The following is a 115343-nucleotide window of genomic DNA, read 5'->3' as shown; positions in this document are numbered from 1 at the left end:
GCTCTTCCCTGCATTCGTTATCGCTTTGCGAGTGGACGATATTACGCATGGGAGTTCGAAAAGGACGAGGCCGAACTCGCCGTCGAGGTGGACGGGCCGCTGACATTGGGAGATCAGATCCTGATGGTCGATGCCGCCTTGCAGGACGTAGGACTTGCCTATGTCTTCGAAGCGCAGGTTGCCGGCCATATTGCGGCCGGGCGGCTTGTCCGCGTGCTGGAGGACTGGTGTCCGCCCTATCCCGGCCTGCACATATATTACCCAAGCCGTCGGCAGATGCCTGCCCCGCTTCGGGCCTTTCTCGATCACATTCGAAAGTCTTGAATGCGACGAACACGAAGACGTCGAAAGCCGTGACACCTCCTTGATTGGCGCCTAGGCTCGGCCGGGACTAGCATCCGGCCGAACGGAGAAAACCCTATGTTTAAACGCTCTTTTATAACGACTTTCACGCTCGCCGGCCTTGGCCTCGCGACTTCGCTTACCGCCCTGCCCGCCATGGCGGCTGATACGACCCGCGTCCGTGTTCGCGGAACGATCGATACCTTCGACGGCTCGACGCTGACCGTAAAGACCCGCGAGGGCGAAACAGACAAGATCGCTCTCAAATCCGACTGGGGCCGCCGGCGTCACCACGGCCTCGGCAGAAGACATCAAGCCCGGCGACTATGTCGGCATCGCGTCCCTTCCGAAATCCGATGGGGGAGACGGTGCTCTTGAGGTGCTGATCTTCCCTGCCGCCATGAAGGGCACAGGCGAAGGCATCTCGGCTTATGATCTGAAGCCGAACAGCAAGATGACCAATGCGACGGTATCGAATATCGACCGGGGCACCAGCGGCCAGGAACTGACACTGAGCTTCAAGGGCGAGCAACGCAAGATGTCGGTACCGACCGGCACGCCGATCGTCACCTTTGCAAATGCCACGCAATCGAACCTTGTTGCCGGCGCTGCCGTTATCGTCACGGCGGAAAAGGCCGCGGATGGTACGCTTTCGGCAAGCCGCGTCGCCGTCGGCCTCAACGGCATCGTTCCGCCGATGTAATGTCGGCCGGGCACGGCTTACGGATCAAACGAACAAGTCCACCGTCAGCGATCAGATTGCGGTCGCTGGCGGCGTGAAGCCTATCAGAACAGGGTCATAGATCAGCTCTTCCAGAGTTCATAAAAATGCTGCACCGGGCCATGCCCGGAACCGACGGTCAGCGTATCCGCCGCGGCGATCGCGCCTGCCAGATAGGCCTTGGCGATAGATACGGCCTCAAGTGGTGCCGCCCCTTTGGCAAGTTCGGCAGCAATCGCGCTGGAAAGCGTGCATCCGGTGCCGTGGGTGTTTTTCGTTTCCACGCGCCGGCCTTCGAACCAATGCAGGCCGCCGGCCGCAGCCAATACATCGGGGCTATCATCGCCGTCGAGATGCCCCCCTTTGACCAGCACGGCTCTTGGGCCAAGCATCTTCAGCCTTTCAGCCTGTCCCGCCATTTCCTCTCGGGTGGTCGCTGTGGTTTCACCCAGCAGGGCCGCCGCTTCCGGCAGATTGGGCGTGACGAGACTTGCGACCGGCATCAGTTTGCGGGTCACGGCATCGATGGCATCCGGAGCCAGAAGGGGAGAACCGCCCTTCGCCATCATCACCGGGTCAAGGACGATCGGCAGCGTGTCTCGATACGGCCGCAGCATATCGGCCACCGTCTCCGCGATCTCTGCATTGGCGATCATGCCGATCTTGACCGCATCAACCCGAACATCGGCAAAGATCGCCCGGATCTGATCGGCCACGAAGCCGGCCGGTACCGTGTGCACGCCAGTCACGCCCTGCGTGTTTTGCGCGGTCAGCGCCGTCAGCACCGCCATTCCATATGTGCCGCGGGCAGAAAACGCCTTGAGATCGGCCTGGATACCGGCGCCGCCTGACGGATCGGAACCGGCGATCGATAAAACATTTCTGATCATCATGTGCGTGCCTTCGCGATTTCGTCAGCGATGCGACGAGCCGCAGCCCGCGGGTCCGGCTGTCCGCAGATGGCGGAAACGACAGCGATACCTTTTGCACCGGCGGCAAGCGACGGGGCTGCATGCTCGGCCTTCACGCCGCCGATAGCCACGGCCGGTACGGGTGCAACGGCAGCAATACGCGCAAGCCCGTCGAAGCCGATCGGCTGCTTGTGATCCGGTTTGGTCACTGTCGCAAAGACCGGACCGATGCCGACATAATCGACCACGGAAGGATCCACTCGGCGAGCCAGTTCTTCCGTTTCGACAGAAAGACCGAGGATCATGCCCCTGCCGACGCGCTCGCGAGTGACCGCAGCAGCAAGATCGCTCTGGCCGACATGAATGCCATCCGCACCGATGGCCAAGGCAGCCTCGACATCGTCATTGACGATCAGCGGCACGCCGGTGCCGGCGAGCACGGCCTTCAGCGCCCGACCCGTTTCAATCATTTGGACAGTTGATGCCTGCTTGTCACGCAACTGCACGATGGTCACACCACCTTCGACGGCAAGCCGCGCTGTTTCCACCATGCCGATTGCGCGGCAGAGATCAGGATCGAGGACCAGATAAACGGAAAGATCGAAGGTTTTCATGCCGACACCACGCGCGCTTCGGCGTCCAGCTCATCCGGCGTCAGCCCGGCAAGCCGGTCGAGAAACAGCGGAGCGAAGGAGCCAGGGCCGGATGCCTTTTCGGCCACCTGCCGGCCGACGACCGCAAACATGGCAAGCGCCGCGATCGTGGCCTCGAAAGGCATGTCCGGCGCCGTGGCAACAAATGCGCCTGTCACTCCGGTGAGCGAGCAACCCAGTGCGGTCACGCGCGGCATCAGCGCAGAGCCGCCGAGAATGCGGACGGAACGGCGACCGTCTGTGACAAAATCTACTTCGCCGGTGACGGCGACCACGCAGACGTTCTGCTGGGCCAGCACGATCGCTGCCCCTTCAGCCGCGATAACGCTATCGCCGGAATCCACGCCATGGCCACTTGAGCGGCTGCCCGCCAGCGCGATGATTTCGGATGCATTGCCGCGGATGATTGTCGGCCTCAGTTCCAGGAGCTCGGCAACGGCGGCACGGCGGTAGCTGGTGGCAAAGTGAGCAACTGGGTCGAGCACCCACGGCTTGCCTGCCTCCCCCGCGGCTTTCGCGGCTTCGATCATCCCCGCCAGAAAATCCGGCGAAAGCGTGCCGATATTGATCGTCAAAGCCGAAGCAATCCGAGCGAACTCACCGGCCTCCTCCTTCGTATGCACCATGGCGGGTGAAGCTCCGGCAGCAAGCATCACGTTTGCCGCGATATTCATCGCGACGAAATTGGTGATGTTCTGCACAAGCGGGTTTTTCGTCCGCATTGCCGCAAGAAGCTGGCCGGGTGTCTGTCGAAGGATGTCTGGCATTTGCATGTCTGCCTCGTTGAGCGGAAGGCAGACGCGGGAGCCTTGTGAAAGACCCGGACGACTCCCTCCGCCAGCATGATCTGGTTCAGGTTCAAAGGGTGCTTCTCAGCCCGACTTTCGTCGGGCGCCCCTGTCTGCGGAAAGGTTTACTGCACAAAAGGGAGTAACCGCCAGCGATTTTTTCAAGAATGCCTCTTGCAGCTCTAGTGGCTAGAGGTCCTAGAAGGGCTACTCGTTGCAAAGCGCGGAGAGCGACATGGCAAATCAGACAGCGACAAACCAGACCCGCTACAAGGTCGGCGGAATGGATTGCGCCAGTTGCGCGACCAAGATCGATACCGCCGTACGCCGCATGCCGGGCATCGAAGACGTTTCGGTTTCTGTGGCTGCGGGCACGATGACGGTGACGCATGACGGCTCGGGCGACCTGACGGCAGTCGAAAAGAAGGTAACCGGGCTGGGATATTCGGTCCGGGCTTTGGGACGGCGCGCGCCCTTTCCCATTGCAGCGAATAACGTCCAAGAGCGCGATCATGGGCATGAACACGGCCCAGACTGCAAGCAGCACGATCACCATGATGGCGGCCCCGGCCATTCAGGGCATCACGGCGCACATGATCACTCTCGCCATGCCGAACCGGAAGGCTTGCACGGCCACGACCATCGCCCAATGGAAGGCCCCTGGTGGAAGTCGGCAAAGGGGCGCCTCACCATCGTTGTCGGCATTGCACTGGTGATTGCCTATGGCATCGGCCATCTTATCCCAAGCTATGACAGCTATATCTTTACCGCCGCCATGCTGATCGGGCTCGTGCCGATCGCCAGGCGCGCGATCATGGCAGCGTTTGCCGGCACGCCGTTCTCGATCGAAATGCTGATGACCATTGCTGCCGTCGGTGCGGTCGTCATCGATGCTTCGGAAGAGGCCGCAGCGGTCGTTTTTCTCTTCCTCGTTGGTGAACTGCTGGAGGGCGTGGCGGCCGGCAAGGCGCGAGAGAGCATTCAAAGCCTCACCGCGTTGGTGCCGAAGAACGCATTGCTGGAAGAGAACGGCCAGACGCGTGAGGTGCCGGCTGCCAGCCTTGCCGTCGGCTCGACCATTCTCGTGCGTCCCGGCGACCGGATTTCTGCCGACGGCGTGATCCTTGCCGGAGACAGTGCGGTCGATGAAGCCCCCGTGACGGGCGAAAGCACCCCGGTCGCCAAAAGCGAAGGCGACAAGGTTTTCGCCGGGACGATCAACGGCAACGCGGCACTGCGCGTGCGGGTGACTGCCGCTGCCGAGGACAACACGATTGCCCGTGTTGTGCGGTTGGTGGAGGAGGCCCAGGAGAAGAAGGCGCCGACCGAGCGCTTCATCGACCGGTTTTCCCGATATTACACCCCGAGCGTCGTGGCCGTTGCCGCCCTCGTCGCAATCCTACCGCCGCTTGTTCCCGGCGCTTCCTGGAACGAGTGGGTCTATAAAGGGTTGGCTATCCTGCTGATCGGCTGCCCTTGTGCGCTGGTTATCTCGACACCGGCGGCGATTGCCGCGTCTCTTTCGGCCGGCGCACGACGTGGCCTCCTGATGAAGGGCGGGGCCGTGCTCGAAACTCTCGGCAAGATTACCGCTGTGGCACTCGACAAGACCGGAACATTGACCTCCGGCAAGCCGCAGGTGACCGATATCATTGCCTTTGGCCGCAACGCTGATGACGTATTGCGGTTTGCGGCGGCCCTGGAAACCGGTTCCAGCCATCCGCTCGCCCAGGCAATTCTCACAAAGGCAGACGACGACGAAATCGATATCCCTGTTGCAAACGAGGCAAAAGCACTTGGCGGCAAGGGCGTCACCGCGGTCGTTGAAGGACTGGATGTCTTTCTTGGATCGCCCAAGGCTGCCGCCGAACGCGTCTCCTTGCCAATGGCACATGCGCGCCGTATTGCCGGCCTCAACGATGAAGGAAAGACTGTCTCCATCCTGATCGTCGGCGGCGTACTGGCCGGTGCGATCGCCATGCGCGACGAGCCGCGCCCGGACGCAAAGGCGGGCCTGCAGGCATTGACGGATGCCGGCGTAAAAACCGTGATGCTGACCGGCGACAATGCCCGCACTGCCGCGGCCATCGGCAACGACCTCGGCATCGAAGTCCGTGCGGAACTAATGCCTGAAGACAAGCAACGCATTGTCGGCGAACTGAAGCGCGAGGGGTTCGTGGTCGCAAAGGTCGGCGACGGCATCAACGACGCGCCGGCACTCGCCGCGGCCGATATCGGCATCGCCATGGGCGGGGGCACTGACGTGGCTCTGGAAACGGCCGATGCCGCGGTCCTGCATGGCAGCGTCGGCGATATCTCTGCCATGATCGAGCTCTCAAAGCGGACGATGCGCAATATCCATCAGAACATCGCCATCGCGCTTGGCCTGAAGGCCGTGTTCCTCGTGACGACGATCATCGGCGTAACCGGCCTCTGGCCGGCCATTCTTGCCGATACGGGCGCGACTGTCCTAGTGACGATTAATGCGCTGAGGCTGCTCAAGGCGAGGATATCCTGACCGCTCTTCGCAACCTTCGTTCGAGCGTTCTCCCGAAAAACGTATTGGCAAACCATGAACACGCCGGCTTCAAATGCTGGCGTGTTTTGCTGTGCCATAGCCATACACAGCTTGCCAGCAAATACAAACATTAGTAATGCATTATATAATTCGATTTGCGCCGCAAAAAACCTACCCGTTCTGGCCCTATAAGCCGGCACATCAAAACGTCAGGTAAACCTAATATCTGTGCAGGCGAAATATGGCTACAAAGGAATGTTGTAGATATGACCCCAAATTTCTGTCCCGAACAGGCCGCAAATCTATTGCTCTTGATGGCGAACGAAGTAAGACTTAGAGTATTTTTCCTTATTTTGGAAAAGGAATGGGCTGTTACAGCCCTTGCATCAGCAGTTAACCTCAGTCAATCTGCGCTATCTCAACATCTGAAGAAGCTTCGTGACGCAAAGATTGTCAGCGTTCGCCGTGATGCGCAGACGATATACTATTCCTGCAACTCTGAAGCCGTAATAAAAGTTTGCGGAACGCTTAACGAGATATTTCAGACCGGAAACAGCGTCAGATCGGCGGTATAGAGATAGAGCCAGCCGATCTCACCGAGAGTGTCGCGCATCCCGTAGCGATCTGCAGAGGAAACGGGTTCATTCCACTCTCGTGAGCACCGCAAAGGCCTCATAAGGGCGTATTGAAATACTCTCCCCGAGACTCGTCACCGGCTCATAGTTGGAGATCAGGCATTCTCCGACACAATGCAATTCGCCAGGAAGATGAAGCGCCACATCACGACTGGAAAAATTTGCCACCACAACAAGGCGCTCCCGGTCGAGTGTGCGAGTATAGACGAACACATCAGGGTGTTGGTCGAGCCAGGATTGGAATTCTCCGTAGACAATCACCTCGTGTGACTTTCGAAGAGCGATGAGTCGCCGATAGTGATTCCAAATGGAGCGTTCATCCGCCACCTCCGCTTCAGCATTGATGGTAGAGTAGTTCGGATTGACTTCGATCCAAGGCGGCACCGTGGAAAAACCACCATAAGCCAAGGTATTCCACTGCATGGGCGTACGGGCGTTGTCACGTCCGTTTTCGTTCGCCCCTTTGATGAAATCCTCTGGTGAAAGACCCGCCTCGATGTGCAGGCGATGCATATTGAGCGTTTCAATGTCGCGATACTGGTCGATCGCCGTAAATGCCGCATTAGTCATGCCGATCTCTTCTCCCTGATAGATGAAAGGAGTGCCTTTCAGGAGATGCAGGACCGTCGCCAGCATTTTAGCGGATTCGACCGGATATCCTGTGGCGTCACCATACCGCGACAGCGCGCGTGGGAGATCGTGGTTACCCCAGAAGAGTGAGTTCCAACCGTCGTCAGCGAGCGCGTACTGCCATTTGCTAAGTACGGATTTCAGTCCAACGAGATCAAAAGGTTTTGGGCGCCACTTTCCCCACGTTTCATCCCATGCCTGGGTAACGTGCTCGAACTGAAAAACCATCGAAAGCTCGTGGCGATCCCGGCCGGAATAGAGCAAGGCAGAACCTGGCGTGGCGCTCCATGCCTCACCGACAGTGAGAATATTGCGTGATCCGAAGGTTTCCCGATGCATTTCCTGAAGATAATCGTGGAGATGCGGGCCATCGGTTACCAGGCTGCTATCCGGTTGCTTGCCGATATAATCGATAACGTCCATGCGGAATCCGGCGATGCCACGCTCCATCCACCAGTTCATCATGTCGTAGATTTCGCGACGTACAATTGGGTTTTCCCAATTCAGGTCTGGCTGCCGGCGAGAGAAGAGGTGCAGATAATATTCCCCGCTCGGCTCGTCCAACGTCCAGGCAGGCCCTCCAAAAGCTGATTTCAAGCCGTTGGGAGGTGCACTACCCGCTCCAGGCTCGCGCCAGATATAAAAATCGCGGAACGGGTTGTCTTTCCCCTTGCGGGATTCCTGAAACCAAGGATGTTCGTCCGATGTATGATTGACCACAAGGTCAAGCAGAATACCGATGCCGCGCAGCCTCGCCTCGGCCACGAGCCTGTCGAAATCAGCCAATGTACCGAATTCGGGCGCGATATCCCGATAATCGGATATGTCATAGCCATTGTCGTCCATTGGCGATTTGTAGATCGGCGACAGCCAGATCACGTCGATACCGAGCGCTTTCAGGTAGTCAAGCTTCGACGTAATCCCTGGGATGTCGCCAATGCCGTCGCCATTCAGATCGCAGAAACTACGGGGATATACCTGGTAGATGGTTGCCGTATGCCACCATTTACGTTCCAAGGGCGGAAGAGCTTGAAGGATCACCTCTGTCAGTTGATCGTGAATACCACTCACCATTGCTCCTCCAGATTGCCGGGCTCTACCAGGAACGCCAAGCAAACCCGGCGGTTCCTGTTGAACAGCATATAGGGGAGGAACGGGCTGTCATCGAATATTACAAGCAGTAATATCCGTTGACAGCTGTCAACCAGATATCTTCGTGATGCCTTTGCCCCCCTCCCCTCGATTTTCCGTCATCGCCATCACCATAAAAGATGAACCAAATCGGCTGGGCAGCGTTACGCCACAACGACATGTGCCATTCTTGAATACCGATCCCCTTGCTCTAGTTACAGTGGGGTCTATTTTTAGGGCGTAGTGATAGATGACGGACGACGAGAATAACGCGCATTCACCAGGGGTTCTTTTGCTGGAAGACGATCTTCTTCTGGCTATGGATATGGAAGACTATCTGGTGGACAACGGCCATCTGATCGTCGGTCCCTTTGGCAGGATTGCCGATGCTCTGGATGCAATCCAGCGTAACAATCTTGTGGGTGCAATCGTCGACTTGAATCTGCATGGCGAGCTTTCATTTCCGGTTATCGAAATGCTGCAGCAATATTCCGTGCCCGTTATTGTCTGCAGCGGTTATGCAGAGCTCCCGGAAATCAAAAGCCGTCTGAAAGATCTGCCGCTACTGCCAAAACCATGGGACGCAAATCGGCTTTCAAAATTGATGCGGGAAACCTTCAGCGTCAATAGCAACGCCTGAACACGGCTTCGACCTTCCCAAAGATCGATCAGACTGAAAACGCACCCGTGCCGATCAAGCATCGGCGCGGATGCGGTTGAACGCGCTTCCGGATCCTTCCGCTAAAAGATCCTCCTTATGGTCATTGATACCAATGATAATAGCACGGCCCCGACAGATACCGACTGCCCCGCACGGGACCGAGATTGAAGTGTCGTTCACGCAGACTACTGCACCGGAAAAACCAGTCGGCATTTCAATCCGGTCTGCGCATAATCGAGGATAGCTTCACCCTGAAGCTCGTATTGTACGCTGCGCTCGATCAGCGTCGTGCCAAAACCATGATCTTCCGGCGGCCTTACGGCGGGTCCATCGATTTCCTGCCAGTCCAGAGTGACGAGCGGAACCTCTGCCGTATCGTCCCTGCTCCAGGAGATCACAACGCGACCCTTCTCGTGAAACAGCGCACCGTATTTCACGGCGTTAGTGGTCAGCTCGTTGAGCACCATGCTGATGGCAAGCGCGCCTTTGGGATCGAGATGGATAAGGGGGCCGGGATTGACGGTGAATTGTTCGCCCCTACCCTGCCTGTAAGGCTCGAGCGTCCGGCGAACGACTTCGAGCAGTTCCGCTTGGCTCCAGTTAGTCTCGAAAAGCAGCGCGTGCGCATCCGCCATAGCCCGCAGGCGGCCGAGCAATACCTCGGTATATTGCTCGATGGAAAGGCTGCTGCGTGCGGTCCGCCGCACCAGCGACATCACCATCGCCATGGTATTCTTGACCCTGTGGCTGAGCTCCCGAACGAGCAGCTCCTTCTGATGTTGCGCACTGCGATGTTCGGCCTTTTCCCGCGCCTCGGCCAATGCACGCTCAACCGCTGCCGGAAGGCGGATTAGCCGCTGCTTCAGCACATAGTCGGTCGCGCCGTGCCGGAAGGAGTCGATCGCCACCTCCTCGCCCAGCACGCCGGAAACGAAGATGAACGGGATTTCCGGAACTGCCTCGCTTGCCATTTCGAGTGCCGTCATGCCGTCGAAATCAGGCAACGAGAAGTCAGCGAGAATGAGATCGAAATTCCGGCCTTGAAGAGCCTCGACGTAAGCGGCCCGGCTTTCGACGCGCGTTATATCGGGGGATGGCACCATGCTGTCCAGATGCTCCCGAATCAGCTCGCTATCGAGCGGACTGTCTTCAAGCATGAGGATGCGCGGCGCAGACCGCTGTCTTTCCGTTTGCAACATTTCAGATTGCGCCATGGCCCTGGTAACCTGGCGGCGGCTCGTTGAGCAGAGCCCAAAACACGCCCAGATCTTGAATAGCTTTGAAAAATTCGTTGAATTCGACAGGCTTCACGACGAACGCGTTCACGCCAAGCTCATAGCTCTGCACGAGATCCTGCTCCTCCCGCGAAGAAGTCAACATGACGATCGGGATATGCCTGAGCTTTTCGTCCTTTTTCACCCGTTCCAGCACTTCCAACCCATCTATCTTCGGCAACTTCAGGTCCAGAAGAACGACGGTTGGGTCGCCTGCGTTCCGTCCGGTGTGCGTGCCGGTGGAAAAAAGATAGTCGATCGCCTCGGCGCCGTCGCGGGCGATGACGATCTCGTTGGCGAGCTGGCATTTTTCGAGCGCGGTCAAAGTCAGCTCCAGGTCCCGGGGGCTGTCTTCGACGAGGAGGATTGGTCTCAGTTCAGGCAAAGGCGCGGCCTTTCGTTCGTGGTGTTGGAAGAGCGAATTCGAAGGAAGAGCCTTTGTTCAGCTCTCCCATTGCCGTGATGGAGCCGTTGTGGCGCTCGACAATACGGCGGACGAGGGCGAGCCCGATGCCTGTACCCTCGAAATCCTCCGCGCGCTGCAGTCGCTGGAAGACACCGAAAAGTTTGTTCGAATAGGTCATGTCGAAGCCCACACCGTTATCCTTCACGGCATAGACCGTTACGTCGTTCGACAATGAACCGATCACCGAAATTTCCGCCTTTTCGCGCGGGCGGGTATATTTCACCGCGTTGTCGATGAGATTGAACCAGACCTGCCGCAGCAGCGTCGCATCGCCCCACGCCGCCGGCAACTTGTCGATCGACCAGTCAACGATGCGGCCTTCGTTGCCGAGCATCACACTGCGCACGACCTCCACGACCAGCTTGTTCATGTCGACGTTCTTGTGAGTAATCGACGCGCGGCCGAGCTGGGAAAAATTGAGAAGGTCATCCACCAGCCTCCCAGCTGCGAGCGCGGAATCCGAAATGGTCTGCAGATAGTGTTTCGATTTCGGATCGAGATTGCTCTCCCGCTCGCGAAGCAGCTGCGCGAAACCGACGATATGGCGGAACGGGGCGCGCAAATCATGAGAGACCGAATAGGAGAAGGCCTCGAGCTCCTTGTTGGAGCGCTGCAGCTCGGCCGATACGGAGGCAAGCTCTTCAGCCTTTCTGAGCACGATGCCGACGATCGCACTGCGCAGGTCGCGGGCGGCGGAAAGCTGCGGCTCCGTCCAGGCCAGCGCTTGCAGTCGCACCTGTTCACGCCAGGCATCAAAGGAGTTGCGCGGATGGATGCGCCCCTCCTCCTGCACGATCTTGTGCGGGTCGCCGCCCCACTGCACGGTGCGGATGACTTCCGGCCGGAACCAGATGAGCCAGCTCGGATGCAGTTCGGAAATGCGGATCGCCACAATGCCGCTTGCCACATGCGCAAAGGCTATGGCCTCTGGCATTTCGGAACCGAGCGAGGCGGTGGCATAAATCTCGCCATCGTCGCGGCCCTTCAGCCAGTCGACGATCGCGCGTACCTGCTTTTCCTGCGGTACGGCTCCGACTGAAAGGTAGTCGTCTTCTGCGACGATCACCGCGCCGCCGGCCGCGACCTGCGCCAGGAGGTCGTCAGGACTATCGGCAAGTCCTTCAAGCCATGTCGGACCTTCGGTCATCGACGCCAGAAGACGCGCCGAAATCCGCCCCAGCTCGACGCTGCTTGCCGCATCTTCCGCATAACCTTGTGCGGAGATCCGCATGGCGAGCGACTGGACGACGAAATCGCAGGCGTCACGCACCGCGACCGAAACCAGATGCGGCTTTGCGCTGTGGCAGGAGACCAACCCCCAAAGCCTGCCATTCACCAGGATCGAGATCGACATAGATGCGGCCGTGCCCATGTTGCGCATATATTCCAGATGCACAGGCGATACGCTGCGCAGCTGCGAATGGCTGAGATCGAGCACCGCGCCGGTTTGCGGATGGGCAGCGGGCTCGATCGGAACCGGGGCATAGGAAACGTCCGGGATGAGACGGATACGGTTAGACGCGTAAAGCGCCCTCGCCTGCGCCGGAATGTCGGAGGCTGGAAACCGCAGATCGAGATAGGACGGGAGATTGCCGTTGCCGTCTTCGGCGACGACATGGCCGTTCCAATCCTTGTCAAAACGATAGACCAGCACCCGGTCGAAACCGGTGAGCCGCTGCACGAAACGGGTACCCGTTGTCAGCGAATCGCCGAGGTCCGACTGAGAGGCAAGAGTCTGCGTAAAGCCGCGCAGCCGTGGAAAGATACTTCCTGACGGCTCGGCGGTGGACCTCTCCACCTCTACGACGATCGAACTGTCCGAGCGGTGCGCCACAAGCGAAAGCCCGCGATCTGCGATATGTGTCTGGAAGACAGGTTCTTCGGATGCATGCCATTTGCGGATTTCCGGCAGAAACGCTTCAATCATCGATCCGGGCATTCCGCCAGCGACGATGGCTTCGCCGAGATAATCCTTCGCATTGGCGCTTGCCTGCAGGACGGCCATGTCGTCAGGCCGTAACACCAGCAAAGCACCGTGCGGCTGGATAGCGCCCGGGATATGAATAGGCTCGCTTGCGCATGCTTCGAGGTCTGACTGAGGCTGATACACCCACTATCCCTTTCGCTTCGCGGATTTGGCATCCGCATGAAGCCCGCCTGTCGTCCGGACGTCTTTGCACAAAAGGTAATGCGGAAGACAGGAATGTAAAGGAAGCCGTCCAGAGCTGTGGCAATCCGGTTCGCTACATTCTGGTGAATGCGGGACGGGCCAAAACGGCCGTATATCGGCGCTCAGAGTTCATTTTTGCAAATTGTTAACGTTATGAAATCGTTACCACGAAGTGACGTTATGAAACCAAAGCCGAAGTTTTGTTTCAGCACTGCAACAGCACCCATTAACAGACGTGCGGCCGGTTTGTCGCTCTTTTCTCGTCTAACGAACACCGAATCGGACAAGCCAACCAGCGCATCCGACACGTCCAAGGCAGCGATTACAAGTCTAAAGTTTTGCGTCCACAGCTATCCCGCAAAATGCAAAAATGCCCTCCCCTACACGCCTCATGACCGACCGTGAGTGAGAACCGATCATGCGGCAGGGCGTAGAATACCGAATAATCGTGATACACATCGTTAGACCAAATTGCGGCTTGGCTGGAGTTCGATGCGTGATTGGGCCTGATCAAGGCGCGGTTGGGCGGCCGCCGCCTTCGCGACATCACACGTGATGGGCTCCGTCAGCGGGCGATCCATCTAGCGGTGGTAGCCGTCCGATCAGATTTCGACCGCTTCCCGTCGGCGAATTTAGAAATCGATGACCTGCCGAGGAGCCCGAATTTGAGTTTCCTCAATCTTCCGCTCATCCGTCCAAGTACTGGGCCGGGTTAACATTCCCCTATTTAGCATATGAAGCATCTTGGGTCGCAACCAGCAAACGAGAACTGAAAGTTCCCCGCGGGGAATGGTAGATTCATATCCGCAAGCCCTCCTGTCGATAGCGTTCCCCGCGGGGAACTTGGCCCCGGACATTTTCAGAGACAACGCCGCTTTGATCGGTCAGCTGTAGGGCCGCTATGGTTTTCCAACGCGCCGCCGCTCAGCTCTCTTTTTTGAATATTACCCTTGAGCTTCGAGAGACCGAGTTGCGGGCCGGTGGATGCGTATTCCCAGATGGCCAGAACGCTCTAGCCGTCAAAATTGAAACAACTGGGATCACATCAGCGCCGACTTGTTGCTCGATGTCATCTTAGCTGCGCTCAGAAGGAGGGATGCGGAGGAAGATGTGCCCGCCACCGATGCCCATCGCTAAGCCCGCGAGTGCCATCGGTGGCGCTGCAAAAGGCCTGCCTAGCAACATCGACGTTTGGTGGACCGCGCCAGTCGAAGAGGCCCGTCCTAAGTTGCAGTTCCCCGCGGGGAACGCTTGCCCTTAAAACAGCCTCTGCATCAGAACGATGTGCAGACTTCTGCCCATTCACCAGAGGGTACGTCAGAAATGTCGCGGCGCGTTCCCAAAGGTCTATCATGGGAAACCGTCCGCTACGCGCGCTTGCAAGCGAATAAGCAGGAACGCGGACCAACTCGCTCGAAGCAACCAAAACCTCGCTCTTAATCGAGCCGACAATAATCTAGTCTCGCCGTGGTCACGCATGGCTATTCAGGAAGAACCAACTCCAGGAAAGCGGCATCTGGTCAGCCCAACCAGTTGCCTAGAACATCTTACATCTCGGACTGACGACATCCGACGGCAACTCCAAGTCCGGATTGCCATCTGCCGCAGGAACCGGAAGAGGGGAGGGAGGAGCTGACCTTCTCGTCGCGGCCAACAAGCGATCGGGCTCTGGCGATCCATCAGCAAACGCGGCTCATCGCCCACCTTGTGAGTGACGATTTCGACGTATCGTATGTGAACGCCGTCGAACGAGTTTTATAAAAGCGAGGCCAATCTCATGCCCGCGATCTCATGGATACGCGGAGCGTTATCCCCAATCCTAAACCAAGATGCCGCTTGCCAAAGCCGTTGTCGCTTCCGAAAATCCAGCTGAGGAATCGCCCGAGCTTGTTACAAAGGCCGAGAACTTTCTTGTCGCATGTCTTGGCCATCCGATCGCCGGGACCGTTCTCACGTCGCAGCCAAAATAGTCCTCCCGGACCGCACTTTGCGCACCCGCCCGAATCGGACTATCTTCCGCTACCTACGCAAAAAATCCGAACTATCGAAATTTTGCGAAACATCACGACCGTTAATAAAGTGGTAACCATGCCGGCGCTTAAGTTTGCACGATATAAACCGAGGGCAGAATCGTGACTCGTCACTTGAGCAGCTTCGAATTCATGCAGAGCTTTTCCACGAAGCTCGAAACCGCTTTGCAAAATCTCAGCATCGCCCAGTATCCGCCGGATGCCCGGCGCGAGATGCGTCGCCTGTCGTCTGCCGAAGTCGCCTCGCTCCTCGACGTGTCGGAAGCCTACATTCGACAGATCGTCGCCAAGGACAAAGGTCCGCAGCCTGACACGCAGAACGGCCGGCGTACCTACAGCCTCGAGCAGCTTCTCGAACTTCGCATGGCGCTGTCGGAAAAAGGCCGCAAGAAATATATGAACCCGCGCCGTGTCGAAGGCGAGGAATGCCAGATCATCGCGGTCACCAATTTCAAGGGCGGCTCAAGCAAGACGTCCACGACCATCCATCTCGCCCATTATCTGGCGATGAAGGGTTATCGTGTGCTCGCGGTCGATCTCGACCCGCAGGCTTCGCTGACGGCGCTGCACGGCAACCTGCCGGATTTCGATCCGCGCGAGGGCGATACGCTCTATTCCGCCATTCGTTTCGAAAGCCCGGTGCCGACCAGCCAGCTCATTCATGAGACGCATATTGCCGGGCTCGATGTCATCTGCGCCGGGCTCGATCTCACCGAATTCGAAACGGCGGTGGCGCTTGAGATGCGCCAGGGTGGCGGCACCAGCTTCCTGCTGCGCGTCTCCCAGGCGCTCGAACAGGTGGCCAACGACTACGACGTCATCCTAATGGACTCGGCACCGTCGCTCAACTTCCTGACGCTGTCTTCGCTGACGGCTGCGACGGGTGTCATCATTCCGGTGCCGGCGCATATGCTGGACGTGGATTCGACCGGCAAGTTTCTGGAGCTTGCGTCGAGCTACATGCAAATCCTCAGCGAAATGGGTTCGTCGGCCGAATGGGATTTCGCAAAGTTCCTCGTGACGAAGTTCGAGCCGAACGATCACCCGCAGGCGAACATGACCGCGCTGATGCGCCAGGTCTTCGGTGAACACCTGCTGCTCAACATGGTCAACAAGTCGACCGCCGTTGCCGATGCACTCACCTGGAAGCAGAGCCTTTACGAAGTTCAGCGCTCGCGCTTCTCGGCACCGAAGACCTATGACCGGGCGATCGAGTCAATCAATGCCGCCAATCAGGAAATCGAAAAGCTGCTCTGGGCAGCCTGGGGGCGCGAATGAGCGCGCCGAGAACAGGAGGACCTAAATGAGCCGGAAAGATTCCAAGGGCCTGTTTGCCAACGTGCTCGGTCAGATCGATCAAACGCCCGCACCGGCACCGGTCGCCAAAACGTCGTCACCGCATCTGTTGAAGGTCGCGGCCGGTGTGCGGCAGATCCAGGAGCGGGGAGAGGTTCTCGACAAGATCCTCAAGGACGGCGAACATATTATCGAGCTCGATCCGGATGCGATTGCGCCTTCAGCCATCGCCGATCGCCTCGACGGCGCTTATGAAAGCTCGGCCATCGAAGAGATGGTCGTGTCCATGCGCGAACGTGGCCAGATCGTGCCGGGTCTCGTGCGTCCGGTGCCGGGCCAGCCGTCCACTTACCAGATCGTTTTTGGCCGTCGGCGCCTCGCTGCCGCCAAGGCACTCGGCATCAAGTTTCGGGCGATCGTCCGGCAGCTGACGGACGAACAGGCCGTCATCTTCCAGGGTGAGGAAAACACCAATCGCAACGACCTGTCCTTCATCGAGAAATGTGCCTTCGCACTTTCGCTGGAACAGGCAGGGTATCGTCGCGACGTCATCTCTGCTTCGCTATCGACCGGCAAGTCGCATATTTCCGAAATGCTCTCGATCGCCACCGCCATTCCTCGCGAGGCCTTGGTGATGATCGGGCCGGCGAGGGATATCGGCCGCAGGCGATGGGTAGAATTCGTCGAAAGATGGAATAACGCTGCCAATCCGCAGGATTCGGTTTCAGCCGTCCTGGACCGGGCAGGCTACGGACCTGATGCCGACCGGTTTACGGCGGCTCTCAAATCTTTGACACAGCCCAAGAGCTCTTCCGCCGACGAGCAGGACAAGACCTTTGAGGTGACTGCTAAAGGGCTGGTTATCGCAACCGTCAAAACTTCGAAAGCTGGTGCCCGCATGACCTTTTCCAAGGCCGTGCAACCAGGCTTCGTCGAGTTCATGAGTAAACGAATAGAAGACCTTCATGACCAGTACATGAAGGAACTGTGGACGAAAAAGGAAAGCTGACCGCAAAAGAAAAAGGCCCCCAAACGTTGCCGTCGTGGAAGCCTCTCTCATAGTTCGCACCTAGAGAATCGCATTTCCCCGAATCCCCGTCAAGAGTTTTTGGCACCGTTTTGGTGAGCAGATTTCTTTTGCCTTTGGAAAAGGTGAGGGAAAATGGAGAGTGGCTATGTAACGACGCCCTTTGGGCGGCGGGCGATGTCGCTTTGCTTGTTGAAAATCCAGCAACAGGCAGATGCCGGGAAATCGGAACCGGCACGCAACAAGTGGAAACTGTTTCGCGCGGTGTGTGAAGCACGGACAGAGCTTGGAATTGCGGATCGAGCCTTGACGGTCCTCGATGCGCTTTTAAGCTTCTATCCCGAAGACACCATATCACGCGAGCATGGGCTTATCGTCTTCCCATCGAATGCGCAGCTTTCGATCCGTGCCCGGGGCATGACACCGGCAACGCTGCGTCGTCATCTCGCCGTGCTGGTCGAAGCCGGATTGATTTCCCGTAAGGACAGTCCGAACGGCAAACGATATGCCCGCCGGGGCCGGGAAGGGCAGATCCACGACGCCTATGGTTTCAGCTTGGCGCCGCTATTGTCTCGTGCATCCGAAATCGAAGCCGCTGCCGCGCAGGCCGTGGCTGATCGCGAACTCCTTCGCGTGACCAAGGAACGGATCAGCATCTGCCGCCGCGACATCACCAAGCTGATCGGTGCCGCGATCGAAGACCACCTTCCCGGAGACTGGGAAGATGTGTTCACAGGCTTTCGCGCGCTGATCGACGGCATTCCGCGCACCGCCCCGATCGAGCAATTGACTTCCACACTCGGACAGCTTGGAAAAATCCGCGAGAGAATCATCAACCAGTTGGAAATTCAAATAAATTTGCAAAATATGAGCGCCAATGAGTCTCATATTGAGCGGCATAAACAGGATTCAGAATCCAGCTACCTTTCTGAATCTGAACATGCGGATGAAGCGAGTGTCGGCGTTACATCGAAACTTGCGCCAAGCTTACCGTCCGAATGTGACGAAGATAATGCGAGACCTGTGGATGATCGGCAAAGCAATACGCTGCGATCGATGCCTATCTCCCCCAAACCCAGCCCGATGAAGTCTCTTCCGCTTGGCCTTGTCCTCCAAGCCTGCCCGCAAATCGCCGATTACGCTCCTGGAGGCATGGTCCGGACATGGCGGGATCTGATGGCAGCGGCCGTCGTGGTTCACACCATGCTCAGGGTGAGCCCATCGGCCTATCAGGACGCTTGCCGCAGCATGGGGCCGGAGATCGCCGCAACCATCATGGCCTGCCTTCTGGAGCGTGGCGCGCATATCAACTCGGCCGGCGGGTATCTGCGGGATCTGACAAGAAGGGCGGAGCGGGGTGAGTTTGCCGTCGGGCCGATGCTGATGGCATTGCTGAGGACGAGCAAAAGCCCGGAAAAACAGGCCGGATGACGCGTGAAACAACAGGGTTGGCTTTGAGCGATCGTCGCGCGGGATCAGGTGTGGATCAGTTCTTCCGGTGCAGAAGCAGAAAGCGAGGCTCGAATGCGCTGCTTGCCGACATTGATGACGTGGCGCATGGCAGACGTCGCCTTTTGCGGATCACGGGAGGCGATCGCATGGGCGATCCGCAGGTGATTGGTGGCGACCTCGTCGATCTTTTCCGGCGAGGCGGCAGGCGAGGAGAGCTGGAAGGAGATCGCAAGAGCCGCCTCGATCAGAGCGCTTGCCGATCGCATGAAAGGATTGCCGGACATGCGGGCGATCGCCAGATGGAATTCGAGATCGACCTTGGCGATGGTTTCGGGCGTGTGAGACAGATCGTCGAACCGTGCGGCAATCGCGTAAAGCGCCACGATATCGTCGCTGGTGGCCCGGATCGATGCGGCAGCAGCGGCGGCAGGCTCCAGCGCCATGCGCATTTCGGCGAGATGTTCAATGAACTCGAAATCGAGTCCAGCCTCGACCCGCCAGCCGAGCACGTCGGTGTCGAAGAAATTCCACTGCGCTTTGTCGAGCACCCGTGTCCCGACCTTGGCTTTCGCTTCGACGAGACGTTTGGCGGCAAGTGTCTTCATGCTCTCGCGCAAAACCGTGCGGGAGACGCCAAAACGGGCGGAAAGCTCCGAATCTCCAGGGAGCAGAGATCCTTCGGGTGTCTTGCCGGAAACGATCCCGCGGCCGAGTTCCGCCACCACATGCGCGTGGTTACTGCGGCGCTTGCGTCCACTGATGGTCGTTTCCAGAAGCCCCAAAATCACACCTCCCTAAGCCGGCTTTCGGCCAGTTTCCTGTTTGAATACCAGATGATCGCACGCTGCAAGACGATGAAGACGAAGAGCAGGACGCCAATGACGATTTTCGTCCACCAGGAGGACAGAGTTCCATCGAAGACGATATAAGTCTGGATGAGACCCTGGATGAGGATGCCGACGAACGTGCCGGCCACCAGGCCGACGCCCCCGGTCAAAAGCGTGCCACCGATAACCACGGCCGCAATCGCATCAAGCTCGACGCCGACCGTCGCCAGCGAATAACCGGACGAGGTGTAGAGCGTATAGGCAATGCCGGCGAGACCGGAGAGAAAACCGGACAACGCATAGATGCCGATCGTCGTCGACCCGACCGGCACGCCCATCAGCTCAGCCGATTGCTGGTTGCCGCCGATCGCGTAGACATTCGCACCAAACCGGGTGCGGCCGGCAACGAAGGCGCCGACGATGAAGACAGCAAGCATCAGGATGGCCAGTGCGGTGAGACGCCCGCCGCCCGGAAAGCGGAAATAGAAACCCTGGATCGCATCGATCATTTCATGGCTGATCGGCACGGATTGGGTCGAGATGAGATAGGCAGCACCTCGGGCGAGGAACATGCCGGCGAGCGTCACGACGAATGGTGGGATGCCGAGATAACGGATCATCGCGCCCATCAGGCTGCCGAAGATGGTCGAGATAACCAGCACGGCGGCAAAGGCGATCAAGGGATGGACACCGAGCGAATTGACCATCACAGCGACGAAGACGCTGGCAAAAGCGATCATCGAGCCGATCGACAGGTCGATGCCGCCCGACAGGATGACAAAGGTCATGCCGACCGCCGCAATGCCGAGAAAGGCGTTGTCGGTCAGAAGGTTGCCGACGACGCGCGTCGAAAACATGTTCGGGAACTGCAGCACGCAAAGTGCATAGGCGATGACAAAAATGCCCAATGTCGTGACGAAAGGCAGGTTGCGGGAATGGATCATCGTGCCGCTCCTTCAGCCTTTTTAACCGGCTTGGTATTTGCTGCTTCAGGCTTCTTCGGCTGTTTCATAAAGCCGATGAGCGAGAGGATCGCCGGCGATTGCAGTGTCAGCACGATGATGATGATGACGGCCTTGATGATCAGGTTGAATTCCGGCGGGAAGCCGGAGACCAGAATGCCCGTGTTGATCGACTGGATGATCAGTGCGCCGATCAGCGACGCGGCGATCGAGAAACGTCCACCATTCAGCGACGTACCGCCGATGACGACGGCGAGAATCGCGTCGAGCTCCAGCCAGAGACCGGCATTGTTGGCGTCGGCGCCACGGATATCGGCGGTAACGATCAGCCCGGCGATTGCCGCGCAGATGCCGGAAATCGCGTAGACAAAGAACAGCAGGAAGCGCGCCCGAACGCCGGCAAGCGTGGCCGCCCGGCGGTTGATGCCGGTCGCTTCGATCAGGAAGCCGAGCGCCGTGCGCCGGACGAGAATGCCGATCAGAATGGCGGCCGTGATCCAGATCAGGATCGGGATCGGAATGCCGGCCAGCGCGCCGGAGCCCAGCGCTGCAAAACCGTCGTCGTTGAAGGTGAGGATGACCCCTTCGGTGATGAGCTGGGCGATGCCGCGGCCGGCCACCATCAGGATAAGCGTCGCGATGATCGGCTGGATGTCGAGAAGCGCCACCAGCACGCCGTTCCACAGCCCGCAGAGGAGTCCGACGCCGAGCGAAACGAAAACCACGACCGGCAGCGGATAACCGTTGGTGATCAGGGTCGCGGCGACCGCGCCGCAGATAGCGATGACCGCGCCGATCGAAAGGTCGATGCCGCGCGTGGCGATGACCAGCGTCATGCCGATCGTCAGCAGTGCCACGGGTGCGGCGCGTACCAGAATATCGACGAGACTGCCGTAGATGCGGCCGTTCTGCATCGAGATCGTCAGGAAACCGGGCGCGATTGCGGTGATCAGCGCCAGGATGATGGCAAGCGCGATGATCTGCGGCGCGAGGCGTTTTATGCGGCGGCTGAGACTGTTCATTCGGCCGCCTCCAGACGTGCGGAAGAGGCGATTGCCTGCATGATATTGTCAGCGGTCAGTTGATCGCCGGAAAGTTCGGCTACGTGGCGGCGGTCGGAAAGCACGATGACGCGATGCGCCACGGCGGTCAGCTCTTCCAGTTCCGACGAGATGACGACGAGCGACATGCCTTCGGCACAGAGCCGTTCGATCATCTTCAGGATTTCCGCATGCGCGCCGATGTCGATGCCGCGGGTGGGTTCATCGAGGATCAGCAGCCGGGGGTTGGTTGCCAGCCAGCGGGCAAGGATTGCCTTCTGCTGATTGCCGCCGGAGAGAAACTTGATCGGCCGGTTGGCATCCGGCGGGCGGATATCGAGCGACTTGATGAAGCTTTCGGCGAGCTGTGCCTTTTCCCGCGAGGAAATCGGCTTCGACCAGCCCTGGCGGGCCTGCAGCGCCAATGCGATATTATCGGCCACCGAAAAATCGCCGATAATGCCATCGGTCTTGCGCTCTTCCGGGCAGAAACCGAAACCGTTGGAAATCGCCGCTTCCGGAGAGGAGAGGGCGATCTCCTTATTGTCTATGGTGGCGGTGCCGCTGTCGGCGCGGTCGATGCCGAACAGCAGGAAGGCGGTTTCGGTGCGGCCGGACCCGAGCAGGCCGGCAATGCCGACCACTTCGCCGGGGCGGACGGAGAGATCGAAGGGCGCCACGCTGCCGCGCTTGCCGTAACCGGCAAACCGGATCGGCGCTTCCGCGGTCGGAGCGATTGTCTCCGCTTCCGCCTGATGCTCGCGGGTAATGTGCTGCAGCTCGCGGCCGAGCATCATCGAGATCAGCTCAAGACGGGGCAGTTCGGCAAGCTTTTTCGTGCCGACCAGCCGGCCGTTGCGCAGCACGGTGACGCGATCGGCGACGGCATAAACCTGGTTCAGGAAATGGGTGATGATGATGATGCCGAGACCTTCTTCCCTGAGCCTGCGCAGCACGGAAAACAGCATTTCGACTTCATGGGAATCGAGGCTGGCGGTCGGTTCGTCGAGCACCAGAACCTTGCCGGAAAGATCGACGGCGCGGGCGATCGCCACGATCTGTCGGATCGCGACGGAATAGGAAGACAGAAGCGCGTCGACATCGATGCTCAGCCCGTAGCGCGACAGCAGGGCTTCAGACCGGCGGCGCATTTCGCGGCGGTCGATCAGGCCGAACTTGCGCGGCTGACGGCCGAGATAAAGATTTTCCGCCACGGTCAGGTTTTCGAGGAGATTGACCTCCTGATAGACGGTGCCGATGCCAAGCGCCTGGGCTTCCGCGACATTGGCGGGTGTGACGTCCTCGCCATCGAGAGCGACCGTGCCGCGGTCACGGGTATAGACACCGGTCAGGATCTTGATCAGCGTCGATTTGCCGGCGCCGTTTTCACCGAGCAATGCATGGATTTCACCGCGCGCCAGCGTAAAATCCACGCCGTCAAGCGCCATGATGCCGAGGAAGGACTTGCCTATGCCTCGTGCGTCCAACAGAGAAGTCTTATCCGACATTCCAACTCATCCCGCAAATACCGAAGAACCGGAGCGGCGAGGGGCACCGCTCCGGTCGCTGAATGCGTCCGGCCTGTTGTAGGAGGCTAGACCGGACGACGGGAGATCAGTAGCCGAGGCCCTTCTTGGCTTCGTAGACCTTCATCGGATCATCCTTCTGCGTGTACAGCTTGGATTCCGTCTGGATCCACTTCTTCGGCTCTTTCTTATCCTTCAGATAAGCGTTGAGCGCTTCGAAGGCCGGGCCTGCCATGTTGGGGGTCAGTTCGACGGTGGCGTTGGCTTCGCCCTTCGCCATGGCCTGGAAGATATCCGGAACGGCGTCGATCGAGACGATCTTGATGTCGGTGCCCGGCTTCAGGCCGGCTTCCTTGATTGCCTGGATAGCGCCGACGGCCATGTCGTCGTTATGGGCGTAGACGGCGCAGATGCCCTTGCCGCCGCCTTCGGCCTTGATGAAGCTTTCCATGACTTCCTTGCCCTTGGTGCGGGTGAAGTCGCCGGTCTGCGAGCGGACGATCTTGATGTTGGAAGCAGCCTTGATGCCTTCTTCAAAACCCTTCTTGCGGTTGATGGCCGGCGAAGAACCGGTCGTGCCCTGCAGCTCGACGACCTTGCAGTCCTTGGAGCCGACATCCTTTGCCAGCCATTCGCCGGCAACCTTGCCTTCGAAGACCTGGTCGGAGGTCACAGCCGTCAGGTAAAGGTCCTTCGGAGCGTCGATTTCGCGGTCGAGAAGGATGACCGGGATCTTTTCTTCCTTGGCTTCCTTGAGAACCGCATCCCAGCCGGTTGAGACAACCGGTGCGATGAAGATCGCGTCGACCTTCTGGGCGATGAAGCCGCGGATCGCCTTGATCTGGTTTTCCTGCTTCTGCTGCGCATCGGCAAACTTCAGCGTGACGCCGCGCTTTTCGGCTTCCTGCTTGGTGACGGTGGTTTCAGCCGCACGCCAGCCGGATTCCGAACCGATCTGCGAAAAGCCGACGGTCAGCGAAGCTGCGGAAACGGTGGAAGCGAGAGACAGGGTGAGAACGGCCGCAGCCGTCGCGAGTGCTCTTTTCATCTTTAATCCTCCCAGAGATGATAAGCGATCTGACGGCGGCAACATGTGCATATAATATTACTTTTACAAGCGCTAATTTTTTCGATTTTACGATTTAGTGCCACGTAGCGCATCAAGCGCCATCTACAATCGATTGAATCCCTGTGGAAAAAGCGTTTTTAACCATGCATAGTAACACGCTTTTATGACAATCGTCGTTCTTGACAAGGCGCCGGGCAATCCAATAGTCGTATTATTGACTACATCGGGGACCTTGAGATATCCGATGGGAGGAGTGCGGCGCCGGGAGATGCCGTGATTATTCGGATAAGCATTGGGTGACGAAATCGATGTTGCGTATTCTTCAGGTTCGGGATGGCGCCGGAGCGCTGAGTGTTGTCGCGTGGGATGGCGAGAGCGCCGCGCGCGTCGTAAAGGGCGTTTCCTCTACCTATGATCTGGCAAGCCAGGCGATTGTCGCCGGCCAGACGCTGCGAGAGCGTATCGATGCCGCCGGTTTCGGCGATACCGTCGATCTCGACAAGGCCGCTGCCGAAGGCCGCATCGCGCTGCCAATCACCCATCCGGACCCGGCGCATTTCATCGTCGCCGGCACGGGCCTGACCCATCTCGGTTCGGCCGATGGTCGTGACAAGATGCATAAAGCTGCTGCTTCGACCGAAAAACCGACCGACTCCATGCGCATGTTCCTGATGGGCGTCGAAGGCGGTAAGCCGAAAGCCGGCGAAACCGGCGTTCAGCCGGAATGGTTCTATAAGGGCAACGGTTCGCAGCTTCGCGCCACCGGCGAAGACCTCGTTTCCCCGGCATTCGCGCTGGATGGCGGCGAAGAACCGGAACTGGCAGCGATCTATCTGATCGGCCAGGACGGCACGCCGTTCCGCGTCGGTTTCACGCTTGCCAACGAATTTTCCGACCATGTGACGGAAAAGGGCAACTATCTCTGGCTCGCCCATTCCAAGCTGCGCCAGGCGGCGCTCGGCCCGGAACTGATCGTTGGCGACCTGCCGGATCATGTTGAAGGCACGTCACGCGTTCTGCGTGACGGCAAGGCGATCTTCGAAAAGCCGTTCCTGTCAGGCGAAGCGAACATGTCGCACACCATTGCCAACCTGGAACACCATAACTTCAAATACGAAATTTTCCGCCAGCCGGGCGATCTGCATGTCCACTTCTTCGGCACCGCGACGCTCTCCTTCTCGGAAGGTATAAAGACGGAGCCGGGCGATGTGTTCGAAATCGCTGCAGCTCCCTTCAAGCTGCCGCTGTCCAACCGGTTGGCCGTCGAGGCTGCAAAGCCGGTCACGATCAAGTCGCTCTGAGAGGCAGACATGGCTCCCATTCGTCTCGCAATCGTCGGGCTCGGCAAGATCGCCAGGGATCAGCATCTCGGCGCGATCGCCGCGACCGACGGCATCGATCTTGTCGCCGTCGCAAGCCGCAATGCCCAACTCGACGGTGTCCACTGTTTTAACGAAATCGGCGATCTGCTCGCATCCGGCATCGAAATCGATGCCGTTTCGCTCTGCACACCGCCGCAGGGCCGGTTCGAACAAGCCAAGGCCGCCCTCGACGCCGGCAAGCATGTGATGCTGGAAAAGCCGCCGGGCGCGACGCTTTCGGAAGTCTATGCGCTGGAAGCGCTTGCCAAGGCCAAGGGCCTGACGCTGTTTTCCACCTGGCATTCGCGCGCCGCTGCCGCCGTCGAACCGGCGCGGGCGCTGCTTGCCAAGCGTAAGCTGAAGAGCGTTTCGGTCGAGTGGAAGGAAGATGTGCGCCACTGGCATCCGGGCCAGGCCTGGATCTGGGAGCCGGGCGGCCTCGGTGTTTTCGATCCGGGCATCAATGCGCTGTCGATCGTCACCCGCATCATGCCGGAAAAATTCCATCTGACCCGCTCGGATTTGACCTTCCCGGCCAACCGCGCAGCACCGATTGCCGCTTCGCTTGCCTTCGAAACGGATAGCGGCGTGCCGGTTTCAGCCGAATTCGACTGGCGCCAGACCGGTCCGCAGACCTGGGACATCACGGTCGAGACGGACGAGGGCAAGATCGTGCTGACGCATGGCGGCAGCCGTCTCATCGTCGATGGCGAGGCCCAGATCGTCGAAGAAGATCGTGAATACCGCAATCTCTATCGCGATTTTGTTGCGCTGGTTGCCGCAAAATCGAGCGATACCGACTTCTCGCCGCTGGTGCATGTCGCAGATGCCTTTATGTTGGGCCGACGCATCCAGACAGAGGCCTTTGAGGACTGATCATGAGCAATTCAGAGAATGCACCGTCGAACGAAATAGCCAAGGCGGGTCATAGCCGCAGCGAAGGGCGCAAACTCCGCTCGCGTGCGTGGTTCGACAATCCGGACAATATCGACATGACGGCGCTTTATCTGGAGCGCTACATGAACTTCGGTCTGAGCCAAGCCGAATTGCAGTCGGATCGTCCGATCATCGGCATCGCCCAGACCGGTTCGGACCTCTCGCCCTGCAACCGCCATCACCTGGAACTTGCCAACCGTTTGCGCGAAGGCATTCGTGAAGCCGGTGGCATCGCCATCGAATTCCCGGTCCATCCGATCCAGGAAACCGGCAAGCGCCCGACCGCCGGCCTCGACCGCAACCTTGCCTATCTCGGCCTCGTCGAAGTGCTTTACGGTTATCCGCTCGACGCCGTCGTGCTGACGATCGGCTGCGACAAGACCACGCCGGCCTGTCTTATGGCCGCGGCCACCGTCAACATCCCGGCGATCGCTCTGTCGGTCGGCCCGATGTTGAACGGCTGGTTCCGCGGCGAGCGCACCGGTTCGGGCACCATCGTCTGGAAGGCCCGCGAACTGCTGGCCAAGGGCGAGATCGATTATGCGGGCTTCGTGAAGCTCGTTGCCTCGTCGGCCCCGTCGACCGGTTACTGCAACACGATGGGCACGGCGACGACGATGAACTCGCTGGCCGAAGCGCTCGGCATGCAGCTTCCGGGCTCGGCCGCCATTCCGGCGCCGTATCGCGATCGCCAGGAAGTCTCCTATCTGACCGGCCTTCGCATCGTCGAAATGGTCAAGGAAGACCTGAAGCCTTCCGACATTCTGACCAAGGACGCCTTCGTCAACGCCATCCGCGTCAATTCGGCGATCGGCGGCTCGACCAATGCGCCGATCCACCTGAACGCGCTCGCCCGTCATATCGGTGTCGAGCTGACGGTCGACGACTGGCAGACCTATGGCGAAGAAGTGCCGCTTCTCGTCAACCTGCAGCCGGCCGGCGAATATCTCGGTGAAGATTATTATCATGCCGGCGGCGTGCCGGCGGTCGTCAACCAGCTGATGACGCAAGGGTTGATCAACGAGGATGCGCTCACCGTCAACGGCAAGACGATCGGCGAGAACTGCCGCGGCGCGATCATCGAGGATGACAAGGTCATCAAGCGTTATGACGAGCCGCTGAAGCCGCGCGCCGGGTTCCGCGTGCTGCGCGGCAACCTGTTCTCCTCGGCGATCATGAAGACCAGCGTCATCTCGCCGGAATTCCGCGAGCGTTATCTCTCCAACCCGAGCGATCCGGAAGCCTTCGAAGGCAAGGCGGTCGTGTTCGACGGTCCGGAAGATTACCACCACCGCATCGACGATCCGTCGCTCGCCATCGACGAGCACACGGTTCTGTTCATGCGCGGCGCCGGCCCGATCGGTTATCCGGGTGCGGCCGAAGTCGTCAACATGCGTGCGCCGGACTACCTTCTGAAGCGCGGGATTTCGTCGCTCGCCTGCATCGGCGACGGTCGTCAGTCCGGCACGTCCGGTAGCCCGTCGATCCTCAACGCTTCGCCGGAAGCCGCTGCCGGCGGTGGTCTCGCGATCCTCAAGACCGGCGACCGGGTGCGTATCGACCTCGGCCGCGGTGAAGCCAACATCCTGATCTCCGACGAAGAAATCGCCACGCGCCGTACGGCACTCGAGGCGGAAGGCGGCTTCAAGTATCCAAAGCACCAGACGCCCTGGCAGGAAATCCAGCGCGGCATCGTCGGCCAGATGGAAACCGGCGCGGTTCTCGAACCGGCCATCAAGTACCAGCGTATCGCGCAGACCGAAGGTCTGCCGCGCGACAACCATTGATCCAAGGACCGGTCGGCTTGCCGACCGGTCTCCGATCACCCCAGGGCGGCGGGAGGCCGCTCACGACACTGAATCCGGGGGCTCGATGGGAGCCGCCGCAAAGGAGGAGCAATCCATGCGAATGTTCAAATATCTCGCCACCGCAACGATGTTGATGGGCCTGGCCATGGGCTCGGCTGCGTCCGCCGCCGACAAGGGCCTCGTCGGCGTTGCCATGCCGACCAAGTCCTCGGCCCGCTGGATCGCCGACGGCGACAACATGGTCAAGATCCTGAAGGAACGCGGTTATTCCGTCGACCTTCAGTATGCGGAAGACGACATTCCGAACCAGGTGTCGCAGATCGAGAACATGGTCACCAAGGGCGCCAAGGTTCTGGTCATCGCGTCGATCGACGGCACGACGCTCTCCAACGTCCTGCAGCAGGCTGCCGACCAGAAGATCAAGGTCATCGCTTATGACCGCCTGATCCGCGACACGCCGAATGTCAGCTACTACGCGACCTTCGACAACTTCCAGGTCGGCGTTCAGCAGGCAACCTCGCTGGTGAAGGGCCTCAAGGCCGACACCGAAAAGGGTCCGTTCAACATCGAACTCTTCGGCGGTTCGCCGGACGACAACAACGCCTTCTTCTTCTACAACGGCGCGATGAGCGTTCTGCAGCCGCTGATCGACAAGGGCACGTTGAAGGTCGGTTCGGGCCAGGTCGGCATGGACAAGGTCGCCACCCTGCGTTGGGACCCGGCAACCGCCCAGGCCCGCATGGACGCGATCCTGTCCTCGACCTATTCCGACAAGAAGCTGAACGGCGTCCTGTCTCCTTATGACGGTATCTCGATCGGCATTCTCTCGTCGGTCAAGGGCGTCGGTTACGGTTCTGGCGGCCAGCCGATGCCGATCGTCACCGGCCAGGATGCTGAAGTCCCGTCGGTCAAGTCGATCATTGCCGGCGAGCAGTATTCGACCATCTTCAAGGACACCCGCGATCTTGCCAAGGTCACCGTCGACATGGTTGATGCTGCGATGAGCGGCAAAGAGCCGACCGTCAACGACACCAAGACCTATGACAACGGAAAGAAGGTCGTTCCGTCCTACCTGCTGAAGCCGGTGGTGGTTGACAAGTCGAACTGGAAGCAGATTCTGGTCGACGGCGGCTACTACAAGGAAGCCCAGGTCAAGTAAGGTCGTTTAAATTGTTGGCGTGCGCGGCGGCAAAGACCGCCGCGCCGTTTTGGTTATCTGGGAGCTGTCATGCTTGATCCCTCAACGAATACCGTCCCGCATCCGATCCCGCCGGTAGAAAAGCCGCCGATTCTGGAAATGCGGGGGATTTCGAAGAGTTTCGGCGCCGTGAAGGCGCTTTCCGACGTCAGTTTCGCGGTGCAGGAAGGCGAGATCCACGCGCTTGTCGGCGAAAACGGTGCCGGCAAATCGACTCTGATGAAGGTCCTGTCGGGCGTCTACCCGCACGGATCCTATGAGGGCTCGATCCTTTTCGACGGTGAGGAGCGGCAGTTCCGCGACATCAACGATTCCGAAAAGCTCGGCATCATCATCATCCATCAGGAGCTCGCGCTCATCCCGCTGATGTCGATCGCCGAGAATATCTTTTTGCACAGCGCGCCGTCGAAATTCGGCATCATCGACCGCGACGAGCGCCGCCGGCGCACCAAGGCTCTGCTCGAGAAGGTGGGCCTCACCGAAGCGCCCGAAATGCTGATCACCAATATCGGCGTCGGCAAGCAGCAGATGGTGGAAATCGCGAAGGCGCTGTCGAAGGACGTGCGCCTGCTGATCCTCGACGAGCCGACCGCATCGCTGAACGAAACGGACAGCGCGGCACTTCTGGAGCTTCTGAAGGAATTCCGCCGCCGCGGCATCACCTCGATCATGATCAGCCACAAGCTGAACGAGATCACCGAAATCGCCGACCGCATCACGGTTCTGCGCGACGGCCGCACTGTCGGCACGATGGATTGCCATGCGGGCCCGGTCGACGAGGACGAGATCGTCCGCCGCATGGTCGATCGCGATCTCGAAAGCCGTTACCCGAAGCGCGAGCCGAAGATCGGCGACGTGGTCTTCGAAGTCGAGAACTGGTCGGCCTTCCACCCGCTCCATTCGGAGCGCCAGGTGGTCAAGAACGTCTCCATGAAGGTCAGGGCCGGCGAAATCGTCGGTATTTCCGGCCTGATGGGCGCTGGCCGCACCGAATTTGCCATGAGCCTGTTCGGCCGCTCCTGGGGTCGCCATATCACCGGCACCGCCAAGCTGCACGGCAAGGAACTCGATCTTTCGGACGTCCACAAGGCGATCAAGGCGGGGCTCGCCTATGTCACCGAAGACCGCAAGCAGCTCGGCCTCGTGCTTGCCGAAGACATCCGCAAGAACATCTCGCTCGCCCATCTCGGCGGGGTGTCCAAGCGCGGCGTCATCGACGATATCGCCGAGATGAAGGTGGCGCAGGAATTCCGCGGCCGCATGCGTATCCGCAGCCACAACGTCTACCAGGAAACCGGCAAGCTTTCGGGCGGCAACCAGCAGAAGGTGGTGCTGTCCAAATGGCTGTTCACCGGCCCCGAAGTGCTGATCCTCGACGAGCCGACCCGCGGTATCGACGTCGGTGCGAAATATGAAATCTACACGATCATCAACGAACTTGCGGATGCCGGAAAGGCTGTCGTGGTCATCTCGTCGGAAATGCCGGAACTGATCGGCATCTGCGACCGGATCATGGTGATGCACGAAGGCGAATTCGTCGGCGAAGTTGCCGGCGAACAGGCCACGCAGGAAAATATCATGCGCGCCATCATGCGCCGCAAAGTGAGGGAACAATGAGCAACCCGTCGAATACCACGGCTGCTCCGCAGCAGCGCGGAACCGGCTTCTGGAAGGACAACCTTCGCGAATACGGTATGTTGATATCGCTGCTCGCGATCGTCCTGATCTTCGCCTACCTGACCAATGGCGTGATCCTCAGGCCGCTGAACCTCACCAACATCATCCTGCAGAACAGCTATGTCGTCATCATGGCGCTCGGCATGCTGATGATCATCGTCACCGGCCATATCGACCTGTCGGTCGGCTCGGTCGCCGGATTCATCGGCGGCGTCGGGGCGGTGCTGATGGTGCCGTATCACATCGATTTTGGCGTCGCGGCCCTTCTCTGCCTTATCCTCGGCGGGATAATCGGTGCGGCACAGGGCTATTTCATTGCCTATCTCAAGATACCGTCGTTCATCGTCACGCTGGCGGGCATGCTCGTCTTTCGCGGCCTGATGATCACGGTTCTCGGCAGCCAGGCGATCGGCCCGTTCGATCCGAGCTTCCAGAAACTGTCCTCCGGCTTCATCCCGGAACTCATCTCGTCTGAAGGCAGCTTCTACGTCACGTCCTTCATCATCGGCATCCTGCTAGCGGTTTTCCTTGTCTGGCAGAGCTTCCAGAGCCGCGTGCGCCATCTGTCGCATGGTGTCGAGACCGAGCCTCTGGCTCTTTTCATCGGCAAGAATGTGGTGGTGTTCGGCATCATCGCCTATATCGCCTACCTGATCTCGTCGTATCGCGGCATGCCGAACGTGCTGATCATCATGGGCGTGCTGATCGCGGCCTATGCCTTCTTCACCAACCGCACGGTGATCGGCCGTCAGATCTATGCCGTCGGCGGCAATGCCAAGGCAGCCGAGCTTTCCGGCATCAAGACCCAGCGGCTGGTCTTCTGGACCTTCGTCAACATGGGCGTGCTTGCAGGCCTTGCCGGCCTCGTGGTCGCCGCGCGTTTGAATAGCGCGACGCCGAAGGCCGGTACCGGCTTCGAGCTCGACGTCATCGCGGCCTGCTTCATCGGCGGGGCGTCCGCCTATGGCGGTGTCGGCAAGGTGACGGGTGCCGTCATCGGCGCGTTCCTGATGGGCGTGATGAACAACGGCATGTCGATCCTCGGCATCGGTATCGACCTGCAGCAGGTCATCAAGGGCCTCGTCCTGCTCGGCGCCGTCTGCGTCGACGTCTATAACCAGCGCCGCTAATCGCTGCTCACGACCGCTCTCTTACCGCCCGCTGCGACAACCGTCGCGGCGGGCGTTCCGTTTCTGGGATATGCTCGAAGACCCGCTCGTCGGTTATCGTAATGGCCATCCGGTCTTCCCAGAGGTGGCTCGCATGGTTTCTCCCCTCATTCTTGTCCTCAACCCAAGCTCGTCGGTGCCGATGACGGCGGCGATCGACAGGGGGCTGGATCGGTTACGCATTCCGGGCGGACCCGAGATCGAATGTTTCAGTATTGCCGATGGGCCGGAATTCATCATGACGGAAGAGGATATCCTCCGTTGCGGCCTGCAGATCGGCGAGGCGGTGAAAAACCGGCCGGAAGCAGCGGCGGTTGTCATCGCCTGCTACGCTCAGCCCGGCCTTCAGCATGCGCGAACCCTTACCAAAGCACCGGTGATCGGCATTCAGGATGCGGCGGTTCTCTTGGCCATCGGCATGGCGGATCGCTTCGGCGTCATCGCGCTGTCGGAGGCTTCGATTGCGCGGCATATGCGCAATCTCCGTTGGCTTGGTGTTGAACATCGGCGGGCTGGCGAAACGGTGCTGAAGCGGGAAGGGGAGGGTGACGACGCGCTGTTCACCGGGCTCGTTGAAGCCGGCCGCACGTTGCAGGCCAAGGGTGCGGACGTGGTGATCTTCGGTTGCTCAGGCTTTCCGGCGCATCGCGCGCGGTTGGAGGAAGCGCTTGGCATTCCGGTGATCGATCCGACACAGGCGGCCGTCGGCGCCGCACTGGAGCAGGTGCTTCGATGACGGTAGTGGTACACTTGTTCACCGCTATGAAAGCGCGTGTCGCGTGATACCCCCCTCTGCCCTGCCGGGCATCTCCCCCACAGGTGGGGAGATTGGCTGGGCGCACCTGCTTCTCCAAACAATGGCCGTTGCCAGTTATACCGCCAACTCGATACCTGCGTACCAACGAGGCCGTGCCTTTGATCGCTGCGCGGTAAGCGATAGCTACAGGCGAAAGGTCGTCCCGCGAGTCAATCTCCCTCCTTGTGGGGGGGATGCCCGGCAGGGCAGAGGGGGGTCTGGCGGGGTACTCCGGCCAATTTGACCATCCTCCCTGCGCGACCGGGGATAACCAGAGCCGTCGCCCAAGCATCTTCAACCACTTAACCTGCCGCTTATCCTCGCCCTCATCACCCATGCCTACAATCCCCCTCGCTTCCGTTGCCGGAGTGTTTCGCGAGACGTTCGCGGGCAGGCGGAGGCCGGCGCTTTCATCGGAATCGTAACGTGCGGGGAGGGTGGAAGAGGTGAAAGCCATGGAGCGACTGCGGAAACGTTGACGTTCCTATCAAGCATCCCCTGGCCGCCAGGTCGGGTTCGGTTTGAGCCGTGCAAGCGCAGGAGCGATCCTGCGTGCAGAGAAGGCGAGGCAATCACCTGTAGGGACCGGAAGTCCCGAAAAGACGCCGAAGGCCACGCGAATGCGGAGCCACCATTATTAAACTACTTGAGGTTCCGCATTCGTGTGGGCTCTCCGATCTTTGACATGACCACGGCGGGATACCGCGCGTGGAGGATCGGCATGCGTTACCGCAACCGATGCTCCAGCCGGCTGATGATCCGCACCAGCGGCCACAACACCAGGAGATAAATCCCTGCCGCCAAAATGAGCGGGGAGGAATTGTAGGTGAGCGACCGGGCCAGATCGGCGGAATGCAGTAGTTCGGGCACCGAGACCACGCTGGCCAGCGTCGTCAGCTTCACCAATTCGATCGTGTTCGACAACAGGTCCGGCAGCACATTGCGCACCGCCTGCGGGAACGTCACGTAGAGAAAGGTCTGACCGGCCGTCATGCCGGTCGAGCGCGCCGCCTCCACCTGTCCCTTCGGCACGCTCTTCATGCCGGCGCGAAAAATCTCGCCGAAATAGGCCGATGCATTCAGGAAGAAGGCGACGCTGATGGCGGCGAGTGCCGGCACCTGCAACCCGAGGAACGGGATGCCGGCATAAACGAAGATGATCAGCACCAGCGGCGGGAACGAGCGGAAGAAATCGATCGCCAATATCGTTGGCCAGCGCAGCGCGCGATGGCTGGAGGTGGCGAGCAGCATGGTGCCGATGCCGCCGGCAATGCCGATCGGGATCAGCACGGCGCAGAGCAGGGCGGTCTGGATGAGACCCGCGAGGATCATCGGCCAGACGCGGGCCATGACCTGGAAATTGAAGAATTCCTGGATCAGCATATCCATGTCAGTGGCCTCCCCACTGATAACGCCGTTCCAGCATCCGCGAGGCCAGGATCAGCGGCGCAAAGACCAGAACATAGAGGAAGGCGCCCATGGTGAGTGGCGTGGCGTTGGACGACATGGAGAGCGCCGAATTCGCCTGGCCGAGGATTTCGTTGACGCCGATCGCGCTGCCGAGCGCCAGGTTCTTGGTGATCGAGATCGTCCGGTTGGTGAGCGGCGGAATGGCGAGTTTCACCGCCTGCGGCAGGATGACGTGAAACAGCGTCTGGCCGAATGTCATGCCGGTGGAGCGTGACGCCATCCACTGGCCGGGCGGCACCGATGTGATGCCGGCCCAGAAGACCTCCTCGGAAAAGGCGGCTAGCACCGCGCCGAGCGAGGTCCACAGGACCACGAGGCTCGGCAATACGATACCGACATTCGGCAGGCCGAAGAAGATCACCAGGATGATGGCGAGCGGCGGTAGCGCTCGGAAAATATCGACGAAGAGGATGATCGGGATATTGAGTGCCCGGATGCCGAGCGTCCGCAGCGATGCCAGCAGCATGCCGCACGTAACTCCGGTCACGACGACCAGCAGGCCGGCGGCGATCGTCACCCAAAGGCCCTCGACGATGGTCGGCCAGTAGCGCCAGGCGATATCGGCATTGAAGAAGGTGAAAACGAAGCGGTTCCAGGTTTCCATTGGGCCGTCCTAATGCCGGACTTGCCGCAGGAACTGCCGGGTGCGCTCGTGTTGCGCATTCGTAAAAATCTGCTCGGCGGTGCCGGATTCCACCACGAGGCCGTTTTCGAGGAAAACCACGCGGTCGGCGGCATTGCGGGCAAAGTTCATCTCGTGGCTGGCAATCACCATGGTCATGCCGCGGTCGCGCAGCGACTTGATGACTTCGAGCACGCTGTCGACCAGTTCCGGATCGAGTGCCGATGTCGGCTCGTCCATCAGGATCATCATCGGATTGAGCGCCAGCGACCGGGCGATGCCGACGCGCTGCTGCTGGCCGCCGGAAAGCTGCGACGGATAGGACAAAGCCTTTTCCGCCATGCCGACCAGTTTCAGGTTCTCGATGGCGCGGGCGTCCGCCTCAGCCTTCGGCATCTTCATCACTTTGCGTAAGGCAAGCGTGACATTGCCTATCACGGTGAGATGCGGATAGAGGTTGAAGCTCTGGAACACCATGCCGATCTTGCGGCGCATCTCGTTGATGTCGGTGGAGCGGGCAAGAAGATCTGTGCCGTTGAGCTTCAGCGTGCCGCCGGTCGGCTCTTCAAGCCGATTGCAGCAGCGCAACAGCGTGCTTTTGCCGGAGCCGGACGGGCCGATCAGGAAGACCAGTTCGCCGGCTTTCACCTGCAGGTCGACGCCTTTCAGGACTTCCGTCTGGCCGAAGGTCTTGCGGATCTGCAGGGCCTCCAGAAGGAAGCCCTGCGAAGCGACGGGAGACGAGCTCATCAGCATTTCGGCTCATGCGGGGTGGCGTCATAACCTTGCACGCCCGGCGCGCCGTAACCCGGGAAGATCGTCGTGGTGGACGAACCCGGCTTCGGCTCGACCTCGAACCACTTGACGTAGAGCTTGGTCAGCGTGCCGTCCTTCTTCATGCATTCCAGCGCGTTTTCGAGCGTATTGCGCAGCTCGACGCGGTCGTTGCGGGTCGGCATGGACCAGGTGAGGCCGGTCTCGTAGAGGAAGGAGTTCTTGAGGCGCGGATTGTTCTTGACCACCCAGGCGACGACCGTCGAGGCCGAAACGTTGGTATAGGCGCGACCGGCCATGACGGCCTGGACGGCATCCGTGCTGGTGGCGAAGGACTGGAACGTCCAGCCGTATTTCTCGGCATTGTCGGCCACCCACTTTTCGTAGATCGAGCCCTTCTGCACGGCGATTACCTTGCCCTTCAGGTCTTCGAGCTTGGTGATGTCGGGCTGGTCCTTCAGTGTCAGGAAGCGATAGTCGGCATCGACGAAACCTTCCATGAACAACATCTGCTGGGCACGTTCCGGCGTGATGGTCACGACGGCGGTCAGGAAGTCGTAGGTGCCCGCCTGCATGGCCGGGATGAGGCCGGCGAACTGGGTGCCTTCGACATCGATCTTGCGGCCGATGCGCTTGGAGATTTCATCGACGACGTCGATGTTGAAACCTTCGAGGCCGCCCGAGACCTTCGGCATGGCATGCGGCGCGAAGGTGGCATCGATCGCCGACTTCAGCGGCGTCTTGTCCTGCGCGAGTGCCGGCGCGGCTACGCCTATCGCCGTTGCAGTGAGAATGAGTGCGAGTGTATTGCGAAACATGGTCCAACCCCTCTGTGCTTAAGTACAAGGCGCCGCACGCTATGCTGCGTGCTTGCGGCTTCCAAGCATTCCCATTCGCCTTTCCGGTCGTGCCTTAGAAAATCCGAATGCTGATCGAAAGGCTACAGAAAACGCCGGGTTCGGACATATCCCAAATTCCGAACACAGGATGCCTTATAACGCTGCTTCCGTTCGGTCAGCCTAAAATATCATCAGGCGTCCATCAGCCCGCCATCGGCAAGGATGCGCTGCACGAGACCGGCGACGTTTTCGCTGCTCGCGCCGCGTTTCCAGGCAAGTGACAGCTGCATGTCATAGGTCTGTGGCAACGGAATGGCCGCCATCTTGTCGTCCAGACCCGATATGGCCCATTGTGGCAATAGCGCCAGATGCCCGTGTTCGATGACGAGGTTGGCGATGACGGGGATGGAGTCGATCTCGATGAAGGACAGCCGCGCCCGTTCCTCGGGCTTCAAGATATCCTCGATCAGCGTCACGAATTTCTGGCGAAGACCGCTTTTCAGGCTGGGCAACGCGATCGGCGTGCCGAGCAGCAAGCGGCGCAGGTCATGCGGCTCGACCAGCAGATCGGCGGGGCCGACCAGCGCCAGACCGGAGCGGGAGACGACGCGGTGATCGACACCCGCCGGAACCTCCACAGTGTCGAGAAGTACGATATCGTAGAGCCGGCTGTTGAGGCCGGAGAGAAGTTCCTCGGCATTGGTGCTGGAGATGAACAGAGGATTGCGCGGCTGGCGGCGAGGCCATTCTGCGGCTAAGAGGGCGAGGATGCGGGCGATACGGCTTTCGCGACCAAGCGGCGTGACCGAGCCGAGATTGGTCATCATGCTGGCACGGCGGAAACGGTCTCCGGCACGGTCGGAAATCCTCAGCCAGATGGTTTCGAGATCTTCGCTCAGCGTCAGGAGTTGCTTACCTTCCGGTGTCGGCGCCGCGCCCGCCGCGGTACGGACGAGAAGCGTCAACCCGAGATCCTTTTCCAGGCTTTTGAGCTGTCGGGTGAGCTGCGGTTGGCCGATGCCGATTTCGATTGCGGCACTGCGAATGCTGCCGGTGCGGGCCATGACGATGAAGCGCGACAGTGCCAGTAATGAGACGGAGATGCGGGCCGCATGGCGCTCGACCGATGGCTCTTCGGTCTTCGAAAGCGAGGCAATTTCAAGGATGAGATCGGCGGCGCGGGAGAGATCGCGGCCAAGGCGCCGGCCTTCCAGCGTCGTCAAAATGCGGTTGCCGACAGTGGTCGTCAGCGGCGTGGCGATATGCGATTGCAAGCGGGAAAGGGCGGCCGAAACGCTGGCGACCGGTCGCTCCAGCGCGCGCGACGCCTCGCGGACACTGCCGAGCGACAACACGTAATGCGCAATCAGAAGAGTGGCGACGTCCATTGCCCAAACTTTCAACAGAGAACTTGTCAGCCTCGCAGGCTGGTATAATTCGTTCATGATATGGGATATCCCTCGCCTCTGTAAATTCTCCTATCGTGGGTTTCATCGGGGCCGGATAACCGGATACATAGAACCAAATAAAGCGTTCAATCAGGGAGGAATGATCCATGTCGGATTTTGATCTTGTGCTGAAAGGAACGCTTGTCCTGCCGGACCGCATCGTGCCCGGCGGTTATGTCGCGGTGCGCGACGGGCTGGTGGCGGATGTCGGTCAGGGCGTAGCGCCGGCCGCCAGAGAGCGCCACGATCTCGGCAAGTCGCTGATCCTGCCGGGCGCGATCGACGCGCAGGTGCATTCGCTTTCCCAGAAGAACCAGGAGGATTTCATCTGGTCGACCTGCACGGCTGCTGCGGGCGGCGTCACGACGATCGTCGACATGCCCTATGACGAGGGCAATCTCGTCTGCTCGGCGGAAGCCGTGCGCAGCAAGGCGGCTCATGCGGGGGAGCAGGCGCGGGTCGATTTCGCGCTTTACGGCACGGTCGATCCGGAAGAGGGGTCGAAGCGCATTCTCGAACAGGTCGAGGCCGGTGTCGCCGCCTTCAAGTTCTCGACCTTCGGCACGGACCCGAAGCGTTTTCCGCGCATTTTCGCGCCGCTGATGGCGGAGTGTTTCGCGGCGATCGCGCCGACCGGGCTGACGGCCGGCGTGCATAATGAAAACGACGAATATGTCCGCTGGGCGATGGAAAAGGTGAAGGCGTCCGGCATTACCGATTACCGCGCCCATGAAATGTCGCGTCCGCCGCTGACCGAACTGCTCGCCATGAACGAAATCTACGAGATCGGTGCCGCCACCGGCTGCCCGGCGCATGTGGTGCATTGCTCACTCGGCCGCGGTTACGAGATCGCCGCCGGTTATCGCGCGCAGGGTCACCGCGCCACCGTCGAATGCCTGATCCATTATCTGACGATCGACAGCGAAACGGACGCCAAGCGTCTCGGCGGCAAGTCGAAATGCAATCCGCCGATCCGCCCCCGCGCCGAGGTGGAAAAGCTCTGGCGGCATGTCGCCGCCGGCAATGTGACGCTGCTTTCTACCGACCATGTCAGCTGGTCACTGGATCGCAAGACCAATCCGGACATGCTGGCCAACGCCTCCGGCTTGCCGGGGCTGGAAGCTATGGTGCCGCTGTTCGTCAAGGGCGCGCTGGAGCGCGGCGTCTCGCTCACCTGGGCCGCGAGGCTGATGGCGCTCAATCCCGCGAAACACTTCCGCATCGACCATATCAAGGGCGCTCTGGAAATCGGCAAACACGCGGATATCGCCGTGCTGACGCCGGAAGAGCATGTGTTCGACGCGTCGAAGACCGGCAACAACGTCGTCGGCTGGTCGCCCTATGACGGCATGACGTTGCCTTACAAGGTCGCCGCGACCTATCTGCGCGGCCGGTTGGCCTATGACGGATCGAAGGTTCTGGCGGAGCCGGGCAACGGCAAATTCGTCCGGCCGCTGCCGAGCCTTTCGCTGCAAGGGATGGCCGCATGAGCCGCAATCTCCCCGTCAAGGCAGACCGCATCGCGGAAGATATCGATGCGCTGGCCGGCATTACCGAGCCGGACAAGCCCTGGACGCGCCGCGCCTTCACGCCGATGTTCCTGAAAGGTCGGGAATATCTCACCCGCCGTTTCAAGGATGCGGGGTTGGAAACGCGCATCGACGCGGCCGGCAATCTCATCGGCTTTCGCAAAGGTAGGGAGAGCAAGGGCACGCTCATGCTTGGTTCCCATTCCGATACCGTGCCGAATGGCGGTCGTTTCGACGGCATTGCCGGCGTCATCACCGCGCTGGAAGTGGCGCGCTCGCTGAATGACGCAGGTATCGAACTCGAACACGATCTGGAAATTGTTGATTTCCTCGCCGAAGAGGTCTCGATCTTCGGCGTTTCCTGCATCGGCAGTCGCGGCATGCTGGGCCTGCGCCCGCCCGAATGGCTGGAGCGGCAGGTGGATGGCGTGACGCTGGCCGAGGGCATCAGCGCCGTTGGCGGCAATCCGTCTTTCATCGGCAGCCGCGACGATATCAAGGCGTTTCTCGAACTGCATATCGAGCAGGGGCCGGTGCTCGAAGCGGAAAAAATCGATATCGGCGTGGTGACGGCCATCTCCGGCATTACCCGCATAGAAATCCTCGTCGAGGGCAGGGCGGACCATGCCGGCACGACGCCGATGGGTTCGCGCCTCGATGCGCTGAGCGCCGCCTCGCATGTCGTGCTCGGCATCGAGCGGATCGCAACGGAACTGTCGCGCGGCCCGAGCCATTTTGCGGCGACGGTCGGCGAGTTTTCCATGGAGCCGAATGCCGCCAATGTCGTGCCGTCGCGTGTGCGGATGCTGATCGATGCGCGCGCCATCGATCCCGCCGTGATGGAAACTTTCGCTGATGCGGTGGCTGCGCTTTGCGTGGACGTAGCATCGAAGAGCGGTGTTGATATCGCCGAGCCGCGGCGCATTTCCAACAATCCGCCTTCGCTGATGTCGGACCAAGTTGTGGCGCTTCTGGAAGAAAGCACGGCCGGCCTCGGTTCCACGAGCCGACGCATGGTCTCCGGTGCCGGACACGATGCGGCTTATATCAGTCGTGTCGCGCCCGCCGCCATGGTCTTTATTGCCTGCCGTGAAGGGCGCAGCCACACGGCGGAGGAATGGGCGGAAAACGACGCTATCGCGCTCGGTGCGGCGGTCCTCTACGAAACGGTCTTAAAGCTGGATAAGCAATAAAGGAGCAAGGGCATGGGTCGGATTCTGACGGAAAAGGATGTCGAGGCGGCAGTGCGCGGCGGCTCCGTTTATGCGGCGGGCGGTGGCGGCTGGGCCGATCATGGCCGGATGCTCGGTTATGCAGCGGTCAGCATCGGCAAGCCGGAACTGATCACCATCGACGAACTGGACGACGACGAATGGGTTGCGACGGCTGCGGCGATCGGCGCACCGGCTTCCACGACCAATTGGGAAATGCAGGGCATTGATTACGTCAAGGCCGTGCAGCTTCTGGAAGACGCGCTTGGCGAACAGGTCTCGGCGCTGATGATCGGCCAGAATGGAAAATCCTCGACGCTGAACGGCTGGCTGCCGTCGGCCATTCTCGGCACCAAGGTTCTGGATGCGGTGGGTGACGTGCGCGCCCATCCGACCGGCGACATGGGCTCGATCGGCATGGCGAATTCGCCCGAACAGATGATCCAGACCGCTGTCGGCGGCAATCGCGCCGAAAATCGTTATATCGAGCTCGTCATCCGCGGCGCCACGGCAAAAGTCTCGCCGGTGCTGCGCACCGCCTCCGATATGTCCGGCGGCTTCATCGCCTCCTGCCGCAATCCGCTGCGGGCCTCTTATGTCCGCGACAATGCCGCGCTCGGTGGTATCAGCCTGGCGCTGACATTAGGCGAGGCGATCATCGCGGCAGACGCGAAAGGCGGCCATGCGATCATCGATGCGATCGTCAAGACGACGGGCGGGACTATCCTGACCGAAGCGGAAGTGACGGCGAAATCGGTCGTCTACACCAACGAGGCCTTCGATGTCGGCACGCTGACGCTCGGCTCGGGCGACAAGGCTCTGACCATGCATGTGATGAACGAATACATGGCGGTGGACGATGCCGGCGGCAATCGTCTTGCCACTTTCCCGGACATTATCGCGACGCTGTCGCCGGAAGGCGAGCCGATGAGCGTCGGTCAGCTGAAGGTAGGTATGCAAGTGTTTCTGCTGCATGTGCCGAAGACGCTGATCCCGCTGGCATCGAGTGTGAAGGACCCGTCGGTCTATCCGATCTGCGAGAAGGCTCTGGGGATTAGTATCGCGGATTATGCGCTGGCTTGAGTGATGTGAGACGGTGCCGCAGGTTAAGCCCCTCCCCCTTGTGGGGAGGGGTTGGGGAGGGGACTTCACTTTAGAAGAAAGACCCCTCCCGCCTGCCGGCCACCCTCCCCACAAGGGGGAGGGTTTAAGATCGCTGCACCCTCACACGATCGCCAATCCGCTTGAAAGAATGAGGCTCACCCCCTCACGACTCCGAGGAGACACAATCATGCCCAAGCCAAACCCGCGTCACCCGAATTTCCCGATTCCCGGCGGGCCTGAGCTGCGCGCCAAGGGCTGGCGGCAGGAGGCCTTGCTACGCCTCCTCGAAAACGTCCTCTCCGTCGGTGAAGACCCGGACAATCTCATCGTCTACGCTGCCCTCGGCAAGGCGGCCCGCAACTGGCCGGCGCATGCGGCGATCGTCAAGGCGCTGAAGGAGATGGACGAGGATCAGACGCTGATCATTCAGTCCGGCAAACCGGTGGGCCTGCTCAAGACCCATGACAAGGCGCCGCTGGTGATCATGGCGAACTGCAATATCGTCGGGCAGTGGGCCAAGGCCGAATACTTTTATGAACTTCAGGAAAAGGGGCTGATCTGCTGGGGTGGGCTCACTGCCGGCGCCTGGCAATATATCGGCAGCCAGGGCGTCATTCAGGGCACCTATGAAATCTTCATGCGGATCGCCGAAAAGCGGTTTGGCGGCACGCTGGCCGGCCGATTCGTGCTGACCGCGGGCCTTGGCGGCATGGGTGGTGCGCAGCCGCTCGCCGGCCGCATGGCCGGCGCCGCGATCCTTGTGGTCGATATCGATCCGGAACGGGTTGCCAAACGCAAGTCGATCGGTTTCCTCGATGAAGTGGCGCCTGACCTCGATACGGCGCTTGCCATGATCGATGCGGCGGTGAAGGAAAAACGCGCCGTCTCGATCGGCCTCGTCGGCAATGCCGCAGATATCTATCCGCAGATCGTCAAGCGCGGCATCGTGCCGGATGTGGTTTCCGACCAGACCTCGGCGCATGACCTCGTTTACGGTTATGTGCCGAAGGGCATGAGCCTTGAGGAAGTGCGTCGGCTGCGCAAGGAAGGCCAGGGCCAGCTGATGGCGGCGAGCCGTGCCTCGATCGCCGATCATGTCCGCGCCATGCTGACCTTGCAGGAAAAGGGAGCCGAGGTCTTCGACAACGGCAACCTGATCCGCACCCAGGCGAGAGAGGGCGGTGTCGACAACGCTTTCGATATTCCCATCTTCACCGAAGCCTATTTGCGGCCGCTGTTCGCCCGCGCGATCGGCCCGTTCCGCTGGATGGCGCTGTCGGGTGAGGAAAGCGATATCGCCCGCATCGACGATCTTGTGCTTGAGCTTTTCCCGGGCAATTTCATCGTCACCAACTGGATCCGGCTGGCGCGGGAAAACGTGCCCTTCGAAGGCCTGCCGGCCCGAATCGCCTGGCTCGGCCATGGCGAGCGCACGAAACTGGCGCTGGCGGTCAACGAATTGGTGGCGAAGGGCGAGCTGAAAGGCCCGGTCGCCTTCTCGCGCGACCATCTCGATGCCGGTGCCATGACGCATCCGAATATAATGACAGAGAACATGAAGGACGGGTCTGACGCGATCGCCGACTGGCCGTTGATCAATGCCATGACCCTTTGCTCATCGATGGCCGACCTCGTCGTCATCCATTCCGGCGGTGGCGGTTATGCGGGATACATGACCAGCGCCGGCGTGACGATCGTTGCCGACGGCACGGCAGCCGGTGCCGAACGGCTCGCGCATTCGATCACCAACGATACGTCGCTCGGAATCATTCGTTATGCGGATGCCGGATATGACGAGGCGATCGAAGCTGCGGCCGAGCATGGCGTCGGGCATATCCGGCTGGGCTTGTAACACACGTTTTTCGTCCACGGAGACCGCAGGCCAGCGGGTAGTATTTCGCGCCATTGGCGCGGCGTTCTCAGAACAGCCTTGGCCTGCCTACCGTGTCGAAAGCGGTGGCGGGGGTGGCGGTGTGGTCGGGCCGGGACCGAGTGATCGCTGGACCATGACGCTATCCGCCCAGCGGCCGTAACGATAGGCTACTGCCGGCAGCAGACCCACGCGCACGAAGTTGAAACGCTCGTGCAGCGCGAGCGAGGCGGCGTTGTCGGCATCGATATAACCGATGATCTGCCGGAAGCCCGCGGCGGCGCAGGCATCGATCAGCCCGCGCAGCAGGCGGCTGCCGATGCCCTTGCCGATATGGTCGTGATGCACATAGATCGAATGCTTGACCGTGTAGCGATAGGCCGGTCGCTTGCGGAATAGAACCACATAGGCATAACCGACCACCTTCCCGTCCACTGTCGCGACGATGTGGGGCAGGCGCTTGCTTTTCAGGTTCTTGCGCCGGTCGCGCAGATCGTCGGGTTCCGGCGTATCGCTGTCGTCGACGCCCTCCTCGATGCCGCGGCGGATATGCCGGCGATAGATCGCCAGCATCGCCTCCACATCCGCATCCCGAGACGGACGAATGACCACTTCCTGCTGCATGCTCGTTTCCGTTTCCGACATCGATTATTCCGCGGCGACGTAGGTGTAGAGCCGCACGCGGCCCGACGTATCCGTTTCGCGATAGACGCCCTGGATTTCCACTTCAAAGCCCGGGAAGGTGTTGAAGCAGGTTTCGAACATCTTGAGATAATCGATCATCGGCTGCGCCTGTTCGGTCAGGCGCTCGCCCGGAACGATGGTGGCGATGCCGGGCGGATAAACGACGAACGGCGTCGTGGCGATCCGGCCGGTGATCTCGCCGATCGGCAGATAATCGACATCGTTGCGGACGAGACAACGCGCCGCGTCATGCGGCGACATGGCCGCCGGCGGCAGGTGGGCGGCGGAGAACTGCTTCGTCTGCAGCGCGCTGACATCCGCCTCGCGGAAGAAGCGGTGCATGTCGGCGCAGAGATCGCGCAGGCGCACGCCGGCATAACGGCCCGGCCGGCGGCGATAGAATTCCGGGATCACCTCTTCCAGGAGCGCATTGTCGTCATGCAGCTTCTTGAAGGCGACGAGGCCGCTAATCAAAGTGCCCGCCTTGCTCGCCTCGACGCCCGGCGTCAGCAGGAAAAGCAGGGAATTCAGGTCGTTTTTTTCGGCGACGATGCGGTTTTCGCGCAAGTATTGCGCAACGATCGGCGCCGGAATGCCGTGGTCGGCATAAGCACCGGTGCGGCGGTCGAAGCCTGGGGTGAGCACTGTCAGCTTGTTGGGGTCCGTCATGGCGAAACCGGCATGCATGTCGCGGAAACCGTGCCATGCGGCATCCGGTGCCAGATGCCAGAAGGCCGGATTGGTCGCCAGCTGGTCGGTGGCGATGCTTTCCCACGGCACGTCATGCGCGGCACCGGGGCTGGAAACGTCGGGGATAGACACCCGGTCCGGCACGAAGGGTTCGAAGAACCAGCGGCGCTCGACGCGGGATTCTTTCTCTTCGAATTCCCGTCGCACGGCGCGCATCTTCTTGCGCAGCTCGATGCCGAGGCGGATCGTGTCGTCCCACAGCACTTCGCCGGAACGGCCCTTCATCATCTGCGCGCCGACATCCAGCGAGGCGAACAGCGGATAGAAAGGCGAGGTCGAGGCGTGCTGCATGAAGCTTTCGTTGAAGCGGCGATGCTCCACGCGGCGCTTCTGGCCGGTAATGTGCCGGTCCTTCATGTGGATCTGCGACGCCTGGGAGAAGCTGGCGAGCTGCTTGTGCGTGGATTGCGTGGCGATGATGCCCGGCGAATCCGGCCCGAGGTTCTGCAGGCCCATGGCGAAGCGGCCGGCATAAAGCGGGTGAAACTTCATGAAGCCGGCCCATGCCTCGTCGAAGAGGATGTAGTCGCAGAGATGGCCGATGCTTTTGAGGATCATTTCCGCGTTGTGGATCGTGCCGTCATAGGTGCATTGCTCGACGACGGCGACGCGGAACGGCCGCGGCTTCTTCCAGGCCTCGGGGTCCTTGACCAGCGGATTGGTGCGGATGCGCTCGCGGAGCATATATTCGTCCAGCGCCGCGAAATCCATCGGGCCGATCAGGCCATAGGCGTTGCGCGCGGTCGGCACGTAGATCGGGATGCCGCCGGAGATCATCAGCGCGCCGTGATGGGCGGCCTTGTGATTGTTGCGGTCGAAGAGAACCAGATCGCCATCTGTGACAAGAGCGGAAAGCGCCACCTTGTTGGAGGTGGAGGTGCCATTCAGGACGAAATAGGTTTTTTCCGCGCCGAAGATTTTTGCCGCTTCCTTCTGCGCGGCAAGCGCCGGTCCCTCGTGGGTCAGGAGGTCGCCGAGATCGAGCACGGAATTGTCGAGGTCGTCGCGGAACACCGCTTCGCCCAGATGCTCCATGAACACCCGGCCGATCGGGCTGCGGCTGTAGAAGACGCCGCCATTGTGACCGGGGCAGGTCCAGAGCTGGTTGCCTTCCTCGGCATAATCGACCAGCGCGCCGAAGAACGGGGTTTTCAGCGTCTCGGCATATTGCTTCAAGCGGCTGATCAGGTTCTTGGCGATGAAGCCGGGTGTTTCCTCCGACAGGAAGACATATCCGTCGATGAAATCCAGCACCTCGACAGGAACGTCCTCGAAACGCTTGCCGCGGATCAAAAGGAGGATCGGAAAATCCAGCCCGCGGCGGCGCATCAGGTTGATCAGATGCGAGGTCTTGCCTTCAAGGCCTTTCTTGCCCCAGTCGACCATCATGCAGCCGATCGCGGCATCGGTCTGCACCACCACTTCGGCATCGTCCAGAGTCCGGGCGCGGACCACTTCGAAACCGGAGCGCTCTATTTCCGCGACGATCTGGTTGTACCGCGCGCCTTCCAGATCCTCGTTGTCGAAAGAGGGGGTCGCGAACAGGAAATTGAAGCGTCTGAAATAGTCCATGAGGGCCTCCGCTATTGATCCGACTGGAGGTTTTGACGCTTTTTATGACAGGGTTGTGACTGGGCGGCGATTTATTAGACGCAGATACCTGTTGGTCCCCAACGCTCTCGCGGTATAGCCGTGTATGGGCAAGTCAGAAAGAGCGGAACCGGTTGCTCCGCCCCCCTTCCAACCACGTCTGATCAAAGCAGGTCGCGGCCCGCTAAATTCTTCATCAGCGCCGAGATCCCGAACTCCCAGGCCGGGCAGTCGGTGGAAAGCCGCACTGTATTGCGCAACGTACCGAGCGCCGGCGAGGAGATTTCCACCACGTCGCCGATCTTGTGGGTAAAGCCCTGGTTCTTGACGTCACGATCTTCGGTCGGCGCAAACAGCGTGCCGAGGAAGAGCATGAAACCGTCCGGATATTGATGGTGCTTGCCGCAGGTCTGGCGGACGAGATCGAGCGGATCGCGGCTGATCTGCGACATCGAGCTCTTGCCGTTGAGCACATAACCTTCGAGGCCGGTGACCTTCAGGTCGAGCTGGGCGTTGCGGACGTCATCCAGCGTATAGGTCTGATCGAGCAGGCGCACGAACGGGCCGATCGAGCAGGAGGCGTTGTTATCCTTCGCCTTGCCGAGCAGCAGGGCGGAGCGGCCTTCGACGTCACGCAGGTTGACGTCGTTGCCTAAAGTCGCGCCCTTGATCTCGCCGCGGCTGTTGACCGCCAGCACGATTTCCGGCTCCGGATTGTTCCAGGTGGAGATCGGGTGCAGGCCGACATCGGCGCCCCAGCCGACCGAGGAAAGGACCGGCGCCTTGGTGAAGACTTCCGCATCCGGGCCGATACCGACCTCCAGATATTGCGACCACATGCCTTCCTTGATCAGCGCTTCCTTGACATTGGCGGCCTGCGGCGAGCCCGCCTTCAGATCGCGGAGGCTGCCGCCGATAATGGTGCTGACCTTCTCGCGGATCGCCGCCGCGCGATCGGGATTGCCGGCCGCTTTTTCCTCGATCACCCGCTCGATCATCGATTGCGCGAAGGTGACGCCGCAGGCCTTGACGGTCTGCAGGTCGGCGGGCGCCAGAAGATAAGGTTTTGCCGGGTCCGGCTGGCCGATACTGTTGGCAGCGATCTCATCCAGCGTGCCGAGGCTCTGGCCGCCGGCGCTGCGCACGAACTCGGCGGCATCGTCGCGTTCCAGCAGCGCACTCATCGTCGGCGCTTCGCGCGAGGTGATGTCGATCAGCTTGCCGTCACGCAGCGTCACGAGGCTCGGGCCGGAAACGGCCGGGTTCCAGACGCGGCCGACAAACAGGCCATTGATGGTCGTATCGATGAGATGATCGGTCATGTCGGTAAATCGCCTTCCGCTTTCGGCATCAAGATAAATCAACGCGGCTCCCTGCGGACCCTCGCTCCCGGGCGGTACCATACGGTCCCTGCCGATTTCCGAAAAGGCCGATCTTGCTGGTTTCGGACCTTAGCCGCAGGCGCGCGCAATCATTTGTGATAGAGCAGGATCATCAGACCGCGGATCGTTTGTTTCGATCGGTTGACGATGCGGTGCGGCACGTCGGCGGCATAGCGGGCGGTCTCGCCGATATCGAGTGTCTTCGTCACGCTGCCGCTGGTGATCTCGAAACCGGAGGTCAGCGCGGTGAAATGTTCGAAAGCGCCCGGCGCATGCGGGGCGCTGTCGAGCATGCCGGATGGGTCGATCTCTACATCATACCATTCGATCGAGCCGGCAAGCCGCGGCGGGCTGAGGATGCGCAGACGGCAAAGCCCGTCGGCGCTGCGAATTTCCGGCGTGTGGGAGGCGGAGGTGATTTCGATCGAGCCGTTTTCCGCCGGCACGGCCTTGTCGTCCAGGAGTTCGGCGATCTCGATCTTCAGCGCCCGTGTCATACCCCATAGCACGGCGAAAGTCGGGTTGGCCTGGCCGCGTTCGATCAGCGACAACATGGATTTCGAAACGCCCGAGAGTTCCGCAAACTGCGTCAGCGTCAGCCCGCGCAGCTTGCGCTGACGCTGGATGATGGGGCCGATCTGCGGTGCGTCGATATTGTCCTGATCTTCCGACATATCTGTTGCTGTAGAGCCTTTACACGTTGTGTTGCAACAGTCTTTCGCTATGCCCGAAGCTCAGTCAAATCGCCGTGGCCGAAGATCGTGGGGAGCAGGAGGGGCGCCAGAGCCCTCCTGCGGTCGGTATCGTCTCAGTCTTCGATCCGCTCATGGGCGTCGGCCTTGCCTTTGGCCCAATAGCCGGCGGCCTTGATCCAGCTCAGCGGGTATCCCCGTTTTTCGACAAGGTAGGCCCGCACGGCACGCGCCACGGAAGCTTCGGCGGCGACCCAGATGAATGTCTCCGGCTCCAGTGCGATCTTCTCGAGGGCGGCAATGAGACCGGATTCGTCGGTCGCCCGGGAAAGCGGGCGGTGAACCCAGATCGTCTCGAGCTCGGCGCGCGTTTCAAAAACCTGCTGTTCTTCGGACCCCGCAACGGCTGCGATGCTGACGATCGAGGTGCCGGCCTCGGCTTCCTCGATCCGCCTTCCGATTGCCGGCAGGGCCGTTTCGTCGCCGATCAGTATCCAGCGCCTGATACCGGAAATCACCGCAGATCCGCGTGGACCGCCGAGCGCGAGCGTGGTGCCCGGCCTGGCGTCCAGCGCCCACTGGGTTGCCGGTCCGGCTTCGTGGACCGCGAAATCCAGGACGAGAGTTTTCGCATCGTTGTTGTAGCGGCGCGGCGTATAATCCCGACGCTCCGGTTCGCCTTCGGCCGCCGGCAGGAAAATCTTGACATGGTCATCCGGTGCGGCACTGATGAAATCCGCAAGATCATCACCGACAAGAGTGATCCGCAGCATTTGCGGCGTCACGTATTCGACGGCCGAAACGGTCAGCGAGCGGCGCTTCAACTCGTGGCGGACGCGTTCGATACGTGGGGCGGCAGGGGAGGTGGATAGGTCGTTCATTCTTCAGTCCTTGTACTAAGGCTGGACGCCCCGATCTGCCGGACATGACCGCGCAGACCGAAACCGGCCAAGCCCGATCGATCATGCGCGTTGAGTGACGTTAACGCTTACGTGCAGAAGGCCCGATTGCGCACTGCAGTGTGTCCCTGACATAGGCCCGAAAGTGGATTATTGCAATCCAGTATTTTGGCCAGTATTTTCGCTCAGAACGAGAGGTCGAGAACCCGCCCTTCGAACAGGCGGTCGCGCGATCCTTCGAGATGTCGGCGCATCAGGTCGCGGGCTTCCTCGGAGCGGCCGTCGGCCACGGCGCGAAAAATCTCCTCGTGTTCGTCATAGACCTGCTGCAGGCCGGGCCGCGGTCCCATCAGCGACAGGCCGTGCAAGTGCATGCCGACGGCGATATGCGCTTTCAGCGCCTCCATCGACGCCGTGTAGAAATGATTGTTGGCCGCTTCGGTCACGGCGCGGTGGAAATTGAAATCCGCCTCGGTGCGATGCAACTGGTGGCTCGTCGCCTCACGCAATTCGGCGAGGGCTGCGGCAATCTTCTCGATCGCCGCCTTGTCGCGCCGCTGGGCCGCAAAAAACGCGGCGGCCGGTTCGATCGTCAGGCGGAATTCGTAGCAGCGCTGGATATCGGCAATCGATTTGACCGGCGAATAGGCAAGCTGGGAAGCGCCCGACGCCTGGGCGCTGACGAAAGTGCCGGCGCCCTGGCGGGAATAGATCATGCCCTGTTCGCGCAACCGGCTCAACGCATCGCGCACGACGGGGCGGGAAACGCCGAGCATGGCGGCAAGCTCGTGTTCGCCCGGCAAGCGGCTGTCCGGCGCGTAATTGCCGGTGCGGATGCGCTCCTGCAACTGGTCGAGGACGCGATCGACAAGTTTCACGGTTCGGCCACGCTCGGTCTTTGCGCCTGCCGTCACTCCTGTCTCTCTCCGTGCGCCTTCAGCCAGTCGGTCTGTCATTCTTTTCCATCACACGGCCTGACGGGTTTCAGGCGCTGTTTCGATTGCTTTTATCAGAGTTTGCGGCGTGCCGAAGCCCCCAGACTTCACTGCAACCCGGATTTGCCGTCCGTTTTCCAACAGGATTTCGCACCAGGGCACGCCGGGTTCTATCTCGCCCTTGGGGATCAGCACGCCGGCTTTCAGAATTCGCAGCAATGCAAGGGCAGTATCGCCGCCGCCGGTGATGACCGTATCCGGTGCCGCAGCCTGTATCAGGCCATGCGCGGCGCGGCCAAAACGGTTCGCGACAGCGGTGCTGTCCTCGGTCATGTCTCCCGTGCAGCGGAGAAGCGCGGGCAGATCGATATCCGGCCGATCCGGCAGCGCACCGGACGGCGCATGCAGCACCGAGGCGAGCCGGCCGCTTTGCGTCAGCGCTTCCATCTGGGCTTCCGTGATGGGGTCGCGTGAGCCGATGGCGAAAAGTGTTTTGGATGAAGGACGGAAGATCGCCGGTCGCGCACCCGGCCTGCGGAGCTTGCGGGCCAATGCGAGGCCGAGCCCGCGTGCGCCGACCGCCACGGCATCGCTCCAGTCGTGATCGGCGAGTATCCGGTCCAGATCCTCGTCCGTCTGCGCATCGGCGATAATGAGATCGGCCCCTGGACCAGCAAAAAACGGCAGGATCGGCAGGGGCGTCTCCACCCCGCGGCCGGTCACCGCACCGCCGCGAGTAAACCGCTGCTGATCGGGAATGGCCGGCGCCACGACGAGCTTTCGATAGCCGAAGGCGCGCGCCAGAGCCTCGCTTTCGACCGCGACATTGCCCTTAAGGCGGGAATCGATCTTCTTGAAAACGAAAGCGGGTTTGGCCATCGCGATGCCGATTGCCGCAAGCCCGACCCGCGCGGATGCTTGTTGCGGAGAAAGTGCGCGGGAAGCGGTGTTGACCACCAGCACATCCGGCGCGCTGCGAAGGGCTGACGGGATGTTTTCGACATCGACCGCGACGGCCACCGAAAGCCCCGCCGCGACGAAGGGCGTGCCGGTATCCAGCGCGCCCGTCAGATCGTCGGCGATGATCGCGACCGTTATTCCCATCAGCTCAAACCCGAGTTCACGGCATGACAGGCAACGAGATGGTTCGGCCGCGCCTCCTTCCATTCTGGCACGACCTTGGAACAGACATCCATGGCTATCGGGCAACGGCTGTGAAAACGGCAGCCGGCAGGCGGATCGAGCGGGCTCGGCACGTCGCCCTGCAGGATCTGGCGCTTGCGGTTGCGCTCGTGCTCCGGGTTTGTTTCCGGCACGGCGGAGAGCAGAGCTTTGGTGTAAGGATGCAGTGGGGTCTGGAACAACGCATCGCGCGGTGCCAGCTCCGCCAGACGGCCGAGATACATGACACCGACGCGGGTGGAGATGTGCCGCACCACGGCCAGATCGTGTGCGATGAACAGATAGGTGAGGCGGTATTTCTCCTGCAGATCGAGCAGTAGGTTGATGATCTGCGCCTGGATCGACACGTCGAGCGCCGATATGGCTTCATCGCAAACGATGAATTTTGGCTGGCAGGCGAGAGCACGAGCGATGACGACGCGCTGGCGCTGGCCGCCGGACAGTTCGTGCGGATAACGCGAGGCAAACCGGGTCGGCAGGCCGACATCCTGCAAGAGCGCGGTGATCTTGTCTTTCAGGTCCGCCTTGGTGGCGAGCTTGTGGAAGAGCATCGGTTCGCCGATCGCCTCGCCCACCGTCATGCGCGGGTTGAGCGTCGAATAGGGGTCCTGAAAAACGATTTGCAGGTCGCGGCGGAAAGGCCGCATGTGCTTTTCGTCGAGCCGGGTAAGATCCTGGCCCTTGTAGATGACCTTGCCGCCGCTGGCGCGGTGCAGGTTGAGGATGGTGAAGCCAGTCGTCGATTTTCCGCAGCCGGATTCGCCGACCAGCGACAGGGTTTCGCCCTCGTGGATATCGAGGCTGACATCGTCCAGCGCATAGACGGTTGCAGCTTTTTCACCAAAGGCGCCAAGCTTGACGTGAAAGTGCTTCACCAGATTTTCGACGCGGAGCAGGGGTTCGGCACTCATCATGCGGCCTTCAATGCTGTGTTGACGGCGAAACAGGCGGCGCGGTGGCGGCCTTCGGAGGAAATCGGCTCGAGCTTCGGCACCTCCCGCAGGCAGATATCCATGGCGAGCGGACAGCGCGGCGCAAAAGGACAGCCGGCCGGGCGGCGACCGGGTTCGGGCGGCGTTCCGCCGATCGAGCTGAGGCGGGCGGCGGGCGCATCCGACAGGGTCGGGATCGAGGCCAGCAGGCCGCGCGTATAGGGATGGCTCGGATTGGCGTAGAGGTCATCGACGGGGGCATCCTCGACGACGGTGCCGGCATAAAGCACCACGACGCGGTCGGCGAGCCCGGCGATCAGCGCCAGATCATGGGTGATCCAGACGACCGACATGCCGAGCTTGTTGCGCAGGTCCTTCACCAGATCGACGATCTGCGCCTGGATGGTGACGTCGAGCGCGGTGGTCGGCTCGTCGGCGATCAGGAGCTTCGGATCGCAGGCGAGGCCGATAGCGATCATCACGCGCTGGCGCATGCCGCCGGAAAGTTCGTGCGGATAGGCGTCCAGCCGTTCTTCCGGGCCGGGAATGCCGACGAGGCGCAAAAGTTCGACAGCGCGCTTGCGGGCATCGGCCTTCGACATCTTGCGGTGATAGATCAGCGGCTCGCAGAGCTGATCGCCGACCTTCATCACCGGGTTGAGCGACGTCATCGGGTCCTGGAAAACGAAGCCGATATCGCCGCCGCGCACTTTGCGCAGCTCTCTGTTCGACATGGTTTGGAGGTCGCGGCCGTTAAACTCGGCAGTTCCCTTGGTCACCTTGATCTTGTTCGGCAGGAGCCGCATCAGCGAGAGCATTGTCAGGCTCTTGCCGCAGCCGGATTCGCCGACCACGCCGAGCGTTTCGCCCTTACCGACATAAAGATCGATGCCATCGACCACCACGGCCGGGCCGCGGCGACCGTCGATTTCGACGGTCAGGCCTTTGACGTCGAGAAGGCGTTCTTGTTTGTTCTGAGCGGTCACTTCGAACCTCGCGGATTGAGAGCGTCGTTCAGGCCATCGCCCAAAAAGGAGAAGGCGACGGAGGCGAGGCCGAGCACGAAGGCCGGTGCCGCCAGAAGATGCGGATAATGCTGCCAGACACGCAGGCCGTCGGAGATCATGTTGCCCCAGCTTGGAGTCGGCGGGTTGACGCCCACGCCGAGGAAGGAGAAGGCGCTTTCTAGCACCATTGCGGTGCCAAGGCCTGCGCTGACCGAGACGATCAGCGGTCCGAGCGCATTCGGCACAACGTAGCGCATCATGATGATGCGGTTCGGCAGGCCAAGCGCCATGGCGGCGGTAATGTAAGGCCGGCTGCGGATCGACAGGACCTGCGCGCGGACGAGACGCGCATAGGGCGGCCATGAGATCAGCGCCATCGAGCCGAAGACGAGGAAGAAATCGATCCAGATCGTTTCGCGATAGAAGGGATTGAGGGTCGCCATGTACTGGGCCTCCATCCATTTGGCGATCGGGTTCTTCAGCGAGGCGTTGATGACGACGACTAGCAGCAGGTTCGGCACGGACATGGTCATGTCCGTCAGCCACATGATGACCCGGTCATAGGGGTCGCCGAAAAAGCCGGCGATGGCGCCGAGTGTCGTGCCGATCGCAAGCGCGATCGCCGTCACCACCACCGCGACGAGGAAAGCGGTGCGAGTGCCATAAACGACGCGGCTGAAGACATCGCGGCCGAGATCGTCGGTGCCGAAGAGATGCAGCAGCGACGGCGCCTGGTTGCGGGCGTCGAGATCCTGGCTGAGGAAATCGAACGGCGTCAGGTAAGGACCGAAGACCGCTGCGAAGGCGAGCACGACGATGACGCAAAGGCCGAAGATCGCGAGCTTGTTGCGCTTCAGGCGATGCCAGGCATCGCGCCACAGGCTGACCGGCGGCTCGTCATCGGTGATGATGGGATTGGTCTGAACGAGCGTCATCGTCAGCGGCTCCTCTTGGAATCGTTGGCGCGCGGGTCGAGCAGCGGATAGAGGATGTCGACCAGAAGGTTGGAGATCATCACCAGGAACGAGCCGATCAGGGTGATTGCCAGGATGACCGGGTAATCCGAATTGATCAGCGCCTGCACGGTGAGGCGGCCGAGGCCGGGCAGGCCGAAGACCAGTTCCACGAAGATCGCGCCGTTGACGATGGTGATCATGATCAGGCCGAGCTGGGTGACGACCGGCGTCAGCACCGGCCGCAGGATGTGGCGCAGTGCCACGATGACTTCCGGCACGCCCTTGGCACGGGCGGTGCGGACGAAATCCTCCGACAGCACCTCAATGACTGCCGCGCGCGTCTGGCGCACGATCAGCGCGATCGGCTGGAAGGAGAGGACGAGCAGCGGCAGCAGGATACGCACATCGAACACGCCGCCCCAGCCATAAGGCACGCTCGAGCCCGGCAGGATGACGATCAGCGCCACCATCAGCAGCGGGCCGGCGACATAGGCCGGGATTGCCCAGAGAAACAGGGCCGAACCGAGGATGATATAGTCGGTCTTGGTATTCTGGTTCAGCGCAGCCAGCATGCCGAGCGGAATGGCGACGACCGCCGTCAGAATGACGGAACAGAGGGCAAGCTGGAAGGAGACGGGTGCGGCGGCGCTGACCAGCGCCCAGACGGAACGGCCGTTGCTTAGCGAGTTGCCGAACTTGCCCTGCAGCAGGTTCCAGACGTAAAAACCGAACTGTTCGATGAACGGCTTGTTGAGGCCCGCACTTTCGCGGATCGCCTCGATGCGCTGCGGATTATAGGCGACATCGCCCGGCGCGCGCAGGAAGATCAGCTTGATCGGGTCGCCGGCGCCGTAAAAGGCTAGCGCATATACCGCCAGCATGACCAGCAGGACGGATGGAATCCAGATTGCAAATCGAGTGGCTACATAACGCAGCATCGCCAAACTCCTCCCGCATGGGCCGGAAACCGGTGGCGATGGCGGTTTCCTGACGCTTTCATGCACGTTGATCGCGGTGCAGCGGCATCGCGAGGTATTTTTGAATTTCCAGTCCTTGCAGAGACCGTTTTCTAAAAGGCTCGCCCCTCATCCGCCTGCCGGCACCTTCTCCCCGCAGGCGGGGAGAAGGGAAGACGCCGCGGCCGTTCCCTCAAATCGAGACGTTGCGCAAGGCACGTCCCCTCTCCCCGTCAGAACGGGGAGAGGGTTAGGGTGAGGGGCAAATTCCAACCACAGTAAGCTGACGACCGGCCTCAACCGATCGAAATCTCCCAAGGCTTCGCCACTTGCCAGTCGAGGTTCTTGTCAATGCCCTTGACCGACTTGGTGGCCCAGCGCGACATGGCCTGAGCGTACCACGGGATGAAGGCATAGTCTTCACGGAAGGCTTTCTGAGCCTCCTGCGCAAGGGCTACACGCTTCGGATCGTCGGCCGCCTTGGTGGCAGCCTCAGCGAGCGCCGAGTCCACCTTGGCGTTCTTATATCCGCCCATCTTGTTCTGCGCGTTGGACGAGGTTGAAGCGATCGAGCCCTGCAGGTAGGAAACGGCATCCGGCACGCGGGTGCCGACGTCGTCGCGGAAGATCTGAACCGCATTCTGGTCCGGACCGGCATAGCTGTCCTGCTGCGGCTTCATATCGACCGCAGTGATGCCGAGGTTCTGGCGCCACTGTTCGGCGATGAACTGCGCCGCCGCCTGAATGGCCGGGCCGGACACGCCGACGAAGAGAAGCTTCGGCAGACGCTCGGGGCCGCCGTATTTGGATTCCTTCAGGAGCGCCTTCGCTTTGGCCGGGTCATACGGATAAGGCTCGAAACCGGAATTGTCGGCGCCCGGAACCGAGTTGATGACCTGGTCGGTCTTCTTGTGCGGGCCGTCCGGATAGGAGGCTTTGATCAGACCGTTGCGATCGATCGCCATGATCAGCGCCTGGCGCACCTTCGGATCGTCCATCGGGGCGCGCGACGTATTGAACCAGAAATGCTGGCTGGTCGGGATCAGCGGGCCGTCGGAAAATTCCTTGCCGAGGTCCTGGACGATGGTCGAGGTGATAAGTTCCGTATGGGCGTTGAACTCGCCGGACTTGATCAGCGAGGTGGCGGTGACGTTGTCTTCGATCGAGGTGATTTCGATACGGGCGAGCTTCGGCTTCGGACCGAAGAACTTGTCGTTCGGCTCGAACGTGAGCTTGCCGGCGTCGAGATCGATCTTGGTCAGCTTGAACGGGCCGGAATAGACGGCCTTGCTGTCCGGCATGTACCAGTCCTGCACCTCTTCACCATCCTTGCCGCGCGACTGCGAAGCCTTGGTGATCGGCGCGATATGGTTGGCAACGCGCATGAAGAAGATCGGATCAGTTTCCGACAGTGTCACGACAACCGTGCCTTCGTCCGGGGTGGCGATGCCGGAGATTTCCGTCGCCTTGCCGGCGCTGACATCCGCATAACCGGTGACCTTGGCGAGAACCTGATCGGCGCGCTGGTTCTTGGTGTTCGGCATGGCCGAGACGTTCCAGGAGCCCTGCACGTCCTTGGCAGTGATCTTACTGCCGTCGGAGAAGGTAGCTTTGGGGTCGAGCTTGAAGGTCCAGACCTTGCCACCTTCGGACGGCGTCCAGCTGGTGAAGACGTAAGGATGGATCTCGCCCTTCTCGTCGAAATACATCGGCGCAGCCCACCAGATCGAATTCCAGCGATAGGGAACGCCGCCGCCGCGCAACGGCGACCAATCCTGGTTGAAGGCCGGATTGGCGACCTTCAGGACCTGCCCATCGGCTGCCATAACGATGCGCGCATTGCCGCCGAAGACGGATGCGGCGATCGTCGCGCTCAGGCCCAGCTTCAGCGCATCGCGCCGGGAAACTTGCATCTTGCCGGCAGAATTGTCTTGTTTCTTGGTCATCCGATCCTCCCACGTGGAAATGCGGGCCGTTTTCCTCCCGGCCGCAATGTGGACCTAACACTCGCGCGATAATGTAAATATGTCAATCTTGTTTCTTGAAATTTCCACTGCTTCACGAGAAGACAAAAAATATCTATAAAATTCAAATAATTGCGGAGTCATCGAAAATTCCGTTTTCATTCAAGCGTTGACAACTGCCCATGTTTGGCGTCAGAAACGCGGCATGTCGCGCTCGCAAAGAGCTGTGGAGCGCCGCCATTTGTCAGGCGGTGCGGGATCGGGAGGATAACATGTCAGACAATCACGCGATTTCAGGCGTCTTCTGCGCCGCCGCCACGCCGGTAGATGCGAGTGGCGCGCCGGAACTTGGCCTGTTTACCGCCCATTGCAAACGCCTTCTGGCGGAAGGCTGCCACGGCGTGGCGCTGCTCGGTACGACCGGCGAAGCCAATTCTTTCTCGATCACTGAGCGCCAGACAATCCTCGAAGCCGCTTTGATGGCCGGCATCGCGCCGGAGCAGCTGATGCCGGGCACGGGACTTGTCGCTATTCCCGATACGGTGGCGCTGACCAGACATGCGCTCGTCAACGGCGTCACCAAGGTCGTCATGTTGCCGCCTTGCTACTACAAAGGCGTGAGTGACGATGGGTTGTTTACCGCCTATTCGCAAATCATTGAAAAGATTGGCGATGATCGCCTGCGGATCGTGCTTTACCACATCCCGCAGGTCTCCGGCGTGCCGCTGTCGATCCCGCTGATCGAGCGGCTGGTCAAAGCCTTCCCGAAGACGATCGTCGGCATCAAGGATTCCGCCGGCGATCTTGCCAACATGCAGGCGATCGTCGCGGCGTTGCCGGGCTTCTCGGTTCTGGCCGGCGCCGATCCGCTGATGTTGCCGCTGCTGAAATCCGGAGGCGCTGGCTGCATCACGGCCACCTCCAACCTCGTGGCGGATTCGTTGCGCACGATCTTCGACAATGTCGCCGATCCGGCCAAGGCGGCTGTGGTCGATGAGGCGCAGGCGCGGATCAACGTCTATCGCACGCTCTCCAATTCCTATGTGCAAATCCCGACGATCAAGGCGATGGTTGGCCTGAAGACCGGTGAAAGCGCGTGGCGTCGTGCCCGTGCACCGCTGATGGCGCTCAGCGATGCCGAATTCACCGATCTTTCGGCGAAATATGCCGAACTCCCTTAAGTGGTTGATCTGTCATGACCTTTACAGCGCTTGACCCTTCCGAAGTTCCAGCCCTGATGACCGGCGAAATCGGCCCGAACGGCTCCGGCCGTTCGGACGCCTATCTGCCATCCCCTTGCGTCCAGAACCACGCGGCAAACCTCGCTTTTCTCGCCGATGGCACGCTGACCTGCGTCTGGTTCGGCGGCACGATGGAGGGCATGGGTGACATCTCCGTTTACATGTCACGTCTGGCACCTGGTGCAACGACCTGGTCGAAGGCCGAAAAGCTCAGCGACGACGCCACGAAATCCGAGCAGAACCCGCTGGTCTTCACCGCGCCGGACGGCAAGGTGTGGTTGCTCTACACTTCGCAGACATCCGGCAATCAAGATGGCGCAGTTGTCAAGAAACGCGTGTCGGCTGATGGCGGCCGCACGTTCGGCGCGCCGGAAATCCTCTGTGATATTCCCGGCACATTCATCCGCCAGGCAATTGTGGTGAATGCCGACGGCAACTGGCTCTTGCCGGTCTTCCGCTGCCTGACTGAAGCGGGGCGCCGGTGGACCGGCGATATCGACCGCGCCGGTGTGCTGATTTCGCGCGACGCAGGGAAAAGTTGGCAGATGGTCGAGGTGCCGGACAGTATCGGCGCAGTGCATATGAACATCGTGCCTTTGCAAGGCCGCGACATGGTCGCCTTTTACCGCAACCGGTTTGCGACGCGCATCCTGCGCAGCCGGTCCAGCGACAATGGACTGACCTGGAGTGCGCCGGAGCCGACGGAACTGCCGAACAACAATTCCTCCATCCAGGCATCACGCCTGAAAGATGGAGCAATTGCAGTTGTTTACAACCATTCCGACGCCGGCATGTCGGATGCCCGGCGACTTTCGCTTTACGATGAAATCGAAGGTGATGATGGCGAAGAAGCTGTATCGGAGCCGGAAGCCGCGCTGCGCACAAACGGTGCCGTCTGGGGCGTGCCCCGGGCTCCGCTGAGCCTTGCCATTTCCCGCGATGGCGGCGAGACGTTTCCGGTCCGCTTCGATCTCGATACCGGCGATGGCTACTGCCTCAGCAACAATTCCACCGACATGCTGAACCGCGAATTTTCCTACCCCTCGGTCATTCAGGGACCGGGTGGCGTTTTGCATATCGCCTACACCTATTTCCGCCGCGCTATCAAATACGTGCGCCTGGAGCCTTCGTTTTTCGAGATTTAACAAGTTCTGACAAATCTTGGCTGTGTTGCTCGCCGTCGTTGTCTGGTGGATGGCGAGCGGCTAGTGTTACGCTTTCCCATTAAATTCGTTGAAGAAAACTGTACCTCAAGGCGGGGTTTCTCTGTCGGCGAGTGGTGTGAATATCGTGAAATGGCCATATAGCGCTTGCCAAGTCTACGCGAAGGATATAACAAATTTACATCTAATAGACGCAGACGAAATGGTCAGCGTGGGAAGAGGTAAAGCGCATGGACACTTTGAGCAAGCCGATCGTCATGGTCCGGCCGCCGGTGATCGAATTCGGTGTCGGCACCGCCGAACGGCTTGGCGTATGGGCCGAGCAGCGAAAGTTCACGCGCATTCTGGTGATTTCCGACGCTTTTAACGCGCCGCGCGCCGATGCGCTGGGCCTGAAGGGCGAGGTCACGGTATTCGGCGAAGTGCGCGCCGAGCCGGATACCAACGACCTCAACAAGGTTCTCGCCGCCGCCAATCAGGCGGATGCCGATCTGATCGTCGGTTTCGGCGGCGGCAGCGCCATGGATCTTGCCAAGCTTGCCGCCGTTCTCGCCGGTTCCTCCCAGACATTTGCCGAAGTCGTGGGACCGAACAAGGTTGCATCCCGAGGCAAGGCGGCATTGGCGCAGGTTCCGACCACATCCGGCACAGGTAGCGAGGCCGGCATCCGAGCGCTGGTCACCGATCCGGCCACCCAGAGCAAGCTTGCGGTCGAGAGCATTCATATGCTGGCCGATATTGCCGTCATCGATCCGGCGCTGACTTTCTCCGTGCCGCCGCGCATCACCGCCGCCACCGGCGTTGATGCCATGGCCCATTGCGTCGAGGCCTATACCAACCGCAAGGCCCATCCGGCGATCGACCTTTACGCCATCGAAGGCGTGCGGCTGGTCGGAAAATATCTCGCCCGCGCCGTGGCCGACGGCAATGATGCGGAAGCCCGCGCCGGCCTGTCGCTCGCCTCGCTGTATGGCGGTTATTGCCTCGGCCCGGTCAATACGGCGGCCGGCCATGCGCTGGCCTATCCGCTCGGCACCCGCTGGCACGTGGCGCATGGCGCGGCCAATGCGCTGATCTTCCCGCATGTCCTGGCCTTCAACACGCCCGCCGTACCGGAAAAGACGGCGGCGATCCTCGATGCGCTCAGCCTCAAACATTCCAGCACGGTTGGTTCAGTCTTCGAGGCGGCGCATGCCTTCTGCGCCTCGCTCGATATCGAGATGAAGCTTTCCAAGGTCGGCGTGCCGGAAACCGATCTCGGCATCATGGCCGATGACGCCTTTGCCATCCGCCGGCTTCTCGATAACAATCCGCGCGACCTGTCTCGCGCCGATATCCTGGCGATCTACGAAGCGGCATACTGAAAATCATAGGGAAGGGCATCCGATCATGAGCAAGAATACGCGCATCGCGGTCACGTTAGGCGATCCGGCGGGCGTCGGCCCGGAAGTCATCGTCAAGGCCCTGACGGCGCTGCCGGAAAGCGAGCGCGCATTTTTCACTGTCGTCGGCAATGTCGAGGCGCTGGAACGGGCGAACAAGTCCTGTGGAACCGCGCTCGCTTTCTCCACCACGCCGAAGGCCGGTGCGATCACTGTCGATGAAGTGCCTCTCTCTGGGCCGCTGCCGGAGATCGGCAAGGTCAGCGAAATCGCCGGCGATGCTTCGGTGCGTTATATTCGCCGCGCCGTCGAAATGGCTCTGGCGCATGATGTCGATTGCATCGTCACCGCGCCGATCAACAAGGAAGCGATGAACCTCGCCGGCCATCATTACGACGGCCATACGGGTCTTCTGGCGCATCTCACCGGTTCGAAAAGCTCCTTCATGCTGCTCGCCTCCGAGCGGCTGAACACCATCCACGTTTCGACGCATATTTCGCTGAAGGGCGCAATCGAGCGGGCGAAGACGGAGCGGGTTCTGGCGACGATCGAAGCCGGTCACCAGCATTTCCTGCGGATCGGTAAAAAGGCGAAGATCGCCGTTGCCGGGCTCAATCCGCATTGCGGCGAGAACGGCCTTTTTGGCACCGAAGATACGGAATTCCTCGCTCCGGCCGTCGAGCAGGCGCGGGCCAAGGGCATCGATGTCGTCGGGCCGATCTCGGCGGATACCGTATTTGCACGCGCCTATAACGGTGCTTTCGATCTCGTCGTGGCGCAGTATCATGACCAGGGTCATATCCCGATCAAGCTCGTCGCTTTCGATAGCGCGGTGAATGTCTCGCTCGGCCTGCCGATCGACCGTGTTTCGGTGGACCACGGCACGGCCTTCGACATCGCCGGCACAGGCAAGGCGAACCACGTCAACATGTTGTCGGCGATTTCCTATGCGCGGCTGATTGCCGGCGGGCGCACGGATGCCTGAATTCGGCGTTTGAATCTGGCAGCTAGCGCCGGCCGCCGTCAGGACAGGCGGCGGCGATAAACGAACCACGCCGCGCCGGTGCTCATCAGCGCCATGGCAAACCAGGTCAGTGCATAGACCAGATGTGAATTGCGGAACTGGACGATGGTGAGTCCGCCGATCGGCAGACCGCCCGGATTTGGCGTTGCATCGGCATCGATGAAGTAGGGGGCGGTATTTGCCAGCCCTGCCGCTTTTGCGATCGCTGCGACATCGCGGGAATACCAGCGTCCGTTTTGCGGATCGTTGGAGCGCAGGAAAGCGCCGTCGGGTTCGGTGATGCGCAAGAGGCCTGTGATCTGGACATTGCCGGTGATTTGGCCCTCGGCCCGTGAGGCTGAGTCGCGGCGATCGGCGGGCACGAAGCCGCGATTGACGAGGACCGTGGTTCCGTCCTTCAGAGAAAGCGGTGTTACGACCCAGAAGCCGGCGCCGCGTTCCGTCACGGCTTGAACCAGCACTTCCTTGTTGTGATCGAAGGTGCCTGTTGCGGTGACATGGCGGTATTCGTCGCGGTCGGCGGTGATGGCTGACCAATCGGCAGGTGGCTGCACGGCAGCGGCATGCACGCGGGCGTCGACGCGGGCGATCAGGTCGAGCTTCCAGAACAGGCGTTGGACTTGCCAGGTGCCGAGAGCGAGGAACACGAGCGTCAGGAAGAGAAGCGCACCGGTGAAGATGAGGCGCGGGAGGGATGATGGAGAGGGCATTGGGTGTTATACCCCCCTCTGTCCTGCCGGACATCTCCCCCTCAAGGGGGGAGATCGGCCAAAGGCTTGCTCCCCGTCCTTACTTGAACGTTCGCGACAAGCGAAAGGGTGGATGTTTGCGAGGCGGCGCCCCATCCAATCTCCTCCCTTGAGGGGGAGCTGTCCGGCAGGGCAGAGGGGGGTAATCACGGGCACAGCACTCTCGCCTCTTACAAACAGCCTCACGGCATGTTCTTCATCATCTCCGGCGACATGGGCATCATGTTGGTATTGAGGTGATGCATGACCCAGAGCGAGCCGGCGAGCATGATGCCGACGATGACGATGGTGAAGAGCAGCGCCATCATCGTCCAGCCGCCTTCCGAGCGCGGGTTCATGTGCAGGAAGTAGATCATGTGGACGACGATCTGAACGACGCCGAAGGCCATGACGAAGACGGCGGTCGTCAGCTTGCTGTCGAAGACGCCGCCCATGACTAGGATGAACGGGATCGCCGTCAAGACGACCGACAGGATGAAGCCGATCATGTAGCTCTTGAACGAGCCGTGGCCGGCCCCGTGACCGTTGCTATGGCCGTGATGGGCGTGGCTTGCGCTCTCGTGGCCATGGTCATGAGAAGATGCGTGGGGCTGCGAACTCATCCGATATATCCGATCAGGTAGACGAAGGAGAAGACGCCGATCCAGACGACGTCGAGGAAGTGCCAGAACATCGAAAGGCACATCAGGCGGCGTTTGTTCTCAGCAATCAGACCGCGCCGCGCCACCTGCACCATCAGCGTGATCAGCCAGATGATGCCGAAGGTGACGTGTAGACCGTGGGTGCCGACCAGCGTGAAGAAGGACGACAGGAAGGCCGAACGGGTCGGGCCGGCGCCTTCATGGATCAGGTGCGCGAATTCGTAAAGCTCGAGGCCCAGGAAGATCGCCCCGAACACGCCGGTAATGCCGAGCCAGAACAGCGTCTCGGCCTTGGCGCCCCGCTCCATCTGCAGCATGGCGAAGCCATAGGTGATGGAGGAGAGGAGCAGCATCGCGGTATTGATCGCCACGAGCGGCAGGTCGAACAGATCGGCGGGCGAGGGGCCGGCCGCATAGTTGCGGCCGAGCACGCCGTGGGTGGCGAAGAGGACGGCGAAGATCAGGCAGTCGCTCATCAGGTAGAGCCAGAAACCCAGCATGGTGCTGCCTTCCGGGTGGTGCTCTTCCGTCACGTAGAACTGCGGCTTTTCGTTATCCAGATTGGCGCTGTGGACGTGTGTTTCGCTCATGATCTCAGGTCCGGTCCGCGAGCAGCTTGGAGCGCGCGTCCTCTGTTGCGGTCACGGTTTCGGCAGGGATGTGGAAATCCCGGTTATAGTTGAACGTGTGGGTTATCGCGGTGGCGATCAGCGCCACGAAGGAGACGGCGGCCAGCCACCAGATGTACCAGATCAGCGCGAAGGCGAGCACGATGCTGATGCCGGACAGGATGACGCCGGTGCCGGTATTCTTCGGCATGTGGATCGGCTTGAAGCCGCCGAGCGGGCGCTCGTAACCGCGGTTCTTCATGTCGTACCAACCGTCATGATCGTGAACGACGGGCGTGAAGGCGAAGTTGTAGTCCGGCGGCGGAGACGAGGTCGACCATTCCAGCGTGCGGCCATCCCACGGATCGCCCGTATCATCGCGCAGCTGATCGCGGCGCAGGATGCTGACGCCCATCTGGATGATGAAGGCGAGAATGCCGATGGCGATCAGGCCGGCGCCGAAGGCTGCAATAACGAACCAGATCTGCAGCGACGGGTCTTCGAACTGGCTGACGCGGCGGGTGACGCCCATCAGGCCAAGCACATAAAGCGGCATGAAGGCGAAGAAGAAGCCTATCTGCCAGAACCAGAAGCTTACCTTGCCCCAGAAGGCGTCCAGCCTGAAGCCGAAAGCCTTCGGCCACCAGTAGTTGACGCCTGCCAGCAGCCCGAACAACACGCCGCCGATGATGACGTTGTGGAAGTGGGCGATCAGGAACAGCGAATTGTGCAGTACGAAGTCGGCCGGCGGAATGGCCAGCATGACACCGGTCATGCCGCCGATGACGAAGGTCACCATGAAACCGACGGTCCACAGCATCGGCACGTCGTAGCGGATACGGCCGCGATACATGGTGAAGAGCCAGTTGAACATCTTCGCCCCTGTCGGGATCGAGATGATCATGGTGGTGATGCCGAAGAAGGCGTTCACCGAGGCGCCCGAACCCATCGTGAAGAAGTGGTGCAGCCAGACGAGGTAGGAGAGGATCATGATCACGCAGGTCGCATAGACCATCGAGGCGTAACCGAAGAGCCGCTTGCTGGAGAAGGTCGCAACAACTTCCGAGAAGATGCCGAAGGCCGGCAGGACGAGAATGTAGACTTCCGGATGGCCCCAGATCCAGATCAGATTCACATACATCATCGGGTTGCCACCGAGGTCGTTCGTGAAGAAGTTCGTGCCGGCATAACGGTCGAGCGACAGGAGCACGAGCGTTGCGGTCAGGATCGGGAAGGTCGCGACGATCAGGATGTTGGTGCAGAGCGCGGTCCAGGTGAAGACCGGCATTTTCATGAAGGTCATGCCCGGCGCGCGCATCTTGACGATCGTCGCGATCAGGTTGATGCCGGACAATGTCGTGCCGACGCCCGCCACCTGCAGGCCCCAGATGTAATAGTCCACCCCGACGCCCGGACTGTAATCGGCGCCCGAAAGCGGAGGATAGGCCAGCCAGCCCGTGCGGGCAAATTCGCCGACGAACAGCGACATCATGATGATGATCGCCCCGGCCGTGGTCATCCAGAACGAGAAATTGTTGAGGAAGGGGAAGGAAACGTCGCGCGCGCCGATCTGCAGCGGCACGACATAGTTCATGAAACCGGTGACGAAGGGCATCGCCACGAAGAAGATCATGATCACGCCATGCGCGGTGAAGATCTGGTCGTAGTGATGTGGCGGCAGGAAGCCTTCATTGCCGTTGAAGGCGATCGCCTGCTGGATGCGCATCAGGATCGCGTCGGAAAAGCCGCGCAGCAGCATGATGATGGCGAGCACGATATACATGATGCCGATCTTCTTGTGATCGACGCTGGTGAACCAGTCGTGCCAGAGATAACCCCAGAGCTTGTATTTGGTGATCAGTGCCAGAACGGCGAGACCGGCGATCGCAACGCCGATGAAGGTCACGACCAGGATCGTCTCGTGATAGGGAATGGCATCGAGCGTCAGCCGCCCGAACAGGAATTGCGTAAGCGAAGTATTACCGAACATGGGTTTCTACCGAATCTCGTTCAGGGCTTGGCCGGGGCTTCGTTGTTGAGCTGCGCTGGTGCCGCGCCGCCCTGATTGTTGTGCTGCATGCCGGGCATGTTGTGCATGTCGTGCTGCGTGGCCGGCTTTTCAGCCGGGCTCTGCGATTGGTCGCTGCGGGCCGGTTCGCCGGTGGCCGGGAAGGTTGCGGCCGGGGCGCCGTGCGCGGCTTCGCCGGCATGGCGATTGTCGTGCTCCAGCTTCTCGCGGTTTTCCTGGCTTTCGGTTCCGGCGCCGCCCATCATGTCGATATGCATCATCTCTTCCATGCACATCTTGCCGGGCGTGGCGCACATGTTGAGCACGGCCCTGTAAAGCCCGTCCTCGACATTGGCGTAATAGCGCACCGGCTCCTTGGAGCTCGGCTTTTCGAGTTTCAGATAGGCATCGCGGTTCAGCGCCGTGCCGTTCTGCTTCACACGGGCGACCCACTGGTCGAAGCCGGCCTGATCGACGCCATGGAACTTGAAGCGCATATGCGAAAAACCGTCGCCGCTATAATTGGCGGACAGGCCTTCGTATTCGCCGGGCTTGTTGATCACGGCGTGCAGCTTGGTTTCCATGCCGGGCATGGCATAGATCATCCCGGCAAGCGCCGGTACGTAGAACGAGTTCATCACGGAAGAGGCGGTGATCTTGAAATTGATCGGCACATCCACCGGCGCCGCCATCTCGTTGACCGTGGCAATGCCGTAATCGGGGTAGAAGAACAGCCATTTCCAGTCGAGCGCCACCACTTCCACATTGATCGGCTTCATCTCGGCCGTGACCGGCCGCTGGTCGTCGATTCGGTCGAGCGGCCGGTAGGGATCGAGCTTGTGGGTGCTGATCCAGGTGACGGCGCCAAGCGCGATGATGATAGCGAGCGGCGCCGACCAGATGATCACTTCCAGCCGCGTCGAATGATGCCATTCGGGATCATAGGGTGCCTTGGTATTGGTACTGCGGTAACGCCAGGCGAAGAACAGCGTCAGGAACAGGACCGGCACGATGATCAGCAGCATCAGCACGACCGATATGACGATTAGGTCTGCCTGCTGCTTGGCGATGTCGCCCGAAGGCGACATGACGACCAGATTGCACCCGGAAAGCGCCATCAAGGCCAGGAAAGCGAATAACCGTCCGACGAATTTCAACTGTGGAGTCATCTCGGGCTCGAATTTGCGTTTTGTCTAACTGGGAGTAATCGCGTTCAGGCATCGGCCGGAATGAGGTCGTTCGTCGCAGTGCAGCAATCTGTCGCGGTGCAGCAAAAAACCGCATGGCCAAAAAAACCGTTTTGCTGCACCACCCTGAATGCTCGGTATCCGCATCCGCCAAGTCGCAATCTAGTACAGTCAGTTGTGCTGACCAGAGGCTGTACGGGGTGAGATGCAACATAGCGCTGCAAAATGTCAGGTTTTTTAAGCCTTGTTCCTTGATCTCCGTTGCGTGTTGATCAACATTTCAAGGATGAGGCGAACCATCGCCAGGAGGAATTCATGACCACGGTCGTCAATCCCGCACCCCATGGGCCGACTTCGTCGGGCCTAGAACGTGACGCCCGTCACATGCACGACGACAAGCCGATCTCGCCGGGCAGCATTGCCATCGGTGTGGTCATCGGTCGCATGTCGGAATTCTTCGACTTCTTCGTGTACGGCCTGGGCTCGGTCCTGGTCTTCCCGAAGCTGATCTTTCCGTTTGCCTCGAGCCATGCGGCTGCGACGCTGATGTCGTTCGCGATCTTCCCGCTTGCCTTTCTGGCGCGCCCGGTCGGTTCGTTCGTCTTCATGTGGATAGACCGGAATTACGGACGCGGCACGAAGCTGACGATCGCGCTTTTCCTGCTCGGTGGCTCGACGGCGTCGATCGCCTTCCTGCCGGGATATGAGACGATCGGTTATTGGGCTGTCGCCCTGCTGGCGCTGTTCCGCATGGGCCAAGGCTTTGCACTCGGCGGCGCCTGGGATGGTCTCGCCTCGCTTCTTAATCTCAACGCCCCTCCGCATCGCCGTGGCTGGTATGCGATGATCCCGCAGCTCGGCGCGCCGATCGGTTTTGCGCTGGCCAGCATCCTGTTCGGCTATTTCGTCGCCAATCTCTCGGAAGCGGATTTCCTCGCCTGGGGCTGGCGTTATCCGTTCTTCGTGGCATTTGCGATCAACGTCGTGGCGCTGTTTGCCCGTCTGCGCATCGTCGCCAGCAAGGAATTCGGCGCTGCCATGGAAGCCAACGAGCTGCAGGCCCGGCCGATCTTCGAGATGCTGAGCAAGCACGCCAATGACGTGATTCTCGGCGCGTTCGCGCCGCTTGCAAGCTTTGCGATGTTCCACCTGGTGACGATCTTCCCGCTGAGCTGGGTCATCCTGAATGGCGGCCAGTCGGCAGCGCAGTTCCTCTGGGTGCAAGTGGCAGGCGCGGCCGTCGGCGTGGTCGGCATCGTGCTGTCCGGCGTTATCGCCGACCGGATCGGCCGCCGCAGCCAGCTGATGTTGGGTGCCGTGCTGATCGCCATCTTCTCGTTCTCGGCGCCGTTTCTGCTTGATGCCGGCGGCAAGGGGCAGGATGCCTTCATCCTGATCGGCTTCTTCATCCTCGGCCTCACATTCGGCCAGGCTTCGGGCTCGGTCTCGTCGCGCTTCACCCAGTATTATCGTTATACCGGTGCGGCCCTCACGTCCGACCTTGCCTGGTTGGTCGGTGCCGGTTTTGCACCGCTTGTGGCGTACGGTCTCGCGACCAATTTCGGGATCATCTTCATCGGTGGATATCTGATCTCGGGTGCGATCTGCTCGCTGGTGGCGCTGAGCCTGACGCGGGTGCTGGATCAGAGCAACGAGCCGGGGCCAAATAAGGGCTGAGATACCAAAAGAAAAAGCCGGGCTAAGCCCGGCTTTTTTGTATCTAGCGAGCTGCAGAGTTTGCGGCCCCCTCACCCGGCCTCCGCTCCGCTCGGCCACCCTCTCCCCAAGGGGAGAGGAAGATCGGCGACGCTGCGGCATTTCCCCTTCTCCCCAGCGGGGAGAAGGGGCCGGCAGGCGGATGAGGGGGCTACAAGCTCAGTTTCAAGCAGCCTTCTTCTTCAGCGTCGGCCGCGTCGCAGCAGCCTTCTCGACCATTGCCGTCACTTCGGCGCGACGCGCACCCGTCAGCAGCATACGCGGCATGCGGACGCGTTCCGAACCGCGGCCCATGATCTGCTCGGCGAGCTTGATCGACTGGACGAGGTCGTGTTCCGCATCGAGATGCAGGAGCGGCATGAACCAGCGATAGATGGTGCGGGCTTCTTCCCAGTCGCCGCGGGCGGCAGCGGCAACGAGCGCCACCGATTCCTGCGGGAAGGCGCTGGTGAGGCCGGAGACCCAGCCCTTGGCGCCGAGCATCAGGCCTTCGAGAGCCACGTCGTCGAGGCCGGCGAAGATGTCGAAACGATCACCGAAAGCATTGTGAAGGTCGGTGAAACGGCGCGGATCCGGCGCGCTTTCCTTGACGGCCTTGATGTTCTTGACACCTTCGAGCTGCTGCAGCACTTCGTTGGTGACATTGACGCGATAGGCCGGCGGGTTGTTGTAGAGCATGATCGGCAGCGAGGTGGCTTCCGCAACCGCCTTGAAATGCGCGACCAGTTCGTCCGGCTTCGGCACATAGACCATGGCCGGCAGCAGCATCAGGCCATCGGCGCCGAGCTTTTCAGCGTCGCGAGCATAGGCGATCGCACGGCGGGTGTCGAATTCGGAAACGCCGGTGACGACCGGAACGCGGCCGGCGACGACTTCGACGGCGGCCTTCAGGATGGTGCGCTTTTCTTCCGGATCGAGCGAGTTGTTCTCGCCGCAGGTGCCCATGACGATCAGGCCGTTGACGCCGTCGCGCACCAGCGCGTCCTGCACGCCCTGCGTCGCCTTCAGGTCGACGGAGAAGTCTTCATTAAATTGTGTCGTGACGGCGGGGAAAACGCCGGTCCAGCCTGTGGTCATTGCGGGAACTCCTCTGATTGATAATGTGTCGGTTGGTTTCAAGCGAAAGGTTCAGCCGGACCCTTCGATGGTTCGGTGAACCATTTCGGGCCGGTTTCGGTCATGTGGATATGGTCTTCCAGGCGGATGCCGAAGCGGCGGGGATAAACGATCATCGGTTCGTTCGAGAAACACATGCCGGGTTCGAGAACCGTGGCATTGCCACGAACGACATAGGGCTCTTCGTGGATTTCCAGGCCGAGCCCGTGGCCGGCGCGGTGCGGCAGGCCGGGCAGCACATAGTCCGGGCCGAGACCGTGTTTGGCGAGCACCTTGCGGGCCGCATCGTCGAGGCTGCCGCAGGTGGCGCCGAGCTTGGCAGCGTCGAACACGGCTTGTTCGGCCTCGCGCTCGATCGCCCAGGCGGTCGCAAATTCCTGGGTCGGCTCTTCCATCACATAGGTGCGGGTGAGGTCTGAATGGTAACCGTCAAGCCGGCAGCCGGTATCAACCAGCACGACATCGCCCGGCTGGTAGATCTGCTCGCCATCGGCGCCATGCGGCAGCGAGGTGGCGATACCGAAGGAGACGATGCAGAAGCTGGAACCGCTGGCGCCGAGCGCCTTGTGCTGCTGGTCGATGTAACGCACCACTTCGGAAGCCTTGACGCCCGGCTTGATGAAGGCATGCGCGCGGCGATGCGCTTCCAGCGTCAGGCCCATGGCATATTCGATCAGCGCGATCTCGGCTTTGGACTTGCGGATGCGCATTTCGCGCAGCAGCCGGCCGCCGTCAACCAGGCGGTCTTGGCCGAAAACGCCTGCAAGCTGATGATAAACGAAGAGCGGCAGGGAATCGTCGAGCGCGAGCTTACCGCCGGCCGACATCAGCGAAGCCACGAGTGCGGCGCTCGACTCGTCCTCCTGCCAGACAGCAATATCGCCAGGCAGATGCGGCAGGCTTTCGACGCGGCTTTCCTCGAAACCCGGCGCAATGAACGTCACCGAATTCGGCGTCACCAGCGCGCCGACGAGGCGCTCGCTTTGATGCCAGACGAGGCCGGTGAAATAGCGCAGGCTTTCGGTGGAACCGAGCAACACGCCGCCAAGGCCCTTTTCCGAAAGCGTTGCCTGCAGGCGCGCCAGGCGCTCGCGGCGCTCGGCATCGGTGATCTGCGGTACGGGATGGGACCAGGCCATGTTCGCTCCTCTACGAAGTGTATTCCCTATACATCTTTGTATTTAGTTTGTCGACAAGAACTTGCGGCACGCCGCGTCGCTGCCGGCAAACTATTTAGAAATCAGCGAAAACGGCCGATATCGAACGGGGTGAGATCAATCGAAGGCTTGCGGCCTGCAGCAAATTCGGCGACCAGACGGCCGGTCGCTGCCGATTGCGTGAGCCCGAGATGGCCGTGCCCGAAAGCATGGATGATGTTTGGCGAGCGGCCCGACGGTCCGATGACGGGGATGCAATCCGCCGTCGAAGGACGGAAACCCATCCACTGGCGCCCGCCTTCGGTCTTCAGCTCCGGCAGGAACATCTTGGCCTTTTTCAGCATCGCTTCGGAGCGCTTGTAGTTCGGCGCCAGTTTCAGGCCGCCGAGCTCCACCGCGCCGCCGATACGGATGCCGGTCGAGAGCGGTGTGACGACGAAGCCGTGATCGTTGAAATAGAGCTGGCGTTGCAGCGGAAAAGCTCCGGGCGGCAGTGTCGTGTTGTAACCGCGCTCGGTTTCCAGCGGTACGAAATCGCCAAGGCTCGCCGCCACCGATTTCGACCAGGCGCCACCGGCAAGAACCACGGTCTTCGCTTCAAGCGCCGGACCGTCCGCCAGGATCACGCGGGCGCCGGAAGCGGTCGGTTCGATCGCCTTGACGTCGCCGGCCCGCAATGTCGCGCCGCGCGAGATGACGTTGTCTACGAGGGCCTTGGTAAATTCGTAAGGGTCACCCACCTGCAGGCCATCGGGTGAGAAGATGGCGTGCTGGATATGCGGCGCGAGTCCCGGCTGGAGCTTCTCGATCTCGTCGCGGCCGATGCGCTCAAATCCGAAACCCGCCTTGCGCTTGCGCTCCCAGTCGGTGGAGGCGGAAAACAGGCTCGCCTCGCTGTCGTAGAGATCGAGCGTGCCGGTGCGGCTGACCATGTTGCCGAGGCCGGTGCGGTCGATGACATTCAGCCATTCGGCGCGGGCGAGCGGCATGATGCTCGCGTGGACCGCGACGGTGCGCTCAAAATTCGAACGGGCACTGGCGCGCCACAACCGCCAGAGCCACGGCACCATGTTGAGCGCATAGGATGGCGGCAGGCTGAGCGGGCCGAGCGGATCGATCAGCCACTTCGGTGCTTTGCGCATCATGCCCGGTGCGGCGATCGGGATGATTTCCGGAAAGGCGAGAATGCCGGCATTGCCGCTGGAAGCGCCGCGCGAGACTTCGCCGCGCTCGACGAACGTCACCGTGCGGCCATCCTGCTGCAGGTAATGCGCCGTCATAGCGCCGATAATGCCCGTGCCGATGACAAGCGCATCGATCGAGGGATTGGTCATGGGTCTGGTCCTTGGAAGCGAAGCGGGGTGCTATTGCACCGAAAGATCGATCGGGTTGTCGAGTTCGCGGGCGAGATAATCCTGGATCTGCCGGACGATCTGGGCGGCATGCTTGACGGCGAGCTTGTCGGCGAGATCCACGTCACGCGCCTCGATCGCGGCGATCATCTCTTCGTGCTCGTCGACATATTGCCGGGGCAGGCGGTCGTCGAAGGTGCGATAATAGAGCCTGAGGATACGGCGACCCTCGTCGAGCAGCCGGGCGAAGAAACCGGTATAATAGGCGTTGCCACCGAGATCGGCGATCGCCACGTGGAATTCGCGGTTGGCCTCGATCATCGCGAAAGCATCATGCGCTTCGACGGCCGCAGCAAATTCCTGCTGCCGCTCGCGGATCGTCGCCATCACCGCCGGCCCACCATGCATGGCAGCGCCTCTTGTGGTGACGCGGTACATCAGTGTCAGCGCGTCGAAGTAGGTGGGAAGCGAAGCGAAATCGATTGCCGCGACGATCGTATTGCGGTTCGGCAGCGTGGTGACCAGCCCTTCGCCGGAAAGCCTCAGCAGCGCTTCGCGGATCGGCGTGCGCGACATGCCGAAACGTTCGGAAAGGCGCACTTCATCGAGCGGACTGCCCGGCTGCAGCGCCATCGCCAGTATCTCGCGCCTCAATACTGTATAGACATTCTGGGTGCCCGAGCCGCGCGGACGAGGAGTATCTGCTTCTGCCACCTGCTTTTTCGCCATGCATGCCTCCGCTACGAGAACCGATGACTATTCATTGCATACATCTTGTCGACAGAAAATACCCACTTTGGGATTATTTGTGCAGGTTATAAAGCTTCCGGCTGCATTGAAAGCCGGTAAATTTGACGCTATATTGCGTCTGAAAGCGTGGCAAAGCGGCAGGAAAACATTTATGGCCCTTATGCAATATTCGGAAGCGGGTTTTTTCGCACCTCGCAAGATTGCCGAAATCCTGCGCACGACCAGTGAGGAAGTGGCCAGAACCGCAGGTCTCGGCAAGGATGCCGTGCAGCGCCGGGAGCGTGTCCATTCCGACAAGACGCAGCGTAGACTGCGGGAGATGATGGAAGTCGTCAACAAGGTCGAGCCACGTTTCGGTTCGGCGCTGATGGCCTATGCGTGGTACCGTTCGGAGCCTCTACCGGGCTTTTCCGGCCAAACGGCGATGCAATTGGTCAAGGCCGGTCGCGCCGACGACGTTCTCGAATATATCGATGCGGTGGATGCCGGCGTGCACGCCTGACCATGCGGTATCGCGGCCCGTTCTATCGCGCCCTCAACCCGGTTTATGCGCGCGAGCCTTTGTCCGGCAAGGGCGCGGAGCTTTATGGCGGCCGGTTCAATGCAAAAGGGGTGCCGGCGCTTTATGCGTGCCTGGCGGTCATCACCGCGCTGCGTGAGGTCAATCAGGTCGGCAGCCTTCAGCCGACGACGCTGGTCTCCTACGATGCCGATATAGAAAAGGTCTTCGACACGAGAAACGACGCCGCATTGAAAGCGGAGGGTGTCGATCATTCTCTCCTGGCCGATCCGGCGTGGCGTCACAGGATGAAAAAAGAGGGTATCGCCCCGACCCAACTTTTCGCACAAGAGCTGGTGCAAAAGGGATTTCAGGGCCTGCTGGTAAGAAGCTTTGCGCCCGGCTCGACCGCCGAGGATATCAATCTCGTCCTGTGGACGTGGGGAAACGAGCTGCCGGCGCGTATGACGCTGATCGATGACGAAAACCGTCTGTCGCGCTGAAAGCGTCAGTGCCGCATGTTCGCCGCCATGGCGATCGGCTTGAGCGGGAATTCGTCAAAGACCCGATAGCGGCGGCGGCCCATATTCTTGGCCTGGTAGAGAGCAAGATCGGATTGCGCCAGAAGCTGTTCGAACGGAGCCTCACCATAGCAAGGCCGACGGAGGCGCCGATATCGATGCCGGCTATGTCAACGTCGCTTCGGGTCGCCGCGGCTGCCTCGACCACTCGCTCCGCAAGGGCGCAGGCGTTGTCCATCGAGACATGGTCGAGGATGACGACGAATTCATCGCCGCCGGTGCGTGCGGCAAAGCCGTTTGTGGGCAGGATGGCGGCCAAACGGGCGGAAAAGGCGCGCAACACCTGGTCGCCGATATGATGCCCGAGCCGGTCGTTGACCTCCTTGAAATTGTCGAGGTCCACATGCAGCACGGCACTAAAACTTTCCGGCGTGCCGCGGGCTGCGAGAAACTGATTGAGGGCGTGGCGGTTCGGCAGGCCGGAGAGATAGTCGTGCAGGGCCGAATATTCGAGCAGCCGGTAGCTTTCTTCCAGCTGCTGGGCGCGGCGGATCAGCTCTTCCTGCATCAGCACGTCCGAGGTGACATCCCATTCCGCGCCGATATAGAACGGGACGCCGTTCTGATCCTCGTAATAATGCGCGCGGGAACGCAGGTACCGCACCTTGCCATCCGGCAAAAGAATACGGAACTGCGAGGAATAACTGCTCTTGGTGCGGATCGCATCGTCGAACTCAGCTGACGCCTGGTCGCGGTCCTGCGGGTGCACGTGATCGATCCAGACGATGGTGGCGTTGACTTCCACCTCGTAGATCTCGCAGAGGCGCTTGTCCCAGACCACTTCATCGGTCACGAGATTATGCTCCCAGATGCCGATCTGCGATGATTCCAGCGCAAGGGCAAGCTTGCGATAGAGCCGTTCCGCCCCTTCCGCTGTCCTGTCCCGAAACGCCTCCGTCGTCACTGATCGCTGCTCCCGTATCCGCGCTGATTCGATACGCTATGAGAAAGGATTGTACGACAAATGTGCAGTCCGAATTCTCATTCATGCGCTTTCAGACGTTTTCTCATGATATTCTAATGGAAGATTCTCAACAGGCTCTTGTCGAATACCCCTAAAATTGAGTGGTTTGTGCTGTTATCAGCCGGCCCGGTGACCCCAGAGGTTGACGACCAATATTCCGACGACAATGCAAAAGAGCGCCGCGACGTGGTGGACGTCGATCCGTTCGCCGAGCAACAGGATGCCGGCAATTGCGGCCAGCAACGGAGTGAGGAAGGTGAAGACGGAAAGCTTGGTCGCGGAATAGCGGGCGATCAGCGCAAACCAGACGAGAAAGGAAAGGGCTGCGACGATCACCGTCTGGTAGGCGAGAGAGGACCAGGCTAATAGCGAATGCGGCACCGGCAGGGGACCTTCGAAAGCGAGTGCTGCGCCGGTCAGCAGCAGGCATGACGTACCGAGCTGGTAAAGCAGCGTCTGGGCGGCGGGTGCCCGGCCAAGCCCGCTTAGGCGGATCGCCAGCGTCGTCATGCCCCACAGGATGCCGGCTGCGAGCGCGCAGGCGTCTCCGAGGAATTTGGTCGGATCGACCGAAACCGAGGTTCTCAGCACCAGAGCAGTGCCGACGAAGGCAATGACGATGCCGAGCCATCCCGCAGGAGACAGCCGTTCACCCGGCATGAGGAAATGTGCCCCGATAGCCACGACAAAGGGCGCCGTATAGAGAAGCAGGGCTGCACGGGCCGCGTCTGTATAACCCAGCGACAGATAAAGCAGGCCGAATTCGACGGAAAACAGCGTGCCGACGATGACGCCCGGCCAGAAGAGGCCTTTCATCCAGGTCAGTCCGGCATAACGAAACCAGCCGGCAAGAAGCGCTGTGGCACCGATTGACCGAATGGCCGATTGCCAGAACGGCGGCACTTCGGGAATGACCGCCTTGATGGAAATCTGCTGAAGAGCCCAGAGGGAGCAAAGGACAATCATCGCCAGAACGGCGAACGTATCGAGGGACTGTTTCCTGATCATGTTTGGATCATGCAGATCGCAGCGATTTCTGCCACCGGAAAATCGCTGTCGGAAGGGACATTCCGTCAGCCGGCGTTGACCTTTCTGCTGCCGGCGTCAAGATCGCGGACGATCTCGTGTGCGATCCATTTTCCGGCAATGATCGCGCCTTCGATATAACCGGGATAGGAGAGCGCAAGTTCGGACGAGGCGAAACGGACGGACGCCAGACCTTCCCGCAGGATGTCCTCGGTGTCGGGCGCATCGAGGCGGGTGACGACGTCACTATAGGCACCGTCGCTCCAGGGATCGTTCACCCAATCGCGAATGTAGATATCACGCGCGCTACCGCCTTGCGGGCCGAAAGCCGCCGTCAGCTGTTCGCGGATGAAATCGACAAGTTCTTCTTGCGGCCTTTTGTGCCAATATTCGGCCTCCGGTCCGCCGATGAAGATGACCTGGCCTGCATAGTCGCCGCGGCTGGCATCGCACGCATAAAGCCCCTGTGGCTCATGCCACATGACGGCGCCCGAAAGGCCCTTTTTATGCCAGAAAGGCTCGTCGTAGCTCACCAGCACCTTGATCGACAGCCCGGGGGACCAGGCACCGAGCGCATGAAGTAGGCGTTCGGGCAGGGCAGGGGCAAAATCGAGCTTGTGGATCATGACGGGCGGGACTGCAAGTACCAGCCGCCGGGCCGAAAAGCGCTCGCCGCCTGCTGTGACCGCAACGCTTGTGTCCGAATGCTCGATATGCGTCACGGGCGTGTTCAGTTTCAGCCGATCACCGAGCGTGGCTGCAAGCGTGTCAGCAACAGCATGCACCGTTTCCGGCAGAAACATCTCCATCTCGGAATAGGTATTGGTGATCCGCCGGTCGTTGGAGGCAAGCCAGGCGAAGGAGACCTCCTCGGGCGAGCGGCACCAAAGGCCTTTGATCAGCCGCAGAAAGCTTTTCCGGACGTCGGCTGACACATCCTCCTGGCGTGCCACCCAGTCGGCGACCGTCAGTTTTTCTAGTTCGGGATCATCGGGGCGGGTGGCGATCATTCGGTCGCGCAACGCATCAACCCCGCGCCAGCGCTCGTAACCCTGTTTCTGCGAGATCGGCGGCCGGTAGATGGTTTCACCGTCATAGTGGGTCATGACTGGCTTCCTGCCTTGGGCGGCGATCAGGCTCGTAAGTTCAACCATATCCCGGCAGAAGAACTGGCCACCGGTATCGACGCGGGTGCCGCCGGAAAGCACGGTGGATTCGACCTTGCCGCCGACCCGGTCGCGAGCTTCGAGAAGGACTATGTCCTTGTCTGCCGCGATCAGCTCGCGAGCCGCGGTCAGCCCCGTGAAACCTGCTCCGACGACGATGACATCCCGCTCGACCATTGCATTCGCCTTCCAATCGCTGGCAACGACATCCACTCCTGTCATTTATGCCGAGCAGGCCGCGCTGTAACGTCCTAAATTTGCCGACGATGTTTTGCCGCAGCGGCTTTCGTCGTGTCGTCTATTCTTCTGACCGGCCCGAAGCCTCGCGGTCACCGACGTATCGTTTGGCCAGCGGAAACGAGGGAAGCCAGGCCTCGCGGCGGATGGTCCAGAGTTCATAGGTCGGCGTCAGCTGGTCGGGAGCATCCAGCGATCCGAGATTGACCTCCGTCTCGTCACCGCTCAGCGAGAAAACCGATGAGCCGCAGCTTGGACAGAAGAACCGCCCGGCATAATCGCGCGCCTCACCCTCTATGGTTACGGCTTCTCGAGGAAATATCGCGGAAGCATGAAACAGCGCTCCGTGATGTTTGCGGCAGTCGAGGCAATGGCAGATGCCGACGCGGTAAGGGCGGCCCGATGCCACGAATCGGAGTTTGCCGCAAAGGCAGCCGCCGGTGAACCGATCCATATCGTGTCTCCTGATCCTCAGCACGCGAGAAATCTTACAGTGCCAAGGGTCGTCCAGGCAAATTACAGCCTGCCGCTTGGGCGAAGTGTCGAACGAGACCGCCTAAAAAAGCAGCTTTTCGGCTGGATGCGGCATTTTTAGCATAACTATTGGTGGAAAATGCTTGGCAGGGACCCTGCAAACGATCATTGTGGCGCCGGGATAGGATACCCGGAAACCCTGTTCGAGAAGAAAGTCAGGCAGTTGAGCAAGGCACCGAATGCAGCGGACAAAGAGGTAGGCAGGCGTATCCGCCTTCAGCGGCGGGAAAAGAAGCTGACCCAGCCGCAGCTCGCCCATTATGTCGGAATTACCTCGCAGCAGCTTCAGAAATACGAGAGCGGCATCAATCGCATTGCCGTCGGCAAACTGGTTGAGATCGCCACCGTGCTGAAGGTCGAGATGACCGTATTCTTCGACCGCATTCCCACCGTCACACCTTCCAATGACAATGACATTGAGAGCGCCAAATTCGATCTTACTCATGATGCGCTGCTGATGAGCACGGCCTTCATGCGCATTTCGAAGCCGGCGCTTCGCAAGCGGCTCCTGGAGCTGGTCCAGACTGTGGCCGCCAAGGAAGCCGAAATCGGCCTCCAGATGGATGAGCTTCGCCCGCAGCCGGTCCAGCAGCCGGCGGAGTGATCAGCCTCGAGACAATTCGTCTTCCAGCGCGATCTTCGTCTTGTTGCGGAAGATCGCGTTGAGCTTGGCGCTCTTCTGGTTTTCCGGAATGATGCCTTCCCAATCCAGCGAAAGCTGCAGCAGGGCCATGTTGGTCAAGTGGACCACCGTGGAAAGGTTGAGCTGTTCCGCCTCCTTGTTAACGGCGGAAAGCGTACGGAAAAGCCGGGCATAGGCATCGCCGGCGAGGTGGGGCTGTAGATCAATCATTCGCGCTTCCTTGCGGCGAGCCGATCTCGCCGCGTAGTTTTTCCCAATGGGCCGTTCTCGCGAACGTCCAGGGGAAGTTCCTTTCAGAATTGTCGATAGCGTCCAACCAGGACAGGACGGCAATCGCATCCTCGCGTTTCAGCTCCACCTTGTGGAGCCTGATGTCGCCGAAGATCGCCGCGGCCCGCAGGGGGTCTGCAAAGTCGCAGCGGTCGAGGATCGTTTTGTAGGTTCGCTCGGTGTAGTGCATGAAATTCGCCGTCAGGAAGAAACGCTCCCGTTCTACGGCGGTGATCAATCCCATGCGTGCGAGCTTGTGCATTGTGGCTTCAAAATCGACGCGTGGCATCGAGAGCGGCATCCAGCCCAGGTCTTCCGGACCGTGGATCAGCGCCACCGCTTCGTCGTCGATCAGGCGGCCGTCCGCATAGTCCTGATAGACCCTGCCGATGCCGACCATGCCGAAGCTTTCGCATTCGGCAGCGCGAAGTGCGCCCATGCTCGAACCGCCGCCAACCTCGATGCCGCAGCTCAGAGCGTAGAGGATTTCCTTGTGCCAGACGGACGCGGATTCACCGAAATATCCGTCGATGAGAGCTATGGCGCGGGCGCCGTCATCGACGGCCTTGAGGATATCTCCGCGGGCGGCCGGGCCGCGAAATACGAGCGCCGGATACTGTCGCTGCATCGCGCGGAAGGAGGAACCGAGGCTGGGGCCAACGAAAACGACTTTCAATGCTGCGACCTCCGGATGGTGTTTGCCGCCCGGATGCCGAGCTGCATGTACTGGCCGAAAAGCTCGACCTCCAGGCCGGGAACGATCACACGCACGACCGAGACCGGCAGGCCGGCATCCTGCATCGGCACGGCGATGACCTGCCGGATGCCGGCGAGCTTCAGCCGCCCGAGCAGGTGTCTGATCGTGCCATCGATCGATGCATGACGGCTGGCGCCGATATCCAGGTCGCGATAGGGCCGCACCCGCTCTGAGGACAAGGCGAGCAGCTTCCCGAGCCCATTGTCGGCACGCATATGCTGGTAGATGCGGGGCGAAAAATCGTCACGGCTGCCGGCGATTGCCGTCAGCCTGCTCTGGGCGGCTTCGGTGATGGCCCGCAACATGGCGCGCACCGGATCCGGATGGCAGCCACAACCGCCGCAAATCTGGCTCCAGCGTGCATCCGCCCGCTTTGATGTGGAGTCGGGAATAAGAACCGCCAGGAAAGCAGGCACTTGCAGGTCCGTCGTCATATCGAGCAGTACGAGCTGCAGGCCAGCCTCGCGAATGCGGCCGAGCATGATGTCCAGCACGGCGTCTTCGACCGTCGAGGGGTCTACGAGGCAGTCAGCGAGTTCACGTTCGGATTTCAGCTGGGCGATCGTCCAGGCGTCGCGCTCGATCAGTTCGCACAGACCGTGCAGCAGAGCTTCGGACTGCGTATTGCCGGAAGCGAGCCCGTCGCTCGACTGCTCGAAGCCGGCCGGACGCTCTCCGCGATGGTCCATGCCTGCCAGCCACCAAGGCACCATGACCTGCTGTCCGGACAGGACATCGAGACCGCCGACCCAGGGGATGGAGCCGCTGCCGATCTCGGCGGGCACGCATCGCGCCGTGGAGTGTAGGTCGATCATCGGGGTGCCGGACGATGCGATCTCCGCAACGGTCGCAGAGGTCATGACGGGAGGGGCGATTTCCGCAATGCTCGTTTCGAGCGCTTCCATGGCAGCAGATGCGCGGGCGGCATCGGGATCGACGCCTTTGCCCTGAAAGACCGACAAAGTGTAGCTGTTCGGCCGCGTCGCGAAAGCGACGGGAATGCCGACGGTATCGAGCCCGGTCAGGAAGCCGACGCGGGTGATGCCGAGTTCGCGGAAGAACGGCTGGATAGCTTCGAACGTGGCGGCGGGCGAAATGCGGCGGTCGTGATAGCTGCTGAAACCTTCCTCGCGAAGCGTCAAGGAAGCTGCAAAATTCTGGATCGTCTGGAGCGAAGGCTGAAGCTGCATGGTCATATCCGCCCTGCGGAGCCTCCGGTTGCCGGGATGTCCACTGACGGGAATGCGCTGAAGCGCGTCATGCCTGTCAAAGGTCGTCGACCCATCGTGTGCCCGCTCCTGTCAAAACTCCGATACCGATCAAGAGACCAGAGCGACCGTGACTTGGGCGTGACAGGCCCGGCAGAGGCAGTGGGTTGGTGTTGAAAGGATGCGTGACAGAGAGGGTATTCGACGGCCATTAGCGACCGCCGATGCAAGCGAGACACGCCCGGAGCAGCCGGCATGGCCCCAGGCAAGACGCATTACTGGTATCTCATCGCATGGGTAACCTGGGCGAGCGCATTCGGCGCGATCTCGATCTTCTGGCCGAGAACGGCTTCGGCGGCAGCGGAAAACCGCAGGGTCGGAGCCGAGCCGGTGGTTTCAGTCTTGGATGCCTTGAACTTCGTTTCCATGTTTCTCTCCGCGATTGGGCAGCATGAGGCTGCGTTGCAACGCGAGAGCATCACACCCGGTGTTATTTCGGCGTGACAGGGGGGCTTATGTAAATCGGGCGTTTTTCACGCCAATTTGTAAATGTCACGCCTGATCAGGAAAGACCGGCGCGTTGCAGGCCCTCGATCAGCAGCTCGGAATGGCCGGGATCGCGATCGGGCACGAAATAACGGATGTCTTCGCTGCGGAAATCGGGGAAATTCTCCCGTACGACAGCCGCATATTTGCGCGCCGAAACCGCGTTGCCGGCCATCGCTTGGCTGGCGGCGAGCAGGCGGGATGTCGCGTGCTGGTCCTTGACGGGATCGAGGGTTTCGATCGCCTTTTCGTATTCCTGGCGCACGTAATGGGTGGAGCCGAGAATCCAGTAATAATAATCAGGCGGCAGCGGGTTCAGCTTGAAGGCGGCGAGCCCGAGATCCAGCGCCTTGTCGAGATCGCCGGCATGCGAAAGCGCATCGGAATAATCGATCAGCACGTCCGCATCGCTGGGATTGAGGTTCTGCGCCTCCTCGAACAGGTCAAGGCTTTCGTCGAACCGGCGGCGATAGAGCGAGACGAAGCCGAGTTCGCGATAGGCGCGGCCGCTGCCCGGATCGAGGCTGCGGGCAGCGCGGGCCGACTGGTTGGCGATATCGAGTAGCTCGTGATCCTTCATGCCGCGCACCAGCCATTCCATGCCGAGCGAACGGGAAACGCCGGCATGGGCCGGCGAGAAGGTGTCGCAACGCTTGACCGCCGATTTGAACCATTTGCGCGCCTGCCGGAGCTGCTGCAGGTCGGTGCCGGCCAGATGACGCTTGCCTTCGAGATAAAGCCGGTAGGCGGAAGGGTCGACATCGTCGAGCGAAGTTGTCAGCTCGTGCCGCTCGATGACGTCGGTGAGCGACGCCGCGATACGGCGGGCAAGGCTGCCGAGCGACATGCGCATGCGCTTCACGTCGAGCGGCAGATCGATCGCCCATAACACTTCGCCGGTCGCAACCCGCGTCAGCCGGCAAGTCGCCGTGATGTCCTCGCCGTCGCCCTGGATGGTCACATAGACAGAATAGTCGAATTGAAGGTTGCTGAGCGGTGAAGCGGCGCCATGGCCGCGGTTCGCCAGTTCGAAGCTGGTATGCGCGGCAATGATCTTGAAAACGCGCTGGTGGCTGAGCCCGATCGTAACGTCTTCCAGAAGCACCCTGCCGAGCCGCTGCACCAGCGGGTCCTGCATGATCGTCTCAGGGGGCAGGATGACGACGCGGGGCTGGGCGGGAATGATCCGTTCCAGCGGTGATTGCGGTTTATCCGCGGTCGTGGCCGGCCGCATGTCGACGATGCCCAGTTCGCGGGCAAGCTGCATGGTGGCGGGTGTCGGTGCCGTGGAGAAGTCGGCGCGAAGCTGATCGCGGCAGCGTGCAAAGACTTGGCGGGCGGCTGTAAGATCGCCGCGCCGCGCATGATGGTTCATCAGCGCCCGGGCTGCGCCCTCATGGGCGGTATCGAGCTCGACAAGCCGCTCGGCCAATCGAGGCAGTGAGGGAGAGTGTCGAATGGAGGCGTCGGCCAGCAGGCCATCGATCAACGTAACGCGCCGGTCCGTAATCTTGCGGCGTGCATCGGACAGCCAGTCCTCGGCGCCACCGGTCGGCGTTTCCGCCGATTCCAGTAATTCCCCATGAAATAAAGGCTGTTCGAAGCTTACTGCCGCCGCGGCGCCCATCAGGGTAACGAGATCGCATTCGAGATCAGGCAGGGCGAGCTGCAGCGTTTCGTTTTCCGTACGGACAAGCGCGCCGGCATGGGTGCCGAGCGCCTTGGATATGCGCGCGAGCAATTGTCGGAGGCTGTTGGCGCGCTTTTCAGCCTCATCGGAAGGCCAGAGCAGTCTCCGGACGGTCTCCCGATCCAGTTTTGCCTGCGGCGCCATCGCCAGCATGGCCAGCAGAAAATAACCCTTTTCCGGCAAGGCGATAGCTTGTCCGTCAAGCATGGCAGACGGGCGGCCCAGCAATCGGATTATTGTTATATTACTCGCCGACATTCTGTTTATACTGAAAGCCGAACCGGTTGTTCCGGCTTTACTGCTCTATGGCTGCGCGCGGTTGCAATATTGAAGCTTGCTTGCTCTGTATTAAAGACAGGTCGCACGAGCTTCGTCAAATTTATCTCGGCACTTTATCTCGCTTCACCACATTTTTTTTGGATTTTGCGCACCAAAGTTCTATCAATAATTGTTTATCGGTGCTTTTGCATCCTATCCGTCAGCGGCGACGAACGTTTTCTTGTCAGGCCCACTGACGAGCATTGACAGCCATCACGGCTTCGGTATTCTGTTATTAAATTGCTTATAACATAATAACGGAACAACGAAACGGGAGCTATCAATGAGAATGAAACTCGCATTCCTCGTCGCCACCGCGCTTGTCGCTATGCCATCCTACATGATGGCGCAGGAAAAGGGCGGCGTCATCAATGTCGCAACGATCGGCGAACCGCCGACGCTCGATCCGATGACCTCGACGGCCGACCTTGTCGGCATCGTCACGCAGCACATCTTCGAAACGCTCTATACGTTCGACAAGAAATGGAACGTCACGCCGCTGCTCGCCGAGAGCCTTCCGGAGGTGACCGCCGACGGCAAGACCTATACAATCAAGCTCAGGACCGGCATCAAGTTCCATGACGGCAGCGACATGGCCTCCGACGACGTCGTCGCCTCGCTGAACCGCTGGATCAAGCTCGCCTCGCGCGGCAAGCAGGCTTCGGGCTTCATCGAATCCGTCACGGCTTCCGATCCGGCGACCGTCGTCATCAAGCTAAAGCAGCCCTATGCGCCGCTCGCTTCGCTGCTCGCTTTCAACAACTCCGCTGCGATCATCATCCCGGCCGAGAAACAGGCCGACACGATGACCGATTTCATCGGCACCGGCCCTTACATGCTGAAGGAGCGCAAGGCCGACCAGTATATCCAGCTTACCCGCTTCAAGGATTACAAGGCTCGCTCCGGCGACAGCGACGGTTATGGCGGCGCGCGCAAGCAGTATCTCGACGAAATACGCTTCGTGCCGGTGCCGGATGCCAATACCCGTGTCGAAGCTGCCGTTTCCGGCCAGTACGACTATGTCGATAGCCTGCCGGTCGAATCCTTCGATAAGCTGAAGGCTTCCAAGGCGACCCAGCCGCTGCTCCTGAAGCCGTTCGGTTATCCGGTCTTCGTCTTCAACACGGCTGAGGGCAATACGAAGAATGTCGCAGTGCGCAAGGCGGTCCGCCAGGCACTAAGCATGGAAGACATGCTGGCCGCCGCTTTCGGCAGCAAGGATTTCTACGCGCTGAACGGCAATATCTACCCGGCTCCCTATACCTGGGCGACGGATGCCGGCGTGAAAGGCAATTACAACGTCGCCGATCCGGAAGGTGCGATGAAGGCTGCGAAGGCTGCCGGTTATGACGGCAAGCCGATCCGCATCCTCACCAGCCGCCAGTACGAGTTCCATTACAAGATGGCGCAGGTCGCCGCCGAGTATCTGAAGCTCGCCGGTTTCCAGGTGGACATGCAGGTCGTCGATTGGGCAACGCTCACCCAGCGCCGCACCGACAAGGCGCTCTGGGACATTTACATTACCCACAGCCCGTTCCTGCCGGAACCGGCACTGATCGGTTCGTTGTCGGCAAGCTCGCCGGGCTGGTGGGATACGCCGGCGCGCAAGTCGACCGTGGATGCCTTCTCGGCGGAATCCGATCCGGCGAAGCGTGTCGCGCTCTGGGCCAATGTCCAGAAGGCGGTCTATGACGAAGCGCCGTTCATGAAGATCGGCGACTTCAACGCCGTGTCTGCGATGTCGACCAAGCTCTCGGGCGTTGATCCGGCTCCGTGGCCGTATTTCTGGAACGCCTCGATCAAGAAGTAATATCCTCCCGGATGGCGGGTGCCGGCCTCGGCCGGCATCCGCTCCCGACCGTGTCCGCTTGAAGGACAGGCAAGCGGCATAGGAACCGCCCATGATACGTTACATCCTCCAGCGCCTCGCCGGCATGATCGTCGTGATGTTCCTCGTCGTCACGATCGTCTTCGTGATCGTGCGCGTAACGCCCGGCGACCCGGCGGCCGTAATGCTCGGCCCCGATGCGACCCCGCAGGATGTCGCCGACCTGCGCACCAAGCTCGGCCTCGATCAGTCTATCCTGATCCAATACGTCTTCTATATCGGCCAGCTCCTGAAGGGCGACCTCGGCCAGTCGATCTTCCTCAACATGCCGGTCACCTCGGCGCTGCTGGATCGTGCAGAACCGACCTTCTTCCTGACGATCTTCTCGCTGGCAATCGCCAGCATCATCGCCCTGCCGATCGGCATCTATGCCGCCTACCGGCGCGGCTCGTTTGTCGACCAGGCCTCGACGACGATCGCCATGCTTGCCGCCAGCATTCCGAGCTTCTGGCTGGGCCTCATCCTGATGCAGTTCTTCGCGGTGCGGTTCAACATCTTCCCGGTCTCCGGTTACGGCGGACCGGGCGCGAGTTTCGCGACCCGCATGTATCATCTGACGCTGCCGGCCTTCGCGCTCGGCCTCGTTTCCTCGGCGCTGATCCTGCGCTTCACCCGCGCCTCGATGCTCGATGTTCTGGGCGACGACTACATCCGCACTGCCCGCGCCAAGGGCCTGATCGAACGCAAGGTCATCCTGAAACATGCGCTGAAGAATGCGCTGATACCGATCCTCACAGTACTTGGCCTGACCGCCGCCGTGCTGATTTCCGGTGCCGTGGTGACGGAAACTGTCTTCGGCCTGCCGGGCGTCGGCAATCTCGTCGTCTCCGCAGTCCTGCGCCGCGACTATCCGGTGATCCAGGGCGCGCTGCTGGTCATTGCCGGCCTTTACGTTCTCATCAATTTCGCGATCGACATGCTTTATCTGCTCGTCGATCCCCGTGTCCGTTACTAAGAGGGGAGGGCCACCGATGACCGATATCGCCACCACCGCCCCGAAGCCCGCAAGCGAGACGGCAAAATTCCTGCGCCGCCTGTTGAAGCGCAAGACCGTCGCTGCAGGCCTGATCGTGCTGACGATCTTTATCCTGCTCGCGGTGCTCGCGCCCTGGATCGCGCCCTATTCGCCGTCCAAGCTTTCGATCGTCAATCGCTTGAAAGCGCCGAGCGAGATCTATTGGTTCGGCACCGACGAATTCGGCCGCGACGTCTTTTCGCGCACGATCTATGCGGGACGGCTGTCGTTGCTGGTCGGCGCTGCCGTCGTGACTTTGTCTGCTGTGATCGGCGTGACGCTCGGCCTGCTAGCAGGCTTCTTCCAGAAACTCGATACGCCGATCGCCAGACTGATCGATGCAATGATGGCGTTTCCGGATATCCTGCTCGCCATCGCACTGGTTGCGGCGCTTGGCCCATCGTTGACGACCGTCATCATCGCGCTGTCGATCGTCTATTCGCCGCGTCTCGCCCGTATCGTCCGCGCCTCGACACTGGTCATCCGCGAACTGCCTTACGTGGAAGCGGCCAAGGCGCTCGGTATCTCTACCTTCCACATCATGACGCGCCACGTGCTCCGAAACCTCGTGTCGCCCATTCTGGTGCAGGGCACGTTCCTGTTCGCCAGCGCCATGCTCGCCGAAGCCGGCCTTTCTTTCCTCGGCCTTGGTGTCAGCCCTGAAATCCCGACCTGGGGAACCATGATCGCCGCCGGCCGCCAGTATATCGGGCAAGCCGACTGGATGACCTATTTCCCGGGCTTTGCCATCATTTTATCCGTGCTGTCGCTGCAAATGGTCGGCGATGGATTGCGGGACATGCTCGATCCCAGACTTCGAAAGGACCTCTGATATGACCGGTGAAAAAGCGGGCAAGCCGCTCCTCCTCACCAATGTGAAGCCGATGGCTTTTGGTGCCGGCTCTCCGGATGCCGCGACCGACATTCTCGTTGGCGCCGACGGCAAGATTGCCGCCATCGGTCCGCAACTCGCAGTTCCGGCCGATGCCGAACGCGTCGACGGCAAGGGTGCCTGGATTTCCCCCGGTTGGGTCGATCTTCACGTGCATATCTGGCACGGCGGCACGGACATCTCGATCCGCCCGTCCGAATGCGGCGCCGAGCGCGGCGTCACCACGCTGGTCGATGCCGGGTCCGCCGGTGAAGCCAATTTCCACGGTTTTCGCGAATACATCATCGAACCGTCGCGCGAGCGCATCAAGGCCTTCCTGAACCTCGGTTCGATCGGTCTCGTCGCCTGCAACCGCGTCGCGGAGCTGCGCGATATCCGCGATATCGATCTCGACCGCATTCTCGAATGCTACGCCGAGAACAAGGAACATATTGTCGGCATCAAGGTGCGTGCGAGCCACGTCATCACCGGTTCCTGGGGCGTCACCCCGGTCAAGCTCGGCAAGAAGATTGCCAAGATTCTTAAGATCCCGATGATGGTGCATGTCGGTGAGCCTCCGGCGCTTTACGATGAAGTGCTGGAAATCCTCGGCCCCGGCGACGTCGTCACCCATTGCTTCAACGGCAAGGCCGGCTCTTCCATCATGGAAGACGAAGACCTGTTCAACCTGGCCGAACGCTGCGCGTCGGAAGGCGTGCGCCTCGATATCGGCCATGGTGGCGCATCCTTCTCCTTCAAGGTGGCGGAAGCGGCGATCGCACGCGGCCTGCTGCCGCACTCGATTTCGACCGATCTGCACGGCCATTCGATGAACTTCCCGGTCTGGGACCTGGCGACCACCATGTCCAAGCTGCTCTCGGTCGGCATGCCCTTCGATAAGGTCGTTAACGCCGTCACCCACGCGCCGGCGGAAGTCATCAAGCTCGACATGCAGAACCGCCTGTCGGTTGGTAGCCAAGCCGATTTCACCATCTTCGACCTCGTCGATTCCGATCTGGAAGCCACAGATTCCAACGGTGACGTTTCGCGCCTGCAGAAACTATTCGAGCCGCGTTATGCGGTCATCGGATCGGAGGCGATCACATCGAGCCGCTATATTCCGCGCGCCCGCAGACTTGTCCGTCACAGCCACGGTCTTTCGTGGCGGTGAGCGGTATTTTTCAGAAATAAGGCATGACAGGAGTTTACGTGAACACGTCTCCAGCAAAGGCTGCACCGGGTCTGACACCTGCAGCACAAAACCCTTACGATCGGCTGACGGCGCTTGGCATCACCTTGCCGCCATCGCCGCCGCCGATCGCCAATTTCGTCACGCATGTGCGCGAGGGCAACATGCTTTACCTCTCCGGCCAGGGGCCGCGCGAGGCGAACGGTCACCTTTATTCCGGCAAGGTCGGCGGTGACGTGACCGTCGATCAGGCCTACCAGCATGCGCGGCTGACGGGCATCAACCTGCTCGCGGTCATGCACGATGCGCTCGGCGATCTCGGCCGGGTCAAGCGGGTGGTGAAGCTGCTCGGCATGGTCAATGCCGTGCCGCATTTCGAGGATCATCCGAGCGTCATCAACGGCTGCTCGGACCTGTTCATCGAAGTGTTCGGGGAGGCAGGCCAACATGCCCGCTCCGCCGTCGGCTTTGGTTCGCTGCCCGGCAATATCACCGTCGAGATCGAGGCGATCGTCTCGCTAAAGGACTAAAGCAATTCCAGCAAAAGTGAGAACCGGTTTTGCGTCCGGAATTGCGGAAAACATAGAGGGAAAGCATTTCTGCAGGAAATGCTCGAAGGAGACCGGCTCAGTGGTTGCGCCAGCCCATCAGCTTTTCGATCCTTTGTGCGGCGGCACGTACGTGTTCCGCATAACGGGTTTCGTCGGAAACCACCTTCTGTTCCGGCAGTACGATGGAAATGGTCGCGACGCACTCGCCGCTCCGGTCGCAGACCGGCGAGGCGATGCAGGCCACCGCGTAGTCGGATTCCGCCACCTGGATCGACAGGCGCTCGTCAAACGCCTTGCCGGCGGAGTCGGACAGCGTGCGTGCGTCGATCTCGGCGCGGCCGGTGGGCGAGGTTCGGGCGCAGCGCTTGAAAAGCTCGATCCGCTCGCCTTCCGCCAGATGCCCGACGAGCAATCGGCCGGATGCCGTCCAGTTGAGCGGCACCCGGGTTCCCACGCGCGAGGCGACCTGATAATGGCTCGGGCCGTCCGCCATGGCGAGCACCAGCATGAAATCGCCGTCGCGGCCGCAGACCTGCACGGTTTCGCCCGCTTCGCGGCAAAGGTCGTGCATTTCATGGGTGGCAACACTCATGAAATCCAGCGAGCGGGCGTAAGCGAGGCCATAATGGTAAAGCCTTGCGCCGAGCCAGATCGAGCCGTCCGCATTGCGGGCCAGCATGTTCTTTTCGACCAGATCGTCGATGATGACATAGACGGTGGACAGCGGTGCCTTGACCGCCTTGGCGATCGCGTAGGCCCCGGCAGGCGAACCGGTTTCGTACAGATAATCAATCACCTGCAGCGCACGGTCGATGCCGCTCACACGCGAGCGGCGCGCGCCTTTGCCTTCGGTTTCTTCCGGGGAAGCGGCGTCTTCGGAAAATGCTGCGGGAGAAGTCTTCGCGTCCAAATCAAACGCTCCTTATCTGAATTTGGGAGCCTATTACATTACTATGGTATAGCTGTCGATGATAAATTGCAGCGGCCAGCATCTGGAGAGAGATAGAATGTCCGAGGATATACGCACCAAGATCGGGCTTCGCCCGGTGATCAACGTTTCCGGCACGATGACCAGCCTCGGCGCATCGATCGTGGTTCCCGAAGCCGTCGCGGCGATGGCGGCGATCCTGCCGCAATTCGTCGAGGTGAACGACCTGCAGCGCAAGGCAAGCGCCATCATCGCCCGGTTGACGGGCGGCGAGGCGGGTTTCGTCACGGCTTCCTGCTCTTCCGGCATCAGCCTTGCGGTCGCCGGCGCCATCACTGGCAACAACCTGCTTGCCATCGAGAAGCTGCCGGATGTCGTATCGGAGAAGAACGAAGTGCTCGTCCAGATGGGCCATGTGGTGAGCTACGGCGCACCGGTGGATCAGGCGATCCGGCTTGCCGGCGGCAAGGCGGTACTGATCGGTCAGGCGACCTCGACGCACCGTTACCATATGGAAAACGCCATCACCGAAAAGACGGCAGCCGCCGTTTATGTGGTGTCGCATCATGTGGTCGATTACGGCCTGCTGAACCTTATCGAATTCGTCGAGATCGCCCATGCCAAGGGCGTGCCGGTCATCGTCGATGCGGCCTCCGAATATGACCTGAAGCTCTTCCTGGCGCAGGGTGCGGATATCGCTCTCTATTCCGGCCACAAGTTCCTCGGCGGCCCGACCTCGGGCATCGTTGCCGGCAAAAAGGAGCTCGTCCGCAACGCCTTCTTGCAGAACATGGGCATCGGCCGCGGCATGAAGGTCGGCAAGGAAAGCATTTTTGGCGTGATGGCGGCGCTGGAAGCCTGGGAAAAGCGCGACCATGCCGGTATCCGCGAGCGAGAGACGGGCTATCTCAACCTCTGGAAGGAAACGCTGGATGGCCGCCCAGGCATTACCGCGCTGATCGAGCCGGACCCGACCAACAACCCGCTCGACCGCATGCGGGTGATCGTCTCGGCGCCGGAAGCGCATATCACCGCCTGGGATCTGGCTTCGGCCCTCGGCCGCGGCGAGCCGCCGATCATCGTCCGCGATCACGAGGTGGAGCATCACTATTTCTACCTCGACCCGTGCAACCTGCATCCGGGACAGGAGAAGATCGTCGCGACGCGGCTTTCGGAGGAGCTCGACAAGGCGCGGGCTTCGAACGAGATCATCGCGACGCCAATCGAGAACCGCAGCAAGCACCGGTTCGACGGGATGCTGCGCTGGCCGGATTGAGGCTTTCCCTTCTCCCCTTCGGGGAGAAGGTGGCCCGAAGGGTCGGATGAGGGGGCAAAGCCTGCAAGGCTTATAATTGAGCGGTGCGCCGCGCAGCCCCCTCACCCGGCCTCCGCTATGCTCGGCCGCCCTCTCCTCGAGGGGAGAGGAGAAGCGGCGGACGTTGCTGCATACTTCCCTTCTCCCCAGTGGGGAGAAGGTGCCGGCAGGCGGATGAGGGGGCCACTCCCTCAAACCTTGCGACAAGCAAATAACAAGGGAACGACCATGACCACCACCGAAGCCAAAGCCGTCATCCCGGTCCTGTCCGTCCAGAACCTCACCACCTCGTTCAACGTGGATGGCGAATGGAAGCCGGTGGTGCGGGACGTTTCCTTTTCCGTCGCGCCGGGCGAGACGGTGGCGATCGTCGGTGAATCCGGATCCGGCAAGTCCGTCACCTCGCTTTCCATCATGCGCCTGCTGCAGGAGGGTACGAGCCGCATCGAAGGCAAGATTCTGCTCGGCGGACACGACCTTCTCGCTCTGCCCGAACATGAAATGCGCAAGGTGCGCGGCAATGACGTGTCCATGATCTTCCAGGAGCCGATGACGAGCCTCAACCCGCTCTTCACCATCGGCGACCAGATTTCCGAGGCGCTGCTCTGCCATAAGGATATGTCGGCGGCGGAAGCCAAGGCCGAGACCATCCGACTGCTCGAAAAGGTGCGTATCCCTTCTGCCGCCTCTCGTTTTGACGAATACCCGCATCGCTTTTCCGGCGGCATGCGCCAGCGCGTCATGATCGCCATGGCCCTAGCCTCTAAGCCGAAGCTCTTGATCGCCGACGAGCCGACGACGGCGCTCGACGTGACGATCCAGGGCCAGATTCTCGACCTCATCAAGATGCTGCAGGACGAGGAGGGGACCTCGGTCCTGTTCATCACCCACGACATGGGCGTGGTGGCCGAAATCGCCGACCGAACCGTTGTCATGTATCGCGGCGAGCAGGTGGAAACCGGTGAGACGGCCGATATCTTCCATCGCGGCAAGCATCCCTATACACGTGCGCTGCTATCCGCGGTGCCGGTACTTGGCTCGATGCAGCAATATGAGCGGCCGCTGCGCTTTCCGGTCGTCAACAACGCCACCGGCGCTTCCGATACGCCGGTCGAGGTGCCGGATACGGTCGCGAAGGATAAGCCGATCCTTGAAGTAAAGAACCTCACCAAACGTTTCGACATTCATTCCGGTCTGTTCGGGCGCGTCAGCGGCCGGGTGCATGCGGTCGAAAACGTCTCCTTTGATCTCTTCGCGGGTGAAACCCTTTCGCTGGTGGGGGAATCCGGTTGCGGCAAGTCGACGACCGGCCGCGCCATCATGCGGCTGATCGAGCCGGAATCCGGTTCGGTGAGGGTCGAGGGCCGCGATGTGCTGGCGCTCGATCGGCGGCAGATGCGCGAGATGCGCAAGTCGGTCCAGATGATCTTCCAGGACCCGTTCGCGTCGCTTAATCCGCGCATGACGGTGGGCCAGGCGATCGCCGAACCTTATCTCGAACACAAGATGGGCACATCGAAAGAAGCCAAGGACATTGTCGCCGACATGCTGCGCAAGGTCGGCCTGACGCCGGATATGGCAAGCCGTTATCCGCACGAGTTTTCCGGCGGCCAGCGGCAGCGCATCTGCATCGCCCGGGCGCTGGCGCTGCAGCCGAAGGTGATCGTCGCCGACGAGAGCGTCTCGGCGCTCGACGTGTCGATCAAGGCGCAGGTCATCAACCTGATGCTCGACCTGCAGCAGAGCCTCAACCTCGCCTTCCTATTCATCTCACACGATATGGCGGTGGTGGAACGCGTCAGCCATCGTGTGGCGGTGATGTATCTCGGTGAAATCGTCGAGATCGGCCCGCGTGCCTCCGTCTTCGGCAATCCGCAGCATGACTATACGAAGAAGCTGATGGCCGCCGTGCCGGTGCCGGACCCTGACCGCCGGCGGGAAAAGCGTGCAGGGGCCGCCGACGAACTGAAGAGCCCGATCCGCGCGGCGGATTATGTTGTGCCCATGAGAGAGTTCCGGACCGTCTCGGACGGACACCTTGTCGCCGTTTAAAGTGGCGGTCGGAAGGCCGTCTCAGGCTTGGCTGAAAGCCTCTGGCGGTCAGAGAGCCCGCCGGGCCAGTGCATGCTCGACACCGGCCTCGATATGCACCGTCAAAATCTTGATGGCGGTCTTCTGGTCACGCTTCAAGGCTGCGTCCAGCAGTTGCTGGTGCTCCCTGGAGGCGATTTCTCCACGATAGGACAGCGCGACCATCTGATATCGCAGGTATTTGTCGAAAACGGCGGAATGAGTTTCCATCAAAAGCTTTGAGCCGCAGGCCGAGATTAGCGCCTGATGGAATTCCCAGTCATACCGTTTCCAGTCTTCCGCGCGGCTGGTATCGCCCGTCGCCATCAGCTGTTCCATCCGGGAAAGCTTGTAATGCGTGGCGACAAGCCGCGCTTCCCATTCCATCTCGCCGCGTTCGAAGGATTGTTCGAGCGCGTGGGTTTCGAGAAGCAGGCGCAAGGCGGCGATTTCCCTGAGGTCGGTCGCCGAAATCGGCGAAACCTCGAAACCGCGCTGGCCTTCGGCAACCACCAGGCCTTCCGAAGAGAGCCGGTTGAGGATTTCGCGCAGCGTGCTGACGCTGGTCTCGTAGGTTTCCTTGAGCGAATCGAGCTTCAACTTCTGAGCCGGCGGCAGGCGTCCGAAAATGATGTCGGCACGGATGCGCCGGTAACTGGTTTCGGCAACGGTTTCGGTGGTGATATCCGGCAACATTCGATCTTCTCAGATGTTTTCACGATCCTCATAGATCATGTGATTTTCTAAATCTATTTCAATCTTTATCGAATGAGGCTGCGATGAAATTCCTCATAGGATTTCTCCTTATCGCATCGGCATGCCTTCCGGTCGCAAGGCCTTCTTGAGCGCTGCAATCCGGAAGATGGCGTTGGGTGCGCCATAACCCGCATAACCGCGTCGCTCGACGATTTCGAAGAAGAAACCTTCTCCATAGGTCATGCTGTAGAGCTGGAAATATTCGCCCTGATCGTCACGGTCGTAGAGGATATTTTCCGCCTTCAGCCGCTCGGTGAGTTCCGGCTCGAGCCCGAACCGGGCTTCGACATCGCCGTAATAGTTCGGCGAGATGGCGAGCGGTTTGAAGCCGTTCTTTCGCAGAGCTTCGGCGGTGGCAAAGATATCGTCGGTATGGAAGGCGAGGTGCTGGACACCGGAGCCGAACTTTTCCGCGATGAAATGCCCGGCCAGCGTGCGCCGGTTTTCCGCGCCGTTCAGCGTGATGCGCAATGCGCCATCCGTGCTTTCCACCACCTGGCTGCGCACGACGCCGGCCGGATCGATAATGTCGACCATCGGCGTTTTGCGCATCTCGAAGATCGAGGTGTAGAACAGAAGCCAGGTCAGCATCTCGTCATAGGCGACCGTCTGGGCGATATGATCGACCCGGATAAGGTGAGCGGGTTCGATAGCTTGATCCTCATCGACCGTTACGAAATCGATCTCGGAAAACCGTCCGAGTTCGCTCTTGCCATCGATCAGATAGATCAATCCGCCGCCGACCCCACGGATCGCCGGGATCCTGACCTCGCCTTCCGCCACCGGCTGTTCGAACGGTTCGGCGCCGAGCGCTATTGCCCGGTCAAGAGCCTTCTGAGCGTCGTCTACCGAAAGCGCCATGGCATAGGCGGAAGTGCCATGCACGGCGAAGGAGGCATTGGCGAAACCCTTTTCGTCGGTGTTTACGATCAGCCGGATATCCCCCTGTGCGTAGAGATAGACTTTCTTTGTTCGGTGCTTGGCAATCTTTCGAAATCCCAGCGTTTTCAGGATGCCGATGAGGTCGGCCGCATCCTTCTCATCCGCTGAAAACTCCACAAAGCCGACGCCCTTTACCGGGGCGCGATCCGGCATCGGAGCGACCGTCAGTGTCGTCACATTCGGGCTGCGGCGCACCTGGTCGCCGAGATAGATCAGCGAGCGATGGCCATCGGCTGCTATCGAGCGCGTCGAGCCGCCGCGGAACTGGTCGTTGAAGATTTCCAGCGAGAAATAGCCGTCGTAACCGGTCTCGGCGATGGCGGTTGTGAAGGCTGTCACCGGCAGATCGCCTTCGCCCGGCATGTTGCGGAAGTGGCGCGACCAGTAGAGCAGGTCCATGTCGATCAGCGGCGCATCGGCCAGCTGGACGATGAAGATCTTGTCCTTCGGGATCGAGCGGATCGAATTGATATCGATCTTGCGTGACAGGGTGTGAAAGCTGTCGAGGATCAGGCCGATATTGGCATGATCGGCGCGGCGGACGATTTCCCAAGCGTCGCGATGGTCGTTGATATGCTTGCCCCAGGCAAGCGCCTCATAACCGACCTTCAGGCCCCGTTTGGCGGCGCGGTCGCCAAGCTCGCGAAAATCGTCGGCCGCGCGGTCGATGCCGCCGAGCGAGACGGGTGAGACGTTTGAGCAGACGAGGACGAGATCGGTGCCGAGTTCCTGCATGATGTCGAATTTGCGCTCGGCGCGGTCGAACGTGCGCTGGCGCAGATTGGCGGGCATGCCTTCGAAGTCGCGGAAGGGCTGGAAGAGGGTGATCTCCAGGCCGAAATCGCGGACCATCTGCCCGACATCCTTCGGGCTGCCGTCAAAGGCCAGAAAATCGTTTTCGAAGATTTCGACGCCATCGAACCCGGCGCTGGCGATTGCCTCCAGCTTCTCCGGCAATTCACCGCTGATCGACACTGTCGCGATCGAGGTCTTCATTCTGATCTCCTCCAACCAGGCTCTTGTTTTCCTCACCCTGCCGGAGCAGGACGGTTTCATACTTTATGGATCAATGTTCATGCCGAAAATGATTTTATCATAGATTATCAAAAAACTCTGTTGATTTAAAGATGCTCCCGTGGCAGTTTTATTTCGTCGTCAGCAAACGGAGTGCTGGCAGGGTCTCATTTGACCGCTCGAGGAGGAGCAACATGTTCGAGATGAAGTTGAAGCGCCGCGTTGCGCTGTTGGGTGCTGCTGCCGTCATGGCAGTCGCATCGTTTGCCGGTCCCGCTGCTGCTATTACGCCGGCTGAAATCAAGGCAAAGGGCAAGCTGGTCGTCGGCATCCAGGGCGACAACCCGCCATGGGGTTTCGTCACCAGTGGTGGCAAGCAGGACGGTTTCGACGCTGAAATGGGCGCGCTGTTTGCCAAGGAACTCGGCGTCGAGGTGGAATTCGTGCCGCTCGAAGTCAATAACCGCATTCCGGCCCTGACGTCGGGTCGCGTCGACGTGCTGTTCGCCACCATGGCGATGCTGCCGGATCGCGCCAAGGCCATCCAGTTCTCCAAGCCCTACAATGCCAATGCCATCGTGCTGATCGGCCCGAAGGACAAGTCGATCAAGACCAATGAGGACATGGCGAACCTGACGATTTCCGTCGCCAAGGGTGCGGCTCAGGATACGCAGGTCACCAAGAATGCCCCGGCTTCCGCCACCATCCGCCGTTACGATGGCGATGCACCCAGCATCCAGGCGCTGGTCTCCGGCCAGACCGAAGCGCTCGGCGGCAACATCTTCTACATGGACCGCGTCGAAAAGGCCGTTCCCGGCAAGTTCGAGAACAAGCTGGAATTCCAGAAGCTTTATAACGGCGCCGGCACCCGCCTTGGCGAAAAAGAGATCAACGTCGCTCTGAACACCTTCATCGACAAGATCCGGGCAAACGGCGAGCTGAAGAAGATCTACGACAAGTGGATGAAGGTGCCGGTTCCGGAATTCCCGACGACCCTTGAAGGCATTCCGTTCACTGCGAACTGAGCCTTACGGACCTCTCTAGATCACATGTGACCTGGCATTGTGGAAACACGATGCTTCAGCCGGCGCTGCCAAGCGGCGTCGGCGAGCCTGAAAGCATGACTTCGGAGCATGGCAATGAGCAAGACGATCTTTGTGCTGAACGGCCCCAATCTCAACCTGCTCGGCGAGCGCGAACCGCATATCTATGGCTCGACGACGCTGGCGGACATTCGCCGGAACTGCGAGGCGAAGGCCGAAACTCTGGGCTTCAAGATCGATTTCCGCCAGACGAATTTCGAGGGTGAATTGGTAGAATCCATTCACCAGGCCCGCAAAGAGGCCTGCGGCATCATCATCAATCCGGCCGCCTATACTTTCACGTCGATCGCGCTGCTCGATGCGTTGAAGACGTTTGACGGACCGAAGATCGAGCTGCACATTTCCAATGTCCATGCCCGCGAGAGCATCTACCACAATTCGCTGATCTCCCGCATCGCCACCGCCATTATGATCGGCTTCGGCGCGCGGGGTTACGAACTGGCCATCGAGGCCATGGCCGATATGGCGAAGGCGTCCTGATCTTCAGGATGCTCCTGGGATAACTGGGTGTCCCATAGGAAAGACCCCGTAGGAACGACGATGAACTACACACTGGATTTCACACCGGTCATCGAAGGCATGCCGAACCTTCTGACCGCATGTCTCGGCACGTTCGTGCTGGCGATCTGCGGCATGCTGCTGGCAACCGTCATCGGCATCGGCGGCGTCGTGCTGCGCACCTCGAAGATCAAGGCTTTGCGCTGGTTGGTGATCGGCTTCGTCGAGATCATTCGCAACACGCCGTTCCTGGTGCAGATCTTCTTTATCTACTTCGCGCTGCCGCTGGCCGGTCTCAGGCTTGATCCGACGCCGACGGCGATCATCGCGCTCGGCATCAATGGCGGCGCCTATGCGATCGAGATCATTCGCGGCGGCGTGCAGTCGATTTCCAAGGGGCAGGTGGAAGCCGGTCTGGCGCTCGGCCTGCACAAGGCGCAGGTTTTTCGCCTGATCGTGTTGAAGCCGGCGCTGAGGGCGATCTTCCCGTCGCTCACCAGCCAGTTCGTGCTTCTCACTCTGACCACCAGTATCGCTTCGGCCATCTCCGCCTACGAGCTGACCTCCGTCTCGCAGCGGATCGAATCCGACAGTTTCCGTAGCTTCGAGGTCTATTTCACCGTGACGGCCTTCTACCTCGTCATCTCCTGGCTGATGATGCGCCTCTTTGCATTCTTCTCGGCCCGTTATTTCGCCTATCCGGTCAAGTGAGGAGACGATCATGGGTCAAGATGAATTCCTCTTCCTGCTGATGGGTCTCAAGTGGACGGTAGCACTCTCCGTGGTCGGCTTCGTCTGCGGCTGTATCGCCGGCCTCGGGATCGCGCTGGCGCGCACCTGCGGTTCCCGTCCGGTCGAAACCGTGGTTTCCGGCTATATCGCCATCTTCCAGGGCACCCCGCTGCTGATGCAGCTTTTCGTGGTCTATTATGGGCTGGCGCTGATCGGCATCAAGGTGGATGCCTGGGTGGCCGTGTCGGTCGGTCTCACCCTGCATGCCAGCGCCTATCTCGGCGAAATCTGGCGCGGTGCGATCGAGGCCGTGCCGAAAGGTCAGACGGAGGCCTCCAAGGCTTTGGCGCTGAGCTATGTCTCACGGATGAAAGATGTCGTCCTGCCGCAGGCGCTGCGCATCTCGCTGCCCGCCACGATCGGCTTTCTCGTTCAGCTCATCAAGGGTACGTCGCTCGCCTCGATCGTCGGTTTCACCGAGCTGACCCGTGCGGGCAATATCATTTCCAACCAGATCTTCCAGCCTCTGACGGTCTTCGGGATCGTCGGCATCCTCTACTTTATCATGTGCTGCCCGCTGACCATTTATGGCGCCCATCTCGAACGCAAGTTCGCGGCGTCGGCGAGGTGACCATGAATCGCAAGCTCTCACTTTCTCCGGAGGCTCTTCGATGAGCGACATCTCGACCACCAAGGCCAGCGCCGAGACGATGATCAGCATGACTGGCGTCGCGAAATGGTATGGCGCGTTCCAGGCCCTGAACGATATCAACGTCTCGGTGCGCAAGGGCGAAAAGATCGTGCTTTGCGGCCCGTCCGGGTCCGGCAAGTCGACGCTGATCCGCTGCATCAACCATCTGGAAGCCTATCAGCAGGGCGAAATCCGGGTCGGCGGCATTCTGCTCGGCCATCAGGCCAAAAGCATCGACGCGGTGCGCCGCGAAGTCGGCATGGTGTTCCAGCAGTTCAATCTTTTTCCGCATCTCACCGTGCTGCAGAACTGCATGCTGGCGCCGATGCGGGCACTGGGGCTCGGCAAGGCGGAAGCCGAAGGCCGGGCGCGGCAGTTGCTGGAGCGGGTCAAGATCGCCGAGCAGGCGGAGAAATATCCGGCCCAGCTTTCCGGCGGACAGCAGCAGCGCGTGGCGATCGCCCGTGCTCTCTGCATGCGGCCGCAGGTCATGCTGTTCGACGAGCCGACCTCTGCGCTCGATCCGGAAATGGTCAAGGAAGTGCTCGACACGATGATCGATCTTGCCCGCGAAGGCATGACGATGATCTGCGTCACCCACGAAATGGGCTTTGCCCGCCAGGTCGCCGACCGCGTCATTTTCATGGCGAGCGGCGCGATCGTCGAGGAAGCGCCGCCGGTCGAGTTCTTCTCCAATCCCAAACACGAACGCACGCGGAAATTCCTGGGCGAGATTCTCGGGCACTGACGGCCGATACGACTGAACAAAGCTCCTGAAGCCAGACACCGCCGCGGGCTGCCGCGGCGAATGCCCAAACTTGCCCGGACTTCAAAAGGTAAAGGCCGATGATTAACGGCAATACGAAACTCATCGCTCATCTCGGCTATCCGACGCACACGTTCAAGGCGCCGCTGATCTACAACCCCTATTTCGAGAAGAGCGGCATTGACGCTGCCGTGATCCCGATGGGGTGTCGGTCGGAAGACTATCCCGCCTTCCTCAGGCTGGTCTTCAAGCTTTCGAACATTCACGGCGCACTGGTGACCATGCCGCACAAGATCACCACCGTGGGTCTGCTCGACGAGGTGTCGAAAAGCGTCCAGGTGGCGGGTGCCTGCAATGCGGTGCGGCTGAACGCCGATGGCAAGCTGATCGGCGACATGTTCGACGGCGAAGGTTTTGTGCGCGGCGTGCTGCGCCGGGGGAGGCAGATCAACGGAAAGCGCGGCATCATGGCGGGCGCCGGCGGTGTCGGCTCCGCGATTGCCGCGTCGCTGGCGCAGGCCGGCATCGCGGAGCTCGCCCTTTACGATGCCCACGCGCCGATGATGAACGAACTCGCCGAGCGGCTGCGCCTTCACTATCCGGAGGTGAATGTCGTCACCGGCGTGGTCGATCCGGACGGCTATGATATCGTCGTCAACGCCACGCCGCTCGGCATGAAGGACAATGATCCGCTGCCGTTCGATGTCTCACGCATTTCTCCCTCCGCTTTCGTCGGCGAAGTGGTATTAAAGCAGGAAATCACGCCGTTTCTCGCCGCAGCCCGGGCACGCAGCTGCGAATTCCAGGTCGGCATCGACATGCTGTTCGAGCAGATCCCCGCCTATCTGGAATTCTTCGGGTTTCCGACGACGACTGCCGAATATCTTCGCGAAATCGCCCATGTCTGAACTGATCTCGATCCTGAAAGGAAGACTTCCGTGACCCAGAAAATCGTGTTGATGGGAGCAGGGTTGATCGGCCGCGAACACGCCATCCTGCTGCGCGCCAATCACCGCGTCGAGCTGGTCGGCATTGCCGACATCTCGGAAGCCGGCAAGGCGCTGTCGGAAGAGTTCGGCGCCCATTATTTCACCGACATGCGCGAGATGCTGGACACGATGAAACCGGATGGCGCAATCATCGCCTTGCCGAATGCGCTGCATGTGGAAGCAGCGCTCGCCTGTATTGAACGCGGCGTTCCAAGTCTGGTGGAAAAGCCGATCGCCGATAGCCTTGATGCCGCAAAGCTGCTGGTGGAAGCTGTCGAGCTGACCGGCGTTCCAGTCCTGGTCGGCCATCAGCGCCGGCACAGCCCGGATATCGCCAAGGCGCGGCAGCTGGTGAGCGAGGCCGCGCTCGGACGTCTCGTTGCGGTCAACGCCATGTGGATGACCGACAAGCCGGAACCGTATTTCGATGCCGCATGGCGACGCCAGCCGGGTGGCGGTCCGCTGCTGATCAACCTCATCCACGATATCGATTGCATGCGCTTCATCTGCGGCGATATCGAGCGGGTGATGGCTTTCACGTCGAATGCCGTCCGCTCGTTTGAAGTCGAGGATACGGCAAGCGTCAGCGTCTCGTTCGCCAACGGCGCGCTCGGCACGTTTATCATGAGCGATACGGCGGTCTCTCCTTACAATTGGGATACCGCGGCCGGCCAAGCGCTGTACTTCCCGCATCAGCCGGAAAATACCTATTTTCTTGCCGGCACCAAGGCTGCGTTGTCGATCCCGTCCATGGATATCTGGCGGCATGAGACGGAAGCGCATCACTGGCAACATCCGCTGCTGCGCCAGCATGTGACGCTCGACGGCAGCCGCGCCTATGAAAACCAGCTCAACCATTTCGCCGACATCATCGCCGGCAAGGCGGAGCCGCTCGTTTCGGCCCGCGACGGGATGATGACGCTGGCGACGGTCCTGGCGATCGCCAAGGCCGGTCGGGAAAACGGCGTCGTGAATGTCGCGGACATGCTCGGCTGACCATTTTCGAATAAGGTCGAGGCGACGGGTTCGGCGCCTCGATAAAGCCCCGGGGCGATTGCGTTAAAGCCGGCGGCCGCTCGCCTTGTCGAAGAGATGGACCTGTTTCGGGTCGATCGATATGCCCACCGTGTCGCCGAAGCGGATATCGATCCGCTCGCGGAACAGGCAGGAAATCTGCTCGCTGCCGCAATCGAGCTTGGCGAAAATTTCCGAACCGGTGCCTTCGACGATCGCCGCACGGCCCTGGATGCCCTGATCGCCGACGCGGATATGCTCCGGGCGGATACCGTAGACCAGCGGCCGGCCGGCGAACTCTTCCGGCGTTGCATTGGCCGGCAGCGGCAGGATCAAGCCCTTGTCAGTGCGGAAAACGCCTTCCTCAACCTTACCTTCGAGAAAGTTCATCGACGGCGAGCCGATGAAACCAGCGACGAAGAGATTTGCCGGCCGGTCGTAGAGATCGAGCGGCGCGCCGACCTGTTCGATATTGCCGTCATGCAGCACGACAATCTTGTCGGCCATGGTCATCGCTTCGATCTGGTCGTGCGTGACGTAGATGGTCGTGGTGCCGATGCGCTGATGCATGGCCTTGATCTCACCGCGCATCACGACGCGCAGCTTGGCATCCAGGTTGGACAGCGGTTCGTCGAACAGGAAGACCTGCGGATTGCGGACAATGGCGCGGCCCATGGCGACACGTTGGCGCTGGCCGCCGGAAAGCTGGCGGGGATAGCGGTCGAGCAGCTTTTCGAGGCCGAGAATTTCGGCGGCTTTCTTGACCCGCTGCGCGGTGTCCGCCGGGTTAGCCTTCTTAAGCTTCAGGGCAAAGCCCATGTTTTCCTCCACCGTCATATGCGGATAAAGCGCATAATTCTGGAAGACCATCGCGATGTCCCGGTCGCGGGCCGGCAGATCGCTAACCTCTCGGGCGCCGATACGGATCTGGCCGCCGCTGACCTCTTCGAGGCCGGCGACCATGCGCAGCAGCGTGGACTTGCCGCAGCCGGAAGGACCGACCAGCACGACGAATTCGCCATCGGCGATATCGACGCTCAAATCCTGGATGACGCTGACCGCGCCGAAGTGCTTCTGAATGTTGTGAAGGGTAACGGGTGCCATGGGATAATCCTGATCTGTGTTCTGCTCAGCCGCCCTTGACCGCACCAGCCGTCAGGCCCGCGACGATCTGTTTCTGGGCAAAGAGCGTGAGCACCAGCACGGGGAGGGTGACGATCAGCGCGGCTGCGGCAAGTGGCCCCCAGCTGACCTGTTCAAAGGAAAGCATGTTGTAGACGGCGACCGGCAGTGTTCGCGTGGTGCGGCTGGCGAGCACGATGCCGAAGACGAAGTTGTTCCAGGAAAAAATCAGCGCCAGGATGAAGGCGACGACGATTCCTGGCTTGGCGATCGGCAGCGCCACAAGGCGAAAGACCTGCCAGGGCGTCGCGCCGTCTATGCTGGCGGCTTCTTCCAACTCCATCGGTGTCGTCTCGAAATATCCGATCATGATCCACACGACGATCGGCACGGTGACGACGAGATGGATGATGATCTGCGGCCAGAGCGTGCCGAGCAGGTTCATCCATTGAAACAGCAGGAAAAGCGGGATGAGGAAGGACAGGCCGGGCGTCATGCGGGCGATCATGATGACGATCGCCGCCCGCTCCGCCTTCAACCGCGCAATGCCGTAACCGGCCGGCACGCCGATAATCAGGGCGAGCAGGGTCGCGGCACCCGTGACCAGCACGGAATTCCAGAAATACAGGAAGAAATTATTCTCCTTGAAGACCTGCACATAGTTCGTCCAGGCGAAGTTTTCCGGGATCAGGATCGGCGGATAAGCGCCGTTTTCGATCTCGTATTTGAGCGACAGGGAAATCATCCAGATGAAGAACAGGACGACCGGCGAGACCATAACAAGTGCCACGAACAGGAGGCCGATGCGGTCAAGCGTTTTGCGTTTCATCAAGCGTCGGGTCATCAGCGATCTACCACATCCGACCAGTTGGTCCGCGCCCGCACCATCATCAGCACGAAGGAGAGCGCGATGATGATGACGAAGAAGATCACCGCCATCGCCGAGCCGTAGCCGATGTCGTAATAGGAGAAGGCGGTGTTGTAGAGGTAGATATTGATCGTTTCCGACGCCGTGCCTGGGCCGCCTTGGGTCATCGCATAAATGATGTCGAAGCTCTTGATCGCGTCGATCGAGCGGATGATGACGCCGATCATCAGGAAGGGGGCGATCATCGGCAGCGTCAGGTAGCGGAACTTCTGCCAGGCATTGGCACCGTCGATTTCGGCGCTTTCATAAGGCTCACGCGGCACGGCGGCTAGCCCGCCGAGCACTATCAGCATGATCAGTGGCGTCCACTGCCAGGTCTCGACGATGACCAGCGAGGGGATGACACTGTAACGATTGTAGATCCATTCCTGCGGGCCTATGCCGACCAGCGACAGGAGATAGTTGAGAACGCCGAGCTGCGGGTGGAACATCATGGTCCAGACCAGTGCGATGGCGACCGGGGTCGCCATCATCGGCATGACGAAGACGCCGCGCAGGAAGCCCCTGAGCGGGAATTGAGCATCGAAAATCAGCGCTGCGAGCGTGCCGAGAAACAGCGGCACGACGACGGCCAGAACCGTGAAGATCAGCGTGTGCCAGAGCGATTCCCAGAAGCGAAAATCGGTCGCCAGCCGGATGTAATTGTCCAGACCGGCGAATGTCTGCTCCTGGCCGAGCGTCCAGCTGTGAACGCTCATCCAGAGAGTGAAGACCCAGGGGAAAACGATGACCGCCCCGATGACGATCAGGGCCGGAACGACGAAGGGCCAGTAGTTGGGAGCAAGCCTTGCCGGCTTGCTCCCCTTGACGCCTCGTTTGTCCGCTGCTGCTTCGATGCTCACGGAGGCCATTATCCCTCGCTCTTGGCCAGGACCGGTTCGAACTGCGCCGTTGCCGACTTGAGTTCCGCCGCCGGGTCTGCGCCGCCGATCATGTTGGTGAGGCCGACGCCATAGATGTCGCGGAACTCGGTAACCGGGATGATGACCGGCAGCGCGAGCTGCGAGACTTTGCCGGACGCAGCAACTGCATCCACCCAGGCGCCGGGCATGGTGACGCCCTTGCGGACTTCCGCGTCATTCAGAACCGACTGGCGGAACGGAACGCCGGCACCGGCTTGGAGGAGGCGGGCACCCATTTCCTTGGAAATGACCCACTGGCAGAACAGATAGGCGGCTTCCTTCTTGGTGCTGGCGGCGACAACGCCGATACCGTCACCGGTGGTCGCCGCTGCCTGCGCCTTCGGTCCCTTCGGCATGACGCCATAACCGACCTTGCCGACGACGCGCGACTTGGTGGGGTCTTCAAGCGGCGGCGCGAAACCGACGCCATCCAGCCACATGCCGACCTTGCCCTGCAGGAAGGCCGACTGGGATTCCGCCCAGTTGAAGCCGGAAATGCCGGCCGGTGCGGCTTTGGTCATCAGGCGCTGGTAAAGCTTTGCAGCTTCGACGGCGCCTTCGGACGTCGTCTGCAGCTTGCCGTCGGTACCGAGCGGCGTTGCTCCATAACCCAGCATCAAGGTCGTCCAGACCGGAACGTTGGCGTTCTTCAGGCCGCGGGCGACGAAACCGTAGGTATTGGTGCTCTTGTCGGTCAACGCCTCGGCGGCGGCGGCCATTTCCTCGAAGGTCTTCGGATAGCTGAGGCCCTTCTTCTCGAACAATTCCTTGTTCCAGTAGACGATCCAGTAATCAACCGAGAAGGGCAGGGAGCGGATCTTGCCGTCCTTGTCCTTGGCGAAGGTCATGCCGGCTTCGGCAAAATCGCTTTCGACCAGCGAAGGATCGGTCAGCGACGGATCCTTCAGGAAGCCGCTGATATCGGCCAGCCAGCCGCCTTTTTCGAACTGGCGCTTCTGGACGTGGTAGCTCAGGTGGATGACGTCGAAGCTCGGCTTGCCGGAGGACAGCTCGATCGTCGTCTTCTGGCGCTGCTGTTGCTCAGGGGTTGCTTCTGCGTTAACCTTGATGCCCGTCAGGGCTTCGAATTCGGCCAGATACTTGATGATCGTATCGCCGCGTGGGCTCTTGACGAGGTTCACCTCCAGCGTCGTGCCGGCGAACTTTTTCCAATCGACGGCAGCCGATGCCGGGCGTACGCCGGCAAGACCGGCTGCGCCCAATGCCGCCGATCCGGCCAGAAAGCCGCGGCGTGTTGGATTCCAGAATGAAGATGACATGCTACTCCCTCCTCTTATGTGCCGGATACTCCAATGTCCGGCGGATTTTCCAATGTCCTAAAGTCTGGTCGCGCGATCCCGCGCGTGGTTGATATGTGCCACGAGCGCTGCGACCGCCTCCTCCGCGGATCGCCGCTCGATCGCGCCCAGCACTTTCAGATGTTCGTCCATCACCGGCCCTACTCGTCCATCGATGCGGAAGCGTTCCTGGCTGATCAGCCGCATCTTGATCGAATTGACGCGATAGGCATTCGAAATGATCGTATTTCCAAGCGCATCGATGAAGGCATCATGCATGCCCCAATCGACCGTTTGCGCATGTAATTCCAGTTCATGACTGTCATTGCCGCCCTGGATAGCTTCGGCAATTTCACGATGTTCCTTCAGCATCTTCGCGATCACCTGATCGGACGCGGTGCCCACAAAAAGGGCTACTGCTTCCTTTTCCAGAAACAGCCGAAGCTGAAAGGCTTCGCGGATCAGGTTCAGGTCGATATGGGCGATCTGCAGCCCGCGCTGCGGCACGGTCTTGATCAGCCCCTCGGCCTCCAGACGCGGCACGAGTTCGCGAATGGCACCCAACGGAAGTCCGGTCAGCTCTACCAGCCGGCGCTGCGAGACGAATTGGCCCGGCCGAACGTCACGCGCCAGAAGATGGTGCGTAAAGCTCTTGTAGGCCCTTTCGCGCAGCGTCGATGGCTCCTCGCTCTTGGCTTCCATGGAGCGCCCTTCGTCCATCCGTTCAGGCAGCCTTTGACCGAAACAGCGCGTCGAATGCAGAGGCGAGCTCGCGCTGCCCTTCTTCGGTGATCGGCAACAGCGGCGGGCGCACCGCCAGCCAGGACGGATCATCCGTCAGGTAGGCGGTCAGCGATTTCACGGCCGGCGTTACCGGATATTTCAGCATCTCGACGACGAGATCGGTGACGCGCTGGTCTTCCTGACCGTCCACCGCCATGCGGCGGACTTCGCGGGGCGCGAAATTCGCAACGCCGGAAATCGCTCCCTGCCCACCGAGCCGCACACCTTGAGCCAGATGCCTTTCGTCACCGATCAGTATCATCAGGTCGCCGTGTTCCTTTAGAAGCTTTTCGGTGAAACCCCATTCACCGCCGGAATCCTTGACGCCGGTGACGACGCCCGGAAAGGCCTGGCGCAACCGCGCGATCAGCGAATGGGTCAATGGTGCCATCGTGACAGACGGGATGTGATAGACGATGATGTCCCGCGCCCTGTCACCCAGAAGGGTGAAGACCGCAGAATACCAGCCGAATAGGCCGTCTTCGCTGACATTCTTGAAATAGGAGGGCGGGGCGAGGAGGATGTTTCGCACCCCCTTCGAGAGGGCGTGACCTGCCTGATCGGCAGCATCTGCTGCCGCATCGACGAGAACGCCTGCAACGATCTGGTTCGGCGCGACGCCGCCCGAAATCACCGCATCCAAAACGGCTTCACGCTCACGGGTTCCGACAGAGCAGCCTTCGCCCGTCGTGCCGAACAGGGCGATACTGGCGCAGCCCGCATCAAGGCTGCGGCGAGCTTGCGCAACCATGGCGCCAAACGCGATGCTGCCGTCTTTTTCGAAGGGAGTCGCAAGTGCGACAGAGAGACCGAAGCGCATTTTGAAATTACCGAACCTCATTGTGACAAGCACAGTGTTTGCACGCTGACATGTCAGGTGCAACAACGCATTTTGATGTGTTTTGAGGTGTGCAGATGCGAAGAACTGACCCGATAGTGTCGATTCGAATGGAAAATGAGTTTTCCTGCTGGTCGCGACCAACAATATGAAAAGGACACAAACAGAGGAGCGAAGACCGGCATCGTGTTAATACCGCGATGGCTCTTGGGCATCGGTAATGTCTATGGTTCGCTGACGCCAGATGGCACGATATTCGGCCAATCCAGCTTGTTTCAGAGGTTGGATATCGATCGGCTTTCCTCCTGTCGGTCCGCTTCCTGCTAGCAATGCAGCGCCTTGGCTTGTGCCGGTCGAGCCTGCGAGTGCGAAGACCTCGCGATTGGTCAAGGCAGCAAGTGCCGCAAGGTAGTTGCTGTTGAGCGAGAAGGGGCCTTCGACCAGTATGGGACCTTTGGCGCCGATCAGTTCAAGGCAGGTCTCGGTCATCAGGGCAAGGTAGAGATAGGCGGTGGCCCAGCGCTGCGGCGTCGATGCCCCGGCATCGTTGATCCATCGCCGCTGGCCTCCCGGAAAGGGGCCGGAGCCCGCCGTGAGGTTGGGGAGCAGCATGATCTGCCTCTCGATTGCCACCGGCATGGCGTCCATGGCGGCGGCCTGATCGAGTTCACCGAGTTCGGCGGTGAGAATTTCGAATTCCCGGCCACCCATGAAACGGGAAGAGGGCACGGCGCGGCCATAGGCATCGACGTTGGCCAGCGCATCGCGGCGCGGATCGAGATGATCGAGATCGCCGCCGACCGCGAAATTGATCACCCAGGTGCCGGTCGAGACGACTGCAAAGGGCGGTTCGCGGCCGATCAGGTGCGGCAGCAGCGAGGCGTTGGAATCGTGGATGCCGCAATAGACCGGGACTGTCTTTTCAAGGCCCAGCCTCTTCACAATTCCGGGCAGAAGCGGGCCGAGTTCATCGAAGGCCGACCGCATGGGGGCCATGAGATCACGAAGGTCGAGCGCATCCACAAGTGAGGAGTAATCTCCATCACGCGGGCGCCAGAGATCGGTGTGGCAACCAAGCGAGGTGACCTCGTTTGCCAGAACGCCGGTCAGCCTGAAAGCCCAGTATTGCGGATAGGTCAGGATCGCGCGGACACGGGCGAAGTCCTCCGGAAAGACGGCCTTCTGATAGTGGATCTGGGCGCCGACATTCAGCCCGCCGGAAAGTGCGGGCGAAAAGGTTTCCGAAAAAGGCGGCCGGAGATCAGAGTAGGCCTTCTGGATGTCTTCCGGATAAATATGCTCGTAGTCGAGCACAGGCATGGCGAGATCGCCGCTCGCATCCAGCAGAACGGCCGAAGCGCCGTGGGTGGTGATCGATATGGCATCGAAACCGAGTTCAACTGAAAAGGCCGCCAGAGCCTCAAGAGCGAAAGACCACAGCGCTTCGATATCGTAATGCGGGTAGGGCGGCCCGGTAAGCACGCGGTTCGGCACGCGGCGTTCGGCGATTTCCGTTCCGGTAGCGCAGTCGAGCACGACGACCTTGGCATTGGTCTTGCCGATATCGAGAACGGCGATCTTCTTCGCAACACTCATGGCAGGTGAAAGACCGTCACGAGATCGGCGGCGATGGGCGAATTGTCCGGATTGGTCTCCATGATATCGGCCATATGCGCCCACCATTTTTTCATGACGGGATGATCCGGCAGGCTCGCCATCGTATGGTTTTCTGGCCGGGTCAGGACGCCGAACAGGATATTGGTTTCGCGGTCGAGATGGATCGAATAGTCGCTGACGCCGGCTTCGTGCAACAGGGCGACGAGTTCCGGCCAGATTTCGTTATGGCGCTTCAGATATTCCGCTTCCATGCCGGGATGGAGCTTCATCTTGAAAGCATGCTTTTCCATTTTCATCTGCTCATTTCCCTGACGCGGCGGGCGATGATCGGCACGGCGATGGTGACGATCAGTAGCAGCCCGACGAAGATTGACATGACGATGCCCGGCACGTTCAGGAGCCCCAGCCCAAAGGTGACGAGGCCCATGACGAAGGCGGCGATGACGACGCCGGCAATCGTGCCCGCGCCGCCGAGAATCGATATGCCGCCAAGCACGACCATGGTCACCACTTCCAGCTCCCAGCCTTGCGCGATCGAGGGACGTGTGGAGCCAAGGCGTGACGTGAGGCAGACGGCGGCGACACCGGACATCAGGCCGGTCAGCAGAAACAGGATGAACTTTACCCGCTCGACCGGAATGCCGGAAAAGCGTGCGGCGAATTCATTGTTGCCGATGACGAAGACCTGCCGGCCGAAATTGGTGGCATGCAGCAGAATGGCGAAGGCAATGGCGAGTGCGATGAACAGAGCGAATTCGAAAGAGAAGACCCAGACGACGTAACCCTGACCGAAGAAAGCGAAATCGGCTGGATATTTGCCGTAGGCCTGGTCGCCGAGCACGATATAGGAAATGCCGCGGAATAGGCTCATCGTGCCGATCGTCACGACGATCGAGGGCAGGCGAAGGCCGGAGACGAGCAGGCCGTTGAAGGCGCCGCAGGCGAGCCCCACGCCGATGCCGATCCCTACCAGTCCGGCGGTGCCGACGCCCATCTGTGCAGCGGCGCCCATCGCGGTCGAGGCGAGCGCGATGATCGCGGCCACCGATAGGTCGATCTCGCCGGCGATGACCAGCAGCGCCATGGCGAAGGCGATCATTCCCTTTTCGGTGAAGTTGAAGGTGGCGTCGGAAAGATTCCAGGCGTTCAGGAAATAGGGCGAAGCGAGCGAATTGAAGACGAAGATCAGCACCGCCACGCCGAACAGCAGCACTTCCCAGCTTGCCAGGATGCGCGAGGTTTTCGTGCCCAACCGATCCGGGATCACCCGTTTTGATTCTGCGACATCGCTCATGCGGACGCCTCCTGATGATGGGCTGCTCGATCACGCAGAATGATGCGGCCTGCCTTCTTTTCCGCCCGCGCGTTGAAGACGACGGCGAGCACGATGACGATGCCGGAGATCGCCATCTGTGCGAATGGCGAGATGCCGATGACGGGTAGCGCGTTCTTGATGACGCCGAGGAACAGCGCACCGAGCACCGCGCCGCCGACCGAGCCGATGCCGCCGGCAATCGATATGCCGCCGATGACGCAGGCTGCGACCGTATCGAGTTCGAAACCGGCGGCGATATCCACATAAGCGACCGCGTAACGCGAAACCCAGAGATAGCCGGACAGGCCAGCCAGCGCGCCGGAAAGCACGAAGGCGAGAAACTTCGTCCGGCCGATATCGATGCCGGCATAAACGGCGGCTGTGGGATTACCGCCGGAGGCATAGGCGGCGCGGCCGAAAGGCAGGCGGGTCAGCACGAACCAGGCGCCGATGACGATCGCGATGGCGATCCAAGAGAGGACGGGCAGGCCGAGCAGGGGAAGACGCGGGATGTTGAGGAAGGGCGGCGTCATCTGATGTGCGTTGACCCAGCCGCCGCCCGACAGCACGAAGGCCATGCCGCGATAGATCGTGAGCGTGCCGAGGGTGACAACGATCGACGGCATTTGCAGCGCCCAGACGAGATAACCGTTGATCGCGCCGAGAAAGGCGCCGATACCGATTGCCATAACAATCAAAAGCGCCAGCGGCAGGCCGGGAAAAGCTGCGTTGGTCATGGCCACCGCCATGCCGGTAAAGGCGAGATTGGCCGCGACGGAAAGATCGATCGATTTCGTCAGGATGACCGTCATCTGCCCGAGCGCCAGGATGATCAGGATCGAGGTGTCGTTGAAAATGTTGGTGAGGCTTGCGGGCGTCGCAAACCCTTGGGCGCGGGTTGCAAACCCGGTGATCATGATGGCGATGATGAGGGTGAGCAGGATTTCGCGGTTCTTGAAGAGGCGCTGCATCATATTCTCCTCAATGATTGCCGGTCGCGGCGCGAACGAGCAGTTCGGCACTTAGCTGATCGCGCTCGAACAACCCGGCCATAAGTCCCTCGCGCATCACCATCACCCGGTCGGACATGCCGAGGATTTCGGGCAGTTCGGACGAGACCATGATGATCGACAGGCCTTCGGCGGCGAGTTCCCCGATGAAGCCGTGGACGGCAGCCTTGGAGCCGATGTCGATGCCCTTGGTGGGTTCGTCGAGGATGATGACCTTCGGCTGCGTCGCCAGCCATTTGCCGATCACCACCTTCTGCTGGTTGCCGCCCGACAGCGTACCAACGGGAACGGAAAGGGCCGCGGCGCGCAGATCGAGTCGCTCGGCATATTTGCGGGCCAGCGAAAGTTCGTTGGCGGCCTTCAGGAAACCGGAGCGGGAAGTCTTTGTGAGCGAGGGCAGCGACATGTTCTGGAAGATCGGCATGGGCAGCGCCAGACCATGGCGGCCGCGCTCTTCCGGCACGTAGACGATGCCGGCGCGGATCGCGTCGCTCGACGAGCGGATGTCGATCGGCCGGCCTTCCAGCATCAACTGCCCGGCGGAAGGACGGGTGATGCCGAACAGCGACTGGCAGAGTTCGGAACGCCCGGCGCCGATCAGGCCGTAAATGCCGAGGATTTCGCCGCGGCGCAGTTCGAAGGAGATGTCGCGAAACTCGGTCGGATGGCAGTAGCGCTCGACGGCAAGAACCGGTGCGCCGATCTCGACCGCCACCTTGGGGAAGACATCCTTGACGTCACGGCCGACCATCAGGCGGACGATCTCGTCCTGCGGCGTATCCTTTAGCCGGCCCTGGCCGACGGCGCGGCCGTCGCGGAACACCACGAAGTTTTCAGCGATCTCGTAGACCTCATCGAACTTGTGGCTGATGAACAGGATCGCCTTGCCCTGCCGCTTCAGGCCTTCGACGATGCGGAAGAGATCATCGATCTCCTTGCGGGAAAGGGCAGCGGTCGGTTCGTCCATGATGACGATGCGGGCTTCCACCGACAGCGCCCGGGCGATTGCCACGAGATGACGTTGGGCAATTGAGAGATCGCGGAGGCGGATGGTCGGGTCAATATCGCTCTCGAGTTCACGCATGAGCGCTTTTGAGCGGTCGTTGATTGCGCGCCAGTCGATCGTTCCGAACCGGGTGCGCGGCGCGTGGCCGAGAAAGATGTTTTCGCTGACGGTCAATTCGTCGAACAGCACGGTTTCCTGGTGGATGGCGGTGACGCCGGCATCGATGGCGGCCTGAGCGCTGTGGAAGGCGATCGGCTGGCCATCGATGAACATCTCGCCTTCGTTGGGGCGATAGATGCCGGTGAGAATCTTGACCAGCGTCGACTTGCCGGCGCCGTTTTCGCCGATCAGGGCTGTGACTTGGCCGGGGTAAAGCGTGAGGCTGACGCCATCGAGCGCCTTGACGCCGGGGAATATCTGGCTGATGCCGCGCATTTCCAGGATGGGGGCGGGGGCGGCCAGCTGTACCGGGCGAGGGGAGCCGTCTTGGATTTTGGTAACGCCGTTTATCATGCGTGGCCGTTATTTTTGATGCCAGGAATTGGAAGCGTCGTGCCGGGCGGCCCCCTCACCCGGCGTCCGCCTACGCTCGGCCACCCTCTCCCCGACGGGAGAGGAGGGAATAGCGATACTGCGGCACCTTCTTCTTCGCGGTCAGATGGGGACGTTGGCGATGCCACATCTTCCCTTCTCCCCAGCGGGGAGAAGGTGCCGGCAGGCGGATGAGGGGGCTACATGCGCCTGCCGTTCAATATGTGCCTAAGCCTCAGAAAATCTTCGAAAACTCGTCGATGTTCTTGGCATTGTAGACGAACGGATCGGCCATGGCCGCCTCACCATTTTCGCCGATCTTGATCGAACCCATGCGGCCGGCCTTGATGTCCGAGCCCGGCTTGCCCGTGGCATCGCCCTTGACGAGGTGATAGGCGATCTGGGTGGCCGAATAACCGAGGTCGATCGGGTTCCAGATGGCGAATTCCTTCGTCGCGCCCGACTTGATGGCGCCCGCCATTTCGGACGGTAGGCCGAGGCCGGTGACATAGACCTTGCCGATCATGCCGGCATCCTTGACGGCCTGCGAGGCAGCGAGCACACCAACGGTGGTCGGAGCGACGATGACCTTGACGTTCGGCTGCGACTTCAGGAGGCCCTGGGCTTCGCGATAGGACTTGTCGGCGAGGTCGTCACCGTAGACGGTGGTGGCGAGGTTGAGGCCTGGAAAGTCCTTGATCTGCTTCTTCATCTCGGCGATCCAAGTGTTCTGGTTCGTCGATGTGGTGGTGGCAGACAGGATGGCGAAATCGCCCTTGCCGCCGTCCAGATGGTCCTTGGCGAGCGTCAGGCACATCTTGCCGATCAGTTCGTTGGACGACGGGTTCAGGTGCATGATGCGGCCTTCCTTGGCGACCGCCGAATCCCAGGAAATGACCTTGATGCCGCGCTGTGCGGCCTTTTTCAGCGCCGGAATGACGGCGTCCGGATCGTTGGCGGAGATCGCGATTGCATCGACGCCCTGGGCGATCAGCGAGTTGATCACCTCGATCTGGCCTTCGGCGGTGGTCGATGTCGGGCCGGTATAGATCACCTGCACGCCGCCCAGTTCCTTGGCTGCTTCCTGCGCACCTTTGTTGGCGGCCTCGAAGAAGCCGTTGCCGAGCGATTTGACGACGAGTGCGATCTTCATGTCGGCAGCACCGGCTGCCGTGGTCATTGCGGCGAAGGCAAGCGCCACGCCCAGTGCTAATTTCTTGGCAAGTTTCATTGTTCAGTCCTCCCAGTTGAAAAGTTC

At 60.7% G+C, this 115343-nt stretch carries 102 protein-coding genes, 1 pseudogene and 1 riboswitch (1 of these 104 only partly in view); of the genes and pseudogenes, 41 read left to right on the top strand and 62 right to left on the bottom strand.

Going from position 1 to position 115343, the window contains the following annotated elements; translation table 11 throughout:
• Positions 1 to 324, top strand: partial view of a LysR family transcriptional regulator gene (locus tag KX729_RS12005; protein ID WP_219742699.1) — the end only. Its footprint begins 564 nt before the window's first position; the window shows 324 of its 888 coding nt (coding positions 565-888); its start codon lies beyond the left edge, outside the window; its stop codon occupies positions 322 to 324.
• Between the two features lie 96 nt (positions 325 to 420).
• Positions 421 to 1045, top strand: a pseudogene (locus KX729_RS12000) (hypothetical protein).
• Positions 1046 to 1146: 101 nt separating this feature from the next.
• Here the strand turns inward: KX729_RS12000 and thiD are convergent.
• The 3 genes from thiD to thiM are packed head-to-tail and all read right to left on the bottom strand — an operon-like array spanning position 1147 to position 3394.
• Entirely contained in the window at positions 1147 to 1953 is an 807-nt protein-coding gene (gene thiD / locus KX729_RS11995; RefSeq protein ID WP_281423223.1) for a bifunctional hydroxymethylpyrimidine kinase/phosphomethylpyrimidine kinase, read from the bottom strand.
• Entirely contained in the window at positions 1953 to 2588 is a 636-nt protein-coding gene (gene thiE, locus KX729_RS11990; RefSeq protein WP_219742697.1) for a thiamine phosphate synthase, read from the bottom strand. The genes thiD and thiE overlap by 1 nt, the downstream gene beginning before the upstream one ends.
• The gene (gene thiM, locus KX729_RS11985) at positions 2585 to 3394 is read right to left on the bottom strand and encodes a hydroxyethylthiazole kinase (protein WP_219743116.1); all 810 of its coding nucleotides are present in this window, start codon (positions 3392 to 3394) and stop codon (positions 2585 to 2587) included. The genes thiE and thiM overlap by 4 nt, the downstream gene beginning before the upstream one ends.
• A 45-nt stretch (positions 3395 to 3439) precedes the next feature.
• A riboswitch (TPP riboswitch) is annotated at positions 3440 to 3536 on the bottom strand.
• A 114-nt stretch (positions 3537 to 3650) separates the two neighbouring features.
• Between thiM and KX729_RS11980 the strand changes: the two genes are divergently transcribed.
• Positions 3651 to 5933, top strand: coding sequence for a heavy metal translocating P-type ATPase (locus KX729_RS11980; RefSeq protein ID WP_219742696.1), 2283 nt, complete (start codon positions 3651 to 3653; stop codon positions 5931 to 5933).
• 266 nt (positions 5934 to 6199) lie between these two features.
• Positions 6200 to 6508 (top strand): ArsR/SmtB family transcription factor, encoded by a 309-nt coding sequence (locus KX729_RS11975; protein WP_219742695.1) that lies wholly within the window; start codon positions 6200 to 6202, stop codon positions 6506 to 6508.
• 66 nt (positions 6509 to 6574) lie between these two features.
• On the opposite strand, the gene KX729_RS11970 is transcribed toward KX729_RS11975, so the two are convergent.
• Complete coding sequence (locus tag KX729_RS11970; protein ID WP_281423220.1) at positions 6575 to 8272, bottom strand: glycoside hydrolase family 13 protein; 1698 nt, start codon at positions 8270 to 8272, stop codon at positions 6575 to 6577.
• Positions 8273 to 8579: 307 nt separating this feature from the next.
• Between KX729_RS11970 and KX729_RS11965 the strand changes: the two genes are divergently transcribed.
• The gene (locus KX729_RS11965) at positions 8580 to 8969 is read left to right on the top strand and encodes a response regulator (RefSeq protein WP_219742694.1); all 390 of its coding nucleotides are present in this window, start codon (positions 8580 to 8582) and stop codon (positions 8967 to 8969) included.
• A gap of 206 nt (positions 8970 to 9175) precedes the next feature.
• Here KX729_RS11965 and KX729_RS11960 read toward each other — a convergent pair whose 3' ends face one another.
• From KX729_RS11960 to KX729_RS11950, 3 genes are read right to left on the bottom strand one after another with little or no spacing between them, the layout of a single operon-like run.
• Positions 9176 to 10147: a sensor histidine kinase gene (locus KX729_RS11960; RefSeq protein WP_281423219.1), complete on the bottom strand. Its 972-nt coding sequence runs from the start codon at positions 10145 to 10147 to the stop codon at positions 9176 to 9178.
• Positions 10148 to 10190: 43 nt separating this feature from the next.
• Entirely contained in the window at positions 10191 to 10649 is a 459-nt protein-coding gene (locus KX729_RS11955; RefSeq protein WP_025603128.1) for a response regulator, read from the bottom strand.
• Positions 10642 to 12840, bottom strand: a complete 2199-nt coding sequence (locus KX729_RS11950) for an ATP-binding protein (protein WP_219742692.1) — start codon at positions 12838 to 12840, stop codon at positions 10642 to 10644. The genes KX729_RS11955 and KX729_RS11950 overlap by 8 nt, the downstream gene beginning before the upstream one ends.
• Before the next feature lie 2192 nt (positions 12841 to 15032).
• Between KX729_RS11950 and repA the strand changes: the two genes are divergently transcribed.
• The 3 genes from repA to repC all read left to right on the top strand — a co-directional run bounded on the left by repA (position 15033) and on the right by repC (position 18684).
• A complete protein-coding gene (gene repA, locus KX729_RS11945; RefSeq protein WP_219742691.1) occupies positions 15033 to 16208 on the top strand; it encodes a plasmid partitioning protein RepA in 1176 nt (391 codons plus the stop codon).
• A 25-nt stretch (positions 16209 to 16233) separates the two neighbouring features.
• A complete protein-coding gene (gene repB, locus KX729_RS11940; protein ID WP_219742690.1) occupies positions 16234 to 17235 on the top strand; it encodes a plasmid partitioning protein RepB in 1002 nt (333 codons plus the stop codon).
• A 153-nt stretch (positions 17236 to 17388) separates the two neighbouring features.
• Positions 17389 to 18684: a plasmid replication protein RepC gene (repC, locus tag KX729_RS11935; protein ID WP_219742689.1), complete on the top strand. Its 1296-nt coding sequence runs from the start codon at positions 17389 to 17391 to the stop codon at positions 18682 to 18684.
• Positions 18685 to 18728: 44 nt separating this feature from the next.
• Here the strand turns inward: repC and KX729_RS11930 are convergent, their stop codons facing one another.
• The 5 genes from KX729_RS11930 to ytfQ all read right to left on the bottom strand — a co-directional run bounded on the left by KX729_RS11930 (position 18729) and on the right by ytfQ (position 24108).
• The gene (locus KX729_RS11930) at positions 18729 to 19487 is read right to left on the bottom strand and encodes a FadR/GntR family transcriptional regulator (RefSeq protein ID WP_219742688.1); all 759 of its coding nucleotides are present in this window, start codon (positions 19485 to 19487) and stop codon (positions 18729 to 18731) included.
• 2 nt (positions 19488 to 19489) lie between these two features.
• Positions 19490 to 20476 carry a galactofuranose ABC transporter, permease protein YjfF gene (yjfF, locus tag KX729_RS11925; RefSeq protein ID WP_219742687.1) on the bottom strand — a complete coding sequence of 329 codons (987 nt, stop codon included), beginning with the start codon at positions 20474 to 20476 and terminating at the stop codon, positions 19490 to 19492.
• On the bottom strand, positions 20473 to 21516 hold the full coding sequence (locus KX729_RS11920) for an ABC transporter permease (protein WP_219742686.1): 1044 nt from the start codon (positions 21514 to 21516) through the stop codon (positions 20473 to 20475). Before KX729_RS11920 ends, yjfF begins: the two co-directional genes overlap by 4 nt.
• Positions 21513 to 23042 (bottom strand): galactofuranose ABC transporter, ATP-binding protein YtfR, encoded by a 1530-nt coding sequence (gene ytfR / locus KX729_RS11915; protein ID WP_219742685.1) that lies wholly within the window; start codon positions 23040 to 23042, stop codon positions 21513 to 21515. The genes KX729_RS11920 and ytfR overlap by 4 nt, the downstream gene beginning before the upstream one ends.
• A gap of 106 nt (positions 23043 to 23148) precedes the next feature.
• A complete protein-coding gene (ytfQ, locus tag KX729_RS11910; protein WP_219742684.1) occupies positions 23149 to 24108 on the bottom strand; it encodes a galactofuranose ABC transporter, galactofuranose-binding protein YtfQ in 960 nt (319 codons plus the stop codon).
• Positions 24109 to 24437: 329 nt separating this feature from the next.
• On the opposite strand from ytfQ, the gene araD1 reads away from it, so the two are divergent.
• The 7 genes from araD1 to KX729_RS11875 all read left to right on the top strand — a co-directional run bounded on the left by araD1 (position 24438) and on the right by KX729_RS11875 (position 33014).
• A complete protein-coding gene (gene araD1 / locus KX729_RS11905; RefSeq protein ID WP_219742683.1) occupies positions 24438 to 25430 on the top strand; it encodes an AraD1 family protein in 993 nt (330 codons plus the stop codon).
• A gap of 9 nt (positions 25431 to 25439) precedes the next feature.
• Positions 25440 to 26366: a Gfo/Idh/MocA family protein gene (locus tag KX729_RS11900; protein WP_219742682.1), complete on the top strand. Its 927-nt coding sequence runs from the start codon at positions 25440 to 25442 to the stop codon at positions 26364 to 26366.
• A gap of 2 nt (positions 26367 to 26368) precedes the next feature.
• The gene (locus KX729_RS11895) at positions 26369 to 28213 is read left to right on the top strand and encodes an IlvD/Edd family dehydratase (protein WP_246617560.1); all 1845 of its coding nucleotides are present in this window, start codon (positions 26369 to 26371) and stop codon (positions 28211 to 28213) included.
• 121 nt (positions 28214 to 28334) lie between these two features.
• Complete coding sequence (gene chvE, locus KX729_RS11890; RefSeq protein ID WP_219743113.1) at positions 28335 to 29393, top strand: multiple monosaccharide ABC transporter substrate-binding protein; 1059 nt, start codon at positions 28335 to 28337, stop codon at positions 29391 to 29393.
• A gap of 69 nt (positions 29394 to 29462) precedes the next feature.
• Positions 29463 to 31049 carry a multiple monosaccharide ABC transporter ATP-binding protein gene (mmsA, locus tag KX729_RS11885; RefSeq protein WP_246617559.1) on the top strand — a complete coding sequence of 529 codons (1587 nt, stop codon included), beginning with the start codon at positions 29463 to 29465 and terminating at the stop codon, positions 31047 to 31049.
• Complete coding sequence (mmsB, locus tag KX729_RS11880; protein WP_219742681.1) at positions 31046 to 32239, top strand: multiple monosaccharide ABC transporter permease; 1194 nt, start codon at positions 31046 to 31048, stop codon at positions 32237 to 32239. Before mmsA ends, mmsB begins: the two co-directional genes overlap by 4 nt.
• 133 nt (positions 32240 to 32372) lie before the next feature.
• On the top strand, positions 32373 to 33014 hold the full coding sequence (locus tag KX729_RS11875) for an aspartate/glutamate racemase family protein (protein ID WP_219742680.1): 642 nt from the start codon (positions 32373 to 32375) through the stop codon (positions 33012 to 33014).
• Positions 33015 to 33800: 786 nt separating this feature from the next.
• Here the strand turns inward: KX729_RS11875 and KX729_RS11870 are convergent.
• The 5 genes from KX729_RS11870 to KX729_RS11850 all read right to left on the bottom strand — a co-directional run bounded on the left by KX729_RS11870 (position 33801) and on the right by KX729_RS11850 (position 38167).
• Positions 33801 to 34463, bottom strand: a complete 663-nt coding sequence (locus KX729_RS11870) for an amino acid ABC transporter permease (RefSeq protein ID WP_219742679.1) — start codon at positions 34461 to 34463, stop codon at positions 33801 to 33803.
• Position 34464: 1 nt separating this feature from the next.
• Positions 34465 to 35148, bottom strand: coding sequence for an amino acid ABC transporter permease (locus KX729_RS11865; protein ID WP_219742678.1), 684 nt, complete (start codon positions 35146 to 35148; stop codon positions 34465 to 34467).
• Positions 35149 to 35157: 9 nt separating this feature from the next.
• Positions 35158 to 35916, bottom strand: a complete 759-nt coding sequence (locus KX729_RS11860; RefSeq protein ID WP_219742677.1) for an amino acid ABC transporter ATP-binding protein — start codon at positions 35914 to 35916, stop codon at positions 35158 to 35160.
• Positions 35916 to 36758 carry a transporter substrate-binding domain-containing protein gene (locus KX729_RS11855; protein WP_219742676.1) on the bottom strand — a complete coding sequence of 281 codons (843 nt, stop codon included), beginning with the start codon at positions 36756 to 36758 and terminating at the stop codon, positions 35916 to 35918. The genes KX729_RS11860 and KX729_RS11855 overlap by 1 nt, the downstream gene beginning before the upstream one ends.
• Positions 36759 to 36970: 212 nt before the next feature.
• Positions 36971 to 38167, bottom strand: coding sequence for a LysR family transcriptional regulator (locus KX729_RS11850; RefSeq protein WP_219742675.1), 1197 nt, complete (start codon positions 38165 to 38167; stop codon positions 36971 to 36973).
• A 167-nt stretch (positions 38168 to 38334) separates the two neighbouring features.
• Here KX729_RS11850 and ertD point away from each other — a divergent pair, with 167 nt between their 5' ends.
• The 4 genes from ertD to ertB all read left to right on the top strand — a co-directional run bounded on the left by ertD (position 38335) and on the right by ertB (position 43923).
• Complete coding sequence (ertD, locus tag KX729_RS11845; protein ID WP_219742674.1) at positions 38335 to 39717, top strand: hydantoin-5-propionate amidohydrolase; 1383 nt, start codon at positions 38335 to 38337, stop codon at positions 39715 to 39717.
• Positions 39714 to 40949, top strand: a complete 1236-nt coding sequence (locus tag KX729_RS11840) for a Zn-dependent hydrolase (RefSeq protein WP_219742673.1) — start codon at positions 39714 to 39716, stop codon at positions 40947 to 40949. The genes ertD and KX729_RS11840 overlap by 4 nt, the downstream gene beginning before the upstream one ends.
• Positions 40950 to 40961: 12 nt before the next feature.
• Positions 40962 to 42050: a thiohydantoin desulfurase gene (gene ertC / locus KX729_RS11835; protein ID WP_219742672.1), complete on the top strand. Its 1089-nt coding sequence runs from the start codon at positions 40962 to 40964 to the stop codon at positions 42048 to 42050.
• Between the two features lie 208 nt (positions 42051 to 42258).
• A complete protein-coding gene (gene ertB, locus KX729_RS11830) occupies positions 42259 to 43923 on the top strand; it encodes a thiourocanate hydratase (protein ID WP_219742671.1) in 1665 nt (554 codons plus the stop codon).
• 87 nt (positions 43924 to 44010) lie between these two features.
• Here the strand turns inward: ertB and KX729_RS11825 are convergent, their stop codons facing one another.
• From KX729_RS11825 to KX729_RS11770, 12 genes are all read right to left on the bottom strand, one after another.
• The gene (locus tag KX729_RS11825; RefSeq protein WP_376775956.1) at positions 44011 to 44586 is read right to left on the bottom strand and encodes a GNAT family N-acetyltransferase; all 576 of its coding nucleotides are present in this window, start codon (positions 44584 to 44586) and stop codon (positions 44011 to 44013) included.
• A 3-nt stretch (positions 44587 to 44589) separates the two neighbouring features.
• Positions 44590 to 46947, bottom strand: a complete 2358-nt coding sequence (locus KX729_RS11820; RefSeq protein WP_219742670.1) for an Orn/Lys/Arg family decarboxylase — start codon at positions 46945 to 46947, stop codon at positions 44590 to 44592.
• 182 nt (positions 46948 to 47129) lie between these two features.
• Complete coding sequence (locus KX729_RS11815; RefSeq protein ID WP_219742669.1) at positions 47130 to 48287, bottom strand: fumarylacetoacetate hydrolase family protein; 1158 nt, start codon at positions 48285 to 48287, stop codon at positions 47130 to 47132.
• A 149-nt stretch (positions 48288 to 48436) separates the two neighbouring features.
• Positions 48437 to 49021, bottom strand: a complete 585-nt coding sequence (locus tag KX729_RS11810; RefSeq protein ID WP_219742668.1) for a helix-turn-helix domain-containing protein — start codon at positions 49019 to 49021, stop codon at positions 48437 to 48439.
• 134 nt (positions 49022 to 49155) lie between these two features.
• Positions 49156 to 49920 (bottom strand): siderophore-interacting protein, encoded by a 765-nt coding sequence (locus KX729_RS11805; protein WP_219742667.1) that lies wholly within the window; start codon positions 49918 to 49920, stop codon positions 49156 to 49158.
• A 203-nt stretch (positions 49921 to 50123) separates the two neighbouring features.
• The gene (locus KX729_RS11800) at positions 50124 to 50894 is read right to left on the bottom strand and encodes a FadR/GntR family transcriptional regulator (RefSeq protein ID WP_219742666.1); all 771 of its coding nucleotides are present in this window, start codon (positions 50892 to 50894) and stop codon (positions 50124 to 50126) included.
• Between the two features lie 9 nt (positions 50895 to 50903).
• Complete coding sequence (locus tag KX729_RS11795) at positions 50904 to 51977, bottom strand: four-carbon acid sugar kinase family protein (protein WP_219742665.1); 1074 nt, start codon at positions 51975 to 51977, stop codon at positions 50904 to 50906.
• Entirely contained in the window at positions 51977 to 52966 is a 990-nt protein-coding gene (locus tag KX729_RS11790; protein ID WP_219742664.1) for an ABC transporter ATP-binding protein, read from the bottom strand. Before KX729_RS11790 ends, KX729_RS11795 begins: the two co-directional genes overlap by 1 nt.
• Complete coding sequence (locus KX729_RS11785) at positions 52966 to 53973, bottom strand: ABC transporter ATP-binding protein (RefSeq protein ID WP_219742663.1); 1008 nt, start codon at positions 53971 to 53973, stop codon at positions 52966 to 52968. Before KX729_RS11785 ends, KX729_RS11790 begins: the two co-directional genes overlap by 1 nt.
• Complete coding sequence (locus KX729_RS11780; RefSeq protein ID WP_219742662.1) at positions 53970 to 54929, bottom strand: ABC transporter permease; 960 nt, start codon at positions 54927 to 54929, stop codon at positions 53970 to 53972. The genes KX729_RS11785 and KX729_RS11780 overlap by 4 nt, the downstream gene beginning before the upstream one ends.
• Positions 54930 to 54931: 2 nt before the next feature.
• On the bottom strand, positions 54932 to 55888 hold the full coding sequence (locus KX729_RS11775) for an ABC transporter permease (protein WP_219742661.1): 957 nt from the start codon (positions 55886 to 55888) through the stop codon (positions 54932 to 54934).
• Positions 55889 to 56202: 314 nt separating this feature from the next.
• The gene (locus KX729_RS11770) at positions 56203 to 57852 is read right to left on the bottom strand and encodes an ABC transporter substrate-binding protein (protein WP_219742660.1); all 1650 of its coding nucleotides are present in this window, start codon (positions 57850 to 57852) and stop codon (positions 56203 to 56205) included.
• 290 nt (positions 57853 to 58142) lie between these two features.
• On the opposite strand from KX729_RS11770, the gene KX729_RS11765 reads away from it, so the two are divergent.
• The 4 genes from KX729_RS11765 to pdxA all read left to right on the top strand — a co-directional run bounded on the left by KX729_RS11765 (position 58143) and on the right by pdxA (position 62641).
• A complete protein-coding gene (locus KX729_RS11765) occupies positions 58143 to 59051 on the top strand; it encodes a dihydrodipicolinate synthase family protein (RefSeq protein WP_219742659.1) in 909 nt (302 codons plus the stop codon).
• 14 nt (positions 59052 to 59065) lie between these two features.
• Positions 59066 to 60256 (top strand): sialidase family protein, encoded by a 1191-nt coding sequence (locus tag KX729_RS11760; protein WP_219742658.1) that lies wholly within the window; start codon positions 59066 to 59068, stop codon positions 60254 to 60256.
• A 248-nt stretch (positions 60257 to 60504) separates the two neighbouring features.
• Entirely contained in the window at positions 60505 to 61638 is a 1134-nt protein-coding gene (locus tag KX729_RS11755; protein ID WP_219742657.1) for an iron-containing alcohol dehydrogenase, read from the top strand.
• Between the two features lie 25 nt (positions 61639 to 61663).
• Positions 61664 to 62641 carry a 4-hydroxythreonine-4-phosphate dehydrogenase PdxA gene (pdxA, locus tag KX729_RS11750; RefSeq protein WP_219742656.1) on the top strand — a complete coding sequence of 326 codons (978 nt, stop codon included), beginning with the start codon at positions 61664 to 61666 and terminating at the stop codon, positions 62639 to 62641.
• A gap of 38 nt (positions 62642 to 62679) precedes the next feature.
• Here pdxA and KX729_RS11745 read toward each other — a convergent pair whose 3' ends face one another.
• The 5 genes from KX729_RS11745 to cyoA form a co-directional block, all read right to left on the bottom strand.
• Entirely contained in the window at positions 62680 to 63390 is a 711-nt protein-coding gene (locus tag KX729_RS11745) for an SURF1 family protein (protein ID WP_219742655.1), read from the bottom strand.
• Positions 63391 to 63611: 221 nt separating this feature from the next.
• Complete coding sequence (cyoD, locus tag KX729_RS11740; protein ID WP_219742654.1) at positions 63612 to 64031, bottom strand: cytochrome o ubiquinol oxidase subunit IV; 420 nt, start codon at positions 64029 to 64031, stop codon at positions 63612 to 63614.
• Entirely contained in the window at positions 64028 to 64660 is a 633-nt protein-coding gene (gene cyoC / locus KX729_RS11735) for a cytochrome o ubiquinol oxidase subunit III (protein ID WP_219742653.1), read from the bottom strand. The genes cyoD and cyoC overlap by 4 nt, the downstream gene beginning before the upstream one ends.
• 4 nt (positions 64661 to 64664) lie before the next feature.
• On the bottom strand, positions 64665 to 66668 hold the full coding sequence (cyoB, locus tag KX729_RS11730) for a cytochrome o ubiquinol oxidase subunit I (protein ID WP_219742652.1): 2004 nt from the start codon (positions 66666 to 66668) through the stop codon (positions 64665 to 64667).
• Between the two features lie 20 nt (positions 66669 to 66688).
• Positions 66689 to 67855: a ubiquinol oxidase subunit II gene (gene cyoA / locus KX729_RS11725; RefSeq protein WP_219742651.1), complete on the bottom strand. Its 1167-nt coding sequence runs from the start codon at positions 67853 to 67855 to the stop codon at positions 66689 to 66691.
• A 333-nt stretch (positions 67856 to 68188) separates the two neighbouring features.
• Here cyoA and KX729_RS11720 point away from each other — a divergent pair, with 333 nt between their 5' ends.
• Positions 68189 to 69550, top strand: a complete 1362-nt coding sequence (locus KX729_RS11720; RefSeq protein WP_219742650.1) for an MFS transporter — start codon at positions 68189 to 68191, stop codon at positions 69548 to 69550.
• Between the two features lie 204 nt (positions 69551 to 69754).
• On the opposite strand, the gene KX729_RS11715 is transcribed toward KX729_RS11720, so the two are convergent.
• From KX729_RS11715 to KX729_RS11700, 4 genes are all read right to left on the bottom strand, one after another.
• Positions 69755 to 70666, bottom strand: coding sequence for a dihydrodipicolinate synthase family protein (locus KX729_RS11715; protein WP_219742649.1), 912 nt, complete (start codon positions 70664 to 70666; stop codon positions 69755 to 69757).
• Between the two features lie 38 nt (positions 70667 to 70704).
• Positions 70705 to 71844, bottom strand: coding sequence for a M24 family metallopeptidase (locus KX729_RS11710; RefSeq protein ID WP_219742648.1), 1140 nt, complete (start codon positions 71842 to 71844; stop codon positions 70705 to 70707).
• 101 nt (positions 71845 to 71945) lie between these two features.
• Positions 71946 to 73196 (bottom strand): NAD(P)/FAD-dependent oxidoreductase, encoded by a 1251-nt coding sequence (locus KX729_RS11705; RefSeq protein WP_219742647.1) that lies wholly within the window; start codon positions 73194 to 73196, stop codon positions 71946 to 71948.
• Positions 73197 to 73226: 30 nt separating this feature from the next.
• Positions 73227 to 73943, bottom strand: coding sequence for a GntR family transcriptional regulator (locus KX729_RS11700; RefSeq protein ID WP_219742646.1), 717 nt, complete (start codon positions 73941 to 73943; stop codon positions 73227 to 73229).
• A gap of 172 nt (positions 73944 to 74115) precedes the next feature.
• Between KX729_RS11700 and KX729_RS11695 the strand changes: the two genes are divergently transcribed.
• Complete coding sequence (locus KX729_RS11695; RefSeq protein ID WP_219742645.1) at positions 74116 to 74466, top strand: MbcA/ParS/Xre antitoxin family protein; 351 nt, start codon at positions 74116 to 74118, stop codon at positions 74464 to 74466.
• Between the two features lie 2 nt (positions 74467 to 74468).
• On the top strand, positions 74469 to 74966 hold the full coding sequence (locus KX729_RS11690; RefSeq protein WP_219742644.1) for an RES family NAD+ phosphorylase: 498 nt from the start codon (positions 74469 to 74471) through the stop codon (positions 74964 to 74966).
• Here KX729_RS11690 and KX729_RS11685 read toward each other — a convergent pair.
• The 4 genes from KX729_RS11685 to KX729_RS11670 all read right to left on the bottom strand — a co-directional run bounded on the left by KX729_RS11685 (position 74884) and on the right by KX729_RS11670 (position 78891).
• A complete protein-coding gene (locus KX729_RS11685) occupies positions 74884 to 75948 on the bottom strand; it encodes a GGDEF domain-containing protein (RefSeq protein ID WP_219742643.1) in 1065 nt (354 codons plus the stop codon). The genes KX729_RS11690 and KX729_RS11685 overlap by 83 nt on opposite strands.
• A gap of 177 nt (positions 75949 to 76125) precedes the next feature.
• On the bottom strand, positions 76126 to 77016 hold the full coding sequence (locus KX729_RS11680; protein WP_219742642.1) for a DMT family transporter: 891 nt from the start codon (positions 77014 to 77016) through the stop codon (positions 76126 to 76128).
• Positions 77017 to 77081: 65 nt separating this feature from the next.
• The gene (locus KX729_RS11675; protein ID WP_246617558.1) at positions 77082 to 78377 is read right to left on the bottom strand and encodes a flavin monoamine oxidase family protein; all 1296 of its coding nucleotides are present in this window, start codon (positions 78375 to 78377) and stop codon (positions 77082 to 77084) included.
• 121 nt (positions 78378 to 78498) lie between these two features.
• Positions 78499 to 78891 carry a GFA family protein gene (locus KX729_RS11670; protein WP_219742640.1) on the bottom strand — a complete coding sequence of 131 codons (393 nt, stop codon included), beginning with the start codon at positions 78889 to 78891 and terminating at the stop codon, positions 78499 to 78501.
• A gap of 243 nt (positions 78892 to 79134) precedes the next feature.
• Here KX729_RS11670 and KX729_RS11665 point away from each other — a divergent pair, with 243 nt between their 5' ends.
• Entirely contained in the window at positions 79135 to 79575 is a 441-nt protein-coding gene (locus KX729_RS11665; protein ID WP_219742639.1) for a helix-turn-helix domain-containing protein, read from the top strand.
• Here the strand turns inward: KX729_RS11665 and KX729_RS11660 are convergent, their stop codons facing one another.
• From KX729_RS11660 to KX729_RS11640, 5 genes are all read right to left on the bottom strand, one after another.
• Entirely contained in the window at positions 79576 to 79824 is a 249-nt protein-coding gene (locus tag KX729_RS11660) for a hypothetical protein (protein ID WP_219742638.1), read from the bottom strand.
• Entirely contained in the window at positions 79817 to 80560 is a 744-nt protein-coding gene (locus KX729_RS11655; protein WP_219742637.1) for a TfuA-like protein, read from the bottom strand. The genes KX729_RS11660 and KX729_RS11655 overlap by 8 nt, the downstream gene beginning before the upstream one ends.
• On the bottom strand, positions 80557 to 81831 hold the full coding sequence (locus KX729_RS11650; RefSeq protein ID WP_219742636.1) for a YcaO-like family protein: 1275 nt from the start codon (positions 81829 to 81831) through the stop codon (positions 80557 to 80559). Before KX729_RS11650 ends, KX729_RS11655 begins: the two co-directional genes overlap by 4 nt.
• A gap of 293 nt (positions 81832 to 82124) precedes the next feature.
• A complete protein-coding gene (locus KX729_RS11645) occupies positions 82125 to 82277 on the bottom strand; it encodes a hypothetical protein (protein WP_219742635.1) in 153 nt (50 codons plus the stop codon).
• A gap of 134 nt (positions 82278 to 82411) precedes the next feature.
• Positions 82412 to 84343: an AfsR/SARP family transcriptional regulator gene (locus KX729_RS11640; protein WP_219742634.1), complete on the bottom strand. Its 1932-nt coding sequence runs from the start codon at positions 84341 to 84343 to the stop codon at positions 82412 to 82414.
• A gap of 343 nt (positions 84344 to 84686) precedes the next feature.
• On the opposite strand from KX729_RS11640, the gene KX729_RS11635 reads away from it, so the two are divergent.
• The 5 genes from KX729_RS11635 (at position 84687) to KX729_RS11615 (ending at position 89896) form a co-directional block, all read left to right on the top strand.
• Complete coding sequence (locus tag KX729_RS11635; protein WP_219742633.1) at positions 84687 to 86213, top strand: ABC transporter substrate-binding protein; 1527 nt, start codon at positions 84687 to 84689, stop codon at positions 86211 to 86213.
• Positions 86214 to 86304: 91 nt separating this feature from the next.
• Positions 86305 to 87246 (top strand): ABC transporter permease, encoded by a 942-nt coding sequence (locus KX729_RS11630; RefSeq protein WP_219742632.1) that lies wholly within the window; start codon positions 86305 to 86307, stop codon positions 87244 to 87246.
• A gap of 16 nt (positions 87247 to 87262) precedes the next feature.
• Positions 87263 to 88138, top strand: a complete 876-nt coding sequence (locus tag KX729_RS11625; RefSeq protein WP_219742631.1) for an ABC transporter permease — start codon at positions 87263 to 87265, stop codon at positions 88136 to 88138.
• A 1-nt stretch (position 88139) separates the two neighbouring features.
• Positions 88140 to 89348 carry an amidohydrolase/deacetylase family metallohydrolase gene (locus tag KX729_RS11620; RefSeq protein WP_219742630.1) on the top strand — a complete coding sequence of 403 codons (1209 nt, stop codon included), beginning with the start codon at positions 88140 to 88142 and terminating at the stop codon, positions 89346 to 89348.
• Positions 89349 to 89371: 23 nt separating this feature from the next.
• Positions 89372 to 89896, top strand: coding sequence for a RidA family protein (locus KX729_RS11615; protein ID WP_219742629.1), 525 nt, complete (start codon positions 89372 to 89374; stop codon positions 89894 to 89896).
• A gap of 97 nt (positions 89897 to 89993) precedes the next feature.
• On the opposite strand, the gene KX729_RS11610 is transcribed toward KX729_RS11615, so the two are convergent.
• Positions 89994 to 90827 carry an IclR family transcriptional regulator gene (locus KX729_RS11610; protein ID WP_219742628.1) on the bottom strand — a complete coding sequence of 278 codons (834 nt, stop codon included), beginning with the start codon at positions 90825 to 90827 and terminating at the stop codon, positions 89994 to 89996.
• A gap of 97 nt (positions 90828 to 90924) precedes the next feature.
• Between KX729_RS11610 and KX729_RS11605 the strand changes: the two genes are divergently transcribed.
• Both KX729_RS11605 and KX729_RS11600 read left to right on the top strand, forming a co-directional pair.
• Positions 90925 to 92121 carry an aminotransferase class V-fold PLP-dependent enzyme gene (locus tag KX729_RS11605; RefSeq protein WP_219742627.1) on the top strand — a complete coding sequence of 399 codons (1197 nt, stop codon included), beginning with the start codon at positions 90925 to 90927 and terminating at the stop codon, positions 92119 to 92121.
• A gap of 267 nt (positions 92122 to 92388) precedes the next feature.
• A complete protein-coding gene (locus KX729_RS11600) occupies positions 92389 to 94212 on the top strand; it encodes an ABC transporter ATP-binding protein (protein WP_219742626.1) in 1824 nt (607 codons plus the stop codon).
• A 48-nt stretch (positions 94213 to 94260) separates the two neighbouring features.
• Here the strand turns inward: KX729_RS11600 and KX729_RS11595 are convergent, their stop codons facing one another.
• Positions 94261 to 94926 (bottom strand): GntR family transcriptional regulator, encoded by a 666-nt coding sequence (locus KX729_RS11595; RefSeq protein ID WP_219742625.1) that lies wholly within the window; start codon positions 94924 to 94926, stop codon positions 94261 to 94263.
• 108 nt (positions 94927 to 95034) lie between these two features.
• Complete coding sequence (locus tag KX729_RS11590; protein WP_219742624.1) at positions 95035 to 96924, bottom strand: bifunctional sugar phosphate isomerase/epimerase/4-hydroxyphenylpyruvate dioxygenase family protein; 1890 nt, start codon at positions 96922 to 96924, stop codon at positions 95035 to 95037.
• 212 nt (positions 96925 to 97136) lie between these two features.
• On the opposite strand from KX729_RS11590, the gene KX729_RS11585 reads away from it, so the two are divergent.
• The 7 genes from KX729_RS11585 (at position 97137) to KX729_RS11555 (ending at position 102717) form a co-directional block, all read left to right on the top strand.
• Positions 97137 to 97967, top strand: a complete 831-nt coding sequence (locus KX729_RS11585) for a transporter substrate-binding domain-containing protein (RefSeq protein ID WP_219742623.1) — start codon at positions 97137 to 97139, stop codon at positions 97965 to 97967.
• 114 nt (positions 97968 to 98081) lie between these two features.
• Entirely contained in the window at positions 98082 to 98525 is a 444-nt protein-coding gene (gene aroQ, locus KX729_RS11580) for a type II 3-dehydroquinate dehydratase (protein WP_219742622.1), read from the top strand.
• A gap of 60 nt (positions 98526 to 98585) precedes the next feature.
• Positions 98586 to 99254, top strand: coding sequence for an amino acid ABC transporter permease (locus KX729_RS11575; RefSeq protein ID WP_219742621.1), 669 nt, complete (start codon positions 98586 to 98588; stop codon positions 99252 to 99254).
• 10 nt (positions 99255 to 99264) lie between these two features.
• The gene (locus tag KX729_RS11570) at positions 99265 to 99906 is read left to right on the top strand and encodes an amino acid ABC transporter permease (RefSeq protein WP_219742620.1); all 642 of its coding nucleotides are present in this window, start codon (positions 99265 to 99267) and stop codon (positions 99904 to 99906) included.
• A 79-nt stretch (positions 99907 to 99985) separates the two neighbouring features.
• Positions 99986 to 100714: an amino acid ABC transporter ATP-binding protein gene (locus KX729_RS11565; RefSeq protein WP_219743110.1), complete on the top strand. Its 729-nt coding sequence runs from the start codon at positions 99986 to 99988 to the stop codon at positions 100712 to 100714.
• Positions 100715 to 100812: 98 nt separating this feature from the next.
• Positions 100813 to 101640: a shikimate dehydrogenase family protein gene (locus tag KX729_RS11560; RefSeq protein WP_219742619.1), complete on the top strand. Its 828-nt coding sequence runs from the start codon at positions 100813 to 100815 to the stop codon at positions 101638 to 101640.
• Positions 101641 to 101670: 30 nt separating this feature from the next.
• On the top strand, positions 101671 to 102717 hold the full coding sequence (locus KX729_RS11555) for a Gfo/Idh/MocA family protein (RefSeq protein ID WP_219742618.1): 1047 nt from the start codon (positions 101671 to 101673) through the stop codon (positions 102715 to 102717).
• 63 nt (positions 102718 to 102780) lie between these two features.
• Here KX729_RS11555 and KX729_RS11550 read toward each other — a convergent pair whose 3' ends face one another.
• The 12 genes from KX729_RS11550 to rhaS form a co-directional block, all read right to left on the bottom strand.
• A complete protein-coding gene (locus KX729_RS11550) occupies positions 102781 to 103839 on the bottom strand; it encodes an ABC transporter ATP-binding protein (protein ID WP_219742617.1) in 1059 nt (352 codons plus the stop codon).
• 25 nt (positions 103840 to 103864) lie between these two features.
• Positions 103865 to 104686: a carbohydrate ABC transporter permease gene (locus tag KX729_RS11545; RefSeq protein WP_219742616.1), complete on the bottom strand. Its 822-nt coding sequence runs from the start codon at positions 104684 to 104686 to the stop codon at positions 103865 to 103867.
• A 14-nt stretch (positions 104687 to 104700) separates the two neighbouring features.
• Positions 104701 to 105636, bottom strand: coding sequence for a carbohydrate ABC transporter permease (locus KX729_RS11540; protein ID WP_219742615.1), 936 nt, complete (start codon positions 105634 to 105636; stop codon positions 104701 to 104703).
• A complete protein-coding gene (locus tag KX729_RS11535; protein WP_219742614.1) occupies positions 105636 to 106967 on the bottom strand; it encodes an ABC transporter substrate-binding protein in 1332 nt (443 codons plus the stop codon). Before KX729_RS11535 ends, KX729_RS11540 begins: the two co-directional genes overlap by 1 nt.
• 57 nt (positions 106968 to 107024) lie before the next feature.
• Entirely contained in the window at positions 107025 to 107687 is a 663-nt protein-coding gene (locus tag KX729_RS11530) for a GntR family transcriptional regulator (protein WP_219742613.1), read from the bottom strand.
• A gap of 22 nt (positions 107688 to 107709) precedes the next feature.
• Complete coding sequence (locus KX729_RS11525; RefSeq protein ID WP_219742612.1) at positions 107710 to 108588, bottom strand: dihydrodipicolinate synthase family protein; 879 nt, start codon at positions 108586 to 108588, stop codon at positions 107710 to 107712.
• A 207-nt stretch (positions 108589 to 108795) separates the two neighbouring features.
• Positions 108796 to 110202: an FGGY-family carbohydrate kinase gene (locus KX729_RS11520; protein WP_219742611.1), complete on the bottom strand. Its 1407-nt coding sequence runs from the start codon at positions 110200 to 110202 to the stop codon at positions 108796 to 108798.
• Positions 110199 to 110519 (bottom strand): L-rhamnose mutarotase, encoded by a 321-nt coding sequence (rhaM, locus tag KX729_RS11515; RefSeq protein ID WP_219742610.1) that lies wholly within the window; start codon positions 110517 to 110519, stop codon positions 110199 to 110201. Before rhaM ends, KX729_RS11520 begins: the two co-directional genes overlap by 4 nt.
• On the bottom strand, positions 110516 to 111517 hold the full coding sequence (locus KX729_RS11510) for an ABC transporter permease (RefSeq protein WP_219742609.1): 1002 nt from the start codon (positions 111515 to 111517) through the stop codon (positions 110516 to 110518). Before KX729_RS11510 ends, rhaM begins: the two co-directional genes overlap by 4 nt.
• Positions 111514 to 112509, bottom strand: a complete 996-nt coding sequence (locus KX729_RS11505; protein ID WP_219742608.1) for an ABC transporter permease — start codon at positions 112507 to 112509, stop codon at positions 111514 to 111516. The genes KX729_RS11510 and KX729_RS11505 overlap by 4 nt, the downstream gene beginning before the upstream one ends.
• Before the next feature lie 10 nt (positions 112510 to 112519).
• Complete coding sequence (locus KX729_RS11500) at positions 112520 to 113989, bottom strand: sugar ABC transporter ATP-binding protein (RefSeq protein ID WP_246617578.1); 1470 nt, start codon at positions 113987 to 113989, stop codon at positions 112520 to 112522.
• Positions 113990 to 114320: 331 nt separating this feature from the next.
• On the bottom strand, positions 114321 to 115316 hold the full coding sequence (rhaS, locus tag KX729_RS11495; RefSeq protein WP_219742606.1) for a rhamnose ABC transporter substrate-binding protein: 996 nt from the start codon (positions 115314 to 115316) through the stop codon (positions 114321 to 114323).
• Between the last annotated feature and the right edge of the window lie 27 nt (positions 115317 to 115343).

The organism is Neorhizobium populisoli, from assembly GCF_019430945.1.
Lineage (GTDB): Bacteria > Pseudomonadota > Alphaproteobacteria > Rhizobiales > Rhizobiaceae > Neorhizobium > Neorhizobium populisoli.
The sequence above is the reverse complement of the archived record's forward strand: the minus strand, read 5'-3'. Positions and strand labels throughout refer to the sequence as shown.

What these genes read in the sequence shown, in the direction of transcription:
- thiD (WP_281423223.1), bottom strand. Translation starts at nt 1,953, where the DNA reads ATGATCAGAAATGTTTTATCGATCGCCGGTTCCGATCCGTCAGGCGGC.
- thiE (WP_219742697.1), bottom strand. Translation starts at nt 2,588, where the DNA reads ATGAAAACCTTCGATCTTTCCGTTTATCTGGTCCTCGATCCTGATCTC.
- thiM (WP_219743116.1), bottom strand. Translation starts at nt 3,394, where the DNA reads ATGCCAGACATCCTTCGACAGACACCCGGCCAGCTTCTTGCGGCAATG.
- KX729_RS11980 (WP_219742696.1), top strand. Translation starts at nt 3,651, where the DNA reads ATGGCAAATCAGACAGCGACAAACCAGACCCGCTACAAGGTCGGCGGA.
- KX729_RS11975 (WP_219742695.1), top strand. Translation starts at nt 6,200, where the DNA reads ATGACCCCAAATTTCTGTCCCGAACAGGCCGCAAATCTATTGCTCTTG.
- KX729_RS11970 (WP_281423220.1), bottom strand. Translation starts at nt 8,272, where the DNA reads ATGGTGAGTGGTATTCACGATCAACTGACAGAGGTGATCCTTCAAGCT.
- KX729_RS11965 (WP_219742694.1), top strand. Translation starts at nt 8,580, where the DNA reads ATGACGGACGACGAGAATAACGCGCATTCACCAGGGGTTCTTTTGCTG.
- KX729_RS11960 (WP_281423219.1), bottom strand. Translation starts at nt 10,147, where the DNA reads ATGCTTGAAGACAGTCCGCTCGATAGCGAGCTGATTCGGGAGCATCTG.
- repB (WP_219742690.1), top strand. Translation starts at nt 16,234, where the DNA reads ATGAGCCGGAAAGATTCCAAGGGCCTGTTTGCCAACGTGCTCGGTCAG.
- repC (WP_219742689.1), top strand. Translation starts at nt 17,389, where the DNA reads ATGGAGAGTGGCTATGTAACGACGCCCTTTGGGCGGCGGGCGATGTCG.
- yjfF (WP_219742687.1), bottom strand. Translation starts at nt 20,476, where the DNA reads ATGATCCATTCCCGCAACCTGCCTTTCGTCACGACATTGGGCATTTTT.
- KX729_RS11920 (WP_219742686.1), bottom strand. Translation starts at nt 21,516, where the DNA reads ATGAACAGTCTCAGCCGCCGCATAAAACGCCTCGCGCCGCAGATCATC.
- ytfR (WP_219742685.1), bottom strand. Translation starts at nt 23,042, where the DNA reads ATGTCGGATAAGACTTCTCTGTTGGACGCACGAGGCATAGGCAAGTCC.
- ytfQ (WP_219742684.1), bottom strand. Translation starts at nt 24,108, where the DNA reads ATGAAAAGAGCACTCGCGACGGCTGCGGCCGTTCTCACCCTGTCTCTC.
- araD1 (WP_219742683.1), top strand. Translation starts at nt 24,438, where the DNA reads ATGTTGCGTATTCTTCAGGTTCGGGATGGCGCCGGAGCGCTGAGTGTT.
- KX729_RS11900 (WP_219742682.1), top strand. Translation starts at nt 25,440, where the DNA reads ATGGCTCCCATTCGTCTCGCAATCGTCGGGCTCGGCAAGATCGCCAGG.
- KX729_RS11895 (WP_246617560.1), top strand. Translation starts at nt 26,369, where the DNA reads ATGAGCAATTCAGAGAATGCACCGTCGAACGAAATAGCCAAGGCGGGT.
- chvE (WP_219743113.1), top strand. Translation starts at nt 28,335, where the DNA reads ATGTTCAAATATCTCGCCACCGCAACGATGTTGATGGGCCTGGCCATG.
- mmsA (WP_246617559.1), top strand. Translation starts at nt 29,463, where the DNA reads ATGCTTGATCCCTCAACGAATACCGTCCCGCATCCGATCCCGCCGGTA.
- mmsB (WP_219742681.1), top strand. Translation starts at nt 31,046, where the DNA reads ATGAGCAACCCGTCGAATACCACGGCTGCTCCGCAGCAGCGCGGAACC.
- KX729_RS11875 (WP_219742680.1), top strand. Translation starts at nt 32,373, where the DNA reads ATGGTTTCTCCCCTCATTCTTGTCCTCAACCCAAGCTCGTCGGTGCCG.
- KX729_RS11870 (WP_219742679.1), bottom strand. Translation starts at nt 34,463, where the DNA reads ATGGATATGCTGATCCAGGAATTCTTCAATTTCCAGGTCATGGCCCGC.
- KX729_RS11865 (WP_219742678.1), bottom strand. Translation starts at nt 35,148, where the DNA reads ATGGAAACCTGGAACCGCTTCGTTTTCACCTTCTTCAATGCCGATATC.
- KX729_RS11860 (WP_219742677.1), bottom strand. Translation starts at nt 35,916, where the DNA reads ATGAGCTCGTCTCCCGTCGCTTCGCAGGGCTTCCTTCTGGAGGCCCTG.
- KX729_RS11855 (WP_219742676.1), bottom strand. Translation starts at nt 36,758, where the DNA reads ATGTTTCGCAATACACTCGCACTCATTCTCACTGCAACGGCGATAGGC.
- KX729_RS11850 (WP_219742675.1), bottom strand. Translation starts at nt 38,167, where the DNA reads ATGGACGTCGCCACTCTTCTGATTGCGCATTACGTGTTGTCGCTCGGC.
- ertD (WP_219742674.1), top strand. Translation starts at nt 38,335, where the DNA reads ATGTCGGATTTTGATCTTGTGCTGAAAGGAACGCTTGTCCTGCCGGAC.
- KX729_RS11840 (WP_219742673.1), top strand. Translation starts at nt 39,714, where the DNA reads ATGAGCCGCAATCTCCCCGTCAAGGCAGACCGCATCGCGGAAGATATC.
- ertC (WP_219742672.1), top strand. Translation starts at nt 40,962, where the DNA reads ATGGGTCGGATTCTGACGGAAAAGGATGTCGAGGCGGCAGTGCGCGGC.
- ertB (WP_219742671.1), top strand. Translation starts at nt 42,259, where the DNA reads ATGCCCAAGCCAAACCCGCGTCACCCGAATTTCCCGATTCCCGGCGGG.
- KX729_RS11825 (WP_376775956.1), bottom strand. Translation starts at nt 44,586, where the DNA reads ATGTCGGAAACGGAAACGAGCATGCAGCAGGAAGTGGTCATTCGTCCG.
- KX729_RS11820 (WP_219742670.1), bottom strand. Translation starts at nt 46,947, where the DNA reads ATGGACTATTTCAGACGCTTCAATTTCCTGTTCGCGACCCCCTCTTTC.
- KX729_RS11815 (WP_219742669.1), bottom strand. Translation starts at nt 48,287, where the DNA reads ATGACCGATCATCTCATCGATACGACCATCAATGGCCTGTTTGTCGGC.
- KX729_RS11810 (WP_219742668.1), bottom strand. Translation starts at nt 49,021, where the DNA reads ATGTCGGAAGATCAGGACAATATCGACGCACCGCAGATCGGCCCCATC.
- KX729_RS11805 (WP_219742667.1), bottom strand. Translation starts at nt 49,920, where the DNA reads ATGAACGACCTATCCACCTCCCCTGCCGCCCCACGTATCGAACGCGTC.
- KX729_RS11800 (WP_219742666.1), bottom strand. Translation starts at nt 50,894, where the DNA reads ATGACAGACCGACTGGCTGAAGGCGCACGGAGAGAGACAGGAGTGACG.
- KX729_RS11795 (WP_219742665.1), bottom strand. Translation starts at nt 51,977, where the DNA reads ATGGGAATAACGGTCGCGATCATCGCCGACGATCTGACGGGCGCGCTG.
- KX729_RS11790 (WP_219742664.1), bottom strand. Translation starts at nt 52,966, where the DNA reads ATGAGTGCCGAACCCCTGCTCCGCGTCGAAAATCTGGTGAAGCACTTT.
- KX729_RS11780 (WP_219742662.1), bottom strand. Translation starts at nt 54,929, where the DNA reads ATGACGCTCGTTCAGACCAATCCCATCATCACCGATGACGAGCCGCCG.
- KX729_RS11775 (WP_219742661.1), bottom strand. Translation starts at nt 55,888, where the DNA reads ATGCTGCGTTATGTAGCCACTCGATTTGCAATCTGGATTCCATCCGTC.
- KX729_RS11770 (WP_219742660.1), bottom strand. Translation starts at nt 57,852, where the DNA reads ATGACCAAGAAACAAGACAATTCTGCCGGCAAGATGCAAGTTTCCCGG.
- KX729_RS11765 (WP_219742659.1), top strand. Translation starts at nt 58,143, where the DNA reads ATGTCAGACAATCACGCGATTTCAGGCGTCTTCTGCGCCGCCGCCACG.
- KX729_RS11760 (WP_219742658.1), top strand. Translation starts at nt 59,066, where the DNA reads ATGACCTTTACAGCGCTTGACCCTTCCGAAGTTCCAGCCCTGATGACC.
- KX729_RS11755 (WP_219742657.1), top strand. Translation starts at nt 60,505, where the DNA reads ATGGACACTTTGAGCAAGCCGATCGTCATGGTCCGGCCGCCGGTGATC.
- pdxA (WP_219742656.1), top strand. Translation starts at nt 61,664, where the DNA reads ATGAGCAAGAATACGCGCATCGCGGTCACGTTAGGCGATCCGGCGGGC.
- KX729_RS11745 (WP_219742655.1), bottom strand. Translation starts at nt 63,390, where the DNA reads ATGCCCTCTCCATCATCCCTCCCGCGCCTCATCTTCACCGGTGCGCTT.
- cyoD (WP_219742654.1), bottom strand. Translation starts at nt 64,031, where the DNA reads ATGAGTTCGCAGCCCCACGCATCTTCTCATGACCATGGCCACGAGAGC.
- cyoC (WP_219742653.1), bottom strand. Translation starts at nt 64,660, where the DNA reads ATGAGCGAAACACACGTCCACAGCGCCAATCTGGATAACGAAAAGCCG.
- cyoB (WP_219742652.1), bottom strand. Translation starts at nt 66,668, where the DNA reads ATGTTCGGTAATACTTCGCTTACGCAATTCCTGTTCGGGCGGCTGACG.
- cyoA (WP_219742651.1), bottom strand. Translation starts at nt 67,855, where the DNA reads ATGACTCCACAGTTGAAATTCGTCGGACGGTTATTCGCTTTCCTGGCC.
- KX729_RS11720 (WP_219742650.1), top strand. Translation starts at nt 68,189, where the DNA reads ATGACCACGGTCGTCAATCCCGCACCCCATGGGCCGACTTCGTCGGGC.
- KX729_RS11715 (WP_219742649.1), bottom strand. Translation starts at nt 70,666, where the DNA reads ATGACCACAGGCTGGACCGGCGTTTTCCCCGCCGTCACGACACAATTT.
- KX729_RS11710 (WP_219742648.1), bottom strand. Translation starts at nt 71,844, where the DNA reads ATGGCCTGGTCCCATCCCGTACCGCAGATCACCGATGCCGAGCGCCGC.
- KX729_RS11705 (WP_219742647.1), bottom strand. Translation starts at nt 73,196, where the DNA reads ATGACCAATCCCTCGATCGATGCGCTTGTCATCGGCACGGGCATTATC.
- KX729_RS11700 (WP_219742646.1), bottom strand. Translation starts at nt 73,943, where the DNA reads ATGGCGAAAAAGCAGGTGGCAGAAGCAGATACTCCTCGTCCGCGCGGC.
- KX729_RS11695 (WP_219742645.1), top strand. Translation starts at nt 74,116, where the DNA reads ATGGCCCTTATGCAATATTCGGAAGCGGGTTTTTTCGCACCTCGCAAG.
- KX729_RS11690 (WP_219742644.1), top strand. Translation starts at nt 74,469, where the DNA reads ATGCGGTATCGCGGCCCGTTCTATCGCGCCCTCAACCCGGTTTATGCG.
- KX729_RS11680 (WP_219742642.1), bottom strand. Translation starts at nt 77,016, where the DNA reads ATGATCAGGAAACAGTCCCTCGATACGTTCGCCGTTCTGGCGATGATT.
- KX729_RS11675 (WP_246617558.1), bottom strand. Translation starts at nt 78,377, where the DNA reads ATGGTCGAGCGGGATGTCATCGTCGTCGGAGCAGGTTTCACGGGGCTG.
- KX729_RS11670 (WP_219742640.1), bottom strand. Translation starts at nt 78,891, where the DNA reads ATGGATCGGTTCACCGGCGGCTGCCTTTGCGGCAAACTCCGATTCGTG.
- KX729_RS11660 (WP_219742638.1), bottom strand. Translation starts at nt 79,824, where the DNA reads ATGATTGATCTACAGCCCCACCTCGCCGGCGATGCCTATGCCCGGCTT.
- KX729_RS11650 (WP_219742636.1), bottom strand. Translation starts at nt 81,831, where the DNA reads ATGCAGCTTCAGCCTTCGCTCCAGACGATCCAGAATTTTGCAGCTTCC.
- KX729_RS11645 (WP_219742635.1), bottom strand. Translation starts at nt 82,277, where the DNA reads ATGGAAACGAAGTTCAAGGCATCCAAGACTGAAACCACCGGCTCGGCT.
- KX729_RS11640 (WP_219742634.1), bottom strand. Translation starts at nt 84,343, where the DNA reads ATGTCGGCGAGTAATATAACAATAATCCGATTGCTGGGCCGCCCGTCT.
- KX729_RS11635 (WP_219742633.1), top strand. Translation starts at nt 84,687, where the DNA reads ATGAGAATGAAACTCGCATTCCTCGTCGCCACCGCGCTTGTCGCTATG.
- KX729_RS11630 (WP_219742632.1), top strand. Translation starts at nt 86,305, where the DNA reads ATGATACGTTACATCCTCCAGCGCCTCGCCGGCATGATCGTCGTGATG.
- KX729_RS11625 (WP_219742631.1), top strand. Translation starts at nt 87,263, where the DNA reads ATGACCGATATCGCCACCACCGCCCCGAAGCCCGCAAGCGAGACGGCA.
- KX729_RS11620 (WP_219742630.1), top strand. Translation starts at nt 88,140, where the DNA reads ATGACCGGTGAAAAAGCGGGCAAGCCGCTCCTCCTCACCAATGTGAAG.
- KX729_RS11615 (WP_219742629.1), top strand. Translation starts at nt 89,372, where the DNA reads ATGACAGGAGTTTACGTGAACACGTCTCCAGCAAAGGCTGCACCGGGT.
- KX729_RS11605 (WP_219742627.1), top strand. Translation starts at nt 90,925, where the DNA reads ATGTCCGAGGATATACGCACCAAGATCGGGCTTCGCCCGGTGATCAAC.
- KX729_RS11600 (WP_219742626.1), top strand. Translation starts at nt 92,389, where the DNA reads ATGACCACCACCGAAGCCAAAGCCGTCATCCCGGTCCTGTCCGTCCAG.
- KX729_RS11595 (WP_219742625.1), bottom strand. Translation starts at nt 94,926, where the DNA reads ATGTTGCCGGATATCACCACCGAAACCGTTGCCGAAACCAGTTACCGG.
- KX729_RS11590 (WP_219742624.1), bottom strand. Translation starts at nt 96,924, where the DNA reads ATGAAGACCTCGATCGCGACAGTGTCGATCAGCGGTGAATTGCCGGAG.
- KX729_RS11585 (WP_219742623.1), top strand. Translation starts at nt 97,137, where the DNA reads ATGTTCGAGATGAAGTTGAAGCGCCGCGTTGCGCTGTTGGGTGCTGCT.
- aroQ (WP_219742622.1), top strand. Translation starts at nt 98,082, where the DNA reads ATGAGCAAGACGATCTTTGTGCTGAACGGCCCCAATCTCAACCTGCTC.
- KX729_RS11575 (WP_219742621.1), top strand. Translation starts at nt 98,586, where the DNA reads ATGAACTACACACTGGATTTCACACCGGTCATCGAAGGCATGCCGAAC.
- KX729_RS11570 (WP_219742620.1), top strand. Translation starts at nt 99,265, where the DNA reads ATGGGTCAAGATGAATTCCTCTTCCTGCTGATGGGTCTCAAGTGGACG.
- KX729_RS11565 (WP_219743110.1), top strand. Translation starts at nt 99,986, where the DNA reads ATGATCAGCATGACTGGCGTCGCGAAATGGTATGGCGCGTTCCAGGCC.
- KX729_RS11560 (WP_219742619.1), top strand. Translation starts at nt 100,813, where the DNA reads ATGATTAACGGCAATACGAAACTCATCGCTCATCTCGGCTATCCGACG.
- KX729_RS11550 (WP_219742617.1), bottom strand. Translation starts at nt 103,839, where the DNA reads ATGGCACCCGTTACCCTTCACAACATTCAGAAGCACTTCGGCGCGGTC.
- KX729_RS11545 (WP_219742616.1), bottom strand. Translation starts at nt 104,686, where the DNA reads ATGAAACGCAAAACGCTTGACCGCATCGGCCTCCTGTTCGTGGCACTT.
- KX729_RS11540 (WP_219742615.1), bottom strand. Translation starts at nt 105,636, where the DNA reads ATGGCCTCCGTGAGCATCGAAGCAGCAGCGGACAAACGAGGCGTCAAG.
- KX729_RS11535 (WP_219742614.1), bottom strand. Translation starts at nt 106,967, where the DNA reads ATGTCATCTTCATTCTGGAATCCAACACGCCGCGGCTTTCTGGCCGGA.
- KX729_RS11530 (WP_219742613.1), bottom strand. Translation starts at nt 107,687, where the DNA reads ATGGAAGCCAAGAGCGAGGAGCCATCGACGCTGCGCGAAAGGGCCTAC.
- KX729_RS11525 (WP_219742612.1), bottom strand. Translation starts at nt 108,588, where the DNA reads ATGCGCTTCGGTCTCTCTGTCGCACTTGCGACTCCCTTCGAAAAAGAC.
- KX729_RS11520 (WP_219742611.1), bottom strand. Translation starts at nt 110,202, where the DNA reads ATGAGTGTTGCGAAGAAGATCGCCGTTCTCGATATCGGCAAGACCAAT.
- rhaM (WP_219742610.1), bottom strand. Translation starts at nt 110,519, where the DNA reads ATGAAAATGGAAAAGCATGCTTTCAAGATGAAGCTCCATCCCGGCATG.
- KX729_RS11510 (WP_219742609.1), bottom strand. Translation starts at nt 111,517, where the DNA reads ATGAGCGATGTCGCAGAATCAAAACGGGTGATCCCGGATCGGTTGGGC.
- KX729_RS11505 (WP_219742608.1), bottom strand. Translation starts at nt 112,509, where the DNA reads ATGCAGCGCCTCTTCAAGAACCGCGAAATCCTGCTCACCCTCATCATC.
- KX729_RS11500 (WP_246617578.1), bottom strand. Translation starts at nt 113,989, where the DNA reads ATGCGCGGCATCAGCCAGATATTCCCCGGCGTCAAGGCGCTCGATGGC.
- rhaS (WP_219742606.1), bottom strand. Translation starts at nt 115,316, where the DNA reads ATGAAACTTGCCAAGAAATTAGCACTGGGCGTGGCGCTTGCCTTCGCC.